The following is a 114,759-nucleotide window of genomic DNA, read 5'->3' on the forward strand; positions in this document are numbered from 1 at the left end:
CTCGCGATCGCCTGCACCTTCTTCCGCGGCACCCGCTTCGAGGACCTCGCCGTCTACACGGTCCCCGACCGCCGGCTCAGCCCTTCCCGCTCACCCGCCCCTGGAGCAGCCGGGACAGCGCCGCGTGGACGTCGTCCAGGGAGCGCTCCGGCTGGAAGGACTTCCAGTCCAGCGCGGCCACCAGCACCATCCCGACCAGCGCGGCCGCCGTCAGCTGGATGTCGATCTCGTCGCTGAACTCGCCGTTCTCCACGCCCTCGCGCAGCACCCCCTCGACGACCGCGACGGCCTGCTGCCGGACCACCATCAGCGTCGACTGCCAGGCCCGGTTGGTGCGCCACAGCTCCGCCACGTAGAGCTGCGTGAAGGCCGGGTACCGGTCGATGAAGACGAGGCCCGCGCGGACCATCGCGTCCAGGGCGTCGACCCGGCTGCCCCCCTCCCGCGCGGTCCGCTCGGCGGCTTCCTTCAGCGAGGCGGTGAGGAGGCCCACGCCGTGCCGCAGCAGCTCCTCGAAGAGGACCGACTTGCTCGCGAAGTTGTAGTAGACCGTGCCCTTCGCGACGCCGGCCCGTTCGGCGATCTCGTCCACCGTGGTGGCCGAGAAGCCCTGCTCGGCGATGAGCGTGACGGCGGCCTCGTAGAGCTTCTGCCGGGTGGCCTCACGGCGTGTGCTGCCGCCCGTGGTGCTGCTGCTTTCCATGGTCCTGATTCTCACAGGAACGGCGGCCCCCGCGGGCACGGAAGACAAGGTCATGGACGTCCTCACAGACTCAGCTCGGGATGCAGCCGGTCCAGCGTCCACACCTGGCGGCGCCGGGCCGAAAGCGCGGTGAGCGCCAGGGCACCCGCCGTGAACGCCACCAGGACGGCACAGGCCTGCCACACCGGCCCCAGCCCGCCGCCCGTGATCAGCCGCCGCAGCGCCGCCACGACGTAGCTCATCGGCAGGAACGGGTGGATCGCGTTGAAGAAGCCCGGACTGGTCTGCACGGGATACGTGCCGCCCGCCGACGTCAGCTGGAGCATCAGCAGGGCGAGGACCAGGATCCGTCCCGCCGCCCCGAAGCGCGCGTTCAGCCACTGCACGATCGCCGCGAAGCAGGCCGCCACCAGGAACAGGAACCCGACCGTCCCGGCCGCGCGGGCCATCCGGAGCCCGATCGCCCAGTGCAGTACGGCCATCAGGGCGGCCGTCTGCAGCACCCCGACCGCGACCACCGGCAGCCAGCCCGCCAGCGCGATCCGCCAGCCCGCCGAACCGGCCGCCAGGGCACGCCGGTTGAGCGGCTGGATCAGCATGTAGGCCACCATCGCGCCGACCCACAGGGAGAGCGGGATGAAGTACGGGGCGAACCCGGTGCCGTAGTTGGGCGCCTTGTGCAGGTCCTGCGAGGCGAGCTGGACCGGGTCGGACATCACCCCGGTGCGCTGGTCGCGGTCCTGCTTGTCGTAGTCGGGGATCTTCGCCGCGCCGTCGTGCAGGCCGCCGGCGAGCGTGTTGGACCCGTCGGCGAGCTTGTACATCCCGCCGTTGAGGTCGTAGGCGCCGGACTCGAGCTTGCCGAGGCCGCTGTCGAGACCGGTGGCGCCGGCGGTGGCCGTGCCGAGTCCGGTGCGCAGCTTCGCGGCGCCCGCGGCGACCCGGGCCGCGCCGTCGTTCAGCTTGTCGATCTTCTTGACGGCGTCGGCGACGTCCTCGGAGAGGTGCGGGGCGCGGTCGGCGAGGGCCTGCGCCTGGGTCTGGAGCGTGCCGAGGTTCTCGTCGAGCGTCTTCAGGTCGCCGTTCTGGTCGGCGATCAGCGCGTTCAGGTCGTCGGCGACGCCGGCCACGTCGTCGGCCGCGTCCCTGGCCTTCTTCAGGTCGGGGCAGACCGGGTCGGTCAGCAGGTCCGCCGAGCAGCGCGCCGCGTAGACCTGGTCCAGGGTGTCGGCGGCCACGTGGGCGGTCTTCGCGGCCGCCGGAGCGGTCTTCACCAGGACGCCCAGGTTGTCGCGGACGGTCTGTGCCGAGTCGGCGACCAGCCGGGCGGTGTCACCGATGGTCTTCTCGTTCTTCGCCAGGTACGGGCCGACCTTGCCGTAGACCCCGTCGACCTGGTCCGCGAGGGCCTGGGTGCCGTCCGCGACCTGCCGCGAGCCGTCCGCCAGCGTGCCGGCGCCCGCGTCCAGCTTCTTGATCCCCTTGGCGAGCTTCCCGCTGCCGGTCTTGGCGTCCGCGAGGCCGTCCGCGAGGTCCTTCGACCCCTTCTTGGCCTTCCCGATGCCGCCGGCCAGGGTGTCGGCGCCCTCGGCGGCCTTCACGGTCTGCCCGTGGATGTCGGCGAACGAGATGAAGATCCGGTCCAGGAAGGAGCGGGACGCCTTGGTGGACGCGGCCGAGCGCACCTCGTTGAAGACCGTGCGGGAGATCTGCCCGACGATGTAGTTGTTCGCGTCGTTCGTACGCACCTGGAGCGCGCCGGTCTCCGGGGAGTCGCCCGCGCTGGAGGCGACGCGCGCGCTGAAGCCGGCGGGCATGGTCAGCGACAGGTAGTACGTGCCGTTCTCGACGCCCCGGCGGGCCTCGGCGGCGCTCACCTCGTGCCAGTCGAAGGTCCTGCTGTCCTTCAGCCCGGTGACGATGTCGTCGCCCGCGGTGATCCGTTTCCCGCTCGCGGTCGCCCCCTTGTCGTCGTTGACGAGCGCCACGGGGACGCGGTCCAGGCGGCCGTAGGGATCCCAGAACGACCACAGGTACAGCGCGCCGTACAGCAGCGGCAGCACCAGCAGGGCCACCAGGGCTGCGCGCGGCAGCCTGCCCCGTCCGAAGCGCCTGAGCTCAAGCGCGGCCAGTCGCGGTGAGCGCATCGCCGGCCTCCTTCCCTTCCGATACCTCTGCTGCCTCCGCTGTCTCGGTGCTTCCGGTGCTTCCGGTGCTTCCGGTGCTTCCGGTGCGCACGACGACGGCCCCCGCCATCGCCTGGCCGCACACCGCCACCACCGTCGTCCCGGCCTCGGCGATCGACGCCAACAGCGCCCGCACCTCGGCCCGTTCGGACTCCGACAACTTCAGGTCCGCGTCGTCCACGGCCAGCAGCCGCGGCTTTCCCACCAGCGCCAGCGCCACGGACAGCCGCAGCGCCTCGATCCGCTCCAGATCCCGTACGGCGGTCCGGGCGCCCTTGGGCAGCGACTCCAGGTCGAGCCCGGCGGCGGCCAGGGCGTCGTCGATGCGCTGCTGCGCCCGCGCCCTGCGTTCCGCGCGGGGCCGCAGCAGCGCGCGCAGGCTGTCGCCGAACCGGCGTTGCAGCAGGGCCCGTTCGCGCAGGTGCTCGCCGACGGTCAGGGCAGGTTCGAGGTCGGTGACCCCGGCCACGTTGGCCACCGCGCTGATCCGGCGCACCGCCGACAGATGCTTGGGCAGCCGGGCCCCTCCGACGGTCGCGGTGCCCTCGGTGGCCTTCATCCGGCCGGTGAGCGCGAGCAGCAGACAGGTGCGGCCGGAGCCGGACGGCCCCTCCACCGCGATCAGTGCGCCGGGCCCGGCGTCCAGGGAGATCCCCTGGAACGCCCAGCCCCGCGGGCCCTTGAGCCCGAGGCGCTCGGCCGTGACAGGTACGCCGTGCACAGGTTCCCCCCTGTGGCGTTGTTTTTGAACTGACTGGTCAGTGCAAAAAGTAGCCCGAACTTGCGATCGAAGCAAAAGCCCAGGTCAGAACGGATTGTCAGTGCCATACCTCACGATGGGCACATACGGCACCCCGTGTGAGGGCGCCGTCACTCAGACGACAGGAGGTTCGTCATGGCCAACTCGTCAGCGTCCGCCGCCCACCGGCGCCGCGCCACCGGCCCTGCCCCCTCACTGACCGGCCCGGCGAGCGATGTGCACCCCGTGCTCCGCCGGGCCACGGCCCCGCCCGCCGCCCTCGACCTGCTCACCCAGGCCCGTGCCGCCCTGGACGAGGCCGAACTGCTCGACACCTCCAACGAGCGCTACGCGACCGCCCACCTCGCCGCGCTGCGCACCGCGGCCGCCGTGCTCGCCGCCCGCGCCCGCCCCGAGACCTCGCCCCGGCGCCGGGCCCGGATCCGCAGCGCCTGGGAGGTGCTTCCCGAGGTCGCGCCCGAGCTCACCGAGTGGAGCGCCCTGTTCGCCTCCGGCGCCGCCCGCCGGGCCCGTGCCGAGGCCGGCATCCAGGGCGCGGCGGGCCGCCGGGACGCCGACGACCTGATACGCGACGTGGCGATGTTCGTCCGTATCGTCGAGCGGATGCTCGTCCTCCAGCCGGTGCTGCCGCAGCCGCGCCGGCAGGACGGGGAGCGGCCGGCCGGCGACCCGGGAAGGGAGCTGCCCGACGCGGGATGACCAGGCAAGGCGGCGGGGGCAACGGGCGGCGGAGGCAATAGGGTGGAGAGCGCCTGAAGCCTTCCCGCCTCCCGCACCCCGGGCCGGGGAGGCACCGAGTTCGCGCCGCCGGGCAACAGGCGGTGCCGCGCCGAGGAGTCAACTGCCGTGCCGGACCCCACTCGACCCCGCGCTTCTCTCCGTACCGCCGTGGTCTGGGAGGTTCTTCAGGACGCCCTCGACCGCCGGGTCAAGGCCACCGGCCGGGACGCGCTGGACGTCCTGGACACCGGCGGCGGCAGCGGCAACTTCGCCGTCCCCCTGGCCCGCCTCGGCCACCGCGTCACCGTCGTCGACCCCAGCCCGAACGCGCTGTTCGCGCTGGAGCGCCGGGCCGCCGAGGCCGGCGTGGCCGACCGGGTCAAGGGCGTCCAGGGCGACGTCCTCGGCCTGTTCGACGTGGTCGAGCGCGGCGCCCACGACGTGGTCCTCTGCCACGGCGTCCTGGAGCACGTCGACGACCCGGCCGAGGGCGTGCGCAACACGGTGGCCGCGCTGCGCTCCGAGGGCGTCCTCAGTCTGCTCGCCGCCGGGCTCGGCGGGGCCGTGGTCGCCCGCGCCCTCGCCGGCCACTTCACGGAGGCCAAGCAGGCCCTGGAGGACCCCGACGGGCGCTGGGGCAGCGGCGACCCGATGCCGCGCCGCTTCACCGCCGAGCAGCTCACCGGCCTGGTCGAGGGCGCGGGCCTGGCCGTCACCGCCGTGCACGGCGTGCGGGTCTTCGCCGACCTGGTCCCCGGAGTCCTGGTGGACACCGAGCCGGGCGCCATGGACGCCCTGCTCAAGCTGGAGGCCGCCGCGGCCGAGCTCCCCGCCTTCCACGCCGTCGCCACCCAGCTGCACGTGCTCGGCGAGACACCGGGTGCCGCCGGGGCCTGAGATTCTCCTGAGACGAGCCCGCTGATCAGGGGCTCGACAGCGGATGGAGTACGCCACAGGCCCCCCGATCGAGGGGTTTGCGCCGTATGATCGAGGGAGACCAACCCGGCATGACGGGTCGGCTGCCGGGGAATGGAAGCCTCAGCGAGCCGGGACTGCCATGGCGGGTTCCGGTTGGCCAATTGGCCTAGAGGGGCGGGTTTCACGGGGGCGATTCCCTGCCTATCCTGAAGGGACCCCCCGGGTCGCCCCGGCGACTGCACGATGAGGAGGACGCCGTGCCGCTCTCGGAGCACGAGCAGCGAATGCTTGAGCAGATGGAGCGAGCGCTGTACGCCGAAGACCCCAAGTTCGCGACAGCGCTTGAGGGAAGCGGCCTGCGGATGTACACCCGGCGACGGGTCTACCAGGCGGTGGCAGGCTTCCTCGTGGGTATCGCGCTCCTCATCGCCGGAATGGTCGTGCAGCAGGTCTGGGTCAGCGTGGTGGGCTTCCTCGTCATGCTGGGCTGCGCGGTTCTCGCCGTCACCGGCTGGCGCAAGGCCCCCAAGCCCGGAGAGCAGCCCGCGGCAGGCCCGCAGGGCCGCCGCCAGGGCCGGCCGAAGCGCTCCATGATGGACCGCATCGAGGAGCGCTGGCAGCGCCGCCGCGACGAGCAGGGCCACTGACGGCTTCGCCGGAAGGGCCGACAGGCCGAACAGAGCGTGACTGAGGGGTGACCGCCGGCTGGTGGTCACCCCTCAGGCGTTGTTCAGTCGGCCGGAGCCAACGACCTTGCTGCGGGCCGTGCGTTACTGCGGGTGCGTGGGGGCTGGTCGCGCAGTTCCTCCCCCAGCCTTCGGCCGGGGGTACCCCCAGCGCCTTTTACGGGGCGCTGTCCAGCCGCGTCTCTAAGCCCCAGCCGCGGGCGGCACCCTGCCGGCGCCGGTAAGCGCCCCCCCGCGCCGCCCCCAGGTCAGCCTTCCTGCTCCGACGGCTTTCGCAGGGTCGGACGGGCCGCCGACACCCGTTCCCGCAGCCGGGCCCAGCCTGCCGACGCCGCCCACACCACGCGCACGCTCGATCGCGGAGCGAACAGGGCCCGCAGGCGCGTGGGGACGCCCACCGTGCCGTTGAACGCGGCCGTCACCCGGCGGACATCGTCCGCGAGGCCCGCCGTCGGCCTCGGCCGCGGCGCGTACAGCACCTGTTCGACCGCGTCCGCCACCCGGTGCACCGAGGCCCCGGCGGCCGGATCGAGACGGCCGAGCCGGACGATCCGGGCGGCCGCGTTGCGCGGGGTCTGCGACTCGTCCGGCAGGATGCCGAAGTCCCAGGCGGTGTCGGTCAGTTCCAGCCAGACCGCCAGCGTGTGTGCCGCCACGCCCGGGGGCGTACGGTCGTGGCCCCCGAGCCGGCTTGCCCGCGCCTGCTGCCGGTACAGCATCGGCGACAGCGGCACCGCCAGGACGGCGAGACCGCCGAGCGCCCACAGGGCCAGCTGCCACCACGGCGGCCCGCCGTCGCCGCTCTTGACCGCGGCCGCCGCGGACGGGCTGGCGCAGGCGTCCTGCCTGCGCAGCTGCGGCGTGCAGCTCTCGCTCTGCGAGGCCGAGGCCGACGGCGCCGCCGAGGCGCCCTTGGAGGGCAGGGTCTCGTCCGGCACCGAGGAGCCGGGCGTCTGCGACACCGTGTACGACGGGGTCGTGCCCCGGGTCGGGGTCGGCTCGAAGCGGGTCCAGCCCACACCCTCGAAGTACAGCTCCGGCCAGGCATGCGCGTCCTTCAGGCCCACCGACACCGTGCCGTCGGCCTGCGGGGTGCCCGGTGCGAAGCCCACCGCGACCCGGGCCGGGATGCCCAGCGTCCGGGCCATCGCGGCCATCGCGAAGGAGAAGTGCACGCAGAAACCGCGCTTCTGCTTCAGGAAGTTCGCGATCGCGCCCTCGCCCCGGCCGACCTCCACCTGGGTGTCGTACTGGAAGCCGCCCGTCACCGCGAAGTAGTCCTGGAGCTTGACCGCCTCCTCGTAGTGGTTCGTGGAGCCCGCGGTCACCTCCTTCGCCGTCTGCGCCACCACGGACGGCAGCGAGGAGGGCACCTTGGTGTACTCCTTCTTCATCGCCGCCGAGGCCTCGGGCGCCGCGGCCAGCTGCTCCGCCGTCGGCTGCACGTCCAGGTTGGTGACCTGGTAGGTCTCACCGCGCGTGTTCTGCCCGTGGTCGCCGACGAGGGTCATCCCGACCGGCTCGTAGCGCCAGGTGCCGGCCACCTTGACCCCGCTCGGCGGGTACGGCATCGGCAGCCAGTCCTGGGCGTACCAGTCGGCGGCCGCGATCGTCGACTTCACCGTCGTCCGCTTGACGTCGGCGCCCAGTCCTGCCGGGGTCGGGAACTTGTCCGGCACACCGGTGATGTGCCGCTGGGCCGGCTTCCAGGTGGTGCCGTCGAAGTCGTCCAGGGAGACGATCCGCAGGTACAGGTCGGAGACGTCGTCGCTGCTGGTCCGCACGGACAGCACCTGGCGGTCCTCGTCCACGTTGAGGCTGTCCCGCAGCGACACCAGCGGGTTGACCGCGGAGATCGTGCCGCCGTTCCCGTCGCCCACGCCGACACCGGTCCCGGCGCCGTCCAGCAGGCCGCCCTGGATCGAGGGCATCACGAAGGGCACGAACAGGGCGACGCTCAGCACGGCGAAACCGATCCGGCGCCCGGTGCGCACCGGGGCCACCGCGCCCCTCTCCTGGCCGCCCGGGGCGCGCGCGGCCCCGCCGAACACCCGGCCCCACTGCGAGAGCCGGTCCCGGCCCTCGGCGAGCAGCAGCATCAGATAGCCGGCCGCCGCCACCAGGAACCACAGCCAGTCGGTCGGCCCGTCGGACAGCCCCGCCGCCACCGAGTACAGCGCGAGCAGCGGCAGCCCGGCCGGGGCCGCGCTGCGGAAGGTCACCGCGAGGGTGTCCACGACCAGCCCGACGACCAGCACCCCGCCGATCACCATCAGCCGGATGCCGGGCGTCAGCGGCGCGGGTATCGCGTACCGGCTGACGTCGTCCGAGCCCTGCTGGAGCAGGTCGCCGAGGTACCGGAAGGTGTCGGGGCCGGGGATCACCCCGGCGATCGCGTGGCTCCGGGCGAAGACCATGGTCAGCATCAGCAGCGTGACCAGGGCCTGTGCGGCCACGGTCAGCGCCCGGGCCAGCGGCACCCGCCGGGCGGCCGCGCCCACGCCCGTCTGGACCGCCAGCAGGAACGCCGCCTGGAACAGCCAGGTCACCGGGGAGACCAGCGGCAGCAAAGCGCAGGAGGCCATCAGCGTCGCCGCCGCCGCGGTGAGGGCGAGCCGGGCGCGTCCGCTCATCGCCATGCCTCCCCGCTCAGCGCGGCCAGCCCGGTGCGCTCCCGGTCGGCCTGCCGCCACAGCTCGGCCACGCCGGCGCCGCGCGGCACGCTGACGGCCGTCCAGCCGGCCTCGCGCAGCATCCGCAGCCGCTCCTCGTGCGGGTTGCCCGGAGCCGGCACGTCGGTCGGCTCCCCGACCCAGGTGTCCGGGTCCAGTACGAAGGCCACGGCGCCGCCGCTGCGCTGGCGCATCTTCGCGACCACCGTCGCCTGTTCCTCGTCGAGGTCGCCGAAGAAGGCCACCAGCAGCCCCTCGTTCCCGCCGCGCAGCACGTCGTAGGCCCGGGACAGGCCCGTGCCGTCCGAGTGGTCGATCACCGCCAGGGTGTCCATCATCAGCCCGGCCGCCTCCGCCGACTCCTGGCCGGTGCCCGCGAAACCGTCGGCGCCCTCGCCGGGCACCGAGTTGCCGGCGTCGGTCAACAGCCGGACCGAGAAGCCGCGTTCGAGCATGTGGACCAGGACCGAGGCGGCACCGGACACCGCCCACTCGAACGCCGAGTCCGGGCCCGCTCCTTCGTAGGCGCCGCCCCGGGTGTCAAGGAGCACCGTGCAGCGGGCGCGCTGCGGCTGCTCCTCGCGGCGCACCATCAGCTCGCCGTAGCGGGCGGTGGAGCGCCAGTGCACCCGGCGCAGGTCGTCGCCGTAGCGGTAGCCGCGCGGGATCACGTCGTCCTCGCCGGCCAGGGCCAGCGAACGCTGCCGCCCGTCGCCGTACCCCTTCGCCTCGCCGCTGAGCCGGATCGGCGGCAGCGGCTCGACCTTCGGGATGACGGTCAGGGTGTCGAACGTCGAGAAGGAGCGGGTCAGTTCGCACATGCCGAACGGGTCGGTCAGGCGCAGCTGGAGCGGGCCCAGCGGATAGCGGCCGCGCAGGTCCGAGCGGACCCGGTAGGACACCTCGCGGCGGCCGCCCGGCTCCACCCGGTCCAGGACGAAGCGGGGGCGCGGGCCGAGGACGTAGGGCACCCGGTCCTGGAGCATCAGCAGGCCGGTGGGCAGCCGCGAGACGTTGTCCATCCGCAGATGCACCCGGGCCTCGCTGCCGGCCGGCACCCGCGCGGGGGAGAGCCGGCGGCTGCCGGCCACCCGGTAGCGGGTGCGGTAGAGCACGGCCGCGCAGATCAGCGGCAGCACGGCGAGCAGCAGCCCGACCCGGCGCAGATCGGCCTGGCCGAGGATGTACGCGCAGATCACCGCCGCGATGCCGGCCGCGAGGAAGGAGCGGCCGCGGGTGGTCAGCCCGGCCAGGGCCGTGCGGATCCCGCCCGTCTCCTCGCGGTCGGCCTCCGCCGGGGCACCCATCACAGACTCCGCGGGGGCTGCTGGGGATACGCCGGCACGCCCCGGCCCAGACCGCCGAAGCCGGTCTGCTGCTGGGGGGCCGCGGGCACCGGGGTGGACTGCAGGATCTCCTGCACGACCTGCTCCGCGGTGCGCCGGTTGAGCTGGGCCTGGGCGGTGGGCAGCAGCCGGTGCGCCAGGACTGCCACGGCGAGCGCCTGCACGTCGTCCGGCAGCGCGTACTCCCGGCCGCTCAGGGCCGCGGACGCCTTGGCCGCGCGCAGCAGGTGCAGCGTCGCGCGCGGGGAGGCGCCGAGTCTGAGGTCGGGGTGGGTGCGGGTGGCGGAGACCAGGTCCACCGCGTACCGGCGGACCGGCTCGGCGACGTGGACCCCGCGCACGGCCTCGATCAGCTTCACGACGTCATGGGCGTGCGCCACCGGCTGGAGGTCCTCCAGGGGACTCACCCCGCCGTGGATGTCGAGCATCTGCAACTCGGCCTCCACGCTGGGGTAGCCGACCGAGACCCGGGCCATGAAGCGGTCGCGCTGGGCCTCGGGCAGCGGGTAGGTGCCCTCCATCTCGACCGGGTTCTGGGTGGCCACCACCATGAACGGGCTGGGCAGTTCGTAGGTCTGCCCGTCGATCGTGACCTGCCGCTCCTCCATCGACTCCAGCAGCGCGGACTGGGTCTTGGGCGAGGCGCGGTTGATCTCGTCGCCGATCACGATCTGGGCGAAGATGGCGCCCGGTTTGAACTCGAAGTCCCGGCGCTGCTGGTCCCAGATGGACACGCCGGTGATGTCCGACGGCAGCAGGTCGGGCGTGAACTGGATACGCCGCACCGTGCAGTCGATGGACCGCGCCAACGCCTTCGCCAGCATCGTCTTGCCCACGCCCGGGACGTCCTCGATCAGAAGATGTCCCTCGGCGAGCAGCACGGTCAGCGAAAGCCGTACGACCTCGGGCTTGCCCTCGATCACACCCTCCACCGAACTGCGGACCCGCTCCACAGTGGCGGTCAGATCAGTGAGGCTCGCTCGATCGTCATAGGTCGTCACCCGGCCCTCCTCGGCCCGTCATTGCCCGGCCGGTGCGTCGTCTCGCACAACCGGCCCACCCCGAATCACGGACACCACGCGTGAATGGTTCCGCGCGACGTCTCACACCGCATTCTTGCTGCCGTTACCGATTCGTGTCACTCGCCTGTGGACAACTGCCCGCAGTATGTCGGTCTTGCGACCTTTCGACCGCCTATTCGACAGGGGGTCGACAGCTTACGGCGGGCACGTTCCGGGGCGCGCGGTCTGCTCGGCGGGTCGAAGCACCGCGCCGGGGCGGCCGGGACCGGGGTCGGATCGAGGGGGTGTGATTCGCCCGGACCGGGCCGACGGGGGCGGCCCGGTGCAGGCTGGTGGAGCCTTCGGCGCGGCCGGTCAGGCCGGGTCGATCTCGCGGAGGAGGCCGGTGCGGACGTCGAAGACGAACCCGCGTACGTCGTCTGTGTGCTGCAGGAACGGCGAGGTGCGCACCCGCTGCATGGACTGCCGTACGTCCTGGTCGACATCCCGGAAGGACTCCACCGCCCAGGCCGGGCGCTGGCCGACCTCCATCTCCAGCTCGGTGCGGAAGTCCTCGGTGAGGGCCTCCAGGCCGCAGCCGGTGTGGTGGATCAGCACGATGCTGCGGGTGCCGAGCTTGCGCTGGCTGATGGTGAGGGAGCGGATCACGTCGTCGGTGACCACACCGCCGGCGTTGCGGATGGTGTGGCAGTCGCCGAGCTCCAGGCCGAGCGCGGCGTGCAGGTCGAGGCGGGCGTCCATGCAGGCCACCACGGCTACGTGCAGCACGGGCCGGGCGTCCATGCCGGGGTCGGTGAAGGCGGACGCGTAGGTCCGGTTGGCGTCGACCAGGCGGTCCGTCACGGTGCCGTCCGTGGTTATGGCGCCTTCGGATCCAGTGGGAACTGCTGCGGAAGTCGTCATAGTCATGACGTTACTGGTCACGCCCGTTCAGGGCCTGCTGTGAGAGGGGACAAAGAACGTCATCGTGGCTTGTTGTGAGCTAACCCACACGGAGGGCAAAACACGTCCGCACGGGTGATTCCTGGTGAATCCTCACCCCGGCCGGGACGCCGTACGCGCCGTGCAGGCCGGTTGATTGACCGCGCGACACGGTGGACTAAAGTGACGCGAAGCGGGAGGCGAGGCTCTCCCCGCTGGTGAAATCCCCTGGAGACCCCGGCACGGTGCCCGGGCCGTCTCCCCACGTGCGCGGTGCGCGTACCGAGCGGGCGGGGACCCGGCGGTGCGTCCCCCCGTGCCGGAACTGAGAGGCCCCCTTGAGCGAGAGTCGACATGTCCCGGTGATGCTCCAGCGGTGCCTGGATCTGCTGGCACCCGCCCTGGAGCGGCCGGGCGCCGTGGTCGTCGACTGCACCCTCGGCCTCGGCGGCCACAGCGAGGCGCTGCTGACTCGCTTCCCCGAGGCCCGCCTGGTCGCCCTGGACCGCGACAAGGAGGCCCTGCGCCTGTCCGGCGAGCGGCTCGCCCCCTTCGGCGACCGTGCCACCCTCGTGCACGCCGTCTACGACGAGCTCCCCGCCGTACTCGAACGCCTCGGCATCGCGCGCGTGCAGGGCGTGCTGTTCGACCTCGGCGTCTCCTCCATGCAGCTCGACGAGGCCGACCGCGGCTTCGCCTACGCCCAGGACGCGCCCCTGGACATGCGCATGGACCAGACGACCGGCATCAGCGCCGCCGAGGTGCTCAACACCTACCCGGCCGGTGATCTCGTCCGCGTCCTGTTCCAGTACGGCGAGGAGAAGCAGGCCAAGCGGATCGTCTCGGCGATCGTCCGGGAGCGCGAGAAGGAGCCGTTCACCAACAGCGCCCGGCTCGTCGAGCTGATCCGGGACGCGCTGCCGCAGGCCGCCAAGCGCACCGGCGGCAACCCGGCCAAGCGCACCTTCCAGGCGCTGCGCATCGAGGTCAACGGCGAACTCGCCGTCCTGGAAAGGGCGATCCCGGCCGCCGTGAAGGCCCTCGCGGTCGGCGGCCGGATCGCCGTACTGTCGTACCACTCGCTCGAGGACCGCCTCGTCAAGCAGGTGTTCGCGGCCGGCGCCGCGAACACCGCGCCGCCCGGGCTGCCGGTCGTGCCCGAGCAGTACCAGCCCCGGCTCAAGCTGCTCACGCGCGGTGCCGAACTTCCCACCGAGGAAGAGGTCGCCGAGAACCGCCGGGCCGCTCCGGCGCGTCTTCGGGGAGCCCAGCGCATCAGGGAGGAAGCCGAGTGAGCGAGCGGGGTTCGCGGACCCACCGGAGGACACGTGAGTAGGAAACCCGAGCTGCGGGGGCGGGCGGCCCGGCTCGCCCGGCTGTTTCCGGCCGGCCGTGCCCGCCAGGCCGCCCGCACCCCGTTCGTCCTGCTCGTCGTCCTGCTCCTCGGCGGCGGCCTGATCGGCCTGCTGGTGCTGAACTCGGCGCTCAGCGAGGGCTCGTTCAAACTCGACGACCTGCAGAAGCAGACGAAGAACCTCACCGACGAGGAACAGGCGCTGCAGCGGGACATCGACGCCTACTCCGCCCCCGACGCCCTCCAGCGCCGCGCCCGCGAACTCGGCATGGTCCCCGGCGGCGACCCGGTCTTCCTCGGCCCGGACGGCACCGTGAAGGGCGTCCCCAGCCCCGCCGCCCTCCGGCAGACCACCGTGCCGCCCGCCCCCGAGGCGCTCGGCACGCAGTCCGCCACCGCGCCCGCGCCGACGGCCACCGGCTCCGCGCCGGTGACGGCACCCGCGGCCTCCGCGCCGGTGACGGCATCCGCGGCCTCCGCGCCGGTGACGGCATCCGGGCCGACACCCACCCCGGCCCTCACGCCCGGGACCGCCCCGACCACGACCCCCGGCAGGTGACGGAAGTGCCCGACACTTCTGGAAACAGGCAGCCGCCGCGCCGCCGCGTGCCCGGCCCCGCCAAGCCGCCCCGCCCCCGGGACCCCAGGGGTGCCGTCCGGAGCCGGTCCGCTCCCGGTCCCGGCGCCCGCCCGGTCCGCCGCCCGGGCGGACCGCGCCCCCCGGCCGCACCCCCCCTGCGCCTCGGCAGCCCCCGTCCCCGGCTGCGCATGGTCGGCCTCGCCCTGACCCTGGTGCTGATGGTCTTCGTCGGCCGCCTGCTCCAGGTCCAGGCCGTCGACGCCAGCGCGTACGCGGCGAAGGCCGAGCAGAACCGGTACGTCGTGCACACCCTGGCCGCCGAGCGCGGCGGGATCACCGACCGCAACGGCGTGGCGCTGGCGATCAGCGAGGACGCGTACGACATCACCGCCGACCCCACGATGTTCACCAGCAAGCAGCTCAAGGTGAACGACGGACCCGAGCAGGCCGCCGCGCTGCTCGCCCCGATCCTCGGCAAGAACCAGGCCGACCTCGTCAAGCTGCTGCGGCCGCAGAACAAGGACCTGCGCTACGTCCGGCTCGCCACCCGGCAGACCCCGCAGGTCTGGAAGCAGATCAAGGACCTGAAGACCGCGCTCACCACCAAGGCCGAGACCGGCAGCAACACCGTCAACGTGCTGGCCGGCGTCTTCGCCGACCCGAGCAGCCAGCGCGTGTACCCGAACGGCGACCTGGCCGCCGGGATACTGGGCTGGGTCAATGCCGACGGCAAGGGCGGCGGCGGCATCGAGCAGCAGCTCGACAAGGAGCTGACCGGCAAGGACGGCAAGATCCGCTACGCCCAGTCCGGCGGCCGCGAGGTGCCCACCGCGGGCTCCACCGAGACCCCGGCCGTGCCCGGCTCCGACGTCGAGCTCACCATCGACCGGGACATCCAGTGGGCCGCGCAGAACGCCATCACCGAGCAGGTCAAGAAGTCCAAGGCGGACCGCGGCTACGTGGTCGTCCAGGACACGCAGACCGGGCAGATCCTGGCGATGGCCAACTCGCCCGGCTTCGACCCGAACGACCTGTCGACGGCCGACGCCGACGCGATGGGCAACGCGGCCGTCCAGGACGCCTACGAGCCCGGCTCCACCGCCAAGGTGATGTCGATGGCGGCCGTCCTGGAGGAGAACGCCGCCACCCCGCTCACGCACGTGGTGGTGCCCAACCGGCTGCACCGCGGCGACCGGCTCTTCAAGGACGACGTCGACCACGCCACCTGGTACCTCACGCTCAACGGCGTGCTCGCCAAGTCCAGCAACATCGGCACCATCCTCGCCACCGGCCAGCTCGGCAAGACCCAGGAACAGGCCAACCAAGCCCTCTACTCGTACCTGCGCAAGTTCGGCATCGGCAGCTACTCCGGGCTGGACTTCCCCGGCGAGACCAAGGGCATCCTGGCCTCGCCGAACAAGTGGTCGACGTCGCAGCAGTACACGATTCCTTTCGGTCAGGGCTTCTCCATCAACGCCATGCAGGCGGCCTCCGTCTACTCGACGATCGCCAACGGCGGGGTCCGCGTCGAGCCGACCCTGGTGCGCGGCGCCAAGGGCGCCGACGGCCGCTTCACCCCGGCCGCCCAGCCCAAGAAGACCCGCGTGATCAGCCAGAAGACGGCCAAGACCCTGGCCGAGATGCTGGAGTCCGTCGTGGACGACGAGCAGGGCACCGGCGCCAAGGCGGCCATTCCCGGCTACAACGTCGCGGGTAAGACCGGTACCGCGAACCGAGTGGATCCGGCCACCGGCAGGTACCGCGGCTACACCTCGTCGTTCGCCGGCTTCGCCCCCGCCGACAAGCCCCGTATCACCGTCTACTGCGCCATCCAGAACGCCACCGCCGGCAGCTACTTCGGCGGCCAGATCTGCGGCCCGATCTACAAGCAGGTGATGGAGTTCGCCCTCAAGACCCTCCAGATCCCGCCGACCGGCGCCAAGGCGGCCGATCTTCCCGTCGACTACAAGCCCTGATCAGCGCCTCTGCACTTCGCACAGACCACCAGGAACGAGCTCGTGACAACGATCACCCCCGATCCCGGGAACCACGGGATGCCGCGCCCCTCGCTTCGCTCCGGAGCGGGTGCGCCCGGTACGCTCACCGCCGTGCCACACGCTGATCAGTCCCAAACCACCCAGAAGGGCGCTTCCGTGACATATCCGGGGCCGCCCAGGCCGGTTCAGGTCTCCGCAACACCCCTCGCGGAGCTCGCCGATCAGCTGGGTGCCGCCGAGCCGGAACCCGCGGAAAACACCGTCGACGTCACGGGCATCACCCATGACTCGCGCGCGGTCCGCCCCGGCGACCTGTACGCCGCCCTGCCGGGCGCCCGGCTGCACGGTGCCGACTTCGCCGCCCAGGCCGCCGGCCTCGGCGCGGTCGCCGTGCTGACCGACCCGACGGGCGCCGAGCGGGCAGCCGCGACCGGCCTGCCGGTCCTGGTCGTCGACGACCCGCGCGGGCGGATGGGCGAACTGGCGGCCACCATCTATGGCCGCCCGGGCCGTGACCTGCTCCAGATCGGCATCACCGGCACGTCCGGGAAGACCACCACGGCTTACCTGGTCGAGGGCGGTCTGAAGACCACGCGCAACACCGGTCTCATCGGCACCGTCGAGATGCGCATCGGCGACGAGCGCATCAAGTCCGAGCGCACCACCCCCGAGGCCACCGACCTCCAGGCCCTGTTCGCCGTGATGCGTGAGCGCGGGGTCGAGGCGGTCGCCATGGAGGTCTCCAGCCACGCGCTGGTCCTCGGCCGGGTCGACGGCTGTGTCTTCGACATCGCCGTCTTCACCAACCTCAGCCCGGAACACATGGAGTTCCACTCCGACATGGAGGACTACTTCCGGGCCAAGGCGCAGCTGTTCACCCCGGAACGCAGCAGACGAGGTGTGGTCAACGCCGACGACGAGTACGGCCGCCGGCTCGCCCGGGAGGCCTCCGTCCCGGTCGTCACCTACTCCGCGGAGGGCCACCCCGACGCCGACTGGCGGGCCGCGGACGTGCACATCGGCCCGATGGACTCGACGTTCACCGTCGTCGGGCCCGAGGGCGTCCGGATCGCCGCCAAGTCGCCGCTGCCGGGCCCCTTCAACGTGGCGAACACCCTCGCCGCGATCGTCGCCCTCGCCGTCGCCGGGCTCGACCCGCAGACCGCCGCCGACGGCATCGCCGCCGTGCCGGGCGTGCCGGGCCGCCTGGAGCGCGTGGACGCCGGACAGCCCTACCTCGCGGTCGTCGACTACGCCCACAAGACGGACGCCGTCGAGTCGGTCCTCAGGGCCCTGCGCAAGGTCACCAAGGGCCGGCTGCACATCGTCCTCGGCTGCGGCGGAGACCGCGACAGGACCAAGCGGGCCCCGATGGGCGCCGCCGCGGCCCGGCTCGCCGACATCGCCGTACTGACCTCCGACAACCCCCGCTCCGAGGACCCGCTCGCGATCCTCGCGACCATGCTCGAAGGCGCCGCCTCGGTGCCCGCCCACGAGCGTGGCGAGGTGCTCCTCTTCGAGGACCGGGCCGCCGCGATCGAGGCCGCCGTCGCCCGCGCGCACCCCGGCGACACCGTGCTGGTCGCCGGCAAGGGCCACGAGCAGGGCCAGGACATCGCCGGCGTGATCCGTCCCTTCGACGACCGCCAAGTGCTTCGCGAAGCTATCCAGAAGACCCAGGGATGAACTTGTGATCGCCCTCTCTCTCGCCGAGATCGCAGAAGTCGTCGGCGGGCAGACGCACGACATACCGGATCCGTCCGTCCAGGTCACCGGCGAGGTCGTCCGGGACTCCCGCGAGGTGGGGCCGGGCAGCCTGTTCGCCGCCTTCGTGGGCGAGCGCGTGGACGGCCACGACTACGCCGCCCAGGTCGTCGAGCAGGGCGCGGTCGCCGTACTGGCGTCGCGCCCCGTCGGTGTGCCCGCGATCGTCGTGGACGACGTCACCAAGGCACTGGGCGCCCTCGCCCGTCACGTGGTGACGCTGGCCGGTGCGACCCTGGTCGCGCTCACCGGCTCGGCGGGCAAGACCAGCACCAAGGACCTCATCGCCCAGGTGCTGAACAGCCGGGCACCCACGATCTGGCCCCAGGGCAATCTCAACAACGAGATCGGCCTGCCCCTGACCGCACTGCGTGTCACACGGGAAACGCAGTACCTCGTGCTGGAGATGGGCGCGCGGTACATCGGCGACATCCGCTACCTCACGAGCCTGACGCCCCCGAGGATCGGCCTGGTACTCAACGTCGGTACGGCCCACATCGGCGAGTTCGGCGGCCGGGAGCAAATCGCCCAGGCCAAGGGCGAGATGGTCGAGTCCCTGCCCGCGGCCGAGGACGGCGGCGCCGCGGTCCTCAACGCCGACGACCCGTTGGTGCGGGCCATGGCCTCCCGTACCAAGGCGAAGGTGGTCCTTTTCGGAGAGTCGGCCGAAGCGGACGTACGGGCCGAGAACGTACGACTCACGGACACGGGACAGCCCGCGTTCAGCCTTCACACACCCTCCGGTGCAAGCGATGTGACCATGCGCCTGTACGGTGAGCACCACGTGTCGAACGCGCTCGCCGCGGCCGCCGTCGCCCATGAGCTGGGCATGTCCGCGGAAGAGATCGCCCTCGCGCTCTCCGAGGCGGGCTCCCTCTCCCGCTGGCGTATGGAGGTCACCGAGCGCCCGGACGGCGTGACCATCGTCAACGACGCCTACAACGCCAACCCCGAGTCCATGCGAGCCGCGCTGCGCGCGCTCGCGGCCATGGGCACAGCCTCACAGGCAAAGGGGGGACGCACGTGGGCGGTGCTCGGCAAGATGGCCGAGCTCGGGGACGAGGCGCTCGCCGAGCACGACGCGGTCGGACGGCTCGCCGTCCGGCTCAATGTCGGCAAGCTCGTCGCCGTCGGGGGAGTGGAAGCCTCCTGGCTGCAACTGGGCGCATATAACGAGGGTTCGTGGGGTGAGGAGTCGGTGCACGTGTCCGACGCACAGGCGGCGGTCGACCTGTTGCGCAGCGAGTTGCGCCCGGGGGACGTCGTACTCGTCAAGGCGTCACGGTCGGTGGGCCTGGAGAGCGTTGCCCAGGCGCTCCTCCAGACCGGTGCCGAGGGTGTTGATGCCCGATGATGAAGCAGATCCTCTTCTCGGGCGTCATCGGTCTCTTCCTGACCCTGATCGGCACCCCGCTGCTGATCAAGCTCCTCGCCCGCAAGGGCTACGGCCAGTACATCCGTGACGACGGCCCGCGAGAGCACGCCAGCAAGCGCGGTACGCCGACGATGGGCGGTATCGCCTTCATCCTGTCGACGGTCGCCGCCTACTTCCTGTCCAAGGTGATCACCGGCTACACCCCGACCTACTCGGGCGTGCTGGTGCTCGGCCTGATGTGCGGGATGGGTCTGGTCGGCTTCCTGGACGACTACATCAAGATCGTCAAGCGGCGTTCGCTCGGTCTGCGGGCCAAGGCGAAGATGGCCGGGCAGCTGATCGTCGGCATCTCCTTCGCGGTGCTGTCGCTGCAGTTCGCCGACGCCCGCGGCAACACCCCTGCCTCCACCAAGCTGTCGTTCATCACGGACTTCGGCTGGACCATCGGCCCGGTGCTGTTCGTGGTCTGGGCGCTGTTCATGATCCTCGCGATGTCCAACGGCGTGAACCTGACCGACGGTCTGGACGGTCTGGCCACCGGCGCCTCCGTGCTCGTCTTCGGCGCCTACACGTTCATCGGCGTCTGGCAGTTCCAGGAGTCCTGCGCCAACGCGACGACCCTGACCAACCCGAACGCCTGCTACGAGGTGCGCGACCCGCTGGACCTCGCGGTCATCGCCTCCGCGCTGATGGGCTCCTGCCTCGGCTTCCTGTGGTGGAACACCTCGCCGGCCAAGATCTTCATGGGCGACACCGGTTCGCTCGCGCTCGGCGGTGTCCTCACGGGCCTGGCGATCCTCTCCCGCACGGAGCTGCTCGTCGCCATCATGGGCGGCCTCTTCGTCCTCATCACCATGTCGGTCGTCATCCAGGTCGGCTCCTTCCGGCTCACCGGCAAGCGCGTCTTCCGGATGGCACCACTCCAGCACCACTTCGAACTCAAGGGCTGGTCCGAAGTCCTTGTGGTGGTCCGCTTCTGGATCATCCAGGGCATCTGTGTGATTGTCGGACTCGGCCTCTTCTATGCAGGATGGGCAGCGGACAAGTGACCGACTGGCAGGGCAAGCACGTCACCGTCGCCGGGCTCGGCGTCTCCGGTGTCCCGGCGGCCAAGGTTCTCCACGCGCGCGGGGCGGTCGTCACGGTCGTCAACGACGGCGACGACGCACGCGCGCGTGAACAGGCCGCCGAACTGGAGGCCCTGGGCGTCACGGTACGGCTCGGCGACGGCGCCACCCTGCCCGAGGGCACCGAGCTGATCGTCACCGCGCCCGGCTGGAAGCCGGACAAGCCCCTGTTCCAGGCGGCCCGCGCGGCCGGCATCGAGATCTGGGGCGACGTCGAACTCGCCTGGCGGCTCCGCGGCCCCGGCGCCGCCCCCTGGCTCGCCGTCACCGGCACCAACGGCAAGACCACCACCGTCCAGATGCTGGCGTCGATCCTGAAGGCCGCGGGCCTGCGCACGGCCGCCGTCGGCAACATCGGCGTCTCGCTGCTCGACGCGGTCCTCGGGGACGAGGAGTACGACGTCCTCGCGGTGGAGCTGTCCAGCTACCAGCTGCACTGGGCGCCCTCGCTGCGCGCCCACTCGGCGGCCGTGCTGAACCTCGCCCCCGACCACCTCGACTGGCACGGCTCCATGGAGGCGTACGCCGCCGACAAGGGCCGCATCTACGAGGGCAACCGGGTCGCCTGCGTGTACAACGTCGCCGACAAGCTCACCGAGGAACTGGTCCGGGAGGCCGACGTCGAGGAGGGCTGCCGGGCCGTCGGCTTCACCCTCGGCACCCCGGGCCCCTCCCAACTCGGGGTCGTGGACGGCATCCTCGTCGATCGTGCCTTCGTCGAGAACCGGCAGAAGAACGCGCAGGAACTGGCCGAGGTCTCCGACGTCAACCCGCCGGCCCCGCACAACATCGCCAACGCCCTTGCCGCCGCGGCCCTCGCCCGCGCCTTCGGGGTGCCGCCCACGGCCGTACGGGACGGGCTGCGGGCCTTCACGCCGGACGCCCACCGCATCGCGCACGTGGCCGACGTCGACGGGGTCGCGTACGTCGACGACTCCAAGGCGACCAACACCCATGCGGCGGAAGCCTCGTTGGCGTCATATAAGTCGATCGTATGGATTGCGGGCGGTCTGGCGAAGGGGGCGACCTTCGACGAGCTGGTCGCCAAGTCGGCAAAGCGACTTCGCGGTGCGGTGCTCATCGGCGCCGATCGCGCCCTCATCCGGGAGGCCCTCGCGCGACACGCGCCGGAAGTCCCGGTCGTCGACCTCGACCGGACCGACACTGGGGCGATGCTCGCGGCGGTCCAGGAGGCGCGGCGACTCGCCGTCGCCGGAGACACGGTGCTGTTGGCACCCGCCTGTGCCTCCATGGACATGTTCGCCAACTACAACAAGCGCGGTGACGCGTTCGCCCAGGCGGTTCGCGAACTCGGCGCCTGACCCGGCCGCCTGCCGGGCGACCTTGGGAGGGACGCGTGGGACGGTCGACGTTCAGCGGAGGCGTTGATGTCCGGTAGCCGCACCGGCCGCCCGCCCGTACAGCGGGCGGTCCGCCGGCCCGCCGCGCCCCGCGCCTCGCGCGAGAACCCGCTGCGGCGGTTCTACACGCGCGCCCACCGGGCCTGGGACCGGCCGCTCACCGCGTACTACCTGATCCTCGGCGGCAGTCTGCTGATCATCGTGCTGGGCCTGGTGATGGTCTACTCGGCCTCCCAGATCACCGCGCTGCAGATGTCGCTGCCGGGCTCGTTCTTCTTCCGGAAGCAGTTCCTGGCCGCCTGCATCGGGGGCGTGCTGCTGCTCGTGGCGTCGCGCATGCCGGTGAAACTGCACCGGGCGCTCGCCTACCCGATCCTCGCCGGGGCCGTCTTCATGATGGCGCTGGTGCAGGTGCCCGGGATAGGGATGTCCGTCAACGGCAACCAGAACTGGATCTCCCTCGGCGGCTCCTTCCAGATCCAGCCCAGCGAGTTCGGCAAGCTCGCCCTGGTGCTGTGGGGCGCCGACCTGATGGCGCGCAAGCAGGAGAAGCGGCTGCTGACCCAGTGGAAGCACATGCTGGTGCCGCTCGTTCCGGTGAGCTTCCTGCTGCTCGGGCTGATCATGCTCGGCGGCGACATGGGCACGGCGATCATCCTGACCGCGATCCTCTTCGGTGTGCTGTGGCTGGCGGGGGCGCCGACCCGGCTGTTCGCCGGGGTGCTGTCCATCGCGGGCGTGCTCGGTGTGATCCTCATCAAGACCAGCCCCAACCGCATGGCCCGGCTCGCCTGCATCGGCGCCACGGAGCCGAAGAGCGGTGTCGCCGACTGCTGGCAGGCGGTTCATGGCATCTACGCCCTGGCCTCCGGCGGACTCTTCGGATCCGGCCTCGGTGCGAGTGTGGAGAAATGGGGACAACTCCCCGAGGCCCACACCGACTTCATCTTCGCCGTCACCGGTGAGGAACTGGGCCTGGCGGGGACGCTGTCGGTACTGGCCCTCTTCGCGGCTCTAGGCTATGCGGGTATCCGCGTGGCCGGACGCACGGAGGACCCCTTCGTGAGGTACGCCGCGGGAGGCGTGACCACCTGGATCACCGCCCAGGCAGTGATCAACATCGGTGCGGTGCTCGGCCTGCTGCCGATCGCCGGCGTCCCCCTCCCGCTGTTCTCCTACGGAGGCTCCGCCCTGCTGCCGACCATGTTCGCCATCGGGTTGCTGATCGCCTTCGCGCGCGACGAGCCCGCTGCGCGGGCGGCGCTTGCGATGCGGCAACCTCGCTTTGGTAGAAAGCGGGGAGCCGGGGGCCCTCAGGGGCCTCGGAGATGGAACACGATGCGACGGCGTGCCTCGGTGGCGCGCTCGTCCGGAGAGCGGTGAATTTCGGTGCATGTCGTACTCGCTGGTGGGGGGACCGCCGGCCACATCGAGCCCGCGCTCGCCCTCGCGGACGCCCTGCGCAGGCAGGACCCCACCGTGGGGATCACGGCCCTGGGCACGGAACGCGGCCTGGAGACCACGCTCGTCCCGCAGCGGGGCTATGAGCTGGCGCTGATCCCGGCGGTGCCGCTGCCCCGCAGGCCCACCCCCGAGCTGATCACCGTCCCCGGCCGGCTGCGCGGCACCATCAAGGCCGCCGAGCAGATCCTGGAGCGCACCAAGGCGGACTGCGTCGCCGGCTTCGGCGGCTATGTGGCCCTGCCCGCGTACCTCGCCGCCAAGCGCCTCGGCGTGCCGATCGTGATCCACGAGGCCAACGCCCGCCCCGGCCTGGCCAACAAGATCGGCTCCCGGTACGCCGCGAAGGTCGCCGTCTCCACCCCGGACAGCAAGCTGCGCGACGCCCGCTACATCGGCATCCCGCTGCGCCGCTCCATCTCCCTCCTGGACCGCGCCGCGGCCCGCCCCGAGGCCCGGCACCGCTTCGGCCTCGACCCCAACCTGCCCACGCTGCTCGTCTCCGGCGGCTCCCAGGGTGCCCGCCGCCTCAACGAGGTCATCCAGCAGGTCGCGCCCTGGCTGCAGCAGGCCGGCATCCAGATCCTGCACGCGGTCGGCCCGAAGAACGAACTGCCGCAGGTACACCAGATGCCGGGAATGCCCCCGTACATCCCGGTAAGTTACCTGGACCGGATGGACCTCGCGTACGCCGCGGCCGACATGATGCTCTGCCGCGCGGGCGCGATGACCGTCGCCGAACTCTCCGCCGTCGGGCTTCCGGCCGCCTATGTCCCGCTGCCCATCGGTAACGGCGAACAGCGGCTGAACGCCCAGCCGGTGGTCAAGGCCGGCGGCGGCCTGCTGGTCGACGACGCGGAACTCACCCCGGAGTGGGTGCAGCAGAACGTCCTGCCCGTGCTCGCCGATCCGCACCGGCTGTACGAGATGTCCCGCGCGGCAAGTGAGTTCGGCCGCCGGGACGCCGACGACCTGCTCGTCGGCATGGTCTACGAGGCGATCGCCTCGAGCCGATAGGACCGTATGACGAAAGGCAAGTGAGTAGCGTGGCCGGACCGACCACCACCGCCGAACGCGGTGAACGCCAGCAGGAGTCGTCCGGCCCGCCGCTCGTCCGCCGGCTGCGGAACCGCCGCTTTCGTAGGATCGTCATTCTGGTGCTGTCCGTGGTGCTCCTCGGGTCCGGCTCCGTCTGGGTCCTGTACGGCTCCCCATGGCTGCGGGTGCGCCATGTCTCCGTGTCCGGTACGGCCGTTCTGACCCCCGAGCAGGTCCTCGAGGCCGCCGACGTCCCCGTCGGGGCACCGCTGGTCTCCGTCGACACCGACGGGATCGAGGCCCGGCTGCGCCGGAACCTGCCCCGCATCGACACGGTGGACGTCGTCCGTTCCTGGCCCCGCGGAATCGGGCTGAAAGTGACCGAGCGTACTCCCGTGCTGCTCATCGAAAAGGGCGGAAATTTCACCGAAGTGGACAAGGAGGGCGTCCGGTTCGCCACAGTTTCGCAAGCGCCCCAAGGTGTTCCGGCGCTGGAATTGAGTCTGTCCCGGTCGGGTTCGGCCACCGCGAGCCTGCGCCGGTTCGGCACCGACCGGCTGGTGCGGGAGGCGGTCGATGTCGCGCGTGCCATTCCGGCCGCCGTCCGCCGGGACACCCGGACCCTCAAGGTCCGTTCCTATGACGACATCTCGCTGGAGTTGGGCGGCGGCCGCATCGTGGAGTGGGGCAGTTCCGAGAACGGTGCCGCGAAGGCGCGTACGCTCACCGCACTCCTGAAAGCCGCTTCCGGTGCCCGGCACTTCGACGTGAGTGTTCCCACCGCCCCTGCGTCATCGGCGAGTTGACGCACATCAGCGCAGGCCAGCACCCTGGTTGGGCACTGCTACGGCTGATCACATAGGGTGAAAAGAAAAACGGGAGGTTCGGCGTGTTCGTTGAACGGGCGCCACTTGTCGACTTAGTGTCCTGTTCAGAAGACTTCAAGGAACGGACACACTGGTAACCCTAAACTTCAACGTTAGGGTTCGGGTCGGCGCTACGGACCGTCCCAATCGGCATCTGCCGCCCCGCGCGGACCCCGCACGTGGACGGCAACGTAATTCGAGGCGAGAGGCCTTCGACGTGGCAGCACCGCAGAACTACCTCGCAGTCATCAAGGTCATCGGTGTCGGCGGCGGTGGTGTCAATGCCATCAACCGGATGATCGAGGTCGGTCTCAAGGGCGTCGAGTTCATCGCCATCAACACCGACGCACAGGCGCTGTTGATGAGCGACGCCGACGTCAAGCTCGACGTCGGCCGTGAACTCACCCGGGGACTCGGCGCCGGCGCCAACCCGGCCGTCGGCCGCAAGGCCGCCGAGGACCACCGCGAGGAGATCGAGGAGGTCCTCAAGGGGGCCGACATGGTCTTCGTGACGGCCGGCGAAGGCGGCGGCACCGGCACCGGCGGCGCGCCCGTCGTGGCCAACATCGCGCGCTCGCTGGGCGCCCTCACCATCGGCGTGGTCACCCGCCCGTTCACCTTCGAGGGCCGGCGCCGCGCCAACCAGGCCGAGGACGGCATCGCCGAACTCCGCGAAGAGGTCGACACCCTCATCGTCATTCCGAACGACCGGCTGCTGTCCATCTCGGACCGCCAGGTCTCCGTGCTGGACGCCTTCAAGTCGGCCGACCAGGTCCTGCTCTCCGGTGTCCAGGGCATCACCGACCTCATCACCACGCCCGGCCTGATCAACCTCGACTTCGCCGACGTCAAGTCGGTCATGTCCGAGGCCGGTTCGGCCCTCATGGGCATCGGCTCGGCCCGCGGCGACGACCGCGCGGTGGCCGCCGCCGAGATGGCGATCTCCTCGCCGCTCCTGGAGGCCTCCATCGACGGCGCCCGGGGCGTGCTGCTCTCCATCTCCGGCGGCTCCGACCTCGGCCTGTTCGAGATCAACGAGGCCGCCCAGCTGGTCAGCGAGGCCGCCCACCCCGAGGCCAACATCATCTTCGGCGCGGTCATCGACGACGCCCTCGGCGACGAGGTCCGCGTCACCGTCATCGCGGCCGGCTTCGACGGGGGCCAGCCCCCGGCCCGCCGGGACAACGTCCTCGGCTCGTCCTCCGCCGGCGCCCGCCGCGAGGAGCCCGCTCCGGCCCGGCGCGAGCCCGAGCGCCCCTCCTTCGGCTCGCTCGGCAGCGTGACCCCGAAGGAGGAGCCGGAGCCGGCGCCCGAGCCGGTGGCGGACATCCCGATCGCCCCGCCGGTCCCGCAGTCCCGTTCCTACACGGACAGCGCGGCCGAGGAACTGGACGTACCGGACTTCCTCAAGTGATCCTTACGACGTGATAGGACAGCGCGAGACCGTGAGCGGCGCGCACTTCGCCTTCACCGACAGGTGGGGCGGGGTGAGCGCCGCTCCGTATGAGGAGCTCAACCTGGGCGGCGCGGTCGGCGACGACCCCGGCGTGGTACGGACCAACCGGGAGGTCGCCGCCAAGTCGCTCGGCCTGGAACCCGGCCGGGTGGTCTGGATGAACCAGGTCCACGGAAACGACGTTGCCGTCGTGGACGAGCCCTGGGGAGACCGGCCGGTGCCCGAGGTCGACGCGGTGGTCACCACGCGCCGGGGGCTCGCCCTCGCCGTGCTCACCGCCGACTGCACGCCGGTCCTGCTCGCCGACCCGGTCGCCGGGATCGTGGCCGCCGCCCACGCGGGCCGGCCCGGCATGGTCGCCGGAGTCGTCCCCGCCGCCGTACGCGCCATGACGGAACTCGGTGCCGACCCGGTCCGGATCGTCGCCCGCACCGGACCGGCCGTCTGCGGCCGGTGCTACGAGGTGCCGGAGGCGATGCGCGCCGAGGTGGCCGCCGTCGAGCCGACGGCGCACGCCGAGACCAGCTGGGGCACACCGGCGGTGGACGTGAGTGCCGGAGTGCACGCACAGCTCGTGCGCGCCGGAGTGCTCGACCGGGCGCAGTCGCCGGTGTGCACGCTGGAGTCGGGCGATCACTTCTCGTACCGGCGGGACCGCACCACCGGGCGGCTCGCCGGCTATGTGTGGCTGGACTGATGGGACATGACGGACCGTAAGACCGAGATCGCCGGAAACCTGGCGAAAGTGGAGGAGCGCATCGCCGCCGCCTGTGCGGCGGCCGGGCGCAAGCGGGAAGAGGTGACCCTGATCGTGGTCACCAAGACCTACCCGGCGAGCGACGTGCGGATCCTGTCGGGGCTCGGGGCGCGCCATGTCGCCGAGAACCGGGATCAGGACGCGGCCCCCAAGGCCGCCGAATGTTCGGATCTGCCCTTGGTTTGGCACTTTGTCGGTCAATTGCAGACCAATAAAGTGCGATCCGTAGTGGGTTATGCGGATCTCGTGCAGTCCGTCGATCGTTCCAAGCTCGTGGACGCGCTGTCCAGGGAGGCGGTGCGGGCCGGGCGTGAGGTCGGGTGCCTCCTCCAGGTCGCGCTCGACGCGGGCGCGAGCGGCAGAGGGGAGCGCGGCGGCGTGTCGCCGGGCGGAATCGAAGAGTTGGCCGCCCTCGTCGCCGGCTCGCCGGGACTGCGGCTCGACGGCCTCATGACCGTCGCACCGCTCACCGGGGAGTACGCGGGGCGCCAACGCGCGGCGTTCGAGCGGATGATGGATTTGTCGACTGACCTGCGCCGGGCCCATCCGGCTGCGAACATGGTGTCCGCAGGGATGAGTGCGGACCTCGAGGACGCAGTGGCCGCCGGAGCGACACATGTACGCGTCGGCACTGCGGTACTCGGAGTCCGCCCCAGGCTCGGGTAACGTCGCCAAGAAGTCGGACCACAGCAGAAAATATGGTCAATGCGGCCCAGAGCGGGCACAACGGCCACGTGGATCGCGGGACTTGGCAGTCGTCACCGATCCACCACAGAGCGGAGGACTCAGAGCATGGCCGGCGCGATGCGCAAGATGGCGGTCTACCTCGGCCTCGTGGAGGACGATGGGTACGACGGCCGCGGATTCGACCCCGATGACGACTTCGAGCCTGAACTGGACCCGGAGCCCGAGCGGGACCACCGACGGCACGAGCCGTCGCACCAGTCCCACGGTTCACACCAGTCCCAAAGGGACGATTCGGTACGAGTGGTACAGCCGTCGCCCCCGCGCGAACCGGTGTCGCATTCCGCTTCGCTCCCCGCGGAATCAGGACGCCCGGCGCGCATCGCCCCCGTGGCGTCCATCACACAAGAACGCGCAAGCCTGGAGAAGAACGCACCGGTGATCATGCCCAAGGTCGTGTCGGAACGAGAGCCTTACCGGATCACCACGCTTCACCCCCGGACCTACAACGAGGCCCGTACCATCGGGGAACACTTCCGTGAGGGCACCCCGGTGATCATGAATCTGACTGAGATGGATGACACAGACGCGAAGCGACTTGTCGACTTTGCGGCCGGTTTGGTGTTTGGTCTTCACGGCAGCATCGAGCGGGTGACGCAGAAGGTGTTCCTGTTGTCGCCTGCTAACGTCGATGTCACGGCGGAGGACAAGGCCCGCATCGCAGAGGGCGGGTTCTTCAACCAGAGCTGAGACGCAAGACCGGTAATAGGCACGGAAACAGGGGAGAGGGAAAGCACGGACATGAGCGTGTTCCTGGATGTGATCTACATCGCGCTGATGTGCTTCCTCATCGTGCTGATCTTCCGGTTGGTCATGGACTACGTGTTCCAGTTCGCCCGCTCATGGCAACCCGGCAAGGCGATGGTGGTCGTACTTGAGGCCACCTACACTGTCACCGATCCACCGCTCAAGCTTCTGCGGCGGTTCATCCCGCCGCTGCGTCTCGGGGGCGTGGCGCTCGACCTGTCCTTCTTCGTACTGATGATCATCGTCTACATCCTGATCGCGATCGTTGGTCGGCTGTGATGAGCGATGTGACCTACCGTCTTGCCGATGCCGACGACTACGTTGAGGTGAAGAGATGCCGTTGACCCCCGAGGACGTGCGGAACAAGCAGTTCACGACCGTCCGCCTCCGAGAAGGCTATGACGAGGACGAGGTCGATGCCTTCCTCGATGAGGTCGAAGCCGAACTGACGCGCCTGCTCCGCGAGAACGAGGACCTGCGTGCCAAGCTGGCCGCGGCCACGCGCGCTGCTGCCCAGAACCAGCAGAACATGCGCAAGCCTCCGGAGCCGCAGGACCAGCAGGGCGGCATGCCTCAGGGCGGGATGCCGCAGCAGGGCATGCCTCAGCAGGGCGGCATGCCTCAGCAGGGCATGCCTCAGGGCGGGATGCCGCAGCAGGGCATGCGAGGCCCCGGCGCTCCGGTGCCCGCCGGCATATCGGGCCCGCCGCAGCAGCAGATGGGTGGCCCCATGGGCGGTCCCCCGCAGCTGCCGAGCGGCGCCCCGCAGCTGCCGGCCGGTCCCAGTGGCCAGGGCGGTCCGCAGGGTCCCGGTCCGATGGGCCAGGGTCCGATGGGCCAGGGTCCGATGGGTCCCGGTCCGATGGGCCAGGGTCCGATGGGCCAGGGTCCGATGGGTCAGGGCATGGGCCAGGGTCCCGGCCCGATGGGTCAGGGCACGATGGGTCAGGGCATGGGCCCGATGGGTGGCCAGCCCCCCATGCAGCAGCAGATGGGTGGCCCGATGGGCGGCCCCATGGGTGGTCCGATGGGCGGCCCCGGTCAGGGCCCCGGTGGCGACAGCGCCGCCCGTGTCCTCTCGCTGGCCCAGCAGACCGCCGACCAGGCGATCGCCGAGGCCCGCTCCGAGGCCAACAAGATCGTCGGCGAGGCCCGCAGCCGCGCCGAGGGTCTGGAGCGTGACGCCCGTGCCAAGGCCGACGCGCTGGAGCGGGACGCGCAGGAGAAGCACCGCGTCGCCATGGGCTCCCTGGAGTCCGCGCGCGCCACGCTGGAGCGCAAGGTCGAGGACCTGCGCGGCTTCGAGCGCGAGTACCGCACGCGTCTGAAGTCGTACCTGGAGTCGCAGCTGCGTCAGCTGGAGACCCAGGCCGACGACTCCCTGGCGCCGCCGCGCACCCCGGCCGCGGCCTCCCTGCCGCCGTCCCCGGCGCCCTCCATGGCCCCGGCCGGCGCGAGCGCCCCGTCCTACGGCGGCAACCCGTCGATGGGCGGCCCGTCCCCCGCTGCCCCGTCCTACGGCGGCCAGCAGCAGATGACGCCGGCGATGACCCAGCCGATGGCGCCGGTACGTCCGCAGGGCCCGTCCCCGATGGGCCAGGCGCCGTCCCCGATGCGCGGCTTCCTCATCGACGAGGACGACAACTGACGGCGGGCGCGTAGCGCGCGTAGCCGTCGGCAGAGCACCACAGGGCGGGGCCCCGGATTCCGATCCGGGGCCCCGCCCTTTTACGCGGATTGCGCGAGCATCCCGAGGGGCGCGGGGAGCCGCGCACGCTCACGGCGCCGACATGTGCCTGAAGGGGCGCTGGGGGTGCCCCCGGCCGAAGGCTGGGGGAGGAACCGCGCACAGCACCTGCTCCGACCCGCACCTACGAGAGGGGCCCGATCCCCACCGCGGAGACCGGGCCCTTCTCGAACAGGCGGGACGCTTACGCCTTGCGCAGGCGGAACGTCAGCGAAAGCCCCTCGTCGGTGAAGGGATCGCCGTAACCGTCGTCCCCCTCGCCCTGGGAGAAGTCGGTCGCCAGCACCTCGTCGGCGATCAGCGGAGCGTGCTCCGCCAGCGCCGCGATCACCGCCGGGTCGGTCGACACCCACCTGAGCGCGATCCGGTCGGCGACATCCAGCCCGCTGTTCTTGCGCGCCTCCTGGATCAGCCGGATCGCGTCCCGGGCGAGCCCGGCCTGCCGCAGCTCCTCCGTGATCTCCAGGTCGAGCGCGACGGTCGCACCGGAGTCGGACGCCACCGACCAGCCCTCACGAGGCGTCTCCGTGATGATCACCTCGTCAGGGGCCAGCGTCACCGTCTCACCCTCGACCTCGACCGACGCCGTGCCCTCGCGCAGCGCCAGCGACAGCGCGGCCGCGTCCGCCGCGGCGACCGCCTTGGCGACCTCCTGCACCCGCTTGCCGAACCGCTTGCCCAGCGCCCGGAAGTTGGCCTTCGCGGTCGTGTCGACCAGGGAGCCGCCCACCTCGGAGAGGGACGCCAGCGAGGAGACGTTCAGCTCGTCGGTGATCTGCCCGTGCAGCTCCGGGTCGAGCGCGTCGAAGCCGACCGCCGCGACCAGTGCCCGGGACAGCGGCTGCCGCGTCTTGACGCCCGACTCCGCGCGCGTGGCCCGGCCGAGCTCCACGAGCCGTCGTACCAGGACCATCTGCTTCGACAGCTCCGGGTCGATCGCGGACAGGTCGGCCTCCGGCCACGACGCCAGGTGCACCGACTCCGGCGCGCCCGGGGTCACCGGCGCCACCAGGTCCTGCCACACCCGCTCGGTGATGAACGGGGTCAGCGGGGCCATCAGCCTGGTGACGGTCTCCACGACCTCGTGCAGCGTGCGCAGCGCGGCCTTGTCGCCCTGCCAGAACCGGCGCCGCGAACGGCGGACGTACCAGTTGGACAGGTCGTCGACGAACGCGGAGAGCAGCTTGCCGGCGCGCTGGGTGTCGTACGCCTCCAGCGCCTGCGTCACCTGGTCGGTGAGCGCGTGCAGCTCGGAGAGCAGCCAGCGGTCCAGGGCCGGGCGGTCGGCCGGGGCCGGGTCCGCCGCGCTCGGCGCCCAGTTCGACGTACGGGCGTACAGCGCCTGGAAGGCGACCGTGTTCCAGTACGTCAGCAGCGTCTTGCGGACGACCTCCTGGATCGTGCCGTGCCCGACCCGGCGGGCCGCCCACGGGGAGCCGCCGGCCGCCATGAACCAGCGCACCGCGTCCGCGCCGTGCTGGTCCATCAACGGGATCGGCTGCAGGATGTTGCCCAGGTGCTTGGACATCTTGCGGCCGTCCTCGGCGAGGATGTGGCCCAGGCAGACCACGTTCTCGTACGACGACTGGTCGAAGACCAGCGTGCCGACGGCCATGAGGGTGTAGAACCAGCCGCGGGTCTGGTCGATCGCCTCGGAGATGAACTGCGCCGGGTACCGGCTCTCGAACAGCTCCTTGTTCTTGTACGGGTAGCCCCACTGCGCGAACGGCATCGAACCCGAGTCGTACCAGGCGTCGATGACCTCGGGCACGCGCGTGGCCGTCCTGGCGCACTGCGGGCACGCGAAGGTGACCTCGTCGATGAACGGGCGGTGCGGGTCCAGCTCCGACTGGTCCGTGCCGGTCAGCTCGGTCAGCTCCGCGCGGGAGCCGACCACGGTGAGGTGGTCGTCCTCGCAGCGCCAGATCGGCAGCGGGGTGCCCCAGTAGCGGTTCCGGGACAGCGCCCAGTCGATGTTGTTGTTCAGCCAGTCCCCGTACCGGCCGTGCTTGACCGTCTCCGGGAACCAGTTCGTCTTCTCGTTCTCCGCGAGCAGGCGGTCCTTGATCGCCGTCGTGCGGATGTACCAGGAGGGCTGCGCGTAGTAGAGCAGCGCGGTGTGGCAGCGCCAGCAGTGCGGGTAGCTGTGTTCGTACGGCAGGTGCTTGAAGAGGAGGCCGCGCTGCTTGAGGTCCTCGGTGAGCTGCTCGTCGGCCTTCTTGAAGAAGACGCCGCCGACCAGCGGCACGTCTTCCTCGAAGGTGCCGTCCGGGCGGACCGGGTTCACCACCGGCAGGCCGTAGGCGCGGCAGACCTTGAGGTCGTCCTCGCCGAAGGCGGGGGACTGGTGGACCAGACCCGTACCGTCCTCGGTCGTGACGTACTCCGCGTTCACGACGTAGTGCGCCGGTTCCGGGAACTCCACCAGCTCGAACGGACGTTGATAGGTCCAGCGCTCCATTTCGGCGCCGGTGAAGGTCTGGCCCGTGGTCTCCCAGCCCTCGCCGAGCGCCTTGGCGAGAAGCGGTTCGGCGACGACGAGCTGCTCCTCGCCGTTGGTCGCGACGACGTAGGTGACCTCCGGGTGCGCGGCGACCGCCGTGTTGGACACCAGGGTCCACGGGGTGGTCGTCCACACCAGGAGAGCGGCCTGGCCGGCGAGCGGACCGGAGGTGAGCGGGAAACGGACGTACACGGAGGGGTCGACGACCGTCTCGTAGCCCTGCGCCAGCTCGTGGTCGGACAGGCCGGTGCCGCAGCGCGGGCACCAGGGGGCGACGCGGTGGTCCTGGACCAGCAGACCCTTGTCGAAGATGGTCTTCAGCGACCACCAGACCGACTCGATGTACTCGGGGTCCATGGTCACGTAGGCGTCGTCCAGGTCGACCCAGTAGCCCATGCGGGTCGTCAGCTCGGAGAACGCGTCGGTGTGGCGGAGCACGGACGCCCGGCACTTGGCGTTGAACTCGGCGATGCCGTACTTCTCGATGTCCGGCTTGCCGCTGAAGCCCAGCTCCTTCTCGACCGCCAGCTCGACCGGAAGGCCGTGGCAGTCCCAGCCGGCCTTGCGGGCCACGTGGTAGCCGCGCATGGTGCGGAAGCGGGGGAAGACGTCCTTGAAGACACGCGCCTCGATGTGGTGGGCGCCGGGCATGCCGTTGGCGGTGGGCGGGCCCTCGTAGAACACCCACTCGGGGCGGCCCTCGGACTGCTCCAGGGTCTTGGCGAAGATCTTCTGCTCGCGCCAGAAGTCGAGCACGGCGTGCTCAAGGGCGGGCAGGTCGACCTGTGCGGGCACCTGGCGGTACGTCGGCGCTGTCATCTGCGAGCTTCCTCCAACGGACTTGCTGCCTTCCGTCGGAGGGACGAGAGCCTTGTCTTCCGTACGCCGTGTGCGGCGCGCTCCCGCGGTACCACCCTCCTTGGCCCTCCGGACGCCGTACGCGCCGGTGAGCCCCCTCATTGGGGTCGCGAAGCCGGCTCTACCGACCCTTGCGGGGCTTTCTTCCGGCGGCTCCGGGGTGATCTTCACGTCGCGCTCGCCCCCGGGCTCCCACCGTCCCCGGGTCGCTCTGGGCTGCGTACGCCGCTACTCGTCCCCATCCACGCTTCTCGCTCCGCCCAGTGTACGGCGCCGCACGGACAGCGGCCGACCCGTTTTCCGGGCGCCGCCGGGGCGGAGCGGTCCACCTGCCGAGATGACCCGAATGGCGAGGTACGCGTGTTCGCATCCTGGGATGTCCGGCTCGGCGGATTACCGCGCGGGGAGCTGGGCACAACGGATGCATACCTGCTGCGTGGGGGGTGCGGGGCAGGCGGATCGGGCGGCGTGCCCCGTTGCCGCGGGACTCAAGTCGATTTATCGTCCCAGCACGATTCGCGTGCAAGATCACAATATGTGAAGGGGCCGCGGCCATGGTGGCGAAGAAGACCGCCGTACAGCAGTCGGCGTCCGGCCGGTCCAGGGGCGCGGCTGCCTCCGACGGCGACACCGAAGGGGGCGGCGGACAGCAGGGCACGCGCGCGACAGCGGCGGCTCCTGCCAGGAAAACCCCGGGTGAAAAGGGGCCCGCCAAGAAAGAGGCCGCGAAGAAGGCGCCCGTGGGGAAGCCGGCCCAGAAGAAGGCCGCCACGAAGAAGGCCGACGGGGCGAAGTCGGAGAAGGCGGAGAAGAGCGCGTCCAAGGCCGCGGCGACGAAGACCGCGGCGGAGAAGAGCACGGCCAAGAAGAGCACGGCCAAGAAAGCGGGCGCGGCGCGGGCCGCGAAGCAGACGGGAGCCACGACGGTGGTTGCGAAGAAGACTCCTGGCACGGCCACGGCGGCGGACACCGCCGTCCCCAAGGCGCGGGTCGCCACGGCGGCTCCGGGCGAACTCGCGGTGCGTCCGGGCGAGGACCCGTGGACGCCGGAGGAGGTCGAGGAGGCGCGCACCGGGCTGATGGCCGAGGCGATGCGGCTGCGCGCCGAGCTCGACGCGTCCGAGAGCTCCCTGGCCGGGCTGATGCGGGACTCCGGGGACGGCGCGGGTGACGACCAGGCCGACACCGGCACCAAGAACATCACCCGCGAGCACGAACTGGCGCTGGCCGCCAACGCGCGCGAGATGCTCGAACAGACCGAGCGCGCCCTGCAGAAGCTCGACGCGGGCACCTACGGCCTGTGCGAGAACTGCGGGAACCCCATCGGCAAGGCCCGGATGCAGGCCTTCCCGAGGGCCACCCTGTGTGTGGAGTGCAAGCAGAAGCAGGAACGCCGCTACTGAGCATCGGGGTCCCCTGGGGCGTGCCGTAGTCTCGTCCCGAGGCAGGCACCTAGGTTGAGGGACTCACGTGGCAGAGGCGGAACGCATCATCGGTACGCCGGGCACCCCGGACGACGGCGGCGAGCGGACGGCGGCGCCCGACGCGTCCGGTGCGGCCGGTGCGGATCAGCAGTCCACCGCGGAGCGGCGGCCCGGCCGCGGGCGCCGGATCGCCGTGCTGTTCGCGGTGGCCGCCTTCGCTTACGCCCTCGACCTGGCCAGCAAGATGATCGTGGTCGCGAAGCTGGAGCACCACGCGCCGATCGAGGTCATCGGCGACTGGCTGGAGTTCCACGCGATCCGCAACCCGGGCGCGGCCTTCGGCTTCGGCGGCGCCTTCACGATCATCTTCACGGTGATCGCCGCGGCCGTGATCGTCGTGATCTTCCGCCTGGCGCGCAAGCTGTACAGCTTCCCCTGGGCGGTCGCGCTCGGCCTGCTGCTCGGCGGCGCGCTAGGCAACCTCACCGACCGGATCTTCCGCTCGCCGGGGATCTTCGAGGGCCAGGTCGTCGACTTCATCGCGCCCAAGGGCTTCGCGGTGTTCAACCTGGCCGATTCCGCGATCGTCTGCGGCGGCATCCTGATCGTGCTGCTCTCCTTCCGCGGCCTGGACCCGGACGGGACCGTCCACAAGGACTGACGCGGGGGCGGGAGGGGCCCGCAGGGGCTTGCGTACGGGGCTGTCGGCGCTGTCCGGCATACTCGACGGGTGAGTACGATTCCCGAGATCCGAACCCTGCCCGTGCCCGACGGCCTGGAGGGCGAGCGCGTCGACGCCGCCATCTCCCGCATGTTCGGCTTCTCTCGTACCAAGGCGGCCGAGCTGGCCGCGGCGGGCAAGGTCCAGGTCGACGGCTCGGTGGTCGGCAAGTCCGAGCGGGTGCGCGGCGGGGCCTGGCTGGAGGTCGAGATGCCGGGGGCGCCCGCGCCCGTGCAGATCGTCGCGGAGCCCGTCGAGGGCATGGAGATCGTGCACGACGACGAGGACGTGGTCGTGATCGTCAAGCCGGTCGGTGTGGCCGCACACCCCTCGCCGGGCTGGACCGGCCCGACCGTGATCGGCGGCCTTGCCGCCGCCGGCTACCGCATCTCCACCTCCGGCGCCGCCGAGCGCCAGGGCATCGTGCACCGCCTCGACGTCGGCACCTCCGGCCTGATGGTGGTCGCCAAGTCGGAGCGGGCGTACACGTCGCTGAAGCGCCAGTTCAAGGAGCGCACGGTCGACAAGCGCTACCACACGCTCGTGCAGGGCCACCCCGACCCGACCAGCGGCACCATCGACGCCCCGATCGGCCGCCACCCGCAGCACGACTACAAGTGGGCGGTCACGGCCGACGGCAAGCCCTCCGTGACCCACTACGACCTCGTCGAGGCGTTCCGTGCGGCCTCCCTGCTCGACGTGAAGCTGGAGACCGGCCGTACCCACCAGATCCGCGTCCACATGGCCGCCCACCGCCACCCCTGCGTCGGCGACCTGACCTACGGCGCCGACCCGACGCTCGCCAAGCGCCTGCGCCTGACCCGCCAGTGGCTGCACGCCGTCCGGCTCGGCTTCGAGCACCCCGGGGACGGCGAGTGGGTCGAGTTCGCCAGCGACTACCCGGCCGACCTGCAGGAGGCGCTCGACCAGGTCCGTGCGGAGACCTACGGATGAGCACACGCGCGTACGCGGTCCGCGTCGCCGAGGACCCGGCCGACCTGGAGGCGTGCTTCGCGGTGCGCAAGCAGGTCTTCGTGGTCGAGCAGGGCGTCCCCGAGGACCTGGAGTACGACGAGTACGACCCGGTCGCCGTGCACGTCCTGGCGGTCCGCGAGGACGGCGTGCCGCTCGGCACCGGCCGGCTGCTGTACGGCGAGGTGGCCGCGGCCAAGACCGGCGGCGACCTGTCCCTCGGCTCGCTGGGCCGGCTCGCGGTCTCCGGGGAGGCCCGCGGCCTCGGCGTAGGCGTCGCCCTGGTCCGGGCGATCGAGGAGGCCGCACGCGCGCGGGGCCTGACCGCGGTGGACCTGCACGCGCAGACCCACGCGCTGGGCTTCTACGAGCGGCTGGGCTACGAGCCGTACGGCCCGGAGTACGAGGAGGCGGGCATCCCGCACCGGGGGATGCGCAGGGTTCTGTAGCCGGCATGGCACGCTGGAGGCCCGCTGTGTGATCGTCGACACCCGGAGCGCTGGCCGTGGATCAGTTGGCCCTGTTGTTCGTGCTGCTGCTCGGGGCCCTGGTGAGCGTTCCGGTGGGGGATCGGTTCGGACTGCCGGCGCCCGTGCTGATGACCCTGTTCGGGATCGTCCTCGCCGTCGCCGACTTCGTGCCGAACGTGAACATCCCGCCCGAGCTGATCCTGCCCGGTCTGCTGCCGCCGCTGCTCTACGCCGCCGTACGGCGGACCTCCTGGCGGCAGTTCACGGCCAACAAACGGCCGATCTTCCTGCTCGCCGTGGCCCTGGTCTTCGTCACGACGCTGTGCGTGGCCGTCGTCGCCAACGCCATCGTGCCCGGGCTGTCGATCGCCGCCGCGATCGCGCTGGGCGCGCTGGTCGCCCCGCCCGACCCGGTCGCCGCGACCGCCGTCGCCGGACAGCTCGGGCTGCCGCGCCGACTGGTGTCGATCCTGGAGGGCGAGGGCCTCTTCAACGACGTCACGGCCATCGTTCTCTACCACGTGGCCATCGCCGCCGTGGTCAGCGGCACGTTCTCGCCGTGGCGGGCCGGGCTGGACTTCCTGCTGTCGGCCGTGGTCGCGGTCGTCGTGGGGCTGGTGCTCGGCTGGATCGCGAACAAACTCATGGACGTGCTCGGCGACGCGACCCTGCAGATCGGCCTGACCCTGATCGTCCCGTACGCCTCCTACGTCATCGCCGAGGAGCTGCACGGCTCCGGCGTCCTCGCCGTGCTCACCACCGCGCTGTTCATCGCCGAGTACGCCACCGACGCCGACGACGTCATGACCCGGCTCGCCGGATACACCTTCTGGGACATCGTCGACACGCTCGTCACCGGTGTCGCGTTCGGGCTGATCGGCCTGGAGCTGCACAACGCGCTCCGCACGGCGTCCGGCCGCTGGGGCGAGCTGCTCGGCTGGGCGGCCGCGATCGTGGGCGTGGTGGTCGTGGTACGGCTGGTCTGGCTGCTGCCGGCGACCTGGCTGACCAAGCGGCTGCACGCCCGGCGGGACTACGACGAGGAGATCCCGACCAGCTGGCGGGAGACCATCGTGATGTGGTGGTCCGGGATGCGCGGGGTGGCGTCGGTGGCGCTGGCCCTGGCCATCCCCCTGAAGACCGACGACGGATCCGCCTTCCCGGACCGCGACGAGATCGTCTTCATCGCCTTCGGCGTGATCATGGCGACGCTGGTCCTCCAGGGGCTGACCCTGCCGTGGCTGGTGAAACGGCTGGGGGTACGGGCCGACACCGACCGCGAGAAGGAGATCGAGAAGGAGCTGGCGGTACGGGCGGCGAAGGCGGCAAGGCGGCGCCTGAAGGAGATCGAGCAGGTCGAGGAGTTGCCGGAGGACGTGACGGAGCAGATGCTGCGGCGGGCCTTCGAGATCGGGTTCCGGATCAGTCCCGACGTGGTGGAGGACGAGCGGCGGGAAGGCCACGACAAGCGGATGCGGCGGCTGAAGCGGTTGCGGCGGATCCAGCAGGAGATGCTGAGCGCGGCGCGGCACGAGGTGCTGGCGGCGCGCAGCGAGCCGGGGGCGGATCCGGAGATCGTGGACCGGGTGCTGCGGCACCTGGACGTCCGTAGCCTGCGTTGATTCCCCACCCGCGCATCGCCCGTTCGGTTGTTTGAGGGGCGGGCGTCTCCCGTGGGGGCTGAGCGCCGTCGGCGGCGGGCCGTGCGTGGCCGGTCGGCTCGGCGGGCGCCGGGCGACTGTAGCGGCGGTCATACAAACATATGGCGGCTGTGGACAGTCACAGGCGCCGTCGGCTTCCCGATCGTAGTCTCGGATCATGGCTCGGAACATTGTGATCAGTGGTGGAGGAACGGGAATCGGACTGGCCGCGGCCCGGGTTTTCGCGGCCGACGGGGATCGCGTGCTGCTGCTCGGGCGGCGCAGAGAGGTGCTGGAGAAGGCGGGGGTGCCGGGGGCCGTCAGCTGGGCGGCGGACCTGAGCGAGCCGGCGGAGGTACGGAGCGTCGCGCGGTTCGTCGCCGACGAGTTCGGCACCGTGGACGTGCTGATCCACAGCGCCGGCGGGAACGCGGCCCTCGCGCCGGACGCGGAGTCCGGCGACCCGCTCGACGCCGTCGCCCGCACCTGGAACGGCAACTTCCGGCAGAACACGCTGACTGCCGTACTGCTCACGGAGGCGCTGAAGAACCGGCTCGCCGACCCCGGCGGGCGGGTGCTGTTCCTCAGCTCCATAGCGGCCTTCCGGGGCTCGGGGAGCGGCTCCTACGCCGCCTCCAAGGCGGCCCTGCACCCGTACGCCCACGACCTGGCCCGGGAGCTCGGCCCGCGCGGGGTCACCGTGAACGTGGTCGCGCCCGGGTACGTCGAGGACACCGAGTTCTTCGGCGGCCCGGTGGAGGAGGCCCGGCGGGAGCGGCTCGTCGCCGAGACGTCGACGGGGCGGGCCGGCACACCCGGTGACGTCGCCGCCACCCTGCACTGGCTGGCCTCTCCGGCCGCCGGGCACGTCACCTCGCAGATCGTCCAGGTCAACGGCGGCGCCGAACGCGGCCACTGAGGCGAGGGGAGCGGTCAGCCGCGGCCGGTGCGGGGCGGCTCGTGCAGGCGCCGGTTGGCCGCCGCCCCGTCCTGGGAGGGGATGATCCCGCCGGGCGGCAGGACCGCGTCGGCCGTGTTGACCCGGGGCAGGGCGTACGGGTGCTCCGCACTCAGCCAGGTGATCATCTGCTCGCGGACGGCCACCCGGACCGTCCAGATGTCGTCCGCGTCCTTGGCGGTCACCAGCGCCCGCACCTGGATGGTGTTCGGCGTGGAGTCGGTGACCACCAGGCCGTAGGACCGCCCGTCCCAGGCCGGGCATGCGCGCAGGATGTCCTGGAGCTTTTCCCGCATGGCCTCGACCGGCGCCGAGTGGTCGACGTGCCAGTAGACGATCCCGGTCATCTGCGGGGTGCCCCGCGACCAGTTCTCGAAGGGTTTGGAGGTGAAGTACGACACCGGCATGGTGATCCGGCGCTCGTCCCAGGTCCGTACCGTCAGAAAGGTCAGGGTGATCTCCTCGACCGTGCCCCACTCGCCGTCGACCACGACCGTGTCGCCGAGGCGCACCATGTCGCCGAAGGCGATCTGCAGACCGGCGAACATGTTCGCCAGGGTGGACTGGGCGGCCACACCGGCGACGATGCCGAGGATCCCGGCGGAGGCCAGCAGCGAGGCGCCGGCCGCGCGCATCGCCGGGAAGGTCAGCAGCATCGCCGCCACGGCCACCACGCCGACGATCGCCGACACCACCCGCATGATCAGCGACACCTGGGTGCGCACCCGGCGGACCCGGGCGGCGTCGTGGTGGGCGCGGGCGTAGCGGTCGTAGGTCGACTCCACGACGGCCGCCGCGATCCGCACCACCAGCCAGGCGGCCGACCCGATCAGCACCAGGGTCAGGACCTGGCCGACGGCGATCCGGTGCTCCCGGATCAGCTCGGCCTGGTCGTAGGAGCCTCTGAGCAGGGCCGCACACAGCACCAGCTGGTAGGGGACGCGGCTGCGGCGCAGCAGGCCCCACAGGGGCGTCTCGCTGTGCCGTGCGTCGGCCTTGCGCAGCAGCAGGTCGGTCGCCCAGCCGATCAGCAGGGTGAGGACGACGGCGCCGCCGACCACGATCAGCGGGCGGAGTACGTTCTCCATCTCCATGGATCCGAACGTAACCGCTTCGGCGGGATCCTGAACATGCCGTTCGACGAGAAGGGGGTGACAGGCGTCACCTGGCAGGCTGGCACCATGGGCGCATGAACATCATGCTCTTTCACTCGACCTATGGCCTCAGGCCCGCGGTGCGCGAGGCCGCGGACCGGCTGCGTGCCGCCGGGCACGAGGTGTGGACGCCCGACCTCTTCGCGGGGCGCACGTTCGACACGGTCGAGGAGGGCATGGAGTTCAACGAGTCGATCGGCAAGGACGAGCTGCTGAAGCGGGCCGTGCTGGCGGCGGCGCCGTACTCGGAGCGCGGGCTGGTGTACGCGGGGTTCTCGCTGGGCGCCTCGGTCGCGCAGACGCTGGCGCTGGGCGACGAGCGGGCGCGGGGGCTGCTGCTTCTGCACGGCACGTCGGACATCGCGCCCAGCGCCTCGGTGGACGACCTGCCGGTGCAGCTGCACGTGGCCGAGCCGGACGCCTTCGAGACGGACGACTGGCTGAGCGCCTGGTACCTGCAGATGGGCCGGGCCGGCGCCGACGTGGAGATCTACCGGTACCCGGGGGCCGGTCACCTCTACACCGACCCCGGTCTGCCGGACTACGACGAGGAGGCCGCCGAGGCCACCTGGCGGGTGGCGCTCGGCTTCCTCGACACGCTCTAGGACTTTCTGCAACCGACGGCTAGACCGGGTCGTAGGTGCGCTCGACCTTCTGGGTGCCGCTGCGGGTGCGGTACGACCGCTCCCAGGACGAGGTGGCGTCGGCCTTCGTCTTGTCGGAGAGGACGTAGTAGTCCATCTGCGCCCGCGCGGCCGTGATGTCCAGGATGCCGTAGCCGTGCCGGTCGGTGTCGACCCAGTGCACGTGGCGGTTGGCCAGCTGGATGACCGGGGCGGCGACGGCGGAGACGACGCCGGGGGAGACCTTGAGGATGTCGTCGAGGTTGTCGGAGGTCACCGACGTGACCACGAACTCGGTGGCGGCCGAGGCGGACAGCGGGTAGGTCCCGGCGTCCACGGGCACGTCGTTGGCCCAGGCCATGTGGATGTCGCCGGTCAGGAACACCGTGTTGGTGATCGCGTTGGAGCGCAGGTGGGCCAGCAGCTCGCGGCGGTCGTCGGTGTAGCCGTCCCACTGGTCGGTGTTGAGGGCGAGGCCGTCCTGGGGCAGACCGAGCAGCTTGGCGAGCGGCTTGAACAGGTCGGCGGAGAGCGAGCCGATGGCGAACGGCGAGATCATCACCGAGTTGCCGACCAGCCGCCAGGTGGTGTCGGAGGCCTTCAGACCGGCCTTGAGCCAGTCGAGCTGGGCGCGGCCGGTGATGGTGCGGTCCGGGTCGTCGACCGAGCCGCTGCCCGTGGACACCTGCTGGGAGCGGAAGGAGCGCAGGTCGAGCAGGGCGAGGTCGGCGAGCTTGCCGAATCGCAGCCGGCGGTAGGTGGTGCCGGCGATGGCCGGGCGGACCGGCATCCACTCGAAGTAGGCCTGCTTGGCGGCGGCCTGACGGGCCGTCCAGGTGCCTTCGGTGCCCTCGGTGTGGTTCTCGGCACCGCCGGACCAGGAGTCGTTGGCGAACTCGTGGTCGTCCCAGATGGCGACGACCGGCGCCTTGGCGTGCAGGGCCTGCAGGTCGGTGTCGGTCTTGTACTTGCCGTGCCGTATGCGGTAGTCGGCGAGCGTGATGATCTCGTGGGTGGGCGCGTGCTCCCGGACCACGGTGTCGCGGGTGCCGTACTCGCCGGTGCCGTACTCGTAGATGTAGTCGCCGAGGTGCAGCCAGGCGTCGAGGTCGTTCCGCGCGGCCAGGTGCCGGTAGGAGGCGAAGTAGCCGGCCTCCCAGTTGGCGCAGGAGACCACGCCGAAGCGCAGGCCCCCGACGGTGGCGTCCGCCGCCGGCGCGGTGCGGGTGCGCGCCACCGGGGAGTCCGTGGCGCCGGCCGAGAAGCGGAACCAGTAGTCGGTGGCCGGGGCCAGGCCGCGGATGTCCGCCTTGACGGTGTGGTCGGAGGCGGCGGTCGCGGTGGTGGAGCCCCTGGAGACGACGTTCGTCAGCGCCTTGTCGGTGGCGACGACCCAGCTGACCTCGGTGTCCGGGCCGATCCCGGAGCCCGGCGTCGCGTCGGCGGTCGGCGTCACCCGCGTCCACAGCAGGATGCCGTCGGGCAGTGGGTCGCCGGAGGCGATGCCGTGCAGGAAGGCGGGCGCGTCCGAGGCGGCCCGGGCCGGCAGCGCGGCGGCCAGGGGTGCGGCCAGGACAGCGGTCGCCGCCGCGGCCTTGACGACCGTACGGCGGCGGGGGGAGAGGGAGTGTGCGCTCTCGGAAGACTGTGTTGATCCGTTTCGACTGGTCACGAGCGCTCAGGTTACTGACCAGTATGAACAAGAGCAGGCGAACCAACGAAAGTTCGCCTGCTCTTCACGTGGAGCCGGGAATTCCGGTCGGGCGTCAGGCCTTGAGGGCCGCGTCCACCACGGAGTTGAAGGCGTCGACCGTCATCGGCGGGTTGCCGTTGGAGTCGGCCGTCAGCATCTTGCCGTTCATGACGAAGCTCGGGGTGCCCGTCACGCCGTCCTTGTTGGTGTCGAAGGTCTTCGACATGGCCAGCGCCCAGGCGTCGTACTTGCCGGACTTCACGTCGGCCTGGAAGGACTTGTTGTTCTTCAGGGCCGGGACGGTGTTGGCGACCTCGATGAGGTAGCTGTCGTTCTTGAACTTGTCGGTCGTCTCGTCGGGGTGCCACTTCTTCGAGTACAGCGCGGTCTTGTACTCCAGGAAGGCCTCGTCGCTGACGTTCAGCGCGGCGCCCATGGCGCTCATCGCGTTCTTGGAGCCCTCGCCGCGCGAGCCGATCTGGCCCTTGCCGAGCGAGTCGCCGTCGAGGAACGTGCCGCCGACGTACTGGATCTTGAACTTGCCGTCGTCGATGTCCTTCTTCACGGTCGTACCGACGGTTTGCTCGAACTGGGCGCAGATCGGGCAGCGCGGGTCCTCGTAGACCTTGAGGGTCTTCGCGGCGGTGGACTTGCCGATGACGACCGTGGTGCCGTCCGTGCCCGTCGTGTTGGCCGGGGCGACGACCTTGGCGTCCTTCTCGGCCTCCCAGTAGCCCGGCTTGTTGGCCTGGACGACGGCGTAGCCTATGCCGCCCGCCGCGGCCAGCACGGCCACGACCGAGGCGGCCACGATGACCTGCCGCCTGACCTTGGCGCGCTTGGCCTGCTTCTCGCGCTCGGCGCGCAGCCGTTCCCGGGCCGCGTTCTTGGCAGCTGCGCTGTTCCGCTTGCTCATGTTGGTGATCTCCATAGGGGACGCGCACATGTCGTACGCGGGATACGTGTGGGGGACTCGTCGTACTCGGAGTTCTCGAAGTACTCGGACGAGGGGCGTGCTCGGGCGGGCGGGGCGCTCAGGCGAAGGGCAGGGCGAGCGCCCCGGAGCACGGCGGTCCGCGCCGTCCCAGGGAGTGCACGAGGAGCAGGTCCCGGGCGGCGGCCGGGCGCGGCGCGGGGCGCGGCAGCCGTCGTACCGGAGCCGGCCGGACCGTGCCCGCGGCGGCCGCGAGGAGCAGCGGGCGGAAGGTGGTGGCGGCGACGGCGCGCAGCAGCTGGGTCAGGGCGCGCTCGCCGCGGCGCAGCCAGGCGGCGGCGAGCAGGCCCACGCCGACGTGCGCGGCGAGCAGCAGCCAGGCGGCGGTCGGGTCGGCCTGCGTGAGGGCCGCGGCGGCGCGGGAGCCGCCGGTCATCCGGGCCAGCGGGGTGCCGACCGTGCCGCCGTGGCAGAGCACGTCGAGGCCGACCGCGCGCAGCGGGCCGGCGATGGGCCCGCCCGCCCGGCCGTAACAGGCGTGCTGGCCGGTGGTGAAGACCGTGTCGGCGGCCAGCTCCAGCGGGATCAGCAGGGCCGCGATCCGGCCGAAGCCGCGCTCGCGGCCCGCCAGCGCGTACGCCGTGCAGAACACGCCGGCGGCGACCGCGGCCACCGTCGTGAACGGCAGCGGGGCCCGGGACAGCAGCACGTGCGACGCGGTGCTGAGCGTCACGACGAAGGCCGTGAACAGCGCCGCGCGCACGGCTCTGAGCTGGGTCCCGGATATGTCCATAGCGGTGGAGAGTCTGTCACGTACTCATGTAAGGGACCCCTAAAAAGGCCCTGAGAATTGGCGAAGGTTACAGGCCTGGAATGCGGCCGTTGCGGAAGAGGTCGACGAAGATCTGGTGGTCGGCTCGCGCGCGTGCGCCGTAGCTGTGCGCGAACTCGGTGAGCAGGCCCGCGAAACCGTCCTCGTCGGCCGCGATGGCCGCGTCGATGGCCCGCTCGGTGGAGAACGGCACCAGGGACTCGCCGGAGGTGTCGTCGGCCGCCGAGTGCATGGACGCCGTGGCCCGGCCGAGGTCCGCGACCACCGCCGCGATCTCCTCCGGGTCGTCGATGTCGCTCCAGTCCAGGTCCACCGCGTACGGCGACACCTCGGCGACCAGCTGACCCGCGCCGTCCAGCTCGGTCCAGCCCAGCCACGGGTCGGCGTGCGCCTGCAGGGCGCGCTGCGAGATCACCGTGCGGTGGCCCTCGTGCTGGAAGTAGTCCCGGATCGCCGGGTCCGTGACGTGCCGGGAGACGGCCGGGGTCTGGGCCTGCTTGATGTAGATCACCACGTCGTTCTCCAGGGCGTCCGTGGCGCCCTCCAGGAGGATGTTGTACGACGGCAGGCCGGCCGAGCCGATGCCGATCCCGCGGCGGCCCACGACGTCCTTCACGCGGTAGGAGTCCGGACGGGACAGGGACGACTCGGGGAGGGTCTCCAGGTAGCCGTCGAAGGCGGCGAGGACCTTGTAGCGGGTGGCGGCGTCCAGCTCGATGGAGCCGCCGCCGGAGGCGAAGCGGCGCTCCCAGTCGCGGATCTCCGTCATCGAGTCCAGCAGCTCGAAACGGGTCAGCGAGCGGGCCGCGCGCAGCGCGCCGAGCAGCGGGCCCTCGGCACTGTCCAGGGTGAACGGCGGCACCTCGTCGCTCTTCGCGCCGGTCGCCAGCGCGTGGATGCGCTCGCGGTAGGCGTCCGCGTACACCTCGACCAGCTCGGTGATCTGCTCGTCGCTGAGCGCCTTCGCGTACCCGATCAGCGCGATGGAGGCGGCGAAGCGCTTCAGGTCCCAGGTGAACGGGCCGACGTAGGCCTCGTCGAAGTCGTTGACGTTGAAGACCAGGCGGCCGTTGGAGTCCATGTACGTGCCGAAGTTCTCCGCGTGCAGGTCGCCGTGGATCCACACGCGCGAGGTGCGCTCGTCCAGGTACGGACCGGTGTATATCCGCCCACCCCCCAGCGCGGACGTCCTCCCACCGCCCCGCCCTGCGGTCTCCGCGTCGAGGTCGTGGTAGAAGAGCGCGGCCGTGCCCCGGTAGAAGGCGAAGGCCGAGGCCGCCATCTTCCGGAACTTCACGCGGAACGCGGCCGGGTCGGCGGCCAGGAGCTCGCCGAAGGCGGTGTCGAAGACGGCGAGGATCTCCTCGCCGCGCTGCTCGCCGTTGAGCTGGGGGACCGGCATCGCTGGGTGCCTCCTGGTACGGGTGGTGCCTGACATGTGGCGCGGATCTCTCGCGGGGACCAACGTGCGAAGGTCCCCGGGAGTGCCCGCTTTCTTGGCATGAAGGTACGCGGGGCAGGCCGCCCGGTGTCAGTGCCGAGGCATAGGATTCCGCTGTCCCACCAGACTGTCCGCAGCCGGTCGGAAGATCGTCGACGCCTGTTTTCCTTCGGAGGCCGAAACCGTGTCAAAGCCGCCCTTCACGCACCTGCACGTCCACACCCAGTACTCGCTGCTGGACGGTGCCGCGCGGCTCAAGGACATGTTCAACGCCTGCAACGAGATGGGCATGACGCACATCGCCATGTCCGACCACGGCAACCTGCACGGGGCGTACGACTTCTTCCATACGGCGAAGAAGGCCGGTGTCACCCCGATCATCGGGATCGAGGCGTACGTCGCCCCCGAGTCCCGGCGCAACAAGCGCAAGATCCAGTGGGGGCAGCCGCACCAGAAGCGGGACGACGTCTCCGGTTCCGGCGGTTACACCCACAAGACGATGTGGGCCGTGAACAGCACGGGTCTGCACAACCTCTTCCGGCTCTCCTCGGACGCGTACGCCGAGGGCTGGCTGCAGAAGTGGCCCCGGATGGACAAGGAGACCATCGCCCAGTGGTCCGAGGGGATCGTGGCCTCCACCGGCTGCCCCTCCGGCGAGCTCCAGACCCGGCTGCGTCTCGGGCAGTACGACGAGGCGCTGAAGGCGGCCGCCGACTACCAGGACATCTTCGGCAAGGACCGGTACTTCCTGGAGCTGATGGACCACGGCATCGAGATCGAGCACCGGGTCCGCGACGGCCTCCTGGAGATCGGCAAGAAGCTCGGCATCCCGCCGCTGGTGACGAACGACTCGCACTACACGTACGCGCACGAGGCGACCGCCCACGACGCCCTGCTCTGCATCCAGACCGGCAAGAACCTCTCCGACCCGGACCGCTTCAAGTTCGACGGCACCGGCTACTACCTGAAGTCCACGGACGAGATGTACGCCGTCGACTCCTCGGACGCCTGGCAGGAGGGCTGCGCCAACACCCTTCTGATCGCCGAGATGGTCGACACCACCGGCATGTTCGAGGCCAAGAACCTCATGCCGAAGTTCGACATCCCGGAGGGCTTCACCGAGGTCACCTGGTTCAAGGAGGAGGTCCGCCGGGGCATGGACCGCCGCTTCCCCGGCGGCGTCCCGGACGACCGCCAGAAGCAGGTCGAGTACGAGCTGGACGTCATCATCCAGATGGGGTTCCCGGGCTACTTCCTCGTGGTCGCCGACTTCATCATGTGGGCGAAGAACAACGGCATCGCGGTCGGCCCCGGCCGAGGCTCCGCGGCCGGCTCGATCGTCGCGTACGCCATGGGCATCACCGACCTCGACCCGATCCCGCACGGCCTGATCTTCGAGCGGTTCCTCAACCCCGAGCGCGTCTCCATGCCCGACGTCGACATCGACTTCGACGAGCGTCGGCGCGTCGAGGTGATCAGGTACGTGACCGAGAAGTACGGCGCCGACAAGGTCGCCATGATCGGCACCTACGGCAAGATCAAGGCCAAGAACGCGATCAAGGACTCCGCACGCGTGCTGGGCTACCCGTACGCGATGGGCGACCGCCTCACCAAGGCGATGCCCGCCGACGTCCTCGGCAAGGGCATCGACCTCGACGGCATCACCAACCCCTCGCACCCGCGCTACAACGAGGCGGGCGAGATCCGCGGGATGTACGAGAACGAGCCGGACGTCAAGAAGGTCATCGACACCGCGAAGGGCGTCGAGGGCCTGGTGCGGCAGATGGGTGTGCACGCCGCCGGCGTGATCATGTCCAGCGAGCCCATCGTCGACCACGCCCCGATCTGGGTGCGGCACACGGACGGCGTGACCATCACGCAGTGGGACTACCCGCAGTGCGAGTCGCTCGGCCTGCTGAAGATGGACTTCCTCGGCCTGCGCAACCTGACGATCATGGACGACGCCGTCAAGATGGTGAAGTCCAACAAGGGCATCGACCTCGACCTGCTGGCCCTGCCGCTCGACGACCCGAAGACCTTCGAACTGCTCCAGCGCGGTGACACCCTGGGCGTCTTCCAGTTCGACGGCGGCCCCATGCGCTCCCTGCTGCGCCTGATGAAGCCCGACAACTTCGAAGACATCTCCGCCGTGTCGGCGCTCTACCGCCCGGGCCCGATGGGCATGGACTCGCACACCAACTACGCACTGCGCAAGAACAAGCTCCAGGAGATCACCCCGATCCACAAGGAGCTGGAGGCGCCCCTCGAAGAGGTCCTCGCGGTCACCTACGGCCTGATCGTCTACCAGGAGCAGGTGCAGAAGGCCGCCCAGATCATCGCCGGCTACTCGCTCGGCGAGGCCGACATCCTGCGCCGCGTGATGGGCAAGAAGAAGCCCGACGAACTGGCCAAGAACTTCACCATCTTCCAGGCCGGCGCCCAGAAGAACGGCTACAGCGACGAGGCGATCCAGGCCCTGTGGGACGTGCTGGTCCCGTTCGCCGGCTACGCGTTCAACAAGGCGCACTCGGCCGCGTACGGACTGGTCTCGTACTGGACCGCCTACCTCAAGGCGAACCACCCCGCCGAGTACATGGCCGGTCTGCTCACCTCGGTCAAGGACGACAAGGACAAGTCGGCCGTCTACCTCAACGAGTGCCGGCGCATGGGCATCAAGGTGCTCCCGCCGAACGTCAACGAGTCGGTGCACAACTTCGCCGCCCAGGGCGACGACGTGATCCTCTTCGGCCTCGAAGCCGTACGCAACGTCGGCACGAACGTGGTGGAGTCGATCATCAGGAGCCGCAAGGCCAAGGGCAAGTACGGCTCCTTCCCCGACTACCTCGACAAGGTCGAGGCGGTCGCCTGCAACAAGCGGACCACGGAGTCGCTGATCAAGGCGGGCGCCTTCGATGCCCTGGGACACACCCGCAAGGGCCTCACCGCGCACTTCGACTCGATGATCGACAACGTGGTCGCGGTCAAACGCAAGGAGGCCGAGGGCCAGTTCGACCTCTTCGGCGGGATGGGCGAGGAGGAGAGCGACGAGCCCGGCTTCGGACTGGACGTCGAGTTCACCACCGAGGAGTGGGACAAGACCTATCTGCTCGCCCAGGAGCGGGAGATGCTCGGTCTGTACGTCTCCGACCACCCGCTCTTCGGCCTGGAACACGTGCTCTCCGACAAGGCCGACGCGGGCATCGCCCAGCTCACCGGCGGCGAGCACGCCGACGGGGCCGTGGTCACCATCGGCGGCATCATCTCGGGCCTGCAGCGCAAGATGACCAAGCAGGGCAACGCCTGGGCGATCGCCACCGTCGAGGACCTCGCGGGCTCCATCGAGTGCATGTTCTTCCCGGCGAGCTACCAGCTCATCTCGACCCAACTGATCGAGGACGCGGTGGTGTTCGTCAAGGGCCGCCTCGACAAGCGCGAGGACGTGCCCCGGCTGGTGGGGATGGAGCTGGCGGTCCCGGATCTCTCCAACGCCGGCACCAACGCGCCCGTGATCCTCACCATCCCGGCCACCCGGGTCACCCCGCCGATGGTCAGCCGCCTCGGCGAGATCCTCAGTCACCACAAGGGCGACAGCGAGGTCCGGATCAAGCTCCAGGGCCCGACCAAGACGACCGTGCTGCGCCTGGACCGGCACCGGGTGAAGCCGGACCCGGCGCTGTTCGGCGACCTCAAGGTGCTGCTCGGCCCGTCCTGCCTGGCCGGATAGGTCCTCACCCCGCACGGACGGTCGCAGGCGCGGTCGTATGCGCGCGGAAGGGGCGCACCCGCAACGGGTGCGCCCCTTCTGCATGCCTGGGCTTCAACAGCCCGCTGGGACCTGGCCGGTCCGCTCAGTTGTGGCCGAAGCTCTTCTGCTTCTTGCGAGCGACGTCGGCCGGGCTGCCCTGAATGTGCGACACCGGCGAGTCCTGCGACTCGCTCGACGTACGCTGCCCGTGCTCGTGGGTCTGCTCGGACTGCGGGGTGCGGTTCTGGGAGCCACCCTTGCGGTTCTTGTTCTTGGCCATGGTGATCTGCCTCCTGTGGGGGATCTAGGGGCCGAATTCAGATTCACATAGGCTGACAACGGACGCATTTCGGATAATTACCGTGTGTAACAGGGCTTGTCGGAGAGCGAGGTCCCGAAACGCCACGCCGAAGATCGAGTTCGGGCCGTTAACCCCCGCGTGGTCGGGCAGACTCGAAGGAAGCCCCGAAAGCAAACCTCCCGGAAAGAGGGTGAGTCGCGTGGACCGCTGCATCGTCCTGGTGGACGCCGGGTATCTGCTGGGTGCCGCCGCCAGTCTCCTCGCCGGTGAGCCCTCCCGATCCCGCATCACCGTCGACCACACCGCGCTGATCCAGGCGTTGCGCGACCGCGCGGAATCCGACACCGAGCGTCCACTGCTGCGCATCTACTGGTTCGACGGCGCCCCCGACCGTGTCCCGCAGCCGGAACACCGACGGCTGCGCGTGATGCCCCGGGTGACCGTCCGGCTCGGCGCGCTGACCCGCAGCGACGGACGCTGGGCGCAGAAGGGCGTGGACGCGGCCATGCACGCCGAGCTGACCGAGCTGGCCCGCAACCGCGCCTGCTCCGACGTCGTGCTGGTGACCGGGGACGGGGACCTGCTGCCGGGCATGATGGCCGCGAAGGAGCACGGGGTCGCCGTCCACCTGTGGGCCGTGCAGGCCGCCGACGGCGACTACAACCAGTCCGAGGACCTGGTCGCCGAGGCCGACGAGCGGCGGGTGCTGGACCGGGCGTGGATCACCCAGGCGGTCCGGGCCAAGGAGCTGACCGCGGTCTGTGCGCCGCCGCCGGTGCCGCGGCCGGAGATCGCCGCGATCCTCTCGGCGCCGCTGCCCGAGTCGTCGCTGGCGGCGGCCCCCGAGCCGGGTACCGAGGACGTGGAGCGGGCGCCTGCCGCGAGCGTGGTGGAGAACGGGGCGCCGGAGCGGGTGCCGGCGCCGAAGGGGGTGCCGACGCCCAAGGATCTCGCCGCGCTGCGGGCGCCGGGCGGCGCGCAGCCGGTGCAGCATCCGGCGACCACGGCCACGCTGCGGTGGTCCTCCGACAAGGGGTGGGTGGACCGGCCGGGGGTCGCGGCGGAGCCGGCGGAGGCGGCCTCCATGCCGACGCTGGCGCAGCTGACCACGGCGGAGCAGCGGTGGGCCGACCGGGAGGAGGACATCACGACCGTCGGCGGGGATCCGTACGAGGTCGGGCAGGTGTTCGCCCGGCGGTGGATGTCGCGGCTCGGGGACCAGGCGCATCTGCAGAAGCTGTCGGGGATGTATCCGCGGATTCCGCACCGGATCGACGGCGAGCTGTTGCGGTACGCGGCGCGGTTCGGGTTGCTGGCGCACAAGGACGACCAGATCGACGAGCATGACCGGTACGCCATTCGGGCGGGGTTCTGGAGAGAGTTCGATGTGCCGGCGGGGGCCGGGGAGCATGCGTCGGCGGAGTGACTGAGGGTGGCGCGGGGGTGACTTCGGCTGCGGGCCGGTGGGGGGTTGCTCGCGCCCACGCGGCGGAGCCGCATGTTCGATGCAGCCCCGCGCCCCTTTCAGGGGCGCTGCTCTTACGGAGTCAGGAAGCCGGGCGCCCCAAAGGCGAGTAAACGGGGGCGACCCCGTAGTCTCGTCCCTTGTGAGTACGGGCGTGGGTCGGGCACTTCGGCGGCAGGGTGATGTCGTGTGTGCGGTGCGTGGGCTGACCAAGACCTACGCCGCGGTCAAAGGGCGGCGTGGTGCCCCCGCGGTGCCCGAGGTGCGGGCTACCGACGGGGTGGAGCTCGACGTCCGGCGCGGGGAGATCTTCGGGCTGCTCGGGCCGAACGGGGCCGGCAAGTCGACGCTCGTACGGCAGCTCACCGGGCTGTTGCGCCCCGACGCGGGCAGTGTCGAGATCCTCGGGCACGACATCGTGCGGCACCCGGAGCGGGCCGCGCGGATCCTCGCCTACCTGGGGCAGGAGTCCAGCGCCCTCGACGAGCTGACCGTGTCCCTCGCGGCCGAGACCACCGGGCGGCTGCGCGGACTGGACGTACGGCAGGCCCGGCGCGAGCGCGACGCCGTGCTGGAGGAGCTGGGCCTGACGCCGATCGCCGGGCGGGCGCTCAAGAAGCTCTCCGGCGGACAGCGGCGGCTCGCGTGCTTCGCCGCCGCGCTGGTCGGGGAGCGGCCGTTGCTCGTGCTCGACGAGCCGACGACCGGGATGGACCCGGTGGCCCGGCGGGCCGTGTGGGCCGCCGTGGACCGGCGGCGGGCCGAGCAGGGGGCCACCGTGGTGCTGGTCACCCACAACGTCATCGAGGCCGAGACGGTGCTCGACCGGGTCGCCGTCCTCGACCAGGGGCGGGTCATCGCCTGCGACACCCCCGCCGGGCTCAAGGAACGCGTCGCCGGCGAGGTGCGGGTCGAGCTGGTGTGGCGGGAGCAGGCGCCGCTGGACGTGCCCGAGGTGGCCGTCCTGCGGGAGCGTGCCGTCGAGTCCGGCCGGCGCTGGACGCTGCGGCTCGCGCCCGAGGAGGCGCGTGCCGTCGTCGCCACGGTGACCGGAGGGGCCGCCTTCGCCGCCCTCGACGACTTCACCCTCGCCACGCCCAGCCTGGAGGACGTCTACCTGGCGCTGGGCGGCGCCGCACGGCAGGGTCTGGTGAAGGCGTGACGGTGAACGCGAGGGTGAACAGGACGGCGGCCGGGCGCGTACGGAAAGACGCGGCAGCGGTACGGGCCGCAGGTGCCGCACGGAAAGGGAGCAGCGCGACGTGAGTGTCGTACCCGCTGAGGTTCTGCCGGGCGGTGCCCTGGCCGTGGAGGAGACGGCGCCGGGCGGCCCGGCGGCCGAGCTGGGCCCGCGGGCGCGGCTGTGGCCGTCGCTGGTGGCCGTCTACCGCGCGCAGCTGTCCCGGGCCCGGGTGGCGCGGATCCCGCTGCTGTTCGTCGCGACCTTCCAGTCCGTCGGCATCATGATCATGATGCGCGGGGTGGTGGACTCGCGGGGCGAGGCCCAGTCCGTGGTGGCGGGCTCGTCGGTGGTCGTGGTCGCCTACGTGGCGCTGAACCTGCTGGCGCAGTACTTCGGACAGCTGCGGGCGAGCGGCGGGCTCGACCACTACGCCACGCTGCCCGTGCCGCCGGCCTCGGTGGTGCTCGGGGCGGCCGCGGCGTACGCCTCCTTCACCGTGCCGGGGACGCTGATCACCGCCGTCTTCGGGTGTGTGCTGTTCGGGCTGCCGCTCGGGAACCTGTGGATCCTCGTCGCGGTGATCCCGCTCGCGGGGGCGGCCCTGGCAGGGCTGGGGGCGGCCTGTGGACTGCTCGCACCTCGTCCGGAACTCGCCACCCTGCTCGGGCAGCTGGGCATGTCGGCGGCGCTGCTGCTCGGCGTGCTGCCGCCGGACCGGATGCCGGGCATCATCCAGTTCGCGCGTGACCTGCTGCCTTCGACGTACGGCGTCGAGGCCTACGCCCGGACCTTCGGGGCGCGGCCCGACTGGGCCGTCGTCCTCGTTGACCTGGGCGTCTGCGCCGGGGTGGGCGTCGTCTCGCTGGCCGTCGCCACCTGGGCGTACCGCAGGGCCGCCGTCCGGTGACGCGCCCCACAGGCCGAACTGGCACGATGGCATTGTGACCGCACCGTTGACGCCGCCTCCGCCGCCGCACGACCAGTCCTCGCACCAGGCCTGGCAGGCCCCGCCGCCTGCCGGGGAGGCGGCGGGGGAGTACGGACAGTACGCAGCGTACGGACAGGACGGTCCCGGCATGAAGACCGAACTGCGGGAGGCCGCGGTGATCGCCGTCGCGGTGGCGGTGAGCGGGGTGCTGCTCGGGTTGCTGTGGCTGTGGCTGGCGCCGCATGTGCCGCTGGTGGGGGACCAGTCCGGCAAGAGCTGGGCGGTGTACCTCAAGGACAGCGAGGGGGAGCAGGCGGCCGGGGTGGACGGGACGTTCACGCTGCTGGCGCTGGCCTGCGGGGTCGTGAGCGCGGTCGTGGTGTTTCTGTGGCGGCGGCGTGGGGGTGTGCCGTTGGTGGTGGCGCTGGGGGTCGGGGGGCTGCTGGCGTCGGTGCTGGCCTGGCGGCTCGGGGTGTGGCTGGGGCCGGAGCAGGATGTGATAGCCCATGCGAAGGCCGTGGGCAAGGGGGTGACGTTCTCCGCGCCGCTGAAGCTCGGCGCGAAGGGGGCGTTGCTGGCGTGGTCGTTGTCGGCGTTGGTGGTGCATCTGGGGTTGACGGCGCTGTTCGGTCCGCGGGACCCGGAGCCGCCGTACGAGGACGGACCGTACGCCGCTCCGCCGGCGTAGGTTTTCGCGCCCCCGCCGCCCCTACCCGTCCCATCCTCCAGGGGGCTGGGCCCCCTTCGACCCCCGTCCCCGGGGGCTGCCGCCCCCAGACCCCCGCTTCGGCCTGAACGGCCTCGTCCTCAAACGCCGGACGGGCTGGAGGGTGGGGTCGCAGGCCGCGTTTGGTGACTGGGAAGCGGGGCGGCGGCAGAAGAGTAGGGGGCGCGGGGAACTGCGCGATCGGCCCGCGGCGGCCCGGAGTCGGTCTGTCGTCCGAGGGGGCTGCACGGGGCGGACGGGCAGGGGCGCGGGGAACTGCGCGGCTCGTGAGTGGCGGAGGGTCCGCGCCCCTGCGTGGTTTCTATGCCGGACGGCGACCGTGGTTCGAGCGGCCCTTCTTCAGGCGCCACTTCCTTTTCCGTGTCTTCTTCGACATGCCTTCCGTACTTAACCCAGCGCGGAGACTTCGTCGAGGGGTCACGCACGACCGATGGGGGCCAGGGTCGCGTTCGTGAGGGTCGCGAGGGCGGTCGGTGCGAGTTCCACCTCCAGGCCCCGGCGGCCCGCCGAGACGCAGATCGTGGGGTGGGCCGATGCCGAGGCGTCCAGGACCGTGGGGAGTTTCTTGCGCTGGCCCAGCGGGGAGATGCCGCCGCGGACGTAGCCCGTCGTGCGCTCGGCCAGGGCCGGGTCCGCCATCGCCGCGCGTTTGCCGCCGACCGCCGTTGCCAGGGCCTTGAGGTCCAGGCTGCCGGCCACCGGGACGACCGCGACCGTGAGCGCGCCGTCGACGTCCGCGACCAGGGTCTTGAAGACACGGTCGGGGGACACGCCCATCGCCTCCGCGGCCTCCTCGCCGTAGGACGGGTGGGCGGGGTCGTGGTCGTAGGCGTGGACCGTGAAGTCCACGCCCGCCGTGGTCAGGGCCACCGTCGCCGGGGTACCGCCGCCGGACTGCTGTTTCTTTGATTTCTTCGGCATTCAGGAGGACCCCGGCTCAGTTCAGGCTCGTCGGTGCCCGCGTCAGCTCCGCCGCGGGCAGTGACGGCAGGTTACGGATGATCGCCGTCTCGGAGCGAAGGAGTTTCAGCTCGTCGCGGAGGCGGGAGGCCGTGTCGGGGGCCTGGAGCAGGCGTTGCTTGGTGGGGGTGTCGTGCATCATCGCGGCGGCGACCAGGTAGGAGACGACGGACGGTTCGTCGGGGAGGTCGACGCCCGTGGAGAGCGAGCGTTCGCGTGCGCCCGCCAGGCGCTTCTGGTACTGGCGGAAGGCCCGCAGGACGCCCTCGGCCAGCGCGCCGGCCTCGTCGCCCTGCTCCTCCGTCAGCTCCTCCAGCTCGGCCGTCAGGAACGGGCCCGACGCGTCGACGGAGAGCAGCCGCACCCGGTTCGTACCCGTCGCCAGCACCTCGAACGTGCCGTTCGCCCGCTCCCGGATCGTCGCCGCGTCCGCCACACAACCCACCCGGTGGAAGGACTTGAGGGGGTCGGGTCCGAAGCCGGCCGCCGGGCCCCGGTCGGGCTGCGCCGTCGGGTCCGGCATGCCCGGCGCGCTCGGCGCCACCTCGTGGCCGTCGCGGATCGCCACGACGGCGAACCGGCGCGGTTCTTCCTCGGGCGTCTTCAGCAGGTCGCGCATCATGGCGCGGTAGCGCTCCTCGAAGATGTTCAGCGGCAGCACCAGCCCCGGGAACAGCACCGAGTTCAGCGGGAAGAGGGGGAGACGGACGGTGGTCACGGCGCCACAGCCTAGTGGTCATCGGCGGGAACATGTCCGCCGTGCTCGGCCCGTGGGCGCCCCGCGGCCCTCGGCGAGGGGATCGTCACGGCCTCGGGGAGCGGTTCCGTACCGGCCAGCAGGTGGGTGCGCAGGCGTACGAAATGGCCCAGCGGGTCCTCGGAGAGCCGGCCCCAGGGGAAGGACGTGACGTACGGGCCGATCAGATGCAGCTGGGCGCGGGCGGCCTCCCAGCGTTCCAGGCGGACCAGCAGGTACATCAGCTTGTTGCGGATCTCGGCCGGCCAGGTGTCGGCCGCCGGGAACCGCGCGGAGAGCGCGATCGCCCGGTCGGCCGCCGCGTCCAGGCGGGCCCGCGGCACCTCGGGGCCGCAGCCGTCGGTGAGGTAGGCGAAGGCGGCGCGGGCGGGGAGGGCCTGTACGAGGGAGTCGGCCGGAGCGTCCTGTGCCGCCAGGTCGGCGAAGTCGAAGCACTCGCCGTGCGAGCCGTGCCAGTACGTGCCCAGATAGCGCAGCGCCGCCACATGGCAGCCGTAGTGGTGCGGGGCGCGGCGGACCGCCGCCTCCCACAGCTCCTCGAAGTACTTGTGGCCGGCGTTCGTCCCGCGGGCGTGGTCGAGCGCGATCCGCCACGGCACCGGGTCGCGGTCGTCGCCGCGCGCCGCCGCGGTGATCAGCGGGCTGAGCGGGCGCAGGAGTTCCGCGCGGGCGGGGGAGTCCCAGGCGTGCACCACCGCGAGCTGGGCCTGGACCAGCAGCAGGTCCGGGTCGTGCGGGACGGCCGCGGCCCACTGGCCGAGCCACTCGGCGCGGGAGCGGGCGAAGAGCGCGAGCCGGTGCACGTACCGGTCGCGTTCCTCCCACTCGGCCGAGTCCCGGGTGCCGGCCAGCAGCGTCGCGGCCGCCGCGTACTCGCCCCGGCCGGCCGCGACCAGCGCGGGCGCGAGCCGTTCGTCGGGCGCGTCGAGGAATACCTCGTCGTCACCCGGGAGCGGTCCGGCGGCGAGAGGCGGAGCGTTCGTGGCCCTCCGTGCGGAACGGAAGAGCGCGCGCAGCGAAGCCATGGCGTTGACCATTGAAAGTCCGCAGGTCGGGGCAGCGCCAGACGGTATGGCCAACTCCATGAAAGTTGTATGGTCGACGGTCAAGGGCGAGTAAAAGGTGACTGTTGCTCACCTGTTCGGTACCTGTCAGCGAGACCCCCTCGGCTGCCTCCGCGGCCCCAGTCGTCACCCTCGCCGCAGCAGCCTCGTCACCCCCGCCTCAGCAGCCTCGTCGCCCCCGCCGCCACGGTCGTCGCCAGGATCCAGCCCAGCAGGATCATCGCCGCCGCCGCCCACTGCCAGCCGCCGGTGAGCCGCCACTGGCCGACCTGGCCCAGATCGATCACCGGCAGCAGCAGGTCCAGGACGAACAGCGCCGGATCCCAGGCCGGGTGGCCGCCCGAGTTCATCGGCGGATGCGGGGCGTGCGCGAACGCGAGCGTGCCCGCCGCCCACAGCACCGCCATCCACACCGCCGCGCGGCCCGGCCGGTAGCCGTAGGCCACCGTCAGGTCCTGCGCGTACCCCCAGAGCTTGGCGGCCGGCGGCAGCGTCTCGCGGCGCCGCCGCTGCTTGGCGAGCAGCACCTCGCGGGCGTCCTCGTCCTCGCCGGCGGCCCGCAGCACGGTCGCCAGCCGCTCGTACGGCTCCGGGTTGTACTCGGCGGTCGCCGCCGCCACCCAGCCCAGGCGCCGGGTCAGCGGGAACGGGCCCTGCGGCACCAGGTTCTCGTAGCCGAAGCCGCCCATGTGCAGCCGTCCAGGACCCGGCCAGCTGGTCGCCCGGTCCACCAGGTTGACGACCCGGGCGCCGGACAGCACCACCCGCCCGCGCTGCGGCTCCTCCCCGAGGAACCGCAGCTCCGGCGCCTGCACCCGGCGCAGCGACAGCTCCTGGTCGTCCGTGAAGGTCAGCCGCGCCCGCTCCAGGTCCACCGCGTCCCCGAACCGCCCGTCGTCCAGCCGGACCCCGCCCTGGCACTCGAACCGCTGGATCCGCGTCCCGCGCGCCGGGGTCGTCCCGCTCTGCCAGGGGCCGCCCACCCCGGCCGGGGTCAGGTACAGGGTCCGGCCGACGGTCAGCTGCGGCGCGTTCAGCGCGAACCGTCCGTCGGGGTTGCGCAGCCGCGCCCCGCGCAGGCTCAGCGAGACGCCCACCTTGGCGCTGCGCAGGCTCAGCTCCCCGTGCGTCTCCAGGAGCTCCGCCTGCAGGTCCTGGCCGACGGTCATGCCGTCCGCCGCGATCGACCGCCCGCTGCGGTCCCGGTACACCACCGCCTGGTTCAGCAGCAGATCGGTGCCGATGTGCGCGTCGGTCAGCCGGACCCCGCCGAGGAAGCGGCAGCGCGGCAGGTGCAGGTCACCCTCCGTGTGCACCCGGGCGGCCTCAAGGCGCGGCGCCGCACAGTCGATCAGCCGCACGGTCGTGAAATGCGCCTCCGGCAGCAGGATCTCGTCGTCGAACCGGCAGCCGCGCAACTCCATGTACGGCGTGACCGTGCCGCCCGCCAGGTCCAGGGCGCCGGTGATCCGCACGCCGGCCAGCTTCAGCGAGGCCACCCGGCCGTCGAGCGCCGGCGGGCCGTCGAGCAGCAGCCAGCAGACGATCCGGGCCCGCACGGTCCGCTCGGGCCCCCACGGGTGGCCGCCGTGCGGATCGTCCACGTGCATGTCGCCGCTGCTCAGGTCGTACACGCTGCCGTTGCGGAACGCCTGCCACATACCGGCCTCGGCCGCGGTCAGATCGTCCGGCAGATCCCCGTCCCGGACGCCGTCCCCCTCGGTCACGGCTTTTCCTTCTTCCTCAACTACTCGCGGGTCATGTTCGGTACAACCGGTGATGCCCGGTGCGTGAGATCTCGAACACAGTTAGTGAAGGTGATCTTCCGGGTTCCGGCCAGGCTATGTACCGGCCGTCGGCCCGCGCCGTGTATCAGCCACGGACCGGCGGCCGGTGCAGCCGTCGGGTCACGTTCTGTATCAGCCATTGATACGCGCGGACGGGCCGTGAGTGCCGTCTGAGAGAATTGATTCCGTGATCTCCCGAATCGATCTGCGCGGCGACGCCCTCCCCGAGGGACCCGCCCTGCGCGACCTGCTGCCCCGAGCCGACTTCGACGTCTCGGCCGCCCTGGAGAAGGTGCGTCCGATCTGCGAGGCCGTGCATCATCGGGGCGACGCGGCGCTGATCGACTTCGCCGAGAAGTTCGACGGGGTCACGCTGGAGCAGGTCCGGGTCCCGGCCGAGGCCCTGGCCAAGGCGCTGGACGAGCTCGACCCGGCCGTGCGCGCGGCCCTGGAGGAGTCCATCCGGCGCGCCCGCCTCGTCCACCGCGAGCAGCGTCGTACGGCCCACACGACGCAGGTCGTGCCGGGCGGGTCCGTCACCGAGAAGTGGGTGCCGGTGGAGCGCGTCGGGCTCTACGCGCCCGGCGGTCGGTCGGTCTACCCGTCCTCCGTGATCATGAACGCGGTGCCCGCGCAGGAGGCCGGCGTCGAGTCCATCGCGCTCGCCTCGCCGCCGCAGGCCGAGTTCGGCGGCCTGCCGCACCCGACCATCCTCGCCGCCTGCGCCCTGCTCGGCGTCGACGAGGTGTACGCGGCCGGCGGCGCCACCGCCGTCGCGATGTTCGCGTACGGCACCGAGTCCTGCCCGCCCGCGAACATGGTCACCGGCCCCGGCAACATCTGGGTGGCCGCCGCCAAGCGGTACTTCACCGGCAGGATCGGCATCGACGCCGAAGCCGGTCCGACCGAGATCGCCGTGCTCGCGGACGCCACCGCCGACCCGGTGCACGTCGCCGCCGACCTGATCAGCCAGGCCGAGCACGACCCGCTGGCCGCCGCCGTCCTGGTCACCGACTCGGTCGAGCTCGCCGACGCGGTCGAGAAGGAGCTGGCGCCGCAGGTCGCGGCCACCAAGCACGTCGACGACCGGATCGTCCCCGCCCTCAAGGGCCGGCAGTCCGCGATCGTCCTGGTCGACGGAGTGGACGAAGGCCTCAGGGTCGTCGACGCGTACGGCGCCGAGCACCTGGAGATCCAGACGGCCGACGCCGCCGCCGTGGCCGACCGGGTGCGGAACGCGGGCGCGGTCTTCATCGGGCCCTGGGCGCCGGTCTCCCTCGGCGACTACGCCGCCGGCTCCAACCACGTGCTGCCCACCGGCGGCTGCGCCTGCCACTCCTCCGGGCTCTCCGTCCAGTCCTTCCTGCGCGGCATCCACATCGTCGACTACACGCGGGACGCGCTGGCCGAGGTCGCGCACCACGTGGTCACGCTGGCGGAGGCGGAGGACCTGCCCGCGCACGGCGCGGCGATCAAGGCGAGGTTCGGATGGAAGGTACCGACGGGCAAGTGAGCTTCGGCATCGACGATCTCCCCGTACGGGACGAGCTGCGCGGCAAGTCCCCCTACGGCGCGCCCCAGTTGGACGTCCCCGTACGGCTGAACACGAACGAGAACCCCTACCCGCTGCCCGAACCGCTGGTCGAGCGGATCACGGAGCGGGTGCGCGAGGCCGCCCGGGACCTGAACCGCTACCCCGACCGGGACGCGGTCCAGCTCCGCACCGAGCTGGCCAAGTACCTGACGAAGACCGGCAACCACCCGCTCACCATCGAGAACGTGTGGGCGGCCAACGGCTCCAACGAGGTCATCCAGCAGCTGCTGCAGACCTTCGGCGGACCGGGCCGTACGGCGATCGGCTTCGAGCCGTCGTACTCGATGCACTCGCTCATCTCGCGCGGCACCGGCACCCGCTGGATCTCCGGCTCCCGCAACGAGGACTTCACCCTCGACGTGGCGGCGGCCGTGGCGGCCATCGCCGAGCACCGGCCGGACGTCGTCTTCATCACCACCCCCAACAACCCCACCGGCAACGCGGTGCCGGCCGAGACGGTCCTCGCGCTCTACGAGGCCGCCCAGGCCGCCAAGCCCTCGATGGTGGTGGTCGACGAGGCCTACATCGAGTTCAGCCACGGCGCCTCGCTGCTGCCGCTGCTCGAAGGTCGGCCGAATCTCGTCGTCTCCCGGACCATGTCGAAGGCCTTCGGCGCGGCCGGCCTGCGCCTCGGCTACCTCGCCGCCCACCCCGCGGTGGTGGACGCCGTCCAGCTCGTACGGCTGCCGTACCACCTGTCGGCGATCACCCAGGCGACCGCGCTGGCCGCCCTGGAGCACACCGACACGCTGCTGAAGTACGTCGAGCAGCTGAAGGCCGAGCGGGACCGGCTGGTCGCCGAACTGCGGGCGGCGGGCCTCGAAGTCACCGAGTCCGACGCCAACTTCGTGCAGTTCGGGCGGTTCGCGGACCCGCACGCGGTGTGGCAGAAGATCCTCGACCGGGGAGTCCTCGTCCGGGACAACGGCGTGCCCGGCTTCCTGCGGGTGTCCGCCGGAACCCCCGAAGAGAACGACGCGTTCCTCGACGCGGTACGTGAAGTCAAGAAGGAGCTGGACGCATGACCCGCGTAGGGCGCGTGGAGCGCACCACCAAGGAGACCTCGGTCCTCGTCGAGATCGACCTCGACGGCACCGGCAAGACCGACATCGCCACCGGCGTCGGCTTCTACGACCACATGCTCGACCAGCTCGGCAGGCACGGTCTGTTCGACCTCACCGTGAAGACCGACGGCGACCTGCACATCGACTCGCACCACACCATCGAGGACACCGCCCTCGCCCTCGGCGCCGCCTTCAAGCAGGCCCTCGGCGACAAGGTCGGCATCTACCGCTTCGGCAACTGCACGGTCCCGCTGGACGAGTCCCTCGCCCAGGTCACGGTCGACCTGTCCGGCCGTCCGTACCTCGTGCACACCGAGCCGGAGAACATGGCGCCGATGATCGGCGAGTACGACACCACCATGACCCGGCACATCCTGGAGTCCTTCGTCGCCCAGGCGCAGGTCGCCCTGCACGTGCACGTACCGTACGGGCGTAACGCGCACCACATCGTGGAGTGCCAGTTCAAGGCGCTGGCGAGGGCGCTGCGCTACGCCTCCGAGCGCGACCCGCGCGCGGCCGGCATCCTCCCCTCGACGAAGGGCGCGCTGTAAGCGATGAACAGCCTCTCGACCATACTGATCGTCGTCGGCCTCTTCCTGGTCGGCGGAATCATCTCCTTCGTCAAGCAGAAGATGCCCACCAGCCTGATCGTGCTGCTCTCGATCAGCGCCGCACTGTGCCTGGTGGCGGGCGTCATGAGGCTGGAGGTGTGGAATTGACCGCTCCCAAGCGTGTGGTGGTCTTCGACTACGGCTTCGGGAACGTCCGGTCCGCCGAGCGCGCCCTCGCCCGCGCCGGGGCCGACGTCGAGATCACCCGTGACTTCGACAAGGCCATGAACGCGGACGGCCTGCTGGTGCCCGGCGTCGGCGCCTTCGCCGCCTGCATGGAGGGCCTGCGCGGGGCGCGCGGGGACTGGATCATCGACCGCCGGCTGTCCGGCGGGCGGCCGGTGATGGGGATCTGCGTCGGCATGCAGATCCTGTTCGCGCGCGGCATCGAGCACGGCGTGGAGACCGAGGGCCTCGACGAGTGGCCCGGCTCGGTCGAGCCGCTCCAGGCCGAGATCGTGCCCCACATGGGCTGGAACACCGTGGACTCGCCGGCCGGCTCCGAACTGTTCGCCGGCCTGGACGCCGACGCGCGCTTCTACTTCGTGCACTCCTACGCCGTCCACGGCTGGTCGCTGGAGACGCACAACGCGGCGCTGCGGGCCCCGCTGGTGACCTGGTCGACGCACGGCAAGCCGTTCGTGGCCGCCGTGGAGAACGGCGCCCTGTGGGCCACCCAGTTCCACCCCGAGAAGTCCGGCGACGCCGGCGCCCAGCTCCTCACCAACTGGATCGGAACACTGTGAGCAAGCTCGAACTCCTTCCCGCCGTCGACGTCCGCGACGGCCAGGCCGTCCGCCTCGTGCACGGCGAGTCCGGGACCGAGACCTCCTACGGCTCCCCGCTGGAGGCCGCGCTCGCCTGGCAGCGGTCGGGCGCCGAGTGGCTGCACCTGGTCGACCTGGACGCGGCGTTCGGCACCGGCGACAACCGCGCGCTGGTCGCCGAGGTCACCGGGGCGATGGACATCAAGGTCGAGCTGTCCGGCGGCATCCGCGACGACGCCACCCTCGCCGCGGCCCTCGCCACCGGCTGCACGCGCGTGAACCTCGGCACGGCCGCCCTGGAGACCCCGGAGTGGGTCGCCAAGGTCATCGCCGAGCACGGCGACCGGATCGCGGTCGGCCTGGACGTACGCGGTACGACCCTCAGGGGCCGCGGCTGGACCCGCGACGGCGGCGACCTCTACGAGACGCTCGCCCGCCTCGACAAGGAGGGTTGCGCCCGCTACGTCGTCACCGACATCGCCAAGGACGGCACCCTCCAGGGCCCGAACCTGGAACTGCTGCGCAACGTGTGCGCCGCGACCGACCGGCCGGTCGTGGCCTCCGGCGGCGTGTCGTCGCTGGACGACCTCCGCGCGCTGGCCGACCTGGTACCCCTCGGTGTCGAGGGTGCCATCGTCGGAAAGGCCCTGTACGCCAAGGCGTTCACCTTGGAAGAAGCACTGGAGGCAGTGTCACGATGACGTCCGATGCCGTACGGCGCGTGCAGAGCGGAAGTCCCTGGGAGGAGAGCTTCGGTTTCGCCCGCGCCGTCGCGGCGGGCGACCGCGTGGTGGTGGGCGGTACGACGTCCTTCAAGGGCACCGTGCTGTACGGGGAGGGCGACCCGTACGAGCAGGCCAGGGTGGCCTTCGCCGCAGCCCTGGAGGCGATCGCCGAGTTCGGGCTCGGACCGGAGTCGGTGATCCTCACCCGCCTGTTCCTCGCGCACGCACGCGACATGGACGCGGTGGGACGCGCCCACAAAGAAGTCTTCGACTCGGTGCGCCCGGTGACCACGTTCGTCGTGGTGACCGGCTTCGTCGACCCGCGCATCCTGGTCGAGGCAGAGCTAGAGGCATACAGAGGAGCCGTGGATTCATGACCCTGGCGGTCCGAGTCATCCCCTGCCTGGACGTGGACAACGGCCGGGTCGTCAAGGGCGTCAACTTCCAGAACCTGCGCGACGCGGGCGACCCGGTCGAGATGGCCAAGGTGTACGACGCGGAGGGCGCCGACGAGCTGACCTTCCTGGACATCACCGCGTCCTCCGGCAACCGGGAGACCACCTACGACGTGGTCCGCCGCACCGCCGAGCAGGTCTTCATCCCCCTGACGGTCGGCGGCGGCGTCCGTACGGCGGAGGACGTCGACAAGCTCCTGCGCGCCGGCGCCGACAAGGTGGGCGTCAACACGGCGGCCATCGCCCGCCCGGACCTGATCCGCGAGATCGCGGAACGCTTCGGCCGCCAGGTCCTGGTCCTGTCGGTCGACGCCCGCCGCACCGAGTCGGGATCCTTCGAGGTCACCACCCACGGCGGCCGCCGCGGCACCGGCATCGACGCCGTCGAGTGGGCACACCGGGCCGCCGAGCTGGGCGCGGGCGAGATCCTGCTCAACTCGATGGACGCGGACGGCACCAAGGACGGCTACGACCTGGAGATGATCACCGCCGTCCGCAAGCACGTCACGGTCCCGGTCATCGCCTCCGGCGGCGCCGGTGCCCTCGCCCACTTCCCCCCGGCCGTCACGGCGGGCGCGGACGCGGTCCTCGCCGCCTCCGTCTTCCACTTCGGCGACCTGCGGATCGGCCAGGTGAAGCAGACGCTTCGGGAGGCGGGACACCCCGTGCGGTGACGCCGCACCGAGCTTCGGCCCCGGCGCCCCGGTGGGCGGCCGGGGCCTTTTCACGAACAGGTACGAAAGAGAAGTTGCGCAAAATATATTGCGCAACTTTCCTTTCGTATCTACGGTCGGCGGCATGACGGACAGGGAGCGGGACCGCCCGATCACCGACGTGGGCACCCTCAAGGCGCTGGCCCACCCGCTGCGCATGAAGCTCTACCGAGGCCTGTGCGTGGCCGGCAGGGCGACGGCCTCGCAGCTCGCCGAGCAGGTGGACGAGGCCGTCTCGCTGGTCAGCTACCACCTGCGCAAGCTCGCCGAGCACGGCCTCATCGAAGCGGCCGAGCCGCAGAGCGCGGACGGCCGGGAACGCTGGTGGCAGCCCGCGTCCGACGGCATCGCCATCCGGGACCGCGACTTCCGGGACGCACCCGAGAAGGCGGCCGCCCACCTCGCCGCCACCCGGCTCTTCCACGATCAGCGGACCGACCTGTACCGCCGCTACCTCGACGAGCGCGCCACCTGGAGCACCGAGTGGAACGCCGCCGCCCCCGACAGCGAGTCCCTGCTCCGCCTGACCGCGGCCGAACTGGACGAACTCCGCGAGGAACTGGTCGCCCTGGCCAGGAAGTACGACGAGAAGGGCCGGTCCGCCGAGGCGAACGGCGACACCGAAGGGCGCGAGCACGTCGCGCTGCACGTGTACGGCTTCCCGTTCCGCCCCTGAGAAGGGCCCACCTTCGTGACCGCGCCCCTCACAGCCCCCGCCACCGCCGCGCCGCCGCGCCCCGCCCACCGCGACGCCAACGTCCTGCGCTGGCTCGGCGCCTACACCTCCTCCATGGTCGGCGACAGCGTCTACTACATCGCCCTGTCCTGGGCCGCCGTGCAGGGCGGCTCGCCCGCGCAGGCCGGGGCGGTGATGTCCGTCAGCGCGCTGCCCAGAGCCGTGCTGATGCTGTTCGGCGGGGTGATAGCCGACCGGTTCGGCCCCCGCCGGGTCGTCATCGGCTCCGACGCGGTCCGCTGCGCGGCCGCCCTCGCCGTGGCCGCGCTGCTCTTCCTGACCAGCCCCGGCCTGTGGCCGCTCGCGGCCCTCGCCCTGGTCTTCGGCACCGTCGACGCCGTGTTCATGCCCGCCGTGGGCGCCCTCCCCGCGCGCGTGACCAGCCGCGACCAGCTCGCGCGCGTGCAGGGCATGCGCGGTGTCGCCCTACGCGTCGCGAGCATCCTCGGCGCCCCGCTCGGCGGCCTCGGCGTGGCCGTCGGCGGCGCCGCGGCCGCCTTCGGCCTCGCCGGGCTGCTCATCGCCGTCTCGGTACCCCTGCTGACGACCCTGCGGGTGCGGGAACTCCCGGCCGACGACCGGGTCGCCGCCCCCACCCCCTGGCAGGACCTGCGGGCCGGACTCGCCCACATCCGCCGCCACCGCGTCCTGGCCCCGCTGATGCTGGCCATCGCCCTCGGCGACCTGGGTTTCGTCAGCCCCCTCAACGTCGGGCTGACCCTGCTCGCCGACCGGCGCGGCTGGGGTGCGGCCGGGGTGGGCTGGGTGCTCGCGGGGTTCGGCGTCGGCGCCGGGGCCGCCTCACTGCTGCTGACGGTGCGGGGTCGGCTGCCGCGCGCGGGACTGGTCGCCGGCCTCTCGATCCTCGCCGGCTCGGTCGCGATCGGCGCCCTCGCCTTCGTACCGGGCCTCGTCGGCGCGGTCGGCGTCGCCCTGCTGATCGGCCTGCTCGCCGGGCTCAGCGGCGCCATGTGCGGGGCACTGCTGCAGACCCAGGCCGACCCCGCCCACCTGGGCCGGGTCACCTCCGTCTCCAGCCTGATCAGCCTCGGTCTCACCCCGCTGAGCATGCCGTTCACGGCCGCCGCGATCGGCGCCTTCGGGCTCGGCCCGGTCTACGTCGTCAGCGCCGCCGTCTGCGGACTCGGCGGGGTCGTCGCGCTGGCCGTGCCCGGGCTGCGCCGGGCCGAACTGCCCCGCTGAGGGCGGTCAGCCCTTCGGCTGGGTCAGCTGGATCAGGTTGCCGACCGTGTCGTCCAGGACGGCGGCGAGCACCGGACCCTGGTCCCGCGGTTCGTGGGGGAAGCGGACGCCCAGGGTGCGCAGGCGGTCGTACTCGGAACGGATGTCGTCCACGGAGAAGACGATGGCCGGCAGCCCCGCCTCGTAGACGGCCTTGCGGTACGGGTCGGCGAGGGGGCCCTGGCCGGGCTCCAGCAGGAGCTGGAGGTCCGGCTGGCCGCCCTGCGGAGCGCCGACCGTGACGAACAGGGTGCCGTCGCCCAGGTCCAGGCGGGTACGGGTCTCGAAGCCGAGGACGCCCGTGTAGAAGGCGTGCGCCTTCGGCACGTCGTCCACGTAGACGCTCGTCATCGCGACCCTGATCACCGGGGCTCCTCAGATACCCAGCTTCTTGAACTCGTGCAGCTTGGCGATCGCGTTCTCGTCGCCGGTCACCTCGACCTTCGCCGTGCTCTGCCGGCCGAACGCGAACATCAGCAGCTCGGAGGGCTCGCCCGTCACCGTCACCACGGGGGCGCCGCGATGGGCGACCGCCGTCTGGCCGTCCGGGCGGCGCAGCACCAGGCCCGTCGGCAGACCCCGGCCGAGCAGCCGGGCGGTGCGCTCCAGGCGGGTCCACAGGGCTTCCTGGAAGACCGGGTCCAGCTCCCGCGCCGACCAGTCCGGCTGGGCCCGCCGGACGTCCTCGGTGTGCACGTAGAACTCGACGGTGTTGGCCGCCTCGTCCACCTGCTTGAGCTGGAACGGCGAGAACCGCGGCGGACCGGTCCGGATCAGCTGGATCAGCTCCTCGTACGGCTTCGCCGCGAACTCGGCCGTCACCTTCTCGAGGCGCGGCGCCAGCTGCTTGATCATCGTGCCCCCGGCCGCGTCCGGCCGGCGTTCGCGCACCACCACGTGCGCGGCCAGATCACGGGTCAGCCAGCCCTCGCAGAGGGTCGGTGCCTCGGGACCGGCGGTCTCCAAGAGGTCGGCGAGCAGGAGCCGTTCACGCTTGGCGAAGGTCGACATACCGCCAGCCTACGACCACACGCACCGTCCGGACAGTGGACACGGACCGTGACTGTCGGTGCCGCGCGGCACAATGGCACCCATGACCAGTACGACCGGTACGACGGGTACGCCCCCGTCCAGTGGCCTCGCCCCGGAGATCGCCGCCCGCCTCAAGCGCAGCGCCGACGGACTCCTCCCCGCCATCGCCCAGCAGTACGACACCGGCGAGGTGCTGATGCTCGGCTGGATGGACGACGAGGCGCTGCACCGGACCCTCACCACCGGCCGCTGCACCTACTGGTCGCGCAGCCGCCGGGAGTACTGGGTCAAGGGCGACACCTCCGGCCACTTCCAGTGGGTGAAGTCGGTCGCCCTCGACTGCGACGCCGACACCGTGCTGGTCAAGGTGGACCAGGTCGGCGCCGCCTGCCACACCGGCGACCGCACCTGCTTCGACGCCGACGTGCTCCTCAAGGACGCCGAGCACGGCCACGAAGCCACCGATTCCGGCGTACCCGCCTCCGATCAGTAAGGTCTGCCGCCATGGACCTCGAGACCTTCCGCAAGCTCGCGGCCGACCGGCGCGTCATCCCGGTCACCCGCAAGCTCCTCGCCGACGGCGACACCCCGGTCGCGCTCTACCGCAAGCTCGCCGCCGAGCGCCCCGGCACCTTCCTGCTGGAGTCCGCCGAGAACGGCCGCTCCTGGTCCCGGTACTCCTTCGTGGGCGTCCGCTCCGCCGCCGCCCTCACCGCCCGCGACGGCCAGGCCCACTGGCTCGGCACCCCGCCCGTCGGCGTGCCCGTCGACGGCGACCCGCTGGCCGCCCTGCGCGCCACCATCGAGGCCCTGCACACCCCGCACGACCAGGAGCTGCCCCCCTTCACCGGCGGTATGGTCGGGTACCTCGGCTACGACATCGTGCGCCGCCTGGAGAAGATCGGCCCGGGGGAGCGCGACGACCTCAAGCTCCCCGAGCTGACCATGCTCCTCACCAGCGACCTCGCCGTCATGGACCACTGGGAGGGCTCGGTCCTGCTGATCGCCAACGCGATCAACCACAACGACCTCGACACGGGCGTCGACGAGGCCCACGCCGACGCCGTGTCCCGCCTGGACGCGATGGAGGCGGACCTCTCCCGCCCGGTCGCCCAGCCGCCCGCCGTCCTGCCGCCCTCCGAACTCCCCGAGTACACCGCCCTGTGGGGCGGCCCCGACTTCCAGGTCGCCGTCGAGGACATCAAGGAGCGCATCCGCGCGGGCGAGGCCTTCCAGGTCGTCCCCTCCCAGCGCTTCGAGACCCCGTGCACGGCCAGTGCGCTGGACGTGTACCGGGTCCTCAGGGCCACCAACCCGTCCCCGTACATGTACCTCTTCCGGTTCGACGGCTTCGACGTCGTCGGCTCCTCCCCGGAGGCACTGGTCAAGGTCGAGGACGGGCAGGCCATGGTGCACCCCATCGCCGGCACCCGGCCGCGCGGCGCCACTCCGCAGGAGGACCAGGCCCTCGCCGACGAGCTGATGGCCGACCCCAAGGAGCGTGCCGAGCACCTGATGCTCGTCGACCTCGGGCGCAACGACCTGGGGCGGGTCTGCGAGCCCGGCTCCGTCGAGGTCGTCGACTTCATGTCCGTCGAGCGGTACTCGCACGTCATGCACATCGTCTCGACGGTCACCGGAAGGGTCGCCGCGGGCCACACCGCCTTCGACGTCCTCACCGCCTGCTTCCCGGCCGGCACCCTCTCCGGCGCCCCCAAGCCCCGGGCGATGCAGATCATCGACGAACTGGAGCCGTCGAGGCGGGGGCTGTACGGCGGCTGCGTCGGCTACCTCGACTTCGCCGGCGACTCCGACACCGCCATCGCCATCCGCACCGCCCTGCTCCGCGACGGCACGGCGTACGTCCAGGCGGGCGCCGGCATCGTCGCCGACTCCGACCCGGTCGCCGAGGACCAGGAGTGCCGCAACAAGGCGGCGGCCGTCCTGCGGGCGGTGCACACGGCCAACAGACTGGGCAAGTAGGGCGCTTATCACCCGACCCCGGGTGACCGTTCGCGCGCGGTTCAGGCGATAGTGGAGTACGTGACTGCTGTTCCTCACCCCACGTCCGAAGCCGGTGAACCCGCCCGGTCCGGCCGCCGCAGCCTCGCCGTCGCGCTGCTCTTCGGCGCGCTCGGCGCGGCCGTGGCCCTGCTGTCCACCCGGCAGCGCTGGGCGGAGGGCACCGCGACGGTGGCCGGCGGCGACTTCCCCCTGACCGCGAGGGGCAGCGACGTCACGGGCGTCCCCGCGGCCCTCGCCATAGTGGGCCTCGCCGCGCTCGTCGCCGTCTTCGCCGTCCGCAAGGCCGGCCGCTTCCTGGTCTCCGGCCTCCTCGCGCTCTCCGGCGCCGGCATCGTCGCCGCGGCCCTGCTCGGCGCGTCCGACGGCTCCGCGCTCGACGAGAAGGCCGCCGAGGCCAGCGGCGACACGTCCGCCACGGTCGCCGCACTCAGCCACACCGGCTGGCCGTACGTCGCCGCGGCCGGCGGCGCGCTCATCCTGGTCGCCGGGCTGCTGGCGCTGCGCTACGGGCGGCTGTGGCCCGCCATGTCCGGGCGCTACGAGCGCGGCACGGGGGCGGAGCGGCCGCGGCGGGCGCCCAAGCCGGTCGATCCCGACCGGCCGGAGGACATCTGGAAGGCGCTCGATCGGGGTGAGGATCCCACGGGCGCGTGACGCCTTGTTTTCGGGGGCGCCGAGTGGGTCGTTCGTCGTCCGCGGCGCCGTCGTGGCTGGTCGCGCAGTTCCTCCCCCAGCCTTCGGCGGGGCGCTGAGAGTTCGGGGCGTCGAAATTCGATGTGGCGAATCAGACGCCACCCCAGCTCCTGGCACACCTGTGGGTACGGGACAATGGAGGGCGAGCGTCCGGAAGGACACGTACGAGCTCGGGCCCGTACGACACGTACCAGCAACGAGGAGCAAGTCATGGCGGGCAGCAGCCACGGTCACACCCCGGCCGCCTGGACCGGCGTCACCATCGCCTTCATCGGTTTCTGCGTCGCGGGCGCCTTCATGGTGATGGCACAGCCGGTGGGTTTCTGGGCCGGCATGGCGATCGTGCTCCTCGGCGGCGTGGTCGGCATGATCATGCGCTCCATGGGCCTTGGCCAGCCGAAGCAGAACGGTGCCCTCGCGTACACCACCACGGCCGCCGCCCCGTCCGCCCCCCGCGAGCCGGCCGCCGTCGAGAGCTGAGCCGCAGCACTTTCCGAGGGGCGCCCCGGGACACCGGGGCGCCCCTCGTGCGCGTGCGCCGACCGTACGGGGCACAATGCGAGGCGTGAACGCCGACAGCCACAGCGCAGCCGCCCCACCGGTGATGCCCTCCCTCCGGGGCCGGCTGGCCGTGCCCGTCACCGTGCTGGGCGCCGTCGTCGGAGCCTTCGCCTACGTCGGCACCGTCGACCCCAACCAGCCCGGCCACTACCCGGTCTGCCCGCTCTACCGGTTCACCGGCCTGTACTGCCCCGGCTGCGGCGGCCTGCGCAGCGCGCACGCGTTCGTGCACGGCGACTTCCTGGCCGCACTGCGGGACAACGCGGCTGGCGTCCTCGCCTATCTGGCCTTCGCCGCGGTGTGGACCGTCTGGGTGGTGCGCGCGGCGCGCGGCCGGCCCGCCCGGATCGAGCTCAGGCCGGTGCAGGCGTGGAGCCTGGGCGTGTTGCTGCTGGTCTTCACCGTTGTCCGGAACCTGCCCTTCGGTGGCTGGTTGCATCCTTGATCAACTGGTGGATGTCCAGGTACTGGGACCGGCGTCAACCGGATGTGAGGCCTACCCCGTCCTCCGGATACCATCGCAGTGACCATGAGTTTTCGGCCCATGGGTTTTTGACCGCCTGGAAGAACCGTCCGGAAGGGGGCCGCTCGCGTGAGTGTGCTCGACGAGATCATCGACGGAGTCCGTGCCGACCTCGCGGAACGGCAGGCGCGCGTCAGCCTCGACGAGCTCAAGGAGCGCGCGGCGAAGGCGCCGGCCGCCAAGGACGGCGTGGCCGCGCTGCGCGGTGAGGGCGTCAAGGTCATCTGTGAGGTGAAGCGCTCCAGCCCGTCCAAGGGCGCGCTGGCCGCGATCGCCGACCCGGCAGGGCTCGCCGCGGACTACGAGGCGGGCGGCGCGGCCGTCATCTCGGTCCTGACCGAGCAGCGCCGTTTCGGCGGCTCGCTGGCCGACCTGGAGGCGGTCCGGGCCCGGGTGGACATCCCGGTGCTGCGCAAGGACTTCATCGTCACGTCGTACCAGCTGTGGGAGGCCCGCGCGTACGGCGCCGACCTCGCGCTGCTGATCGTCGCCGCCCTCGACCAGCCGGCCCTGGAGTCGCTGATCGAGCGCGCCGAGTCCATCGGCCTCACCCCGCTCGTCGAGGTCCACGACGAGGACGAGGTCGAGCGCGCGGTGGACGCGGGCGCCAAGGTGATCGGCGTCAACGCGCGCAACCTGAAGACCCTGGAGGTCGACCGCTCCACCTTCGAGCGGGTCGCCCCGGAGATCCCCGCCCACGTCGTCAAGGTCGCCGAGTCCGGCGTCCGCGGCCCGCACGACCTGATCGCGTACGCCAACGCGGGCGCCGACGCGGTCCTGGTCGGCGAATCCCTGGTCACGGGCCGCGACCCCAAGTCGGCGGTGGCCGACCTGGTGGCTGCGGGCGAACACCCGGCTCTGCGGCACGGCCGCGGCTGATCACCCGGTAGGCTGATCCCGATGACTCTCACGGTGACGGCAGCAGTGGACCGGTACGCCCGCCTGGCGCGCGGCTGCCGTCCTCGCGGCTGCCGGGCCCCGGCGAGGCGGATCCACGGCCGCAGGGTCCGTTATGTCATCGGTGACGAGCCCGGGCAGGTCAACGGACGTCGATGGCAGCGCGCCCCTCAGGGGCGCGGGGCTCCGTTCGATTTGCAGCTGCCGCCGCATGAGCGCGACCGGCCACACACGGCCTGAGGTCGTACGACGGACTCCGCCCCCACGGCGAATAGTGTCTTTTCACACGCACTCACCGTGAGGTTCTGGCATGCCCAGCGATTTCTTCTTCCCTGACCCCACCGGTCAGGTGCCCTCGCCCGAGGGCTACTTCGGTGCCTTCGGCGGCAAGTTCATCCCGGAGGCCCTCGTCGCCGCCGTGGACGAGGTCGCCGTCGAGTACGACAAGGCCAAGCACGACCCCGAGTTCGCCCGCGAGCTCGACGACCTCCTGGTCAACTACACCGGCCGCCCCAGCTCGCTCACCGAGGTCCCCCGCTTCGCGGAACACGCCGGCGGCGCCCGGATCTTCCTCAAGCGCGAGGACCTCAACCACACCGGCTCGCACAAGATCAACAACGTGCTCGGCCAGGCCCTGCTCACCAAGCGCATGGGCAAGACCCGCGTGATCGCGGAGACCGGCGCCGGCCAGCACGGCGTGGCGACGGCCACCGCCTGCGCGCTGTTCGGCCTCGACTGCACCATCTACATGGGCGAGATCGACACCCGGCGCCAGGCCCTGAACGTGGCCCGGATGCGCATGCTCGGCGCCGAGGTCATCTCCGTGAAGTCCGGCAGCCGCACCCTGAAGGACGCCATCAACGAGGCGTTCCGCGACTGGGTGGCCAACGTCGACCACACCCACTACCTCTTCGGCACGGTCGCAGGACCGCACCCCTTCCCGGCGATGGTCCGCGACTTCCACCGGGTCATCGGCGTCGAGGCCCGCCGCCAGCTCCTGGAGCGGGCCGGCCGCCTCCCCGACGCCGCGATCGCCTGCGTCGGCGGCGGCTCCAACGCCATCGGCCTCTTCCACGCCTTCATCCCCGACGCGGGCGTCCGCCTCATCGGCTGCGAGCCCGCGGGGCACGGCATCGAGACCGGCGAGCACGCGGCCACCCTCACCGCCGGCGAGCCCGGCATCCTGCACGGCTCCCGGTCCTACGTCCTCCAGGACGACGAGGGCCAGATCACCGAGCCGTACTCGATCTCGGCCGGTCTGGACTACCCCGGCATCGGCCCCGAACACTCCTACCTCAAGGACTCCGGCCGAGGCGAGTACCGCGCGGTCACCGACGACGCGGCCATGCAGGCCCTGCGCCTGCTCTCCCGCACCGAGGGCATCATCCCGGCCATCGAGAGCGCCCACGCCCTCGCCGGTGCCCTGGAGGTCGGCAGGGAACTCGGCAAGGACGGGCTGATCGTCGTCAACCTGTCCGGCCGCGGCGACAAGGACATGGACACCGCCGCGCGCTACTTCGGCCTGTACGACACCGACGCCGACGCCGAAGTCGCGGCCAACGCCGCCGACACCGCCGAGATCGAGGGGGACGCCAAGTGAGCGGGAACATTCAGCTGCTGTCCGACACCCTCGCGGGTGCCAAGGCCGAGGGCCGGTCCGCGCTCATCGCCTACCTCCCGGCCGGGTTCCCGACCGTGGACGGCGGCATCGAGGCGATCAAGGCCGCCCTGGACGGCGGCGCGGACGTCGTCGAGGTCGGGCTGCCGCACAGCGACCCGGTCCTGGACGGCCCGGTCATCCAGACCGCGGACGACATCGCCCTGCGCGGCGGCGTCAGGATCGCGGACGTCATGCGCACGGTCAGGGAGGCCCACGAGGCCACCGGCAAGCCGATCCTCGTCATGACGTACTGGAACCCCATCGACCGCTACGGCGTCGAGCGCTTCACCGCGGAGCTCGCCGAGGCCGGTGGCGCGGGCTGCATCCTGCCCGACCTGCCGGTGCAGGAGTCGGCCCTGTGGCGGGAGCACGCCGAGAAGCACGGCCTCGCGACGGTCTTCGTCGTGGCGCCGAGCAGCAAGGACGAGCGGCTCGCGAAGATCACGGCGGCGGGCAGCGGGTTCGTCTACGCGGCCTCGCTGATGGGCGTCACCGGCACGCGTGAATCGGTCGGGGCGCAGGCCCAGGACCTGGTCGGGCGCACCCGGGCCACCGGCACCGAGCTGCCCGTCTGCGTCGGCCTCGGCGTCTCCAACGCGGCCCAGGCCGCCGAGGTCGCCGGCTTCGCCGACGGCGTGATCGTCGGCTCGGCCTTCGTGAAGCGGATGCTGGACGCGCCGGACCGGGCGGCCGGTGTGGCGGCCGTCCGCGAACTCGCAGGGGACCTGGCGAAGGGCGTGCGCGGACAGGCGTAGACCCGCAGGCGTGGACCCACCGGGGTACCGCTGGACACAACGGAACATTCGGTCACTCGAACGGGTGGACCTGGGACCGGGGAGGCGCGGTGCGCCTCCCCGGTTCGTTCTGGGGGTGTGAGCGAGAAGAATCGTGACGGAAAGCGGATGGCCCGTGAACGGCTGGCGGCCGAGCGCGAGAAGCAGCGGGCCTCGGACAAGCGACGGCGCGCGCTGATCGTGGGCGCGAGCGTCGTCTGCGTCCTGGGCCTGGCGGCGGTGATCGGCGTGATCGCCGCGAACTCGGGCAAGGACAAGAGCAGCGCGAGTTCCGGCCCGGTCGTGGCGCCCTCCGGTGCGCAGGGCAAGGACAGCCTCGCGATCCCGGTCGGCAAGGACGGAGCCAAGGCGACGCTCACCGTCTGGGAGGACTTCCGCTGCCCGGCCTGCCAGGCCTTCGAGACGGCGTACCGCCCGACGCTCCACGAGCTGGTCGACGCCGGCCAGCTCAGGATCGAGTACCACCTGGTCACGCTGATCGACGGCAACCTCGGCGGCAGCGGCTCCCGGAACGCGGCCAACGCGGCGGCCTGCGCCCAGGACGCCGGGAAGTTCCGTGACTTCCACGACGTGCTGTACGAGAACCAGCCGAAGGAAACGGACGACGCGTTCGCGAGCAACGACAAGCTGATCGAGCTGGCCGGCAAGGTGCAGGGGCTGAACACGCCGGCGTTCCAGAAGTGCGTCAAGGACGGCACGCACAACTCCTGGGTCGTCAAGTCCAACCAGGCCTTCCAGGCCGCCAAGTTCGACGGGACGCCGACCGTCCTGCTCGACGGCAAGAACATCTACCAGGACCAGACCATGACCCCGGCCAAGCTGAAGCAGCTGGTCGAGGATGCGAACAAGCAGTAAGGGGGAGTAAGCGATTCTCACGCCCCCGTTATGGAGCCGTAGCCGGGCTGGTTGCCGTCGGCCCGGTCCGGCACGGTAGCGTCGACCCTGCCATGGAAGAACTTGCCTACATTCCCAGCCCGTCGCGCGGAGTGATCCACCTCGGACCCATCCCGCTGCGCGGCTACGCGTTCTGCATCATCATCGGTGTCTTCGTAGCCGTCTGGCTCGGCAACAAGCGCTGGATCGCCCGGGGCGGGCGGGCCGGCACCGTGGCCGACATCGCGGTCTGGGCCGTACCGTTCGGCCTGGTCGGCGGGCGTCTCTACCACGTGATCACGGACTACGAGCTGTACTTCAGCGCGGGCCGTGACTGGGTCGACGCGTTCAAGGTCTGGCAGGGCGGCCTCGGCATCTGGGGCGCGATCGCGCTCGGTGCGGTGGGCGCCTGGATCGGCTGCCGGCGCCGGGGCATCCCGCTGCCGGCCTACGCCGACGCCATCGCCCCCGGCATCGCCTTCGCCCAGGCGATCGGCCGCTGGGGCAACTGGTTCAACCAGGAGCTCTACGGCCGCGAGACCCACCTCCCGTGGGCCCTGCACATCACCTCCTCCGAGGGCGGCCGCGTTCCCGGCTACTACCACCCGACCTTCCTCTACGAGTCGCTGTGGTGCATCGGCGTCGGCTTCCTGGTCATCTGGGCCGACCGCCGCTTCAAGCTCGGGCACGGACGGGCCTTCGCCCTGTACGTCGCGGCGTACTGCGTGGGCCGCGGCTGGATCGAGTACATGCGCGTCGACGACGCCCACCACATCCTCGGCCTGCGCCTCAACGACTGGACCGCGCTGATCGTGTTCCTGCTCGCGGTGCTGTACATCGTGCTCTCCGCGAAGAAGCGGCCGGGCCGGGAGACGGTGGTCGAGCCGGGGGTCTCCGACGGTGAGGCCGACGGTGCGGGTGAGGCCGACGGTACCGGTGAGGCCGACGGTACCGGTGAGGCCGACGGTACCGGTGAGGCCGTTGAGGCGAAGGACGCCGAGGCCTCCGGCGACGAGGCCGAAGCCGAGGACGACGCCGAAGCCAGGGACGAGGTCAAGGACGAGGCCGGGTCGGGGACCAAGAAGAGCTGACCTGTTGGTCGTACGACGAAGAGGGCGCCCGGGATCGAACCGGGCGCCCTCTTCGTGTGCGGGCCGAGGGGCTGCGGCAGGTCCGGCGGATGGAAGGGATCAGCGGCGGTTCAGCAGGGACAGGGTTCTGCGGGCCGCTGCCACCACCGCCGCGTCGATGAAGCTGCCGTCGGGGAGGGCCTGGGCGCCCTGTTCCGTGGTGGCTGCCTTGATCACCGTTTCCGCCTGCTCCAGTTCGGCCTCGGTGGGGAGGTAGGCCCGTTCGATGATCGGGAGCTGCCGGGGGTGGATCGCTGCGCGGCCCAGGAAGCCCAGGGCGCGGCCGCGGGCGCAGGAGGCGGCGAGGCCGTTGAGGTCGCGGGTGTCGGGGTGGACGGACTGGGGCGGTGGGGCGAGGCCCGCCGCCCGCGCGGCGACCACGATCCGGGAACGCGACCAGTCGAGGCCGATGTCGTCCCGTACACCCAGGTCGGCCCGTAGGTCCGCCTCGCCCAGGGAGATGCCCCGCAGGGCGGGATGGGCGGCGGCGATGGCGTAGGCGTGTTCGATGCCGAGGGCCGATTCCAGGAGGGCGTAGAGGGGGAGGGCGGTGGTCCGGGCCGCGAGGCGGCGGATGTCTTCCGGGCTCGTGACCTTCGGGAGGCGGAGCCCGGCGAGGCCGGGGAGGGAGAGCAGGGCCTCGATGTCGGTCTGGGCCCAGGGGGTGTCCAGGGCGTTGATCCGGACGTGGACCGGGACCGGCTGGGGGCGGGCGAGGAGCTCGGCGGTGGCGGCGCGGGCGTGGTCCTTGCGGTCGGGGGCGACCGCGTCCTCCAGGTCGATCACCACCACGTCGGTCCCGGAGGCCAGCGCCTTGGCGACGACGTGCGGCCGGTCGCCGGGGACGTACAGCCAGGTCAGGGGGAACGACACCGTGGTCATACGGCGCCCTCCTCGCGCAGGGCCCGGACCTGGGCCGGGGTCAGGCCCAGCTCGGCCAGGACCTCCTCCGTGTCGGCGCCGTGCGGGCGGCCGGTCCAGCGGATCGCGCCGGGGGTGGCCGAGAGCCGGAAGAGGACGTTCTGCATGCGCAGCGGGCCCAGGTCGGGGTCGGGGACGGTCGTGATCGTGTTCAGCGCCTGGTACTGGGGGTCCGCCATGACGTCCCGTACGTCCTGGATCGGCGCCACCGCCGCCTCCGCCTTCTCGAACTCGGCCAGCACCTCGGCACGGGAGCGGGTGGCGACCCAGCCGCCGACGGCCGCGTCGAGGACGTCGGCGTGCGCGGCCCGGCCGGCACCGGACGCGAACCACGGCTCGTCGATCAGCTCCGGGCGCCCGACCAGGCACATCACGCGTTCGGCGATCGACTGGGCCGAGGTGGAGACGGCGACCCAGCTTCCGTCCGCCGTGCGGTAGGTGTTGCGCGGGGCGTTGTTGGCGGACCGGTTGCCGGTGCGTGCCTGGACGTAGCCGAGCTGGTCGTACCAGGTGGGCTGGGGGCCGAGGACGGCCAGGATCGGCTCGATGATCGCCATGTCGACGACCTGGCCCTCGCCGGTGCGGTCCCGGGCCGCGAGCGCGGTCATCACGGCGTACGCGGTGGCCAGCGCCGCGATGGAGTCGGCGAGCCCGAACGGGGGCAGCGTCGGCGGGGCGTCCGGTTCGCCGGTGATCGCCGCGAAGCCGCTCATCGCCTCGGCGAGGGTGCCGAAGCCGGGGCGGCGGGCATAGGGGCCGAACTGGCCGAAGGCGGTGACCCGGGCCAGGACCAGGCGCGGGTTGGCGGCGGAGAGCTCCTCCCAGCCGAGGTCCCACTTCTCCAGGGTGCCGGGGCGGAAGTTCTCGATGATCACGTCGGCGGTGGCGGCCAGCCGGAGGAGCGTGGCACGGCCGCCGGGCTTGGACAGGTCGAGGGTGAGGGTGCGCTTGTTGCGGCCGAGCAGCTTCCACCACAGTCCGACGCCCTGCTTGGCCGGGCCGTGGCCCCGGGAGGGGTCGGGCTTGGCGGGGTGCTCGACCTTGACGACCTCGGCACCGAAGTCACCGAGCAGGGTGGCGGCCAGGGGACCGGCGAAGAGGGTGGCCAGATCGAGGACGCGCAGACCGGTGAGGGGCGGGGGCGCGGGCGGGGGCGCGGACTGGGGGTGCGTCGCCGGGCTCGTGGGTGCGGTGGGTGTCGTGGGTGTCGTGGGTGTCGTACTCATGCGGTGTACCTCATGCGGTGTACTGGGTTTCGATCTCCGGGCGGTACGGCATCGACTCCGTCGCCCCTTCCCGCTGGACGGAGATCGCCGCCGCGGCTGCCGCCCAGGACAGGGCCTCGCGGATCGGTTTCTCCTCGGCCAGGGCCACCGCGAGGGCGCCGACGAAGGTGTCGCCCGCGCCGGTCGAGTCGACGGCGGTCACCCGGGGCGCGGGGACGACGAGGGGCGCGGCGTCGCGGGTGAGGTAGAGGCTGCCGGCCGCGCCCAGGGTGACGACGACCTGCGGTACCCGGTCGAGGAGTGCGGCCGCCGCGTCGCGCGGGTCACCGCGGTCGGTGAGGGTGGCCGCCTCCCGCTCGTTGGGCACCAGCAGGTCGATGTTGTGGAGGAGTTCGTACGGGAGCGGACGCGCGGGGGACGGGGTGAGGATGGTCCGGACGCCGTGCCGGCGGGCGGCCTGCGCACCGGCCACCACCGCCCCGAGGGGGATCTCCAGCTGGAGGAGGAGGGTGTCGGCGGAGGCGATGACGCCCTCGTCGCCGGGGGCGAGATGGTCGACGGTGCCGTTGGCGCCGGGGATCACGACGATCGCGTTGCCGCCCTCGTCGTCCACGACGATGTGCGCGGTGCCGGACGGGCCCTCGATCGTGCGCAGCGAGTCCGTGTCCACGCCGGAGTGTTCAAGGGTCTCGCGCAACCGGGCGCCGTAGACGTCGTGGCCGACCGCGCCGATCATCGAGACGGTGGCGCCGGCGCGGGCGGCGGCGATCGCCTGGTTGGCGCCCTTGCCGCCGGGGATCGTGCGGAACGCCCGGCCCGTCACGGTCTCGCCGAGCTGCGGGGTCCTCTCGGCGTACGCGACGAGGTCCATGTTCGTGCTGCCGAGTACGGCGATGTGGGTCATGAGCGGGTTGCCTCCAGGTGAGTGAGGTGGGCGAGGGTGTCGAAGCCGGTGCCGTCGAAGCCGGCGACGGAGGTGGCGAGGCGGTTCTTGAGCGGGGTCGTCCAGCGGTCGGGGAGCGCGTCGGGGTCCCCCGCGAGCAGCCCGGCGACGGAGCCGGCGGTCGCGCCGTTCGAGTCGGTGTCCCAGCCGCCGCTCACCGCGCGGCAGACGGAGCCGGTGAAGTCGCCGTCGGCGTGGGTGAGGGCGGCGGCGATCAGCGCGGTGTTGGGGATGGCGTGCACCCAGTGGTGGGTGGGGGAGTGGGTGGCGTGGAGTTCGTCGACGACGGTGTCGAAGTCGTCGCGTTCCTCGGCGAGCCGGATCGCGTGGTCGACGGCGCGGGCGAGGCGCGAGCGGGGTGGGATCACGGATCGGCCGGTGCGCAGACAGGCGTGGACGTCGTGGGTGCCGGTGGCGGCGGTGGCGATGACGGCCGCCGTGAACATCGCCGCGTAGACGCCGTTGGCCGTGTGGGTGAGGGTGGCGTCCCGGTGGGCCTGTTCCGCCGCGGCGGCGGGGTCGCCGGGGTTGGTCCAGCCGTGTGCGTCGGCGCGGATGAGGGCGCCGATCCACTCGCGGAAGGGGTTGCGGTGGCGGGCGGTGTGCGGGGGTTCGATGCCGGTGAGGAGATTGCGGTAGGCGACGCGTTCGGCGGTGAAGGTGCGGCCGGCGGGGAGCTCGTCGAGCCAGAGGGCGGCGACGTCGGCGGTGGTGAAGTTCCTGGTGTGGCATTGGAGCAGGAGGAGGTTGAGGAGGGGGTAGTTGAGGTCGTCGTCCTCGGGCATGCCGTCGATGTTCTCGGCGAGGGAGGTGGGGGCCGAGCGGCGGTTCCAGGGGTGCGCGGAGAGGAGTTCGGCGGGGACGCCGTGGGCCGTGAAGTAGTGGTTCAGCGGCCAGTTGCCGGTGGCGCGGGCGAGTTCGCGGATGGCGTGGAGGGGGAGCTTCTCGACGGGTTTGCCGAGGAGGCAGCCGACGGCTCGGCCCAGCCAGGCGGCGTGGTACGTGCGGGGGGTGGGGACGCTTACCGGCGCTGGCAGGGTGCCTCCCCCAGAGGGGGGACCCCCAGCGCCCACCCTCCCCCACTCTCGGCTTCGCTCGAGCGGGGGGACCCCCATCGCCCCAGCGGCACGACTGCCCGCGGCTGAGCTGGAAAGAAGCGGCGGCTGCAGCGCCCCGTCAGGGGCGCGGGGAACTGCGCGATCAGCCACATTGCACCCGCAGTCGCACGACGGCCTGCACTGCCCTCCTCGGTGGGCGTTCGGCCACTCCGGACACAGCGCCTTGATGTCGGCCAGATCCGTCGGCTCGTTCAACCTGCTCGGCAGGTCGGCGAGTTCGTCGAGCAGGTCCTCCGCCAGCTGGCGGAGGTAGCGGGACGCCCGGTCCGGCGACGCCCCGGACCGGCTCGGCGCGGGCGCGCCCCCCGCCGCCCGCCACCTCGCCTCGATCGCCGACGGCTCCCGCCCGTCCTGCCGTGCCTGGCGCAGCTCGTGGCCCAGCAGGTCCTCGGGCTGGACCCAGGTCAGTCGGAGCAACTCTGACCTCCGAGGCGGGCGAAGGACTCCTCGTGGGTGCGGTGGCGTTCGACGTCGCGGGCGAAGACCTCCCTGGCCACCCCGGTCAGGACCCGGGGCGGTTCCCAGAGGTCGAGGCGGCTGGCCTCGGCGACCCGCTTCGACCAGTCCTCCGGAACCGGCGAGCCGAGCGCCCCGGCGATCGCGCCCGCCATCGTCGCGATGGAGTCGCAGTCCCGGCCGTAGTTGACGGAACCGAGGACGGCGTGCCGGTAGTCGCCGTCTGCCACCAGCAACATGCCCAGGGCGACGGGGAGTTCCTCGATCGCGTGGAGGCGGGAGGGGCGGCGGGCGCCGAGGGAGGGGGACCGGTAGTCGGGGCCCACCGTGTCGTAGGGGGCGATCGCGTCGCGGAGGGGGGTGAGCGCCGACTCGAAGTCGGAGTGGTGTGCCGCCGTTTCACAGACGCGTTCGATCGCCTCGCGGGTGCCGTCCTTCGCCACGGACAGGCAGACGCCGACCACGGAGTCCGGTGTCGCGCCCGGTGCCGTCGCCGTCGCCACCGCCGCCGCGAAGACGCCCGCCGCCTCCCTGCCGTACGACGACTGGTGGGCGCCCGCGATGTCCAGGGCCTCGGCGTAGGCGGCCCGCGGGTTCGCCGCGTTGACCAGGCCGACCGGGGCCATGTACATCGCCGCACCGCAGTTGACGATGTTGCCGACGCCGGCCTCGCGGGGGTCGGCATGGCCGTAGTGGAGGCGGGTCGCGAGCCACTTCTCGGCGAGGAAGACGCGGTGCAGGGGGAGAGCCTCCGCCTCCAGTTCCGGGATCCAGCGGGGGTTGGTCATCAGGTCCGGGACCAGGTGGTCGGCGATCGCGTACGCGTCGAGGTGGTCGCGGACCCTGTCGTACACCCGTACCAGCGCATGGGTCATCAAGGTGTCGTCGGTGACGTGCCCGTCGCCCTTGTGGTACGGCGCGATGGGGCGGGCGGTGCGCCAGGCGTCGCCGTTCCAGGGGCCGACGATGCCGTGGACGCGGCCGCGGTGGCGTTCGAGGATCTGGTCGGGGGAGTAGCCCTCGACCGGACCGCCGAGGGCGTCGCCGACGGCGGCCCCGACCAGTGCTCCGGTGATCCGGTCGTCGAGCGAAGCTCCGGCGCTTTGTTCTCCTTTGGGCGTCATGCACCGAATCATCCACCGGGACGGGCCGGTTGTGTGGCTTCCAGGAGTTCGGCGAGTTCCACCAGGTCCGTGCCGGTGAGGCGGGGGAGGGCGCAGCCGGAGAGGGTGCGGCAGGCGTCCCGCCAGGACGGCGGGATCGCGGTCGCGCCGCCGAGGGCGCCGGTGAGCGCGCCGGCCAGGGCGGGGGCCGAGTCGGCGACCCGGGAGAGGCAGGCGGCGGCGGGCACGGCCTCGGCGATGCGGCCGCGCGCGGCGGTGGCGAGGGCGAGGGCGACCGGGACGGTTTCCGCGGCGGCGATGCCGTAGCTGTAGACGTGGTCGACGATTTGGTGTTCGAGGAGCGGGATCAGGGCGAACGCGGAGTCCGTGGTGCCGGCGAGGGTGAGGGCGTGCCGGGCGTTGCGGCCGATCTCGGTGGCCTCGGGGAGTTCGGCGAGGGCCGCGGCCACGCAGGTCTCGACCTCGGCGCCGACGAGGGCGAGGGCGAGGGCGGCGGCCATGGCGCGGGCGCCGTGCACTCCGTCGCCGTCCTGGGTGTAGCGGGCGTCGAACTCGGCGAGGTCGGCGGCGCGTTGGGGGTCGCCGGGGTGGGCGACGGCGAGGGCGCAGGCGCGGACGCAGGCGGCGTCGTCGAAGTAGTGCGGGTTGTCGTGGCCGGTGGCGGGCGGGCGCAGGCCGGTGGCGAGGTTGCCGAGGCCGGCGCGGACGGAGATGCGGGCGCGCAGGGGGAGTACCGCCGACTCGACCTCCGGGGCGCGTTCGGCCGCGGCGGCGACCTCGGAGGCGACGGCCGTCCAGGTGAGGTCGATGGCGGCGCGGGTACGGAGCTCACGGCTGAGGTCGCCGAGGACGGTGTCGTCGCCGGCGCGCAGGACGGCTTCCGCGGCGAAGGCCGCCCACTCGGCGTCGTCGGAAGGGCCGAGGCGGAGCGGCTCGGGGGGCTGGTTGAGGGCGATGGGGACGGGGAGGGTGGTGGTCGCGTTCTGCTCGGCGAAGGTGTCGAGTTCGCGGGTGAGGCGGCGGGTCCACTCCGGCATGCGGGCGGCGCGGTGCCGCGCGGAAGGCCAGCCGGCCGCGTCGCCTGCGGCGAGGCCCAGCAGGAGGCCCTCGATGCGACGCCGGTTCACCGGAGCCCCTCGCTGCAGCCGGCCCCCAGGGGGCTCCGCCCCCTGGACCCCCGGGACCTCGCCCACCCACCACCCGACTCGGTTGGCAGAACGGCGGGCGCGGCGGGTTGTGGTTCGGTGGGGATGGGGCGGGGTGGTTCGGGGTGTGGCTCGGTCGGCAGAAAGGCTGACCCGGCGGGTTGAGGCTCGGTGGGGACGAGGCCGGCCGGTTCGGGATGTGGCTCGGTCGGCAGGAAGGCTGACCTGGCGGGGTGTGGCTCGGTCTGTCCCGGAGTCGCCGGCACCAGCAGTTCTGCCACCTCCAGCACATGGTGCCCCGCCATCGAGGGCAGGCAGCTTCCGCGGGCCGGGCCGATCGCCGCCCCCCACTCCGGCGGGATCGCCGCGACCCCCCGGGTCGCTCCCGCCAGCGCGCCGGCCACCGCGGCCGTGGTGTCCGCGTCGCGCCCCATGTTCACGGCCGTCAGCACCGCGTCCCGGAAGTCGCCGTCCGCCGCCGCGTACGCGCCGAAGGCCAGGGCCACCGCCTCCGGGGCCAGATCGGTCCACGGATAGCCGCCGATGACCACCGCGGAGCGGACCGCCCGTTCGCCGCGGTGGGCCACCGACACCGCGCGGCGCAGGGAGCGGGCCGTCCAGGAGTCGTCGGGGACGACGGCGAGTGCGGCCGCCACCACCGCCGTCGGCGGGGCCCCCGCCATCGCCGCCGCGACGCCCGCCGCCACCGCCTGGCCGCCGTAGATGCCCTCGCCCTCGTGGCTCACCGAGCCGTCGACGGCGACGAGCCGGGCCGCCTCGGCGGGGCGGCCCGCCGCGAAGACGCCGAAGGGCGCCGCCCGCATGGCCAGGCCGTCGCTCCAGGCGTGCCGGTGCTGGGCGGAGATGGGGGCGGCGAGGCCCCGGCGGAGGTTCTCCAGGGTGCCGCGTTCGCTGAAGCCGGCGCCCTTGAAGGGGCCCTCGGCGCGGTCGGCGATCCACTCGTGCCAGGCCGCCTCGACATGGGCCGGGGTGAGTGCCGAGCCGTGGCGGGCGAGGAGGAGGCCGGAGAAGATCGCGTACTCGGTGTCGTCCGTACCGGCGGGGTGGTCGGTCACGTATCCCGTGATGCGGCCCCAGCGGGCGCGGATCTCGGAGGGCTTCATGTTCTCCGCCGGCGCCCCGAGCGCGTCTCCCACGGCCAGGCCCAGGAGCGCGCCCCGCGCCCGGTCATGCAGCTCCGGGGCGCGCTCGTCGGGGGCGGGGACCGGCGGGGTGCAGACGATCGATGACATGGGCGGACCTCTCCGGGAGGGGCTTCGCGCGAGGGCGCGGAACCGTTTGCGGATGTGTCCCACCAACGGCGGTTGACCGCAGCCTTGAGGGCCTCTACATCACCCGGTCGACATCTGTGCACACCCTCGCACGTGTGAGCGGAAAAGGGTAAAGCCGCAGGTTAGCCGAGCCTTTCCTTGCTGGCGGCGGGGAATGTCGCGGCGTACTGTCGGCGTTGTCGAAAGATAGAACTTGTCCAAAGTTAGCTTTGCCTCAGCTTATTCGAGGCGCACCGCGAGACCTTTTGGGGGACCCCTCATGGCCGTCATCGAGACCCAGGCGACCTTGCACGAAGCCCACCGGGACAACCACACCCACCGGGATGTCAACGGGGGCTGGCTGCGGCCCGCCGTCTTCGGTGCCATGGACGGGCTCGTCTCCAACCTCGCGTTGATGACCGGTGTGGCCGGCGGGGCGGTCGGCCACCAGACCATCGTGATCACCGGGCTTGCGGGACTGGCCGCCGGCGCCTTCTCGATGGCCGCCGGTGAGTACACCTCCGTCGCCTCGCAGCGTGAGCTCGTCGAGGCCGAGCTGGACGTGGAGCGCCGGGAGCTGCGCAGGCATCCGCAGGACGAGGAGGCCGAGCTGGCCGCGCTGTACGAGGCGCGAGGCGTCGAGCCGGGGCTGGCCCGGGAGGTCGCCCGGCAGCTGTCCGCCGATCCCGAGCAGGCGCTGGAGATACATGCCCGGGAGGAGCTCGGCATCGACCCCGGCGACCTGCCCTCGCCGCTGGTCGCCGCCGTCTCGTCGTTCGGGTCGTTCGCGCTGGGTGCGCTGTTGCCCGTCCTGCCGTTCCTGCTCGGCGCGACCGCGCTCTGGCCCGCCCTGCTGCTGGCCCTCGCCGGGCTGTTCGGCTGCGGTGCCGTCGTGGCCAAGGTGACCGCGCGGACCTGGTGGTTCAGCGGTCTGCGGCAGCTCGTGCTGGGGGGTGCGGCGGCCGGTGTGACGTACGCCCTGGGCACCCTGTTCGGGACGGTCGTAGGATAGGAAAACTGGTAGCTATGCGTTGGGCCGCATAAGTACCCGTTACTCGCTGGTTTCGAATGCTTAACCACTGGGCATGAGCCGTAAGCGCCGCAGGCAATGAGGCCTGCCATGCATCTGTGGGGTGGCGCGACGCTCACCCCCGCCCCTGCGGGCCGATGGACACGGATCTGTCCGGATCGGTCCCCCACCACCTTCACCGCTCTGAGCGGTACCTCGCCGTAAACCCCTGCGGCGTCCGCATGTTGGAACGCTGTATCCAGTTTCCGAGAACCGCTCCATCATGTAACCTGCGTGAAATTTCGCAACAAAAACGCAGAGGGCCAGCGTCGTCCCTCGGCACCTGCTATACGCCACTGACGACGACGGGAGAGCCGATGCGTACGCCGCGCCAGCCGTCCCAGCACTCCACGAACGGCCGAAACTGGTCGTTCATGGATGCTCGCCCTGCTGCGCAGGGTATGTACGACCCCCGCAACGAGCGCGACGCCTGTGGCGTCGGCTTCGTGGCCACCCTCACCGGCGAGGCGAGCCACGCGCTGGTCGAGCAGGCGCTCACGGTTCTGCGCAACCTGGAGCACCGCGGCGCGACCGGCTCCGAGCCCGACTCCGGTGACGGCGCGGGCCTGCTCTCCCAGGTGCCCGACACCTTCTTCCGTGAGGTGGCCGGATTCGAGCTGCCGGCGGCCGGTTCGTACGCCGTCGGCATCGCCTTCCTCCCGGAGGACGGCACCCAGGACGCCGTCTCACAGATCGAGACGATCGCGGCCGAGGAGGGCCTGACCGTCCTCGGCTGGCGCGAGGTTCCGGTCGCCCCGGGGCTGCTCGGCGCCACCGCCCGTTCCACCATGCCGATCTTCCGGCAGATCTTCGTGACCGACGGCGCCAGCGAGGGCATCGCGCTGGACCGCAAGGCGTTCGTGCTGCGCAAGCGCGCCGAGCGCGAGGCAGACGTCTACTTCCCGTCGCTCTCCGCGCGGACCATCGTCTACAAGGGCATGCTGACCACCGGCCAGCTGGAGCCCTTCTTCCCGGACCTGTCCGACCGCCGATTCGCGTCCGCGATCGCGCTCGTGCACTCCCGGTTCTCCACGAACACCTTCCCGTCGTGGCCGCTCGCGCACCCCTACCGGTTCGTCGCGCACAACGGTGAGATCAACACGGTCAAGGGCAACCGCAACTGGATGGTCGCCCGCGAGTCCCAGCTGGTCTCCGACCTGTTCGGCCCGCAGGAGAAGCTGGACCGCGTCTTCCCGATCTGTACGCCCGACGCCTCCGACTCGGCGTCCTTCGACGAGGTGCTGGAGCTCCTGCACCTGGGCGGGCGTTCGCTGCCGCACTCCGTGCTGATGATGATCCCGGAGGCGTGGGAGAACCACGACTCCATGGACCCGGCCCGCCGCGCCTTCTACGGCTTCCACGCCACGATGATGGAGCCCTGGGACGGCCCCGCCTGCGTCACCTTCACCGACGGCTCCCAGGTCGGCGCCGTTCTCGACCGCAACGGTCTGCGTCCCGGCCGTTACTGGGTCACCGACGAGGGCCTGGTCGTCCTCGGCTCCGAGGTCGGCGTCCTCGACATCGACCCCGCCAAGGTGGTCCGCAAGGGCCGGCTGCAGCCCGGCAAGATGTTCCTCGTCGACACCGTCGAGCACCGCATCATCGAGGACGACGAGATCAAGGCCGGCCTCGCCGCCGCGCAGCCGTACGCCGAGTGGCTGGAAGCAGGCGAGATCGAGCTGGGCGACCTGCCCGAGCGCGAGCACATCGTGCACACCCACGCCTCGGTCACCCGCCGCCAGCAGACCTTCGGCTACACCGAGGAAGAGCTGCGCGTCATCCTCGCGCCGATGGCCAAGGCCGGCGCCGAGCCGATCGGCTCCATGGGCACCGACTCGCCGATCGCCGCGCTGAGCGAGCGCCCGCGGCTGCTCTTCGACTACTTCACCCAGCTCTTCGCCCAGGTCACCAACCCGCCGCTGGACGCGATCCGCGAGGAGCTCGTCACCTCGCTGCGCAGCTCCCTCGGCCCCGCGGGCAACCTGCTCGACCCGAACGCCGCGTCCTGCCGCTCGGTCGTGCTGCCCTTCCCGGTGATCGACAACGACGAGCTGGCCAAGCTCATCCACATCAACGCCGACGGCGACATGCCGGGCTTCAAGGCCGCGACCCTGTCCGGCCTGTACCGGGTCTCCGGCGGCGGCGACTCCCTCGCCGCGCGCATCGAGGAGATCTGCGCCGAGGCCGACGCGGCCATCGAGAACGGCGCCCGGCTGATCGTCCTGTCGGACCGGCACTCGGACGCCGAGCACGCGCCGATCCCGTCGCTGCTGCTCACCGCGGCCGTCCACCACCACCTCATCCGCACCAAGCAGCGCACCCACGTGGGCCTGCTCGTCGAGGCCGGTGACGTCCGCGAGGTCCACCACGTCGCCCTGCTGATCGGGTTCGGCGCCGCCGCCGTCAACCCGTACCTGGCGATGGAGTCCGTCGAGGACCTGACCCGCGCGGGCACCTTCCTGCCGGGCATGGAGGCCGACCAGGCCATCCGCAACCTGATCTACGCCCTCGGCAAGGGCGTCCTGAAGGTCATGTCCAAGATGGGCATCTCCACGGTCGCCTCCTACCGCGGCGCCCAGGTCTTCGAGGCCGTCGGTCTCGAAGCGGGCTTCGTCGACAAGTACTTCAACGGCACCGCCTCGAAGATCGGCGGCGTCGGCATCGACGTCGTCGCCAAGGAGGTCGCCGCCCGCCACGCCAAGGCCTACCCGGCCTCCGGCATCGCGCCGGCCCACCGCGCCCTGGAGATAGGGGGCGAGTACCAGTGGCGCCGCGAGGGCGAGCCGCACCTGTTCGACCCGGAGACGGTCTTCCGCCTCCAGCACTCGACGCGTGCCAACCGCTACGACATCTTCAAGAAGTACACGGACCGCGTGAACGAGCAGTCCGAGCGGCTGATGACGCTCCGCGGCCTCTTCGGCTTCAAGAGCGACCGGGAAGCCATCTCCGTCGACGAGGTCGAGCCGGTCTCCGAGATCGTCAAGCGGTTCTCCACCGGCGCCATGTCCTACGGCTCCATCTCGCGCGAGGCCCACGAGACCCTCGCCATCGCCATGAACCAGCTGGGCGGCAAGTCCAACACCGGTGAGGGCGGCGAGGACCCGGACCGGCTGTACGACCCGGCGCGGCGCAGCGCCATCAAGCAGGTCGCCTCCGGCCGCTTCGGCGTCACGTCCGAGTACCTGGTCAACGCCGACGACATCCAGATCAAGATGGCCCAGGGCGCCAAGCCCGGCGAGGGCGGCCAGCTGCCCGGCCACAAGGTCTACCCGTGGGTCGCCAAGACCCGGCACTCCACCCCGGGTGTCGGCCTGATCTCCCCGCCGCCGCACCACGACATCTACTCCATCGAGGACCTGGCCCAGCTGATCCACGACCTGAAGAACGCGAACCCGCAGGCGCGGATTCACGTCAAGCTGGTCTCGGAGGTCGGCGTCGGCACGGTCGCCGCGGGTGTGTCGAAGGCGCACGCGGACGTCGTGCTCATCTCGGGTCACGACGGCGGTACGGGTGCCTCCCCGCTGACCTCGCTGAAGCACGCGGGCGGTCCCTGGGAGCTCGGCCTCGCCGAGACCCAGCAGACCCTGCTGCTCAACGGCCTGCGGGACCGGATCGTCGTGCAGACCGACGGCCAGCTGAAGACCGGCCGTGACGTGGTCATCGCCGCGCTGCTCGGCGCCGAGGAGTTCGGTTTCGCGACCGCGCCGCTCGTCGTCTCCGGCTGCATCATGATGCGCGTCTGCCACCTCGACACCTGCCCGGTCGGCGTCGCCACCCAGAACCCGGTGCTGCGCGACCGCTTCTCCGGCAAGGCCGAGTACGTGGTGAACTTCTTCAGGTTCATCGCCGAGGAGGTCCGCGAGATCCTCGCCGAGCTGGGCTTCCGCTCCATCGAGGAGGCCGTCGGCCACGCCGGGGCGCTCGACGTCACCCGTGCCGTCAACCACTGGAAGGCGCAGGGCCTGGACCTGGCTCCGCTCTTCCACGTGCCCGAGCTGCCCGAGGGCGCGGCCCTGCACCGGACCGTCGCCCAGGACCACGGCCTGGAGAAGGCCCTGGACAACGAGCTGATCAAGCTCGCCTCGGACGCCCTGGCCGCCTCCAGCGCCACCGACGCCCAGCCGGTGCGCGCCCAGATCAAGGTGCGCAACATCAACCGCACGGTCGGCACCATGCTCGGCCACGAGGTGACGAAGAAGTTCGGCGGTGCGGGCCTGCCCGACGACACCATCGACATCACTTTCACCGGCTCGGCCGGTCAGTCCTTCGGCGCCTTCCTGCCGCGCGGTGTCACGCTCCGCCTGGAGGGCGACGCCAACGACTACGTCGGCAAGGGCCTCTCCGGCGGCCGCGTCATCGTCCGTCCGGACCGGGCCGCCGACCACCTCGCCGAGTACTCCACCATCGCGGGCAACACCATCGCGTACGGTGCGACCGGCGGTGAGCTGTTCCTGCGCGGCCGTACCGGCGAGCGGTTCTGCGTCCGCAACTCCGGCGCGCTGGTGGTCTCGGAGGGCGTGGGCGACCACGGCTGCGAGTACATGACCGGCGGCCACGCGGTGGTCCTCGGCGAGACGGGCCGCAACTTCGCGGCCGGCATGTCGGGCGGTGTCGCCTACGTGATCGACCTGAACCGCGACAACGTCAACGTCGCCAGCGTGGACGCGATCGAGGCCGTGGACGACGCGGACAAGCAGTGGCTGCACGACGTGGTGCGCCGCCACGCCGAGGACACCGGCTCGACGGTCGCCGACAAGCTGCTCGCCGACTGGGACACGGCCGTGCAGCGGTTCAGCAAGATCATCCCCAGCACGTACAAGGCAGTGCTCGCCGCCAAGGACGCCGCCGAGCGAGCCGGTCTCTCCGAGACCGAGACCCACGAGAAGATGATGGAGGCGGCGATCAATGGCTGACCCGAAGGGCTTCCTGAACCACGGCCGTGAGGTCGCCAAGACCCGTCCCGTCACCGAGCGCGTCAAGGACTGGAACGAGGTCTACGTCCCGGGTTCGCTGCTGCCGATCATCAGCAAGCAGGCCAGCCGGTGCATGGACTGCGGCATCCCGTTCTGCCACAACGGCTGTCCGCTCGGGAACCTGATCCCCGAGTGGAACGACTTCGCCTACCGCGAGGACTGGCCGGCCGCGTCCGAGCGCCTGCACGCCACGAACAACTTCCCGGAGTTCACGGGCCGCCTGTGCCCGGCCCCGTGCGAGTCGGCGTGCGTGCTCGGCATCAACCAGCCGGCCGTCACCATCAAGAACGTCGAGGTCTCCATCATCGACCAGGCGTGGGAGGCCGGGACCGTCGCCCCGCAGGCCCCCGAGCGCCTGTCCGGCAAGACCGTCGCCGTCATCGGCTCGGGCCCCGCGGGCCTGGCCGCCGCCCAGCAGCTCACCCGGGCCGGCCACACGGTCGCCGTCTACGAGCGCGCCGACCGCATCGGCGGCCTGCTCCGCTACGGCATCCCCGAGTTCAAGATGGAGAAGCGGCACATCAACCGCCGTATCGAGCAGATGCGCGCGGAGGGCACCCGCTTCCGTACCGGCATCGAGATCGGCCGCGACCTCAAGGCGACCGACCTGAAGAAGCGGTACGACGCGGTCGTCATCGCCGCCGGCGCCACGACCGCCCGCGACCTCCCGGTCCCCGGCCGCGAACTCAAGGGCGTCTACCAGGCGATGGAGTACCTGCCCCTCGCCAACAAGGTCCAGGAGGGCGACTACGTCACCTCCCCGATCACGGCCGAGGGCAAGCACGTGATCGTGATCGGCGGCGGCGACACCGGCGCGGACTGCGTGGGCACCGCCCACCGCCAGGGCGCGGCCTCCGTCACCCAGCTGGAGATCATGCCCCGCCCGGGCGAGGACCGGGCACCGCACCAGCCGTGGCCGACCTTCCCGATGCTCTACAAGGTCACCTCGGCGCACGAGGAGGGCGGCGAGCGGGTCTACTCCGTCTCCACCACCCACTTCGAGGGCGACGAGGAAGGCAACGTCCAGTGGCTGCACCTCACCGAGGTGGAGTTCGTCGACGGCAAGCTGACCCCGAAGCCGGGCACCGAGCGGAAGATCCCGGCCCAGCTGGTCACCCTGGCCATGGGCTTCACCGGCACCGACCGGGTCAACGGCGTGGTCGACCAGTTCGGTCTTGAGCTCGACGAGCGCGGCAACGTCGCCCGCGACGCCGACTTCCAGACCAACGTCCCTGGCGTCTTCGTCGCCGGTGACGCGGGCCGCGGCCAGTCCCTGATCGTCTGGGCGATCGCCGAGGGTCGCTCGGCCGCCAAGGGCGTCGACCGCTTCCTCACCGGAGCGAGCGAACTCCCGGCCCCGATCCGCCCGACGGACCGCTCGCTGATGGTCTGACCATCACCCCGTAGAACGTCCCGTACAAAGGCGTACGGAACACTGACGGCGCCTGCCCCACAGTCCCCGACCGGACGACTGGGCAGGCGCCGCCGCATGTCCGCTGATCAAGTAATCTCGGCCTCCTGACCATGAGTTGAGGGGAACAGGGATGGCCGCGATCAGTCTCAGCAAGGTGGAGCAGACCGCGCCCGCGCTCGTCGGCGCCTACCGCTCCGCCGGGATCGCCCTCACCAAACACGGACTCGACGGACTGCGCGCCGCCGTCTACCTGGTCGTCGACTACTCCGGCTCGATGAAGCCGTACTACGCCGACGGCAGCGTGCAGGCACTCGCCGACCGGGTCCTCGGCCTCTCCGCGCACCTGGACGACGACGGCCGGGTGCCCGTCGTCTTCTTCTCCACCGACATCGACGCGGTCACCGACATCAAGCTCGCCGACCACACGGGCCGGATCGAGAAGATCGCGGCCGGGCTCGGCCACATGGGCAGGACCAGCTACCACCTGGCCATGGACGCCGTCATCGACCACTACCTGGACAGCGGGTCCACCGCGCCCGCCCTCGTCGTCTTCCAGACCGACGGCGGCCCGATCAACAAGCTCGCCGCGGAACGCTACCTGTGCAAGGCGGCCAGGCTGCCGCTGTTCTGGCAGTTCGTCGGCTTCGGCGACCCGCACAGCAAACAGTTCGACTTCCTGCGCAAGCTCGACGAACTGGCGGTGCCGGGCAGGCGGGCGGTGGACAACGCGGGCTTCTTCCACGCCGGTTCGGACCCGGCGAAGGTGCCGGACGGCGAGCTGTACGACCGTCTCGTCGGCGAGTTCCCGCAGTGGCTGGCGGCGGCACGGGCGGCGGGCATCGTCGGGGCGGGCTGACTTTACGCGGCCCCGTTGGCTGTAGCGCTCCGGCGTGCCACCCTGAGGGGTGATCCGGCGGGGAGGCGACGCGACGTATGGACGACGCGGCACGAACGGTGAACGGTCAGGCACGGGTGGGGAGTTCGGCACAGCGAGCGGAGCCGCCCGGCAAGGGTGAGAAGCTCGCGGACTGGGCCGACAGCCGGCTGGGGATCTACGGCCTGGCCAAGGCGAACATGCGCAAGGTGTTCCCGGACCACTGGTCCTTCATGCTGGGCGAGATCTGCCTCTACAGCTTCCTCATCCTGATCCTCACGGGCATCTATCTCACCCTGTTCTTCGAGCCCAGCGGCGCCGAGGTCGTCTACCACGGCACCTACCAGCCGTTGAACGGCATCATCATGACCAAGGCGTACGAGTCGACGCTGCACATCAGCTTCGACGTGCGCGGCGGCCTGCTGATCCGGCAGATCCACCACTGGGCGGCGCTGGTCTTCGTCGCCGGCATGCTCGTCCACATGATGCGGGTGTTCTTCACCGGCGCCTTCCGCAAGCCCCGCGAGGTCAACTGGCTGTTCGGCTGGCTCCTGCTGTTCCTCGCCATCCTCACCGGCCTGACCGGCTACTCGCTCCCCGACGACCTGCTCTCCGGCACCGGCGTCCGGTTCGCCGACGGCGCGATCCTGTCGATCCCGATCGTCGGCTCGTACATCTCGATGTTCCTGTTCGGCGGGGAGTTCCCGGGCCACGACATCATCTCGCGGTTCTTCCCGATCCACGTGCTCCTGCTGCCCGGGATCATGCTGGGCCTGGTCGTCGCCCACCTGATCCTGGTCTTCTACCACAAGCACACCCAGTACCCGGCGCCCGGCCGCGACCAGAAGAGCGTGGTCGGCATGCCCTTCCTGCCGGTCTACATGGCCAAGGCCGGCGGCTTCTTCTTCCTCGTCTTCGGCATCCTCGCGTTCATCGGCGGCATCGCCACCATCAACCCGGTGTGGGCCTTCGGCCCCTACCGCCCCGACCTGGTGACCACCGGTGCCCAGCCCGACTGGTACCTCGGCTTCTCCGAGGGCCTGATCCGCGTGATGCCCGGCTGGGAGATCAACGCCTGGGGCCACACCCTGGAGCTGGGCGTCCTCATCCCCTTCTCGGCCTTCCCGCTCTTCCTCCTGGCCATCGGCGTCTACCCGTTCATCGAGGCGTGGATCACCGGCGACAGACGCGAGCACCACATCCTCGACCGCCCGCGCAACGTCCCCGTCCGCACCGCACTCGGCGTGGCCTGGCTCAGCCTCTACTTCGTCCTCCTGATCGGCGGCGGCAACGACGTCGTCGCCACCCATCTCCATCTCTCCATCAACTCGATCACCTGGTTCGTCCGGATCTCCGTCTTCGTCGTCCCCGTCCTCGCCTTCATCGCCACCAAACGGATCTGCCTCGGCCTGCAGCGCCGGGACCGCGACAAGGTCCTGCACGGCAGGGAGACCGGCCTCATCAAGATGCTTCCGCACGGCGAGTACATCGAGGTCCACGAACCGCTCAGCCAGGGCAGCCTGTTCGTCCTCACCCAGCACGAACAGAGCCCGCCGTACGAGATAGGGCCGCTGGAGGACGCGAACGGGGTACGGCGCAAGGTCACGGTCGCGCAGCGGGTACGGGCGAGCATGGCGAAGGCGATGTACGGCCCGGACACCCACATCCCGAAGCCGACGAAGGAGGAGTACCGGGAGATCACGAGCGGGGACCACCACTGAACGCCCTGAGGTGAAGCGCCCCGTCAGGGGCGCTGGGGGTACCCCCAGCCGAAGGCTGGGGGAGGAACTGCGCGATCAACCCCCACCGGCCCGCAGTTCAGGTACGACCTGTGAGCACATCTCTCCGACACACCTCCGGCGCCCCCCAGGCACCCCGCAGTGCCCGCGCCTTGGCCAGCCACAACGACAGGTCGTACTCCGCCGTATAACCGATCGCCCCGTGCAGCTGGAGCGCGGCCCGCGCCCCGGCGTACGCCGCCTCGCACGCGCTGAGCTTCGCCGCGGCCACATCCGACGGAGTCATCGTCACCGCCGCCCCGAAGACCATCGGCCGTGCGAACTCCAGCGCGATCTTCACGTCGGCCAGCCGATGCCTGACCGTCTGGAACGACCCGACGGGCACGCCGAACTGAGTCCGCTGTTTGACATACGCCACCGTTCTGTCGAGCAGGGCCAGCCCCACCCCCAGCGCCTGCGCGGCCGTGGCCAGCCGGGCCCAGGTCAGTGCCTCCGCCCACGGCGGCTCGGTGCTGAGCAGCTCACCGACCGGAAACAGCGGGGTGAGCCGGCGGGCGGGGTCCAGGGACCGGCGTACCGCCCCGGCGCCGGAGGACAGCCGCATGCCCTCAGGTGCGGCCGCGAGCCGCACATCGGCCGCGTCCCCGTCCAGCGCCAACCCGTAACCGTGCTGCTCGAACGCCACCGTCGCCACCGTCCCGCCCGACGCGATCCCCGGCAGGAACCGCTTGGCGAGGCCTTCCCCGTCATCGAGCAGCACCGCCGCCGCCACCGTCTCCGCCAGCGGCCCCGGCACCGCGTGCCGCCCCAACTCGACGAACGCGACGGCGAGTTCGACGGCCCGGCGACCCACCCCGCCGTACTCCTCCGGCACCGCGAGTCCGAACACCCCCGCCTCGCCGAGCCGACCCCACAACGCCCGCCCGCTCGCCTGCTCGCCGCGGCTCCAGTCCCGCACCACCGCCGGCGTGTCCGCTGCCGTCAGCAGCGCCCGCAGGGCGTCGGCGAAGTCCCGCTGCTCGGTGTCGAGGAGGAAACGCATGTCAGCGGCGTCCCTTCGGCAGGCCGAGCAGCCGCTCGGCGATGATGTCGCGCTGGATCTCGTTGGTGCCCGCGTAGATCGGACCGGCGAGGGAGAAGACGTAGCCCTCCGACCACGGCGTGTCGGCCAGCTCGCCCTCCGCGCCCAGCAGGTCGAGCGCCGTCTCGTGCAGCACCAGGTCGAGCTCCGACCAGAACACCTTGTTCAGGCTGGACTCCGGGCCGAGCGACTCGCCGTCCAGGAAGCGGGCCGCGGCCGCGTAGGTGAACAGCTGATACGCGCGGGCACCGACCACGGCGTCGGCCACCCGGGCCGCGGCGGAGTCCGGCTCGCCCCGTGTCTGCCAGAGGTCCCGCAACCGGTCGGCGGCGGCCAGGAACCGTCCCGGCGAGCGCAGCGTCAGCCCCCGCTCGTTCCCCGCCGCCGACATCGCGATCCGCCAGCCCTGGCCCGGCTCGCCGATCACGTCCTCGTCGGGCACGAACACCTCGTCCAGGAACAGCTCCGCGAACGCCGGCTTCCCGTCGAGGCGGCCGATCGGGCGCACCGTCACCCCCGGCGCGCGCAGGTCGAACATCAGGTAGGTGAGCCCCTGATGTGGTTTGGGCAGGTGCGGCTCGCTGCGGAAGAGGCCGAACGCGCGGTCGGCGAAGGCCGCCCGTGACGACCACGTCTTCTGACCGGTCAGCAGCCAGCCGCCGTCCGTCCGCACGGCCCTGGAGGCGAGGGCCGCCAGGTCGGAACCGGCCCCGGGTTCGGACCATGCCTGCGCCCAGACCACCTCCCCGGTGGCCATCGACGGCAGCACCCGCGCGCGCTGCTCCTCGGTCCCGTGGTCGAACAGGGTCGGTGCGAGCAGACTGATGCCGTTCTGCCCGACCCGGCCCGGCGCGCCCGCCGCCCAGTACTCCTCCTCGAAGACCAGCCACCGCGTCAGCCCCGCGTTCCGGCCGCCGTACTCCTCGGGCCAGGACACCACCGACCAGCGGTCCGCGGCCAGTTCGGCCTCCCAGGCGCGGTGCGCCGCGAACCCCTCCGCCGTCTCCAGGGAGGGCAGCGGGCTGCGCGGCACATGCGCCCGGAGCCAGGCGCGGGCCTCGGCGCGGAACTCCTCGTCCGCCGGACTGTGGGTCAGGTCCACGGTCGCCGTCACCATCCTTCCCTAACAAGTGTTTGGTAGGTTAGCGTGGGCCCATGACAGGCGTCGAGAGTCCGGAGTACGTGCCCGGGCACGGGCTGCTTGAGGGGCGCACCGCCGTCATCACCGCCGCGGCCGGGGCGGGGATCGGCGGGGCGACCGCGCGCCGCTTCCTGGAGGAGGGCGCCCGCGTGCTGATCAGCGACGCGCACGCACGGCGCCTGAAGGAGTACGCGGCCGAGCTGGCCGGCGAGCATCCGGGCGCCGTGACCGCGGTCCCGTGCGACGTGACCGACGAGGCCCAGGTGCGCGGCCTCTTCGACACCGCCGTGCGGGAGCACGGGCGGCTGGACATCGTGGTCAACAACGCAGGACTGGGCGGGACTTCGGCGCTCGTCGACATGACGGACGACCAGTGGACCCGGGTCCTGGACGTCACCCTCAACGGCACCTTCCGGTGCTCGCGCGCCGCCCTGCGGCTCTTTCGTGAGAGCGGGCAGGGCGGGGTGATCGTCAACAACTCCTCCGTCGTCGGCTGGCGCGCCCAGGCCGGCCAGGCCCACTACGCCGCCGCCAAGGCCGGGGTGATGGCGCTGACCCGGTGCGCGGCGATCGAGGCGGCCGGGTACGGCGTGCGGGTCAACGCCGTGGCGCCGAGCCTCGCCATGCATCCGCACCTGGTGAAGGTGACCTCCGCCGAACTGCTCGAAGAGCTGACCGCCCGCGAGGCCTTCGGGCGGTACGCCGAACCCTGGGAGGTGGCCAACGCGATCGTCTTCCTGGCGTCCGGCTACTCCTCGTACCTCACCGGCGAGGTCGTCTCCGTCAGCAGCCAGCACCCGTAGGACCAGAATGTACCCGTGCCGACCAAGAAGAAGCCCCAGGTGACCGCGGCTCCCGCCCGGCGCCGCGAACTCCTCGAGACCGCCGCCGAGGTCTTCGCCGAGCAGGGCTACAACGCCACCACCGTGCGCAAGATCGCGGACCACGCGGGCATGCTCGCCGGCAGCCTCTACTACCACTTCGACTCCAAGGAATCGATGCTGGAGGAGATCCTGCGGACCTTCCTCGACGAGCTCTGGGACGGCTACGACACCGTCCTGGACGCCGAGCTCGGTCCCCGCGAGACCCTCGAAGCCCTGGTCACCGAGTCCTTCCGGGAGATCGACCGGCACCGCGCCGCCGTCGCCATCTACCAGAAGGAGAGCAAGCAACTGGTCGCGCAGGAGCGGTTCGGCTTCCTCGCCGAGTCGCAGCGCAGGTTCGAGAAGGCGTGGCTGTCGACGCTGGAGCGCGGGGTCGCCGCGCGCGTCTTCCGCGCCGACCTCGACGTCCGCCTCACCTACCGGTTCGTGCGCGACACCGTGTGGGTCGCCGCCTCCTGGTACCGGCCGGGCGGACAGCACAGCCCGGAGGAGATCGCCCGGCAGTACCTGTCGATGGTGCTGGACGGGATCGCCGTCCGTGAGTAGCTCACCCATTCGTTGAAAGCCCCTTTCTGCCGAGGGAGTTGCTGACATGGCCGAGGCCTACATCGTCGAAGCGGTGCGCACGCCGGTCGGGCGGCGCAAGGGCGGACTGAGCGGGGTCCACCCGGCCGATCTGGGCGCCCACGTGCTGACCGCCCTGGTGGAGCGGTCAGGCGTGGACCCGGCCGCCGTCGAGGACGTCGTCTTCGGCTGCCTCGACGCGGTGGGGCCGCAGGCCGGTGACATCGCCCGCACCTGCTGGCTGGCCGCCGGTCTGCCCGAGGAGGTGCCGGGCGTCACCGTCGACCGCCAGTGCGGCTCCTCGCAGCAGGCCGTCCACTTCGCCGCGCAGGCCGTGCTCTCCGGCACCCAGGACCTGGTGGTCGCCGGCGGCGTCCAGAACATGTCCCAGATCCCCATCGCCTTCGCCTCCCGCCAGGCCGCCGAGCCACTCGGACTGACCGAGGGCCCCTTCCTGGGCAGCGAGGGCTGGCGGGCCCGGTACGGCCGGCAGCCCGTCAACCAGTTCGCCGGCGCCGAGATGATCGCCGCCAAGTGGGGCATCAGCCGCCGGGACCAGGAGGAGTTCGCCCTGAACTCCCACCGGAGGGCACTGCGCGCCATCGACGAGGGCCGCTTCGAGCGGGAGATCGTGCCCTACGGCCCGGTCGCCGTGGACGAGGGCCCGCGCCGCGACACCTCCCTGGAGAAGATGGCCGCCCTGAAGCCGGTCGTCGACGGCGGCACCATTACCGCCGCCTGCTCCTCCCAGGTCTCCGACGGCGCCGCCGCCATGCTGCTCGCCTCCGAACGCGCCGTCCGCGAACACGGGCTGCGCCCCCGGGCCCGCGTCCACCACCTCTCCGTCCGCGGCGAGGACCCCATCCGGATGCTCTCCGCGCCGATCCCGGCCACCGCCCACGCTCTGAAGAAGACCGGCCTCACCATCGACGCGATCGACCTCGTCGAGATCAACGAGGCCTTCGCCCCGGTCGTCCTCGCCTGGCTCAAGGAGACCGGCGCCGACCCCGCCAGGGTCAACGTCAACGGCGGCGCGATAGCCCTCGGCCACCCGCTCGGCGCCACCGGCGTCAAGCTGATGACGACCCTCCTGCACGAACTGGAGCGCACCGGCGGCCGGTACGGCCTCCAGACCATGTGCGAGGGCGGGGGACAGGCGAACGTGACGGTCATCGAGCGGCTGTGACCGGAGTGGACAAGCCGCGGTCACCACGTCGCCGGACGGAGTCCGGCGCAGGCCGCCGAAGCCTGAGAGGCCCCCTGGGGCCGAGCAGTGCGAGGGGGCCGTTTGGGATGGTGCCCATGTGCGAGGGCGGGGGACAGGCGAACGTGACGGTCATCGAGCGGCTGTAAGCCCTCACTTGAGGGCCAAGAGCCGGTCCCGTGTCTCCTCCGCCTCCTTCATGATCCGTCCCACCAGTTCCGCGCACGACGGCAGGTCGTCGAGCACCCCGGCGACCTGCCCGGACGCCATCACCCCGAGATCCGCACGGCCGTCCACCATCGCCGACCTGAGCAGCATCGGCGTGTTCGCGGCCAGCAGCACCTGACTCCAGGACAGCTCCTTGCCGTGCCGCAGGGCCAGGCCGTCCCGCACCATCTGCCGCCAGGTGAGCCCGGACAGCTTCCGGAAGCCCGCCGCACGCCGGATCGCGTGCAGCAGACTCCGGGCCCGGCCCGAGCGCTCCAGCGCGGCCACCAGATCGGTCCGCAGCATCCGGTGCGGCAGCCCGTCCACCGCCCTGGTCACCGTGACGTCCCCGACCGTCGCCGCCAGATACCTCGCCTTCACCGCGTTCGGCACGGTGGAGTCCGAGGTGAGCAGGAACCGGGTGCCCATCGCGACCCCCGCCGCGCCGTACGCCAGCGCCGCCACCAGCCCCCGGCCGTCGAAGAACCCCCCGGCGGCCACGACCGGTATCCGCACCGCGTCCACCACCTGCGGCAGCAGCACGCTCGTCGCCACCTCGCCGGTGTGCCCGCCGCCCTCGCCGCCCTGCACGATCACCGCGTCCGCGCCCCACGCCGCCACCTTCTCGGCGTGCCGCCGCGCTCCCACGGACGGGATCACCACCACGCCCGCCTCCTTCAGCTCGGCGATCAGCTCGGGGGAGGGGGCGAGCGCGAAGGACGCCACCCGCACACCCCCGTCGATGATCAGCCGGACCCGGTCGCCGGCGTCGGCCGCGTCCGCCCGCAGGTTCACCCCGAACGGGGCGTCCGTGCGGGACCGCACCTCGGCTATCGCGTCGCGCAGCCGGTCGAGCGTCATCGTGGCGGAGGCCAGGATGCCGAGGGCTCCGGCGTCGGCCGTGGCCGAGACCAGGCGGGGGCCCGCCACCCAGCCCATCCCGGTCTGCACGATCGGATGCCGGATCCCGGCCAGCCGGGTCAGTGCCGTCTCCATCAGCCGGCGACCTCCTTCGTCCGCGCGCCGGCCGGGTCCAGCACCTCGCGGATCAGCCGCAGCTCCTCCGCGCCCGGTTCCCGGGTGTACGGCACCTCGTCCGGTACGGCCAGCTCGAAGTCCGTGGCCTGCCGGACCTGGTCGACGCTCACCCCCGGATGCAGCGCGGCCAGCCGCATCGAGCGGTCCGGGGTCTCGAAGTCGAAGACGCCCAGGTCGGTGACGACTCTCGGGACGCGGTGGAAGCGTTCCGTGCCCGGATGCGCGGCGACCCGGTCGTACCCCACCCCGCACACCATGTCGACCTTCGCCACGAACACCCGCCGGGAGTGCTTCGGGACCCAGTAACTCGTCGGGTTGTTGAGGGTGTTGAGAGGCGCTCCGCGCACCCCCAGCAGCTGGCGGCGGGGCCGGGACCAGTCGCCGATGCAGGAGATGTTCTGGTTGCCGTACCGGTCGAGCTGGCTCGCGCCCATCATCACGTGCCGGCGCCCGCCGGACACCAGGGCGAGATGCTGCCGGTAGGGCAGCCAGCCCTCGGGCGTCCCGTCCGGGCGGACCAGCAGGGCCTCGCCGTCGGTCAGCAGCAGGTCCGGCGCGAAGGTCAGCCGGGCCAGGCGGGCCCCCAGGGAGGGGATCAGGCCCATGGGGCTCGCCAGGATCTCACCGGAGCCGCGCCAGGCCTCGGCGCAGGCGATGACACAGTACTCGGAGCGCAGCACCTCCGTGTGCGGTGTGTCCGTCATCCCTGTCCCTCCTGTCCCTCCTGCCAGTTCCGCACCGCCGCCCGGTACGCCTGCTCGTCCCCGGCCAGGAACCGCTCGGAGAACTCCGCCCACGACGTCGTCGCGTACAGCCGCTGGAACGCCTCGTCCCGGCCGTAGTCGGGCGCGCAGGACGTGAAGTGCGCGCCGCCCGGCGCCTCCACGACCCCCGTCACGTTCAGCCGTTTGACGAGCAGCGACTGCGGAGCCGCCTCCTTCGTCAGTTCGGCCGTGTCCACGATCCGTTCGCAGGAGACGTAGGCCGCGTCCGCCGCCTCGCAGAACAGGTCGTCGAAGTACGGGTCCGGGCCCAGGTACTGCCCGTTGCCCAGCCGGTCCGCGCGGTTGACGTGGACCAGGGCCGCGTCCAGGCGCAGGGCGGGCATCGCCACGAACGTCTCCCCGTCCTCGTACGGCGAGGTGATGGTCCGTAAGCCGGGGTTGACCCGCAGGACGTCCGAGCCGATCCCGGCGCGCACCGGCAGGAAGGGCAGCCGGTTCGCGGCCGCGTGCAGGCCCCACATGAACATGCCCTCGTCGACCTCCGTCAGCTCCAGCGCCCCGCGTTCGCGTGCCGCGCGGTAGTGCGGTTCGAGCGGGACGGAGTCGAGGGTGACGAAGGGCGCCACCAGTGTGCGCACCCGGCCGGCCGCGACCAGCATCCCGACGTCCGGGCCGCCGTACGAGACCAGGGTGAGATCGTCGATGCCGCTCCGGAGCACTGCTCTGACCAGCGACATCGGCTTCCGTCGGGAACCCCAGCCGCCGATGCCGAGGGTCATGCCGCTCGTCAGCCGGGCGACGGCCTCGTCGGCGGTCATCGTCTTGTCAGTCACTCCCAGCACCCTCCTTCCCGAAGGTGTCGCGGACCCGGTCGGCCACCCCGCTGAGGGCGGCCTCGAAGGTGAAGCCCTGTTCGAAGCGGTAGCTGCGCCGCACGTCGACGGGGTCGATGCCGTTGATGGCGGCCTTGGCCAGGCGCAGCAGCCGGCCGTCCTTGGCGGCTATCTCCCGTGCGAGTTCCAGCGCCGCGGACAGCAGTTCCTCGCGCGGTACGACCCGCCACACCGAGCCGTGGGCGTGCAGTTCGGCCGCGGTCGCCGTGCGCGAGGTGTAGTACAGCGTCCGCATCAGATGCGGCGGGACCAGGCGGGCCAGGTGGGTGGCCGCGCCCAGGGCGCCCCGGTCCAGCTCCGGCAGCCCGAAGACGGCGTCCTCGCTCGCCACGATCGCGTCCGCGTTGCCCACCAGCCCTATCCCGCCGCCCAGGCAGAAGCCGTGCACCGCGGCCACCACCGGGGTCTCGCACTCGTACACCGCCGCGAAGGCCTCCGCGCAGCCCCGGTTGGCGCCGAGCAGCGCCGCGTCCCCGTCCGCCTGTATCTCCTTGATGTCCACGCCCGCGTTGAAACCCCGGCCCCGCGCGGTCAGCACGACACACCGGGTCCCGGGGTCGCGGCCGGCCGCGCGCACCGCGTCCGCCAGCGCGAACCAGCCCCGCACCGGCAGTGCGTTCACCGGCGGGTGGTCGACCGTGACGAGCGCGACGCCCTTTTCCGGAGACGAGGTGGAGACACCCATGGACGCATCAGCTACCTTCGCACTCAGCTACCTTTCCACCAAACATTTGTTAGGTGTGAGGCTTCGAAGCTAGCAGTCGGTGCGGACGAGCGGGAGGCCCTGTGGATAACTCGCCGAGCGGCAGGACGGTCGTCGTCACCGGCGGTACCAGGGGGGTGGGCGCCGGGATCGCCCGGGCGTTCGCCGAGACCGGCGCCCACGTCCTGGTCTGTGCCCGTCGGCCACCCGAAGAACCCCTCGAAGGCGTCGAGTTCACCCCTCTCGACCTGCGCGACCCGCCCGCCGTGCGCGCCTTCTTCGACGCCCTGCCCCGCCTCGACGTGCTCGTCAACAACGCGGGCGGCACCCCCTACCGGCGGCTCGCCGACGCGGACGCCGAGCGGCACGCCCGGGTGATCGAGCTGAACCTCCTCACCCCGCTGACCGCCTCCCTCGCCGCGTACGAGCACCTGCGGCGGGCCGGGGGAGCGGTGGTGATGATCGGCAGCGTCAGCGGCGCCCGCCCTTCCCCGGGCTCCGCCGCCTACGGCGCGGCCAAGGCGGGGCTGGAGAACCTCGCCCGGTCCATGGCGATGGAGTGGGCGCCGGAGGTCCGGGTCAACACCCTCGTGGTCGGCATGGTCCGCACCGAACTGGCCGGCCTCCACTACGGCGGCCCGGACGGCATCGACGCCGTCTCCCGCACCGTCCCGCTCGGCCGCCTCGCCGCCCCCTCCGACGTGGGCGCCGCCGCCGTCTTCCTGGCCTCCGACGCGGCCGCCTACATCAGCGGGGCGAGCCTGCTCGTGCACGGCGGCGGGGAGCGGCCCGCCTTCCTCGACGCATCGACTGCCGACAGGCCGTCCGACAAGCCGTCCGACACGGAGGAGTGAGATGAGCGGAATCTGCGCGGGCCGGGTCGTGGTCGTCACCGGCGCCGGGCGCGGGCTCGGCCGGGCGCACGCGCTCGCCTTCGCCGCCGAGGGCGCCCGGGTCGTCGTCAACGACCTCGGTGTCGGCCTCGACGGCGGGCCGGGGGAGGACAGCCCGGCCCGAGCCGTCGTGGACGAGATCCGGGCGGCGGGCGGCGAGGCGGTGGCGCACGGCGGCGACATCGCGACGGACGCCGGTGCCCGGACGCTGGTGGCGGCCGCCCTGGACGCGTACGGCCGCCTCGACACCCTCGTCAACAACGCCGGCTTCCTGCGCGACCGCATGCTCGTCAACCTCGGCGAGGACGACTGGGACGCGGTCATGCGGGTGCACCTCAAGGGCCACTTCCTGCCACTGCGGCACGCGGCCGCGCACTGGCGGGCCGAGACCAAGGCGGGCCGTACCCCGGTGGCCCGGATCGTCAACACCAGCAGCGGCGCGGGACTGCTGGGCTCGGTCGGGCAGGGCAACTACAGCGCCGCCAAGGCCGGCATCGTCGGTCTCACCCTGGTCGCGGCGGCCGAACTGGCCCGCTACGGCGTCCAGGTCAACGCCGTCGCCCCGGCCGCCCGCACCCGGATGACCGAGCGGGCCTTCGCCGCGGCCATGGCCGCCCCCGACGCCGGCTTCGACGCCATGGCCCCCGGGAACGTCGCCCCGCTCGTGGTCTGGCTGGGCTCCGCCGCGAGCGCCGGGATCACCGGGCGGGTGTTCGAGGCGGAGGGCGGCCGGATCACCGTCATGGAAGGGTGGCGACCTGGTCCGACCGCCGACAAGGGGGCCCGGTGGACCCCGGCGGAGGCGGGGGAGACGGCGCTGAAACTGCTGGCCGAGGCGGAGACGCCGGGGGCGGTGTACGGGGCGTGACCGGCGGGGCCTAGGTGTCGCACTCCAGCACCGTCCGGCACAGCGAGCACCGGGCCCGGACCCGGCCCCGGACCGGCACCCGGAGCCGCTGGTGGCAGGTCGGGCACGGGAACGAGACCCGGAGCCGGCCGCCGCTGTCCGGGGTGAAGGCGTAGGAGGCGCCCGGTTGTGGCGGCGGCGCGGCCGGGGCGTGGCGGCGGTCCCGGGCGTAGCGGCGGCGGCCCGCCCACCCGGCCGCGCTCAGCGGCGGCTGCTCCCCGTCCTGGCGGGCCCGGGCCATGCCCTTCTGGTAGGCCGTGTAGGCCTGCGGGCTGGTGAACCACACCGACGGATCCTCGTGGAAGACGAGGGCGCGCTTGGCCAGCACGTAGCCGAACTCCTCCGGGGTGAGGTAGCCGAGCTTCTGGGACGCCTCGCCGTGCTCCCGGTAGGCGTCCAGGAGCAGCCAGCCGGCCCCGAGGTAGGTGGTCGCCGTGTCGGTGAGGATCTCGTTCTCCGGGACGCTCGGGAAGGACAGGTCCAGACGGTGCAGGTAGACGTGCATCACCTCGTGGGCGAGGGCCGCGCCGATGTCCCTGCGGTGGGTGCGGAAACGGTCGTTCAGCTCGACGAAGTACTCGGGGCCCGCGGTGAGTTCGACGTTCGCCGCGTGGGTCATGTCCTTGAAGCCGACGATCATGCGGGCGTCGGGCAGGCGGAAGTGCCGGACCATCTCGCGGGCGACGCGCTGCGAGCCGAGGTGGAGGTCGTCGGTGTCGCAGAACGCGACGTCGGCGGGGAGGAGGCTGGTGGCGAAGGTCTGGACGGTGTCGTACGACAGCCGTCGGTACAACGCCGTGATGGCGGCCCGCACGGTGTCCAGGTGCGGGTAGCCGTGTTCCACCGGGCCGCCGTTCGCCACGTCCCTTACCCCCACAGACGTCGCTGGAGCTGTCTTTCACAGTATGCGGGGGATGGGGAAAATCGGGGGGCGGAAGGTTGTTCGATGTCTGCGGGTCGGTGGGGGCCGATCGCGCCCACGCGGCGGAGCCGCATATTGATACAGCCCCGCGCCCCTAAAGGGGCGCCAGCCGTACCGTCGCCTGATTCGATTCCTGGAGCTCCAGGACCCAGACCTCGTTCTCGCCCTCCTTCAGGACCGGGCCCGGCACGTACAGCGACTCCTGCGGGCCCGTCGACCAGTAGCGGCCCAGGTTGAAGCCGTTGATCCAGACGAAGCCCCGGGTCCAGCCGGGGAGTTCCACGCGCGCGTCCCCGGCCCCGCGTACCGTCACCGTCCCCCGGTACAGGCCCGGTGCGCCGTCCTCCGGAAGGCGGCCGAAGGGCACCGCCGCCACCCCCTGCTCGAACGCGTCCAGGTCGAGCCCACGCGCGCGTACCCCGTGCAGGAACTGGCGCTCGTGCAGGAGGCCCCCGGTGATGCCCTTCGGCTCGCCCGAGCGCGGGCCGTAGTTGACGCGGCCCAGGGACTCCACCCAGAGCTCCACGCGCGCGGGGCCGGCGAGCGGCTTCTTGAGCTGGGGTTCCTCCTCGGTGAGGACCCCGGCCCGCTCGCCGTCGACGTACACGACCGCGAGGTCGCGCAGGCCCCGCGCGGTGAGCGGGTACGGCTGGCGCGGGCCCGGCACGTCCACCTCGTAGCGGACCAGGCCCCGGGCGATGTCCAGCTCCTCGAAGGTGGGCGGGACCGGGTGGACGCGTTCGGGGCCGCCGAGGGACTCCAGGACGCCGGTGAGGGGTGCCCAGCCGGTCAGTTCCACGTCCGTCGGCGAGGCCAACGGGGCCGGCGTCGGGGGCAGTTCGGGCAGCGGGCCGTCGTGGTACCCGGCGAGGACCTCGCGGAAGCGCCAGAACTTCTCCGTCGGGCGGCCGTACTCGTCGATCGGCGCGTCGTAGTCGTACGACGTCACGTCCGCCTCCAGCGGGCCCTCGTGCAGCTCGCCGCCGGGGCGGTTGGCGCCCGCCCAGCCGGCGAAGTTGGTGCCGCCGTGCGCCATGTAGACGTTGACCGACGCCCCGCACTCCAGGATCTCCCGCAGCGCCGCCGCCGCGTCCTCGGCGTCCCGTACGACGTGCTCGCCGCCCCAGTGGTCGAACCAGCCGCACCAGAACTCCATGCACATCAGCGGGCCGTGCGGCTGGTGGCGGCGCAGGGTCTCGAAGGCCTCGCGCGCGTGCGAGCCGAAGTTCACCGTCGCGAGCAGTCCGGGGACCGAGCCGCCGGTGAGCATGTGGTCCTCGGGGCCGTCCGAGGTGACCAGCGGCACCGTGACCCCCTCGGCCCGCAGCAGGTCGGTGAGGTGGGCCAGGTAGGCGGCGTCGGAGCCGTAGCTGCCGTACTCGTTCTCGACCTGCACCATGATCACCGGGCCGCCCCGGGCCGGCTGCCGGGACACGACCTCGGGCAGCAGGCGGCGGAACCAGCGGTCCGTGTACCGGAGGAAACGCTCGTCACGCGTGCGTGCCCGCGCGCCCAGCTCGCCCGTCACCCAGTGCGGCAGACCGCCGTTCTCCCACTCCGCGCAGATGTACGGCCCCGGCCGCACGATCGCCCACAGGCCCGCCTCCCGGGCCGCGTCCAGGAAGCGGCCGAGGGCGCCCACGTCCCGGAAGTCGCCTGCGTGCGGCTCGTGCAGGTTCCACGGGACGTACGTCTCCACGCAGTTCAGCCCCATGGCGCGCAGCAGCGCCAGCCGGTGGCCCCACTGCTCCTCGTGCACCCGGAAATAGTGCAGCGCCCCGGACAGCAGCCGTACCGGCCGGCCGTCCAGCAGGAAATCGGTTTCGCCCACCGTGAAGTCGCTCATACGCTCACCTTGGCCTGCTGGCGCGCGCCCAGACCATGGACAAAGATCAGCAGCACTTGGACGGAAGAGACGCACGGAAGGGGCGCGCAGTGCCGCACGGAGCGCCGATCTTCCGCACCTGGATGCGGTTCTTCACGCCGGGCGCCGTCCACCACCGGCTGGGCCTGGTGTGCTGGGGCGTCGGGCTCCAGTACGGCGCGGTGCCCGCCGTCGGCCCGCGCCTGCTCGAACATCACGTCGCCGTGGTGATCAGCTCGGGCCGGGGCTGGTACCGGATGCCCGACGGGCGCCGCACCACCGTCACCGCGCCCGCACTGGTGTGGCTCACGCCCGGCGTCCCGCACCACTACGGCCCCGACCCGGACAGCGGCTGGGACGAGGCGTTCGTGACCTTCGCCGGACCCGACACCGCGACCTACACGGAACTCGGCTACATCGAACCCGAGCGCCCCGTGGTTCCGCTCGCGGACGCCACCGGGCCCCGGGACGTCATCGCCCGTATCGCCCGCGCCGCCCGCCGTGGCAACCCCCTCCTGGAGGTCGAGACCGGCGCCGCCGTGCACGAGCTGCTCGTCGCCCTGCGACGCGCGCGTGCCGACCTCGCCCCCGACGGCGACCCGGTGCTGCACGCGCTCGCCCGGGACGCCTGCACCGGGATGACCGTCGCCGACCACGCGGCCCGGCACGGCATGACCCCGGCCGAGCTGCGCACCGCCGTCCGCCGGGTCGCCGGGTGCAGCCCCAAGGACTACCTGATCGGCATCCGGCTCGGCCGCGCCCAGGAACTCCTCGCCACCACCGAACTGTCCGTCGCCGCCGTCGCCCGCCGCGTCGGCTACGACGATCCGGCCTATTTCTCCCGCCTGTTCACCCGCCGGGTCGGCACCGCCCCGGTGCGCTTCCGGGCCCAGCAGAGCCGGGCCGTGCCCGACGACTGGAACGAGGGCCTCCAGGAGGACGGCGAACCAGGTCCGCCGGTGGCCGAACCCCCCGACGGCCCTTAGGGATCACCCCGCCTCTCCCCTTAGGGTTGACGCCCATGACCACCAGCAACACCGGTACCGGTGACGTCGACCCTGCCGTCCGCGAGGAACTCGGCCGGCTGCGCGACAGCATCGACAACATCGACGCGGCCGTCGTCCACATGCTCGCCGAGCGCTTCAAGGCCACCCAGCAGGTAGGCCGCCTCAAGGCGGTCCACCGGCTGCCCCCGGCCGACCCGGCCCGCGAGGCCCGGCAGATCGCCCGGCTGCGCGCCCTCGCCGAGAACGCCAAGCTCGACCCCGCCTTCGCCGAGAAGTTCCTGAACTTCATCATCGCCGAGGTGATCAGACACCACGAGTCCATCGCCGAGGACACCGTCAACAACCGGGAGACGGACGGGCACTGATCCCGGGAACCCGCCGTACGCCCCGAAGAGCGTCCGGCACCGCAGGGCGACCCCCGTGCGGTGGCGATCACCGCCGGGCGATCCCCGCGCGGTGACGATCACCGCAGGGCGACCCCCGTGCGGTGACGAGACGCTCGATCAGGCGCTCCGGGCGCACAGGGCGCCCACCAGCGCCGTCTCGTGCCACCCTGCAACACCGGGCCGGACATATGCCGCGTACCGCTCCCGCCCCTGTGCGTTGTCGGTGTCATCAGGCAGCATGGCCCGCATGTCCGTACTGACTCGCGACGAAGCGCAGAGCCGCGCCGAGCTCCTCGACGTCCACCGTTACACGATCGACCTCGACCTGACCACCGGGGACGAGACCTTCGACTCCCGCACCGTGATCCGGTTCACGGCCCGATCCGACGGCGACACCTTCGTCGAGATGAAGCCCGCCGCCCTGCGCGCCGTCACCCTCGACGGACAGCCCCTCGACCCCGAGACGCTGGACCAGGACCGGCTGCCCCTGAAGGACCTCGCCGCGGGGGAGCACGAACTGCGCGTCGAGGCCACCATGCGCTACTCGCACACCGGCGAGGGCATGCACCGCTTCACGGACCCCGCGGACGACGCGACGTACGTCTACACCCAGCTGTTCATGGACGACGTGCAGCGCGTCTTCGCCGCCTTCGACCAGCCCGATCTGAAGGCCGTCTTCGAACTGTCCGTGACCGCCCCCGAGGGCTGGACGGTGCTCGCCAACAGCGTCACCGAGCACCTCGGCGAGGGCCGCTGGCAAGCCGCCGCCACCCCGCTGATCTCCACCTACCTGGTCGCCGTCGCCGCCGGTCCCTGGCACTCGGTGCGCACCGAGCACCGCGGACTGCCCTTCGGCATCCACTGCCGCCGCTCGCTGGCCCCGCACCTCGACGCCGACGCCGAGGAGATCCTCGACATCACGCGCGCGTGCTACGACCGCTACCACGAGAAGTTCGAGGAGCCGTACCCCTTCGACTCCTACGACCAGGCGTTCGTCCCCGAGTTCAACGCCGGCGCCATGGAGAACCCGGGCCTGGTCACCTTCCGCGACGAGTTCGTCTACCGCTCCGCCGTCACCGACACCGAGCGGCAGACCCGCGCGATGGTCATCGCCCACGAGATGGCCCACATGTGGTTCGGCGACCTCGTCACCCTCAGGTGGTGGGACGACATCTGGCTGAACGAGTCCTTCGCCGAGTACATGGGCTACCAGACCCTCACCGAGGCCACCCGCTACACCGACACCTGGGTCGACTTCGGCGTGGCCCGCAAGGCCTGGGGCTACGACGCCGACCAGCGCCCCTCCACCCACCCGGTCGCCCCCGAGGCCGTCGACGACACCGCCGCCGCCCTGCTCAACTTCGATGGCATCTCCTACGCCAAGGGCGCCTCCGCGCTGCGCCAGCTGGTCGCCTGGATGGGCGAGAAGGACTTCCTGGCCGGCATCAACATCCACTTCCGGCGACACCGGTTCGGCAACGCCACCCTCGCCGACTTCATCGACTCCCTCGCCGCCGCCACCGAACGCGACGTGCACGCCTGGGCCGACACCTGGCTGCGCACCACCGGCGTCGACACCCTCACCCCGGTCCTGGCCACCGCGGCCGACGGCACCCGCACCCTCACCGTCGAGCGCACCGGCAGCCGCCCGCACCGCATCTGCGTCGGCGTCTACGACCAGGACCTCACCGACGGGGGCCGGCTCACCCTGCGCGAGCGCATCGACCTGGACATCCCGCAGACCGCACCCCAGGTCCTCGGCAAGCGCCCCGCCCTGCTCGTGCTCAACGACGGCGACCTGACCTACGCCAAGGTCCGCTTCGACGCCGAGTCCGCCGCCACCGTCCGCGCCCACCTGTCGGGCCTGCCCGACCCGCTGACCCGCGCGGTGGTCTGGAACGCCCTGCGGGACGCGGTCCGCGACGGCGAGCTGGCGCCCGCCGCCTACCTGGAGACCGCCCGCGCCCATCTCCCGCACGAGACCGACCTCGCCCTCGTCCAAGGCGTGCTGGCCTTCACCGCGGTCCACGTCGTCGACCGGTATCTCAGGCCCGAGGACCGCCCCGCGGCCCTCGCCACCGTGTCCGCCCTGTGCCGCGACTTCATCCGGCGCACCGAGGACGGCGACAACCCCGGGCTGCGCCTGGTCGCCGTACGGCACTTCATCGCCGCCGCCGCCCACCCCGACACCATCGCCGCCTGGCTCGCCGAGGGCACCGTGCCCGGCGGGCCCGAGCTCGACCCCGAACTGCGCTGGCGCATCATGACCCGGCTCGCCGTCCTCGGCGCCGTCGACGAGAACCGGATCGCCGCCGAACTGGCCCGCGACCCCAGCGCCAGCGGCCAGGAGGGCGCCGCCCGCTGCCGGGCCGCGCTGCCCGACCCCGAGGCCAAGCGCACGGCCTGGGAGGCGATGTTCACCGGCGACGAGCTGTCCAACTACCTGTTCACGGCCACCGCCGAGGGCTTCTGGCACCCCGAACAGGCCGACCTGGTCCGCGAGTACGTGCCGCGCTACTACCAGGACGCGGTCGCCGTCGCCGCCCGGCGCGGCCCCCGCATCGCCACCGTCACCGGCCGGCAGGCCTTCCCCGCGCACGCCGTCGACGCCGAGAACCTCGCCCTCGGCCGGGCCTGCCTGGAGGCCGCCGAGGCGGTCACGGCCCTGCGCCGCCGCCTGGTCGACGAACTGGACGACCTGGAAAGGGCGTTGCGGGTCCGCGAGGCGTAGGGCCGCGGACGTACGACGACACGGGCGCGGCCGGTCCCCCATCACGATGCGGGGACCGGCCGCCGCTCCTGGGCTCGGTGCCGGAGAACCACCAGAGCCCCAGGGAGAAACCCGTGATCGTAGTCACCGGTGCCACCGGCAACGTCGGCCGCGCCCTCGTCGCACGTCTCGTCGCCGGCGGACAGCCCGTGCGGGCGCTCACCCGTGCCCCGGAGACGGCCGGCCTGCCCGACAAGGCCGAGGTCGTGCGGTTCCGGCCGGACGACCCGGCCCCGCTGCTCGCGGGGGCGACCAAGCTCTTCCTCTGCGTCCAGGGCGCCGGCGGGCGACTGCCCGCACTCCTGGACGCGGCCCGCACGGCCGGGGTGCGCCAGGTCGTCCTGCTCCCGCACCTTCGGGCAGTGGGCCGCCGACCACGCGGCCGACTTCCGCCTGTGATGTCCCTGCTTCCCCGACCGGCCCCGTCAGCCCGCGGTCAGCCGCAGTTCCGCCCGGCGCACCCCGCCCTCCCGCGGCCCCGCCCGCCGGTTCCCCACCCCGGCCGTCCCGGGCGTCTCCCCACCCAGCGTGAAGCCCAGGCGCTCCAGGAAGCACTCCCCGGAGCGCCAGCCCGGCGGCACCGACGCCGTCACCAGGGACACCCCCTCGGCATGCGCGAGCAGCGACTCGGCCAGCGCCCGCCCGAGCCCCCGGCCGCGTGCCCAGGGCGCCAGCAGGAACATCCCCACCGCGACCGCGCCGGGCAGCGGATGGTTCCGTACCGCGTCCACCAGGCCCGTGACGACCCCGTCCCGCTCCAGCACCAGCAGCACCTTGTCGGCGGGGTCGGCGCCCTCGGGCAGCCCGTAGAACAGGCTCTGCACGTCGCCCGGCCCCGACGGCAGCCCGGTCGCCGCCACGAACCAGTCCTCGCAGGCCTCGAAGAGGTCCAGCAGCGGCGCCTCGTCCGCGGGCCGCGGTTCCCGCACCAGCACCCGCTCACCGGGCACGTCGATCATCCACGCGTCAACCACGCGACCGACGTTAACCCCGGTCAGCCCCGGTCTCAACGCCCTTTCACCGCTTGCTCCGACGCGCCCGGGGCGCACCGCCCCGACAGGTTTTCCCCGCACGGCAGTACCCACTTTCGGGTTTCGATCGTTGAACTTTGAGGGCGCGCAGACCTAATCCCGTACAAACTGGAACTCCCCCCGCGGACAACCCCTTTGGACAACCCCTTTCGGCCGGCGCCCCGAGGAGATCCCATGAGCATGCCGCCTCTCGCATCCGGACCCCAGGGCCCCGACGCCCTGCGGCCTCTGCTGGACACCGTGCTCGACGCGCTGCGCGCGGGCGGCCGGGCGCGCGGCGGACCGCTGCCCGCCGGCGGACCGGAGGCGGTGGCCGAGCGGGTCGCGGACGCCGTGGGGGACGTACTCCCGGACGACGGCGACCCCGACGCCCTGCGCACCCTGGTGACCGCCCTCGCCGAGGGCGCCGCCGACCCCGCCGACCCGCTGTGCGCGGCGCATCTGCACTGCCCGCCGCTGGCCGTCGCCACCGCCGCCGACCTCGCCGCGAGCGCCCTCAACCCGTCCCTGGACTCCTGGGACCAGGCCCCGGCCGCCGCCGCCCTGGAAGCCCTGGTCACCCGGACCCTCGCGCACACCATCGGCCTCTCCGACGCGGTGGTCACCACCGGCGGCACCGAGTCCAACCAGCTCGCGCTGCTCCTCGCCCGCGAGGCTCTCGGGGGTGGCCTCCGGCTGGTCTGCGGGGCCAACGCGCACCACTCGCTGCCCCGCGCCGCCTGG

Annotated in this window: 103 protein-coding genes and 1 pseudogene (1 of these 104 only partly in view); 67 read left to right on the forward strand and 37 right to left on the reverse strand. The window is 71.8% G+C overall.

Annotated features, from left to right (window positions below):
- Window positions 1–76 precede the first annotated feature (76 nt).
- The 3 genes from ABT137_RS08935 to ABT137_RS08945 all read right to left on the reverse strand — a co-directional run bounded on the left by ABT137_RS08935 (window position 77) and on the right by ABT137_RS08945 (window position 3,610).
- Window positions 77–703: a TetR/AcrR family transcriptional regulator gene (locus tag ABT137_RS08935; protein WP_351704758.1), complete on the reverse strand. Its 627-nt coding sequence runs from the start codon at window positions 701–703 to the stop codon at window positions 77–79.
- Between the two features lie 62 nt (window positions 704–765).
- Window positions 766–2,850 (reverse strand): YhgE/Pip family protein, encoded by a 2,085-nt coding sequence (locus ABT137_RS08940; RefSeq protein ID WP_351704761.1) that lies wholly within the window; start codon window positions 2,848–2,850, stop codon window positions 766–768.
- Window positions 2,822–3,610, reverse strand: a complete 789-nt coding sequence (locus ABT137_RS08945) for an ATP-binding cassette domain-containing protein (RefSeq protein ID WP_351704764.1) — start codon at window positions 3,608–3,610, stop codon at window positions 2,822–2,824. The genes ABT137_RS08940 and ABT137_RS08945 overlap by 29 nt, the downstream gene beginning before the upstream one ends.
- Window positions 3,611–3,784: 174 nt before the next feature.
- Between ABT137_RS08945 and ABT137_RS08950 the strand changes: the two genes are divergently transcribed.
- The 3 genes from ABT137_RS08950 (at window position 3,785) to ABT137_RS08960 (ending at window position 5,934) form a co-directional block, all read left to right on the forward strand.
- Window positions 3,785–4,348 carry an SAV_6107 family HEPN domain-containing protein gene (locus ABT137_RS08950; protein ID WP_351704767.1) on the forward strand — a complete coding sequence of 188 codons (564 nt, stop codon included), beginning with the start codon at window positions 3,785–3,787 and terminating at the stop codon, window positions 4,346–4,348.
- 147 nt (window positions 4,349–4,495) lie between these two features.
- Window positions 4,496–5,266, forward strand: coding sequence for a methyltransferase (locus ABT137_RS08955; RefSeq protein ID WP_351704770.1), 771 nt, complete (start codon window positions 4,496–4,498; stop codon window positions 5,264–5,266).
- Between the two features lie 278 nt (window positions 5,267–5,544).
- Window positions 5,545–5,934 (forward strand): SCO2097 family morphological protein, encoded by a 390-nt coding sequence (locus tag ABT137_RS08960; RefSeq protein ID WP_351704773.1) that lies wholly within the window; start codon window positions 5,545–5,547, stop codon window positions 5,932–5,934.
- A gap of 287 nt (window positions 5,935–6,221) precedes the next feature.
- Here the strand turns inward: ABT137_RS08960 and ABT137_RS08965 are convergent, their stop codons facing one another.
- From ABT137_RS08965 to ABT137_RS08980, 4 genes are all read right to left on the reverse strand, one after another.
- Window positions 6,222–8,606: a transglutaminase TgpA family protein gene (locus ABT137_RS08965; protein ID WP_351704776.1), complete on the reverse strand. Its 2,385-nt coding sequence runs from the start codon at window positions 8,604–8,606 to the stop codon at window positions 6,222–6,224.
- Window positions 8,603–9,952, reverse strand: a complete 1,350-nt coding sequence (locus tag ABT137_RS08970; RefSeq protein ID WP_351704779.1) for a DUF58 domain-containing protein — start codon at window positions 9,950–9,952, stop codon at window positions 8,603–8,605. Before ABT137_RS08970 ends, ABT137_RS08965 begins: the two co-directional genes overlap by 4 nt.
- Window positions 9,952–10,992 carry an AAA family ATPase gene (locus ABT137_RS08975; protein WP_351704782.1) on the reverse strand — a complete coding sequence of 347 codons (1,041 nt, stop codon included), beginning with the start codon at window positions 10,990–10,992 and terminating at the stop codon, window positions 9,952–9,954. Before ABT137_RS08975 ends, ABT137_RS08970 begins: the two co-directional genes overlap by 1 nt.
- A 375-nt stretch (window positions 10,993–11,367) precedes the next feature.
- Window positions 11,368–11,916 (reverse strand): beta-class carbonic anhydrase, encoded by a 549-nt coding sequence (locus tag ABT137_RS08980; RefSeq protein WP_351704785.1) that lies wholly within the window; start codon window positions 11,914–11,916, stop codon window positions 11,368–11,370.
- A 356-nt stretch (window positions 11,917–12,272) separates the two neighbouring features.
- Between ABT137_RS08980 and rsmH the strand changes: the two genes are divergently transcribed.
- The 16 genes from rsmH to ABT137_RS09060 all read left to right on the forward strand — a co-directional run bounded on the left by rsmH (window position 12,273) and on the right by ABT137_RS09060 (window position 30,209).
- Window positions 12,273–13,229, forward strand: a complete 957-nt coding sequence (rsmH, locus tag ABT137_RS08985) for a 16S rRNA (cytosine(1402)-N(4))-methyltransferase RsmH (protein ID WP_351704788.1) — start codon at window positions 12,273–12,275, stop codon at window positions 13,227–13,229.
- Between the two features lie 33 nt (window positions 13,230–13,262).
- Window positions 13,263–13,847 (forward strand): cell division protein FtsL, encoded by a 585-nt coding sequence (gene ftsL / locus ABT137_RS08990; protein WP_351704791.1) that lies wholly within the window; start codon window positions 13,263–13,265, stop codon window positions 13,845–13,847.
- Window positions 13,844–15,844 carry a peptidoglycan D,D-transpeptidase FtsI family protein gene (locus ABT137_RS08995; protein ID WP_502984493.1) on the forward strand — a complete coding sequence of 667 codons (2,001 nt, stop codon included), beginning with the start codon at window positions 13,844–13,846 and terminating at the stop codon, window positions 15,842–15,844. The genes ftsL and ABT137_RS08995 overlap by 4 nt, the downstream gene beginning before the upstream one ends.
- 42 nt (window positions 15,845–15,886) lie before the next feature.
- Window positions 15,887–17,551 carry a UDP-N-acetylmuramoyl-L-alanyl-D-glutamate--2,6-diaminopimelate ligase gene (locus ABT137_RS09000; RefSeq protein ID WP_351704797.1) on the forward strand — a complete coding sequence of 555 codons (1,665 nt, stop codon included), beginning with the start codon at window positions 15,887–15,889 and terminating at the stop codon, window positions 17,549–17,551.
- A gap of 4 nt (window positions 17,552–17,555) precedes the next feature.
- Window positions 17,556–18,983 (forward strand): UDP-N-acetylmuramoyl-tripeptide--D-alanyl-D-alanine ligase, encoded by a 1,428-nt coding sequence (locus ABT137_RS09005; RefSeq protein WP_351704800.1) that lies wholly within the window; start codon window positions 17,556–17,558, stop codon window positions 18,981–18,983.
- On the forward strand, window positions 18,983–20,053 hold the full coding sequence (gene mraY, locus ABT137_RS09010) for a phospho-N-acetylmuramoyl-pentapeptide-transferase (RefSeq protein ID WP_351497047.1): 1,071 nt from the start codon (window positions 18,983–18,985) through the stop codon (window positions 20,051–20,053). Before ABT137_RS09005 ends, mraY begins: the two co-directional genes overlap by 1 nt.
- A complete protein-coding gene (gene murD, locus ABT137_RS09015; RefSeq protein WP_351704803.1) occupies window positions 20,035–21,453 on the forward strand; it encodes a UDP-N-acetylmuramoyl-L-alanine--D-glutamate ligase in 1,419 nt (472 codons plus the stop codon). Before mraY ends, murD begins: the two co-directional genes overlap by 19 nt.
- Window positions 21,454–21,519: 66 nt before the next feature.
- Window positions 21,520–22,875, forward strand: coding sequence for a putative lipid II flippase FtsW (ftsW, locus tag ABT137_RS09020; RefSeq protein WP_351704806.1), 1,356 nt, complete (start codon window positions 21,520–21,522; stop codon window positions 22,873–22,875).
- 6 nt (window positions 22,876–22,881) lie between these two features.
- Window positions 22,882–23,970 (forward strand): undecaprenyldiphospho-muramoylpentapeptide beta-N-acetylglucosaminyltransferase, encoded by a 1,089-nt coding sequence (murG, locus tag ABT137_RS09025; protein WP_089101081.1) that lies wholly within the window; start codon window positions 22,882–22,884, stop codon window positions 23,968–23,970.
- 29 nt (window positions 23,971–23,999) lie between these two features.
- Entirely contained in the window at window positions 24,000–24,797 is a 798-nt protein-coding gene (locus ABT137_RS09030; RefSeq protein WP_351704809.1) for a cell division protein FtsQ/DivIB, read from the forward strand.
- Window positions 24,798–25,074: 277 nt separating this feature from the next.
- The gene (gene ftsZ, locus ABT137_RS09035; RefSeq protein WP_351704812.1) at window positions 25,075–26,271 is read left to right on the forward strand and encodes a cell division protein FtsZ; all 1,197 of its coding nucleotides are present in this window, start codon (window positions 25,075–25,077) and stop codon (window positions 26,269–26,271) included.
- 10 nt (window positions 26,272–26,281) lie between these two features.
- Window positions 26,282–27,010 carry a peptidoglycan editing factor PgeF gene (pgeF, locus tag ABT137_RS09040; protein WP_351704815.1) on the forward strand — a complete coding sequence of 243 codons (729 nt, stop codon included), beginning with the start codon at window positions 26,282–26,284 and terminating at the stop codon, window positions 27,008–27,010.
- Between the two features lie 6 nt (window positions 27,011–27,016).
- The gene (locus ABT137_RS09045) at window positions 27,017–27,736 is read left to right on the forward strand and encodes a YggS family pyridoxal phosphate-dependent enzyme (protein WP_351704818.1); all 720 of its coding nucleotides are present in this window, start codon (window positions 27,017–27,019) and stop codon (window positions 27,734–27,736) included.
- 126 nt (window positions 27,737–27,862) lie between these two features.
- Window positions 27,863–28,504: a cell division protein SepF gene (locus tag ABT137_RS09050; RefSeq protein WP_351704821.1), complete on the forward strand. Its 642-nt coding sequence runs from the start codon at window positions 27,863–27,865 to the stop codon at window positions 28,502–28,504.
- A gap of 51 nt (window positions 28,505–28,555) precedes the next feature.
- The gene (locus ABT137_RS09055; RefSeq protein ID WP_046729537.1) at window positions 28,556–28,840 is read left to right on the forward strand and encodes a YggT family protein; all 285 of its coding nucleotides are present in this window, start codon (window positions 28,556–28,558) and stop codon (window positions 28,838–28,840) included.
- Window positions 28,841–28,895: 55 nt separating this feature from the next.
- Window positions 28,896–30,209: a DivIVA domain-containing protein gene (locus ABT137_RS09060; protein WP_351704824.1), complete on the forward strand. Its 1,314-nt coding sequence runs from the start codon at window positions 28,896–28,898 to the stop codon at window positions 30,207–30,209.
- A 283-nt stretch (window positions 30,210–30,492) separates the two neighbouring features.
- On the opposite strand, the gene ileS is transcribed toward ABT137_RS09060, so the two are convergent.
- Window positions 30,493–33,630 carry an isoleucine--tRNA ligase gene (gene ileS / locus ABT137_RS09065; protein ID WP_351704827.1) on the reverse strand — a complete coding sequence of 1,046 codons (3,138 nt, stop codon included), beginning with the start codon at window positions 33,628–33,630 and terminating at the stop codon, window positions 30,493–30,495.
- A 593-nt stretch (window positions 33,631–34,223) separates the two neighbouring features.
- Between ileS and ABT137_RS09070 the strand changes: the two genes are divergently transcribed.
- The 6 genes from ABT137_RS09070 (at window position 34,224) to ABT137_RS09095 (ending at window position 39,815) form a co-directional block, all read left to right on the forward strand.
- Window positions 34,224–35,072 carry a TraR/DksA family transcriptional regulator gene (locus ABT137_RS09070; RefSeq protein WP_351704829.1) on the forward strand — a complete coding sequence of 283 codons (849 nt, stop codon included), beginning with the start codon at window positions 34,224–34,226 and terminating at the stop codon, window positions 35,070–35,072.
- Window positions 35,073–35,139: 67 nt separating this feature from the next.
- Window positions 35,140–35,754 (forward strand): signal peptidase II, encoded by a 615-nt coding sequence (lspA, locus tag ABT137_RS09075; RefSeq protein ID WP_351704832.1) that lies wholly within the window; start codon window positions 35,140–35,142, stop codon window positions 35,752–35,754.
- Between the two features lie 69 nt (window positions 35,755–35,823).
- Window positions 35,824–36,768 (forward strand): RluA family pseudouridine synthase, encoded by a 945-nt coding sequence (locus tag ABT137_RS09080; protein ID WP_351704835.1) that lies wholly within the window; start codon window positions 35,824–35,826, stop codon window positions 36,766–36,768.
- Window positions 36,765–37,235: a GNAT family N-acetyltransferase gene (locus ABT137_RS09085; protein WP_351704838.1), complete on the forward strand. Its 471-nt coding sequence runs from the start codon at window positions 36,765–36,767 to the stop codon at window positions 37,233–37,235. The genes ABT137_RS09080 and ABT137_RS09085 overlap by 4 nt, the downstream gene beginning before the upstream one ends.
- 56 nt (window positions 37,236–37,291) lie before the next feature.
- A complete protein-coding gene (locus ABT137_RS09090) occupies window positions 37,292–38,878 on the forward strand; it encodes a Na+/H+ antiporter (RefSeq protein ID WP_351704841.1) in 1,587 nt (528 codons plus the stop codon).
- A gap of 196 nt (window positions 38,879–39,074) precedes the next feature.
- On the forward strand, window positions 39,075–39,815 hold the full coding sequence (locus ABT137_RS09095; RefSeq protein WP_351704844.1) for an SDR family NAD(P)-dependent oxidoreductase: 741 nt from the start codon (window positions 39,075–39,077) through the stop codon (window positions 39,813–39,815).
- 14 nt (window positions 39,816–39,829) lie between these two features.
- Here ABT137_RS09095 and ABT137_RS09100 read toward each other — a convergent pair whose 3' ends face one another.
- Window positions 39,830–40,942 carry a mechanosensitive ion channel family protein gene (locus ABT137_RS09100; protein WP_351705787.1) on the reverse strand — a complete coding sequence of 371 codons (1,113 nt, stop codon included), beginning with the start codon at window positions 40,940–40,942 and terminating at the stop codon, window positions 39,830–39,832.
- A gap of 101 nt (window positions 40,943–41,043) precedes the next feature.
- Here ABT137_RS09100 and ABT137_RS09105 point away from each other — a divergent pair, with 101 nt between their 5' ends.
- A complete protein-coding gene (locus ABT137_RS09105; protein WP_351704847.1) occupies window positions 41,044–41,613 on the forward strand; it encodes a dienelactone hydrolase family protein in 570 nt (189 codons plus the stop codon).
- A gap of 19 nt (window positions 41,614–41,632) precedes the next feature.
- Here the strand turns inward: ABT137_RS09105 and ABT137_RS09110 are convergent, their stop codons facing one another.
- The 4 genes from ABT137_RS09110 to ABT137_RS09125 all read right to left on the reverse strand — a co-directional run bounded on the left by ABT137_RS09110 (window position 41,633) and on the right by ABT137_RS09125 (window position 46,492).
- Window positions 41,633–43,303 (reverse strand): alkaline phosphatase D family protein, encoded by a 1,671-nt coding sequence (locus ABT137_RS09110; protein ID WP_351704850.1) that lies wholly within the window; start codon window positions 43,301–43,303, stop codon window positions 41,633–41,635.
- A 94-nt stretch (window positions 43,304–43,397) separates the two neighbouring features.
- Window positions 43,398–44,240: a thioredoxin domain-containing protein gene (locus tag ABT137_RS09115; RefSeq protein WP_351704853.1), complete on the reverse strand. Its 843-nt coding sequence runs from the start codon at window positions 44,238–44,240 to the stop codon at window positions 43,398–43,400.
- Window positions 44,241–44,358: 118 nt separating this feature from the next.
- Window positions 44,359–45,051 carry a hypothetical protein gene (locus ABT137_RS09120; RefSeq protein WP_351704856.1) on the reverse strand — a complete coding sequence of 231 codons (693 nt, stop codon included), beginning with the start codon at window positions 45,049–45,051 and terminating at the stop codon, window positions 44,359–44,361.
- A gap of 67 nt (window positions 45,052–45,118) precedes the next feature.
- Window positions 45,119–46,492, reverse strand: coding sequence for a DUF2252 domain-containing protein (locus ABT137_RS09125; RefSeq protein ID WP_351704859.1), 1,374 nt, complete (start codon window positions 46,490–46,492; stop codon window positions 45,119–45,121).
- Between the two features lie 223 nt (window positions 46,493–46,715).
- Here ABT137_RS09125 and dnaE point away from each other — a divergent pair, with 223 nt between their 5' ends.
- Window positions 46,716–50,255, forward strand: a complete 3,540-nt coding sequence (gene dnaE, locus ABT137_RS09130) for a DNA polymerase III subunit alpha (RefSeq protein WP_351704862.1) — start codon at window positions 46,716–46,718, stop codon at window positions 50,253–50,255.
- A gap of 124 nt (window positions 50,256–50,379) precedes the next feature.
- Here the strand turns inward: dnaE and ABT137_RS09135 are convergent, their stop codons facing one another.
- Complete coding sequence (locus tag ABT137_RS09135) at window positions 50,380–50,556, reverse strand: hypothetical protein (protein ID WP_351704865.1); 177 nt, start codon at window positions 50,554–50,556, stop codon at window positions 50,380–50,382.
- Between the two features lie 220 nt (window positions 50,557–50,776).
- On the opposite strand from ABT137_RS09135, the gene ABT137_RS09140 reads away from it, so the two are divergent.
- From ABT137_RS09140 to ABT137_RS09155, 4 genes are all read left to right on the forward strand, one after another.
- On the forward strand, window positions 50,777–52,003 hold the full coding sequence (locus tag ABT137_RS09140; protein ID WP_351704868.1) for an NYN domain-containing protein: 1,227 nt from the start codon (window positions 50,777–50,779) through the stop codon (window positions 52,001–52,003).
- A gap of 226 nt (window positions 52,004–52,229) precedes the next feature.
- A complete protein-coding gene (locus tag ABT137_RS09145) occupies window positions 52,230–53,204 on the forward strand; it encodes an ABC transporter ATP-binding protein (RefSeq protein ID WP_351704871.1) in 975 nt (324 codons plus the stop codon).
- A 100-nt stretch (window positions 53,205–53,304) separates the two neighbouring features.
- Entirely contained in the window at window positions 53,305–54,132 is an 828-nt protein-coding gene (locus tag ABT137_RS09150; protein WP_351704874.1) for an ABC transporter permease, read from the forward strand.
- Window positions 54,133–54,166: 34 nt separating this feature from the next.
- Window positions 54,167–54,841, forward strand: a complete 675-nt coding sequence (locus ABT137_RS09155) for an AAA family ATPase (RefSeq protein ID WP_351704877.1) — start codon at window positions 54,167–54,169, stop codon at window positions 54,839–54,841.
- Between the two features lie 456 nt (window positions 54,842–55,297).
- Here ABT137_RS09155 and ybaK read toward each other — a convergent pair whose 3' ends face one another.
- The 4 genes from ybaK to ABT137_RS09175 all read right to left on the reverse strand — a co-directional run bounded on the left by ybaK (window position 55,298) and on the right by ABT137_RS09175 (window position 59,388).
- A complete protein-coding gene (gene ybaK, locus ABT137_RS09160) occupies window positions 55,298–55,801 on the reverse strand; it encodes a Cys-tRNA(Pro) deacylase (RefSeq protein ID WP_351704880.1) in 504 nt (167 codons plus the stop codon).
- A 16-nt stretch (window positions 55,802–55,817) separates the two neighbouring features.
- Window positions 55,818–56,558: an LON peptidase substrate-binding domain-containing protein gene (locus tag ABT137_RS09165; protein ID WP_351704883.1), complete on the reverse strand. Its 741-nt coding sequence runs from the start codon at window positions 56,556–56,558 to the stop codon at window positions 55,818–55,820.
- 11 nt (window positions 56,559–56,569) lie between these two features.
- Window positions 56,570–57,622, reverse strand: a complete 1,053-nt coding sequence (locus ABT137_RS09170; protein ID WP_351704886.1) for a hypothetical protein — start codon at window positions 57,620–57,622, stop codon at window positions 56,570–56,572.
- 188 nt (window positions 57,623–57,810) lie between these two features.
- Window positions 57,811–59,388 carry an oxidoreductase gene (locus ABT137_RS09175; RefSeq protein WP_351704889.1) on the reverse strand — a complete coding sequence of 526 codons (1,578 nt, stop codon included), beginning with the start codon at window positions 59,386–59,388 and terminating at the stop codon, window positions 57,811–57,813.
- 247 nt (window positions 59,389–59,635) lie between these two features.
- Between ABT137_RS09175 and hisD the strand changes: the two genes are divergently transcribed.
- From hisD to ABT137_RS09225, 10 genes are all read left to right on the forward strand, one after another.
- A complete protein-coding gene (hisD, locus tag ABT137_RS09180; RefSeq protein WP_351704892.1) occupies window positions 59,636–60,961 on the forward strand; it encodes a histidinol dehydrogenase in 1,326 nt (441 codons plus the stop codon).
- Window positions 60,958–62,067: a histidinol-phosphate transaminase gene (locus tag ABT137_RS09185; protein WP_351704895.1), complete on the forward strand. Its 1,110-nt coding sequence runs from the start codon at window positions 60,958–60,960 to the stop codon at window positions 62,065–62,067. Before hisD ends, ABT137_RS09185 begins: the two co-directional genes overlap by 4 nt.
- Window positions 62,064–62,657: an imidazoleglycerol-phosphate dehydratase HisB gene (gene hisB / locus ABT137_RS09190; protein ID WP_028422551.1), complete on the forward strand. Its 594-nt coding sequence runs from the start codon at window positions 62,064–62,066 to the stop codon at window positions 62,655–62,657. The genes ABT137_RS09185 and hisB overlap by 4 nt, the downstream gene beginning before the upstream one ends.
- 3 nt (window positions 62,658–62,660) lie before the next feature.
- Window positions 62,661–62,825 (forward strand): CG2302 family histidine operon protein, encoded by a 165-nt coding sequence (locus ABT137_RS09195; protein WP_351704898.1) that lies wholly within the window; start codon window positions 62,661–62,663, stop codon window positions 62,823–62,825.
- Window positions 62,822–63,463 (forward strand): imidazole glycerol phosphate synthase subunit HisH, encoded by a 642-nt coding sequence (gene hisH, locus ABT137_RS09200; protein ID WP_351704901.1) that lies wholly within the window; start codon window positions 62,822–62,824, stop codon window positions 63,461–63,463. Before ABT137_RS09195 ends, hisH begins: the two co-directional genes overlap by 4 nt.
- On the forward strand, window positions 63,460–64,185 hold the full coding sequence (priA, locus tag ABT137_RS09205; protein ID WP_351704904.1) for a bifunctional 1-(5-phosphoribosyl)-5-((5-phosphoribosylamino)methylideneamino)imidazole-4-carboxamide isomerase/phosphoribosylanthranilate isomerase PriA: 726 nt from the start codon (window positions 63,460–63,462) through the stop codon (window positions 64,183–64,185). The genes hisH and priA overlap by 4 nt, the downstream gene beginning before the upstream one ends.
- A complete protein-coding gene (locus ABT137_RS09210) occupies window positions 64,182–64,586 on the forward strand; it encodes a Rid family hydrolase (RefSeq protein WP_351704907.1) in 405 nt (134 codons plus the stop codon). Before priA ends, ABT137_RS09210 begins: the two co-directional genes overlap by 4 nt.
- Window positions 64,583–65,338, forward strand: a complete 756-nt coding sequence (gene hisF, locus ABT137_RS09215; protein WP_351704910.1) for an imidazole glycerol phosphate synthase subunit HisF — start codon at window positions 64,583–64,585, stop codon at window positions 65,336–65,338. Before ABT137_RS09210 ends, hisF begins: the two co-directional genes overlap by 4 nt.
- Before the next feature lie 124 nt (window positions 65,339–65,462).
- Entirely contained in the window at window positions 65,463–66,053 is a 591-nt protein-coding gene (locus tag ABT137_RS09220) for an ArsR/SmtB family transcription factor (protein ID WP_351704913.1), read from the forward strand.
- Window positions 66,054–66,068: 15 nt separating this feature from the next.
- A complete protein-coding gene (locus ABT137_RS09225) occupies window positions 66,069–67,316 on the forward strand; it encodes an MFS transporter (protein ID WP_351704916.1) in 1,248 nt (415 codons plus the stop codon).
- A 6-nt stretch (window positions 67,317–67,322) separates the two neighbouring features.
- On the opposite strand, the gene ABT137_RS09230 is transcribed toward ABT137_RS09225, so the two are convergent.
- Entirely contained in the window at window positions 67,323–67,721 is a 399-nt protein-coding gene (locus tag ABT137_RS09230; protein WP_351704919.1) for a VOC family protein, read from the reverse strand.
- Window positions 67,722–67,730: 9 nt separating this feature from the next.
- Window positions 67,731–68,366, reverse strand: coding sequence for a TIGR03085 family metal-binding protein (locus ABT137_RS09235; protein ID WP_351704922.1), 636 nt, complete (start codon window positions 68,364–68,366; stop codon window positions 67,731–67,733).
- A gap of 73 nt (window positions 68,367–68,439) precedes the next feature.
- On the opposite strand from ABT137_RS09235, the gene hisI reads away from it, so the two are divergent.
- From hisI to lgt, 11 genes are all read left to right on the forward strand, one after another.
- Entirely contained in the window at window positions 68,440–68,880 is a 441-nt protein-coding gene (gene hisI, locus ABT137_RS09240) for a phosphoribosyl-AMP cyclohydrolase (RefSeq protein ID WP_351705790.1), read from the forward strand.
- Window positions 68,881–68,891: 11 nt separating this feature from the next.
- On the forward strand, window positions 68,892–70,370 hold the full coding sequence (locus tag ABT137_RS09245) for an anthranilate synthase component I (RefSeq protein WP_351704925.1): 1,479 nt from the start codon (window positions 68,892–68,894) through the stop codon (window positions 70,368–70,370).
- A gap of 51 nt (window positions 70,371–70,421) precedes the next feature.
- Complete coding sequence (locus tag ABT137_RS09250; RefSeq protein ID WP_351704928.1) at window positions 70,422–71,066, forward strand: TIGR02234 family membrane protein; 645 nt, start codon at window positions 70,422–70,424, stop codon at window positions 71,064–71,066.
- 249 nt (window positions 71,067–71,315) lie between these two features.
- Window positions 71,316–71,585, forward strand: coding sequence for an HGxxPAAW family protein (locus ABT137_RS09255; protein WP_351704931.1), 270 nt, complete (start codon window positions 71,316–71,318; stop codon window positions 71,583–71,585).
- 76 nt (window positions 71,586–71,661) lie between these two features.
- Window positions 71,662–72,111 carry a DUF2752 domain-containing protein gene (locus tag ABT137_RS09260; protein ID WP_351704934.1) on the forward strand — a complete coding sequence of 150 codons (450 nt, stop codon included), beginning with the start codon at window positions 71,662–71,664 and terminating at the stop codon, window positions 72,109–72,111.
- Window positions 72,112–72,258: 147 nt separating this feature from the next.
- Window positions 72,259–73,068: an indole-3-glycerol phosphate synthase TrpC gene (gene trpC, locus ABT137_RS09265; protein WP_351704937.1), complete on the forward strand. Its 810-nt coding sequence runs from the start codon at window positions 72,259–72,261 to the stop codon at window positions 73,066–73,068.
- A gap of 21 nt (window positions 73,069–73,089) precedes the next feature.
- Complete coding sequence (gene trpM / locus ABT137_RS51010; protein WP_502984494.1) at window positions 73,090–73,326, forward strand: tryptophan biosynthesis modulator TrpM; 237 nt, start codon at window positions 73,090–73,092, stop codon at window positions 73,324–73,326.
- Between the two features lie 70 nt (window positions 73,327–73,396).
- Entirely contained in the window at window positions 73,397–74,686 is a 1,290-nt protein-coding gene (gene trpB, locus ABT137_RS09270; protein ID WP_351704940.1) for a tryptophan synthase subunit beta, read from the forward strand.
- Window positions 74,683–75,501, forward strand: a complete 819-nt coding sequence (gene trpA / locus ABT137_RS09275; RefSeq protein WP_351704943.1) for a tryptophan synthase subunit alpha — start codon at window positions 74,683–74,685, stop codon at window positions 75,499–75,501. The genes trpB and trpA overlap by 4 nt, the downstream gene beginning before the upstream one ends.
- A 117-nt stretch (window positions 75,502–75,618) precedes the next feature.
- Window positions 75,619–76,395: a DsbA family protein gene (locus ABT137_RS09280; protein WP_351704946.1), complete on the forward strand. Its 777-nt coding sequence runs from the start codon at window positions 75,619–75,621 to the stop codon at window positions 76,393–76,395.
- A 92-nt stretch (window positions 76,396–76,487) separates the two neighbouring features.
- Complete coding sequence (gene lgt / locus ABT137_RS09285; RefSeq protein WP_351704949.1) at window positions 76,488–77,504, forward strand: prolipoprotein diacylglyceryl transferase; 1,017 nt, start codon at window positions 76,488–76,490, stop codon at window positions 77,502–77,504.
- Between the two features lie 99 nt (window positions 77,505–77,603).
- Here the strand turns inward: lgt and ABT137_RS09290 are convergent, their stop codons facing one another.
- Genes ABT137_RS09290 through ABT137_RS09320 form a run of 7 tightly spaced genes read right to left on the reverse strand, consistent with a single transcriptional unit; the run spans window position 77,604 to window position 85,729 of the window.
- Window positions 77,604–78,425 carry an HpcH/HpaI aldolase/citrate lyase family protein gene (locus ABT137_RS09290; protein ID WP_351704952.1) on the reverse strand — a complete coding sequence of 274 codons (822 nt, stop codon included), beginning with the start codon at window positions 78,423–78,425 and terminating at the stop codon, window positions 77,604–77,606.
- Window positions 78,422–79,690: a CaiB/BaiF CoA transferase family protein gene (locus ABT137_RS09295; RefSeq protein WP_351704955.1), complete on the reverse strand. Its 1,269-nt coding sequence runs from the start codon at window positions 79,688–79,690 to the stop codon at window positions 78,422–78,424. The genes ABT137_RS09290 and ABT137_RS09295 overlap by 4 nt, the downstream gene beginning before the upstream one ends.
- Before the next feature lie 10 nt (window positions 79,691–79,700).
- Complete coding sequence (gene rbsK, locus ABT137_RS09300; RefSeq protein ID WP_351704958.1) at window positions 79,701–80,594, reverse strand: ribokinase; 894 nt, start codon at window positions 80,592–80,594, stop codon at window positions 79,701–79,703.
- Window positions 80,591–82,168: an ADP-ribosylglycohydrolase family protein gene (locus ABT137_RS09305; protein WP_351704961.1), complete on the reverse strand. Its 1,578-nt coding sequence runs from the start codon at window positions 82,166–82,168 to the stop codon at window positions 80,591–80,593. The genes rbsK and ABT137_RS09305 overlap by 4 nt, the downstream gene beginning before the upstream one ends.
- Window positions 82,156–83,331: an ADP-ribosylglycohydrolase family protein gene (locus ABT137_RS09310; protein WP_351704964.1), complete on the reverse strand. Its 1,176-nt coding sequence runs from the start codon at window positions 83,329–83,331 to the stop codon at window positions 82,156–82,158. The genes ABT137_RS09305 and ABT137_RS09310 overlap by 13 nt, the downstream gene beginning before the upstream one ends.
- 8 nt (window positions 83,332–83,339) lie before the next feature.
- Window positions 83,340–84,458, reverse strand: a complete 1,119-nt coding sequence (locus ABT137_RS09315; RefSeq protein WP_351704967.1) for an ADP-ribosylglycohydrolase family protein — start codon at window positions 84,456–84,458, stop codon at window positions 83,340–83,342.
- Entirely contained in the window at window positions 84,455–85,729 is a 1,275-nt protein-coding gene (locus ABT137_RS09320) for an ADP-ribosylglycohydrolase family protein (RefSeq protein WP_351704970.1), read from the reverse strand. Before ABT137_RS09320 ends, ABT137_RS09315 begins: the two co-directional genes overlap by 4 nt.
- A 298-nt stretch (window positions 85,730–86,027) precedes the next feature.
- On the opposite strand from ABT137_RS09320, the gene ABT137_RS09325 reads away from it, so the two are divergent.
- The 5 genes from ABT137_RS09325 (at window position 86,028) to qcrB (ending at window position 95,798) form a co-directional block, all read left to right on the forward strand.
- Entirely contained in the window at window positions 86,028–86,759 is a 732-nt protein-coding gene (locus ABT137_RS09325; RefSeq protein WP_351704973.1) for a VIT1/CCC1 transporter family protein, read from the forward strand.
- 431 nt (window positions 86,760–87,190) lie between these two features.
- Window positions 87,191–91,729 (forward strand): glutamate synthase large subunit, encoded by a 4,539-nt coding sequence (gene gltB / locus ABT137_RS09330; RefSeq protein ID WP_351704976.1) that lies wholly within the window; start codon window positions 87,191–87,193, stop codon window positions 91,727–91,729.
- Window positions 91,722–93,182: a glutamate synthase subunit beta gene (locus ABT137_RS09335; RefSeq protein WP_351704978.1), complete on the forward strand. Its 1,461-nt coding sequence runs from the start codon at window positions 91,722–91,724 to the stop codon at window positions 93,180–93,182. The genes gltB and ABT137_RS09335 overlap by 8 nt, the downstream gene beginning before the upstream one ends.
- 151 nt (window positions 93,183–93,333) lie before the next feature.
- The gene (locus ABT137_RS09340; protein WP_351704981.1) at window positions 93,334–94,059 is read left to right on the forward strand and encodes a vWA domain-containing protein; all 726 of its coding nucleotides are present in this window, start codon (window positions 93,334–93,336) and stop codon (window positions 94,057–94,059) included.
- 77 nt (window positions 94,060–94,136) lie between these two features.
- Window positions 94,137–95,798: a cytochrome bc1 complex cytochrome b subunit gene (qcrB, locus tag ABT137_RS09345; protein ID WP_351704984.1), complete on the forward strand. Its 1,662-nt coding sequence runs from the start codon at window positions 94,137–94,139 to the stop codon at window positions 95,796–95,798.
- 97 nt (window positions 95,799–95,895) lie between these two features.
- Here qcrB and ABT137_RS09350 read toward each other — a convergent pair whose 3' ends face one another.
- Both ABT137_RS09350 and ABT137_RS09355 read right to left on the reverse strand, forming a co-directional pair.
- Entirely contained in the window at window positions 95,896–96,858 is a 963-nt protein-coding gene (locus ABT137_RS09350; RefSeq protein ID WP_351704987.1) for an acyl-CoA dehydrogenase family protein, read from the reverse strand.
- Window position 96,859: 1 nt separating this feature from the next.
- Complete coding sequence (locus tag ABT137_RS09355) at window positions 96,860–97,999, reverse strand: acyl-CoA dehydrogenase family protein (protein WP_351705793.1); 1,140 nt, start codon at window positions 97,997–97,999, stop codon at window positions 96,860–96,862.
- Between the two features lie 53 nt (window positions 98,000–98,052).
- On the opposite strand from ABT137_RS09355, the gene ABT137_RS09360 reads away from it, so the two are divergent.
- Genes ABT137_RS09360 through ABT137_RS09370 form a run of 3 tightly spaced genes read left to right on the forward strand, consistent with a single transcriptional unit; the run spans window position 98,053 to window position 100,672 of the window.
- On the forward strand, window positions 98,053–98,841 hold the full coding sequence (locus ABT137_RS09360; RefSeq protein WP_351704990.1) for an SDR family oxidoreductase: 789 nt from the start codon (window positions 98,053–98,055) through the stop codon (window positions 98,839–98,841).
- A gap of 15 nt (window positions 98,842–98,856) precedes the next feature.
- Window positions 98,857–99,468, forward strand: coding sequence for a TetR/AcrR family transcriptional regulator (locus tag ABT137_RS09365; protein ID WP_351704993.1), 612 nt, complete (start codon window positions 98,857–98,859; stop codon window positions 99,466–99,468).
- A gap of 46 nt (window positions 99,469–99,514) precedes the next feature.
- Window positions 99,515–100,672, forward strand: a complete 1,158-nt coding sequence (locus tag ABT137_RS09370) for an acetyl-CoA C-acetyltransferase (RefSeq protein ID WP_351704996.1) — start codon at window positions 99,515–99,517, stop codon at window positions 100,670–100,672.
- Between the two features lie 171 nt (window positions 100,673–100,843).
- Here ABT137_RS09370 and ABT137_RS09375 read toward each other — a convergent pair whose 3' ends face one another.
- Genes ABT137_RS09375 through ABT137_RS09390 form a run of 4 tightly spaced genes read right to left on the reverse strand, consistent with a single transcriptional unit; the run spans window position 100,844 to window position 104,238 of the window.
- Window positions 100,844–101,893 (reverse strand): NAD(P)H-dependent flavin oxidoreductase, encoded by a 1,050-nt coding sequence (locus ABT137_RS09375; protein ID WP_351704999.1) that lies wholly within the window; start codon window positions 101,891–101,893, stop codon window positions 100,844–100,846.
- Window positions 101,893–102,639, reverse strand: coding sequence for a CoA-transferase subunit beta (locus ABT137_RS09380; RefSeq protein ID WP_351705002.1), 747 nt, complete (start codon window positions 102,637–102,639; stop codon window positions 101,893–101,895). Before ABT137_RS09380 ends, ABT137_RS09375 begins: the two co-directional genes overlap by 1 nt.
- Window positions 102,636–103,493 carry a CoA transferase subunit A gene (locus tag ABT137_RS09385; RefSeq protein WP_351705005.1) on the reverse strand — a complete coding sequence of 286 codons (858 nt, stop codon included), beginning with the start codon at window positions 103,491–103,493 and terminating at the stop codon, window positions 102,636–102,638. The genes ABT137_RS09380 and ABT137_RS09385 overlap by 4 nt, the downstream gene beginning before the upstream one ends.
- Complete coding sequence (locus ABT137_RS09390; protein WP_351705008.1) at window positions 103,486–104,238, reverse strand: enoyl-CoA hydratase family protein; 753 nt, start codon at window positions 104,236–104,238, stop codon at window positions 103,486–103,488. Before ABT137_RS09390 ends, ABT137_RS09385 begins: the two co-directional genes overlap by 8 nt.
- 101 nt (window positions 104,239–104,339) lie before the next feature.
- Here ABT137_RS09390 and ABT137_RS09395 point away from each other — a divergent pair, with 101 nt between their 5' ends.
- Complete coding sequence (locus ABT137_RS09395) at window positions 104,340–105,110, forward strand: SDR family oxidoreductase (RefSeq protein ID WP_351705010.1); 771 nt, start codon at window positions 104,340–104,342, stop codon at window positions 105,108–105,110.
- Window position 105,111: 1 nt separating this feature from the next.
- Window positions 105,112–106,017 carry an SDR family oxidoreductase gene (locus tag ABT137_RS09400; RefSeq protein WP_351705013.1) on the forward strand — a complete coding sequence of 302 codons (906 nt, stop codon included), beginning with the start codon at window positions 105,112–105,114 and terminating at the stop codon, window positions 106,015–106,017.
- A 10-nt stretch (window positions 106,018–106,027) separates the two neighbouring features.
- On the opposite strand, the gene ABT137_RS09405 is transcribed toward ABT137_RS09400, so the two are convergent.
- Window positions 106,028–106,918, reverse strand: coding sequence for a hypothetical protein (locus ABT137_RS09405; protein ID WP_351705016.1), 891 nt, complete (start codon window positions 106,916–106,918; stop codon window positions 106,028–106,030).
- Window positions 106,919–107,072: 154 nt separating this feature from the next.
- Window positions 107,073–108,824, reverse strand: a complete 1,752-nt coding sequence (locus ABT137_RS09410) for a glycoside hydrolase family 35 protein (protein WP_351705019.1) — start codon at window positions 108,822–108,824, stop codon at window positions 107,073–107,075.
- Between the two features lie 107 nt (window positions 108,825–108,931).
- On the opposite strand from ABT137_RS09410, the gene ABT137_RS09415 reads away from it, so the two are divergent.
- A complete protein-coding gene (locus ABT137_RS09415) occupies window positions 108,932–109,828 on the forward strand; it encodes a helix-turn-helix domain-containing protein (protein WP_351705796.1) in 897 nt (298 codons plus the stop codon).
- Between the two features lie 35 nt (window positions 109,829–109,863).
- Entirely contained in the window at window positions 109,864–110,214 is a 351-nt protein-coding gene (locus ABT137_RS09420; RefSeq protein WP_351705022.1) for a chorismate mutase, read from the forward strand.
- 138 nt (window positions 110,215–110,352) lie between these two features.
- On the opposite strand, the gene ABT137_RS09425 is transcribed toward ABT137_RS09420, so the two are convergent.
- Entirely contained in the window at window positions 110,353–110,475 is a 123-nt protein-coding gene (locus tag ABT137_RS09425; protein ID WP_351705025.1) for a hypothetical protein, read from the reverse strand.
- 7 nt (window positions 110,476–110,482) lie between these two features.
- On the opposite strand from ABT137_RS09425, the gene pepN reads away from it, so the two are divergent.
- Together pepN and ABT137_RS09435 are read left to right on the forward strand one after the other, a co-directional pair.
- The gene (gene pepN / locus ABT137_RS09430) at window positions 110,483–112,966 is read left to right on the forward strand and encodes an aminopeptidase N (protein ID WP_351705028.1); all 2,484 of its coding nucleotides are present in this window, start codon (window positions 110,483–110,485) and stop codon (window positions 112,964–112,966) included.
- A gap of 113 nt (window positions 112,967–113,079) precedes the next feature.
- Window positions 113,080–113,355, forward strand: a pseudogene (locus tag ABT137_RS09435) (SDR family oxidoreductase); the annotation flags it as partial.
- Window positions 113,356–113,430: 75 nt separating this feature from the next.
- On the opposite strand, the gene ABT137_RS09440 reads toward ABT137_RS09435, so the two are convergent.
- The gene (locus tag ABT137_RS09440; protein WP_351705031.1) at window positions 113,431–113,979 is read right to left on the reverse strand and encodes a GNAT family N-acetyltransferase; all 549 of its coding nucleotides are present in this window, start codon (window positions 113,977–113,979) and stop codon (window positions 113,431–113,433) included.
- Between the two features lie 231 nt (window positions 113,980–114,210).
- On the opposite strand from ABT137_RS09440, the gene ABT137_RS09445 reads away from it, so the two are divergent.
- A protein-coding gene (locus tag ABT137_RS09445; protein WP_351705034.1) for a pyridoxal phosphate-dependent decarboxylase family protein crosses the window boundary here: on the forward strand, window positions 114,211–114,759 show its beginning. It continues 810 nt past the right edge of the window; the window shows 549 of its 1,359 coding nt (coding positions 1–549); its start codon is at window positions 114,211–114,213; its stop codon lies off the right edge, out of view.

This window comes from Streptomyces sp. NPDC001980 (assembly GCF_040296885.1).
Lineage (GTDB): Bacteria > Actinomycetota > Actinomycetes > Streptomycetales > Streptomycetaceae > Streptomyces.

What these genes read in the sequence shown, in the direction of transcription:
- ABT137_RS08950 (WP_351704767.1), top strand. Translation starts at nt 3,785, where the DNA reads ATGGCCAACTCGTCAGCGTCCGCCGCCCACCGGCGCCGCGCCACCGGC.
- ABT137_RS09220 (WP_351704913.1), top strand. Translation starts at nt 65,463, where the DNA reads ATGACGGACAGGGAGCGGGACCGCCCGATCACCGACGTGGGCACCCTC.
- ABT137_RS09380 (WP_351705002.1), bottom strand. Translation starts at nt 102,639, where the DNA reads ATGACGGACACACCGCACACGGAGGTGCTGCGCTCCGAGTACTGTGTC.
- ABT137_RS09050 (WP_351704821.1), top strand. Translation starts at nt 27,863, where the DNA reads ATGGCCGGCGCGATGCGCAAGATGGCGGTCTACCTCGGCCTCGTGGAG.
- trpB (WP_351704940.1), top strand. Translation starts at nt 73,397, where the DNA reads ATGCCCAGCGATTTCTTCTTCCCTGACCCCACCGGTCAGGTGCCCTCG.
- ABT137_RS09350 (WP_351704987.1), bottom strand. Translation starts at nt 96,858, where the DNA reads ATGCGTTTCCTCCTCGACACCGAGCAGCGGGACTTCGCCGACGCCCTG.
- ileS (WP_351704827.1), bottom strand. Translation starts at nt 33,630, where the DNA reads ATGACAGCGCCGACGTACCGCCAGGTGCCCGCACAGGTCGACCTGCCC.
- ABT137_RS08965 (WP_351704776.1), bottom strand. Translation starts at nt 8,606, where the DNA reads ATGAGCGGACGCGCCCGGCTCGCCCTCACCGCGGCGGCGGCGACGCTG.
- ABT137_RS08935 (WP_351704758.1), bottom strand. Translation starts at nt 703, where the DNA reads ATGGAAAGCAGCAGCACCACGGGCGGCAGCACACGCCGTGAGGCCACC.
- ABT137_RS09060 (WP_351704824.1), top strand. Translation starts at nt 28,896, where the DNA reads ATGCCGTTGACCCCCGAGGACGTGCGGAACAAGCAGTTCACGACCGTC.
- ABT137_RS09390 (WP_351705008.1), bottom strand. Translation starts at nt 104,238, where the DNA reads ATGGGTGTCTCCACCTCGTCTCCGGAAAAGGGCGTCGCGCTCGTCACG.
- ABT137_RS09115 (WP_351704853.1), bottom strand. Translation starts at nt 44,240, where the DNA reads ATGAGCAAGCGGAACAGCGCAGCTGCCAAGAACGCGGCCCGGGAACGG.
- ABT137_RS09410 (WP_351705019.1), bottom strand. Translation starts at nt 108,824, where the DNA reads ATGAGCGACTTCACGGTGGGCGAAACCGATTTCCTGCTGGACGGCCGG.
- trpM (WP_502984494.1), top strand. Translation starts at nt 73,090, where the DNA reads ATGACTCTCACGGTGACGGCAGCAGTGGACCGGTACGCCCGCCTGGCG.
- ABT137_RS09045 (WP_351704818.1), top strand. Translation starts at nt 27,017, where the DNA reads ATGACGGACCGTAAGACCGAGATCGCCGGAAACCTGGCGAAAGTGGAG.
- ABT137_RS09120 (WP_351704856.1), bottom strand. Translation starts at nt 45,051, where the DNA reads ATGGACATATCCGGGACCCAGCTCAGAGCCGTGCGCGCGGCGCTGTTC.
- ABT137_RS09340 (WP_351704981.1), top strand. Translation starts at nt 93,334, where the DNA reads ATGGCCGCGATCAGTCTCAGCAAGGTGGAGCAGACCGCGCCCGCGCTC.
- ABT137_RS09335 (WP_351704978.1), top strand. Translation starts at nt 91,722, where the DNA reads ATGGCTGACCCGAAGGGCTTCCTGAACCACGGCCGTGAGGTCGCCAAG.
- mraY (WP_351497047.1), top strand. Translation starts at nt 18,983, where the DNA reads ATGAAGCAGATCCTCTTCTCGGGCGTCATCGGTCTCTTCCTGACCCTG.
- gltB (WP_351704976.1), top strand. Translation starts at nt 87,191, where the DNA reads ATGGATGCTCGCCCTGCTGCGCAGGGTATGTACGACCCCCGCAACGAG.
- ABT137_RS09105 (WP_351704847.1), top strand. Translation starts at nt 41,044, where the DNA reads ATGAACATCATGCTCTTTCACTCGACCTATGGCCTCAGGCCCGCGGTG.
- ybaK (WP_351704880.1), bottom strand. Translation starts at nt 55,801, where the DNA reads ATGCCGAAGAAATCAAAGAAACAGCAGTCCGGCGGCGGTACCCCGGCG.
- ABT137_RS09425 (WP_351705025.1), bottom strand. Translation starts at nt 110,475, where the DNA reads ATGCTGCCTGATGACACCGACAACGCACAGGGGCGGGAGCGGTACGCG.
- ABT137_RS09325 (WP_351704973.1), top strand. Translation starts at nt 86,028, where the DNA reads ATGGCCGTCATCGAGACCCAGGCGACCTTGCACGAAGCCCACCGGGAC.
- ABT137_RS09375 (WP_351704999.1), bottom strand. Translation starts at nt 101,893, where the DNA reads ATGGAGACGGCACTGACCCGGCTGGCCGGGATCCGGCATCCGATCGTG.
- ABT137_RS09420 (WP_351705022.1), top strand. Translation starts at nt 109,864, where the DNA reads ATGACCACCAGCAACACCGGTACCGGTGACGTCGACCCTGCCGTCCGC.
- ABT137_RS09085 (WP_351704838.1), top strand. Translation starts at nt 36,765, where the DNA reads ATGAGCACACGCGCGTACGCGGTCCGCGTCGCCGAGGACCCGGCCGAC.
- ABT137_RS09260 (WP_351704934.1), top strand. Translation starts at nt 71,662, where the DNA reads ATGCGAGGCGTGAACGCCGACAGCCACAGCGCAGCCGCCCCACCGGTG.
- rbsK (WP_351704958.1), bottom strand. Translation starts at nt 80,594, where the DNA reads ATGACCCACATCGCCGTACTCGGCAGCACGAACATGGACCTCGTCGCG.
- hisF (WP_351704910.1), top strand. Translation starts at nt 64,583, where the DNA reads ATGACCCTGGCGGTCCGAGTCATCCCCTGCCTGGACGTGGACAACGGC.
- ABT137_RS09100 (WP_351705787.1), bottom strand. Translation starts at nt 40,942, where the DNA reads ATGGAGAACGTACTCCGCCCGCTGATCGTGGTCGGCGGCGCCGTCGTC.
- pepN (WP_351705028.1), top strand. Translation starts at nt 110,483, where the DNA reads ATGTCCGTACTGACTCGCGACGAAGCGCAGAGCCGCGCCGAGCTCCTC.
- ABT137_RS09255 (WP_351704931.1), top strand. Translation starts at nt 71,316, where the DNA reads ATGGCGGGCAGCAGCCACGGTCACACCCCGGCCGCCTGGACCGGCGTC.
- ABT137_RS09370 (WP_351704996.1), top strand. Translation starts at nt 99,515, where the DNA reads ATGGCCGAGGCCTACATCGTCGAAGCGGTGCGCACGCCGGTCGGGCGG.
- ABT137_RS09070 (WP_351704829.1), top strand. Translation starts at nt 34,224, where the DNA reads ATGGTGGCGAAGAAGACCGCCGTACAGCAGTCGGCGTCCGGCCGGTCC.
- ABT137_RS09245 (WP_351704925.1), top strand. Translation starts at nt 68,892, where the DNA reads ATGGACCTCGAGACCTTCCGCAAGCTCGCGGCCGACCGGCGCGTCATC.
- ABT137_RS09095 (WP_351704844.1), top strand. Translation starts at nt 39,075, where the DNA reads ATGGCTCGGAACATTGTGATCAGTGGTGGAGGAACGGGAATCGGACTG.
- ABT137_RS09170 (WP_351704886.1), bottom strand. Translation starts at nt 57,622, where the DNA reads ATGGCTTCGCTGCGCGCGCTCTTCCGTTCCGCACGGAGGGCCACGAAC.
- ABT137_RS09235 (WP_351704922.1), bottom strand. Translation starts at nt 68,366, where the DNA reads ATGTCGACCTTCGCCAAGCGTGAACGGCTCCTGCTCGCCGACCTCTTG.
- ftsW (WP_351704806.1), top strand. Translation starts at nt 21,520, where the DNA reads ATGTCCGGTAGCCGCACCGGCCGCCCGCCCGTACAGCGGGCGGTCCGC.
- ABT137_RS09125 (WP_351704859.1), bottom strand. Translation starts at nt 46,492, where the DNA reads ATGCCGGTCCCCCAGCTCAACGGCGAGCAGCGCGGCGAGGAGATCCTC.
- ABT137_RS09310 (WP_351704964.1), bottom strand. Translation starts at nt 83,331, where the DNA reads ATGACGCCCAAAGGAGAACAAAGCGCCGGAGCTTCGCTCGACGACCGG.
- ABT137_RS09295 (WP_351704955.1), bottom strand. Translation starts at nt 79,690, where the DNA reads ATGAGTACGACACCCACGACACCCACGACACCCACCGCACCCACGAGC.
- murD (WP_351704803.1), top strand. Translation starts at nt 20,035, where the DNA reads ATGGGCAGCGGACAAGTGACCGACTGGCAGGGCAAGCACGTCACCGTC.
- hisB (WP_028422551.1), top strand. Translation starts at nt 62,064, where the DNA reads ATGACCCGCGTAGGGCGCGTGGAGCGCACCACCAAGGAGACCTCGGTC.
- ABT137_RS09195 (WP_351704898.1), top strand. Translation starts at nt 62,661, where the DNA reads ATGAACAGCCTCTCGACCATACTGATCGTCGTCGGCCTCTTCCTGGTC.
- ABT137_RS09210 (WP_351704907.1), top strand. Translation starts at nt 64,182, where the DNA reads ATGACGTCCGATGCCGTACGGCGCGTGCAGAGCGGAAGTCCCTGGGAG.
- ABT137_RS08940 (WP_351704761.1), bottom strand. Translation starts at nt 2,850, where the DNA reads ATGCGCTCACCGCGACTGGCCGCGCTTGAGCTCAGGCGCTTCGGACGG.
- ABT137_RS09055 (WP_046729537.1), top strand. Translation starts at nt 28,556, where the DNA reads ATGAGCGTGTTCCTGGATGTGATCTACATCGCGCTGATGTGCTTCCTC.
- ABT137_RS09290 (WP_351704952.1), bottom strand. Translation starts at nt 78,425, where the DNA reads ATGACCACGGTGTCGTTCCCCCTGACCTGGCTGTACGTCCCCGGCGAC.
- ABT137_RS09320 (WP_351704970.1), bottom strand. Translation starts at nt 85,729, where the DNA reads ATGTCATCGATCGTCTGCACCCCGCCGGTCCCCGCCCCCGACGAGCGC.
- ABT137_RS08970 (WP_351704779.1), bottom strand. Translation starts at nt 9,952, where the DNA reads ATGGGTGCCCCGGCGGAGGCCGACCGCGAGGAGACGGGCGGGATCCGC.
- ABT137_RS08980 (WP_351704785.1), bottom strand. Translation starts at nt 11,916, where the DNA reads ATGACGACTTCCGCAGCAGTTCCCACTGGATCCGAAGGCGCCATAACC.
- ABT137_RS09360 (WP_351704990.1), top strand. Translation starts at nt 98,053, where the DNA reads ATGACAGGCGTCGAGAGTCCGGAGTACGTGCCCGGGCACGGGCTGCTT.
- ABT137_RS09400 (WP_351705013.1), top strand. Translation starts at nt 105,112, where the DNA reads ATGAGCGGAATCTGCGCGGGCCGGGTCGTGGTCGTCACCGGCGCCGGG.
- ABT137_RS09135 (WP_351704865.1), bottom strand. Translation starts at nt 50,556, where the DNA reads ATGGCCAAGAACAAGAACCGCAAGGGTGGCTCCCAGAACCGCACCCCG.
- hisI (WP_351705790.1), top strand. Translation starts at nt 68,440, where the DNA reads ATGGCACCCATGACCAGTACGACCGGTACGACGGGTACGCCCCCGTCC.
- qcrB (WP_351704984.1), top strand. Translation starts at nt 94,137, where the DNA reads ATGGACGACGCGGCACGAACGGTGAACGGTCAGGCACGGGTGGGGAGT.
- lgt (WP_351704949.1), top strand. Translation starts at nt 76,488, where the DNA reads ATGGAAGAACTTGCCTACATTCCCAGCCCGTCGCGCGGAGTGATCCAC.